At 70.4% G+C, this 115,343-nt stretch carries 79 protein-coding genes and 12 pseudogenes (1 of these 91 only partly in view); 36 read left to right on the plus strand and 55 right to left on the minus strand.

Annotated elements, in window-relative coordinates; all coding sequences use genetic code 11:
* Positions 1-395: 395 nt before the first annotated feature.
* Positions 396-554, plus strand: a pseudogene (locus ACFYX3_RS30215) (IS5/IS1182 family transposase); the annotation flags it as partial.
* Positions 555-609: 55 nt separating this feature from the next.
* Here the strand turns inward: ACFYX3_RS30215 and ACFYX3_RS30220 are convergent.
* Positions 610-1,365, minus strand: coding sequence for a DUF6193 family natural product biosynthesis protein (locus ACFYX3_RS30220; protein ID WP_389019924.1), 756 nt, complete (start codon positions 1,363-1,365; stop codon positions 610-612).
* Between the two features lie 151 nt (positions 1,366-1,516).
* Positions 1,517-2,032: a hypothetical protein gene (locus ACFYX3_RS30225; protein ID WP_389019927.1), complete on the minus strand. Its 516-nt coding sequence runs from the start codon at positions 2,030-2,032 to the stop codon at positions 1,517-1,519.
* A gap of 308 nt (positions 2,033-2,340) precedes the next feature.
* On the opposite strand from ACFYX3_RS30225, the gene ACFYX3_RS30230 reads away from it, so the two are divergent.
* Positions 2,341-3,531, plus strand: coding sequence for an IS110 family transposase (locus tag ACFYX3_RS30230; protein ID WP_389020211.1), 1,191 nt, complete (start codon positions 2,341-2,343; stop codon positions 3,529-3,531).
* A 349-nt stretch (positions 3,532-3,880) separates the two neighbouring features.
* Positions 3,881-4,574: pseudogene (locus ACFYX3_RS30235) on the plus strand (transposase family protein).
* Positions 4,575-4,647: 73 nt separating this feature from the next.
* On the opposite strand, the gene ACFYX3_RS30240 reads toward ACFYX3_RS30235, so the two are convergent.
* The 5 genes and pseudogenes from ACFYX3_RS30240 to ACFYX3_RS30260 form a co-directional block, all read right to left on the minus strand.
* Positions 4,648-5,793, minus strand: a complete 1,146-nt coding sequence (locus tag ACFYX3_RS30240; RefSeq protein ID WP_389019930.1) for an SMI1/KNR4 family protein — start codon at positions 5,791-5,793, stop codon at positions 4,648-4,650.
* A gap of 841 nt (positions 5,794-6,634) precedes the next feature.
* Positions 6,635-7,189: a dihydrofolate reductase family protein gene (locus tag ACFYX3_RS30245; protein ID WP_389019933.1), complete on the minus strand. Its 555-nt coding sequence runs from the start codon at positions 7,187-7,189 to the stop codon at positions 6,635-6,637.
* 44 nt (positions 7,190-7,233) lie between these two features.
* Complete coding sequence (locus ACFYX3_RS30250; RefSeq protein WP_389020215.1) at positions 7,234-7,953, minus strand: helix-turn-helix domain-containing protein; 720 nt, start codon at positions 7,951-7,953, stop codon at positions 7,234-7,236.
* 16 nt (positions 7,954-7,969) lie between these two features.
* Positions 7,970-8,566 (minus strand): hypothetical protein, encoded by a 597-nt coding sequence (locus tag ACFYX3_RS30255; RefSeq protein ID WP_389019937.1) that lies wholly within the window; start codon positions 8,564-8,566, stop codon positions 7,970-7,972.
* A gap of 245 nt (positions 8,567-8,811) precedes the next feature.
* Positions 8,812-9,636: pseudogene (locus ACFYX3_RS30260) on the minus strand (IS5 family transposase).
* A gap of 593 nt (positions 9,637-10,229) precedes the next feature.
* Between ACFYX3_RS30260 and ACFYX3_RS30265 the strand changes: the two are divergent.
* On the plus strand, positions 10,230-10,373 hold the full coding sequence (locus ACFYX3_RS30265) for a hypothetical protein (protein ID WP_389019940.1): 144 nt from the start codon (positions 10,230-10,232) through the stop codon (positions 10,371-10,373).
* A 131-nt stretch (positions 10,374-10,504) separates the two neighbouring features.
* Here ACFYX3_RS30265 and ACFYX3_RS30270 read toward each other — a convergent pair whose 3' ends face one another.
* A complete protein-coding gene (locus ACFYX3_RS30270; protein ID WP_389019943.1) occupies positions 10,505-11,230 on the minus strand; it encodes a peptidylprolyl isomerase in 726 nt (241 codons plus the stop codon).
* Positions 11,231-11,738: 508 nt separating this feature from the next.
* A pseudogene (locus tag ACFYX3_RS30275) lies at positions 11,739-11,918 on the minus strand (LLM class F420-dependent oxidoreductase); the annotation flags it as partial.
* Between the two features lie 327 nt (positions 11,919-12,245).
* Between ACFYX3_RS30275 and ACFYX3_RS30280 the strand changes: the two are divergent.
* Both ACFYX3_RS30280 and ACFYX3_RS30285 read left to right on the plus strand, forming a co-directional pair.
* Positions 12,246-13,827: pseudogene (locus ACFYX3_RS30280) on the plus strand (FMN-binding glutamate synthase family protein).
* Positions 13,828-13,859: 32 nt separating this feature from the next.
* Positions 13,860-15,576: pseudogene (locus tag ACFYX3_RS30285) on the plus strand (thiamine pyrophosphate-dependent enzyme).
* Positions 15,577-15,843: 267 nt separating this feature from the next.
* On the opposite strand, the pseudogene ACFYX3_RS30290 reads toward ACFYX3_RS30285, so the two are convergent.
* Positions 15,844-16,169 (minus strand): annotated as a pseudogene (locus tag ACFYX3_RS30290) (flavin reductase).
* Positions 16,170-16,930: 761 nt separating this feature from the next.
* Between ACFYX3_RS30290 and ACFYX3_RS30295 the strand changes: the two are divergent.
* Positions 16,931-17,773: a PP2C family protein-serine/threonine phosphatase gene (locus ACFYX3_RS30295; RefSeq protein ID WP_389019946.1), complete on the plus strand. Its 843-nt coding sequence runs from the start codon at positions 16,931-16,933 to the stop codon at positions 17,771-17,773.
* 116 nt (positions 17,774-17,889) lie between these two features.
* Positions 17,890-18,909 carry an MASE1 domain-containing protein gene (locus ACFYX3_RS30300; RefSeq protein ID WP_389019949.1) on the plus strand — a complete coding sequence of 340 codons (1,020 nt, stop codon included), beginning with the start codon at positions 17,890-17,892 and terminating at the stop codon, positions 18,907-18,909.
* Positions 18,910-19,036: 127 nt separating this feature from the next.
* Here the strand turns inward: ACFYX3_RS30300 and ACFYX3_RS30305 are convergent.
* Positions 19,037-19,261: pseudogene (locus ACFYX3_RS30305) on the minus strand (IS5/IS1182 family transposase); the annotation flags it as partial.
* A gap of 457 nt (positions 19,262-19,718) precedes the next feature.
* Here ACFYX3_RS30305 and ACFYX3_RS30310 point away from each other — a divergent pair.
* Positions 19,719-20,378 (plus strand): annotated as a pseudogene (locus ACFYX3_RS30310) (response regulator); the annotation flags it as partial.
* Positions 20,379-20,550: 172 nt separating this feature from the next.
* Here the strand turns inward: ACFYX3_RS30310 and ACFYX3_RS30315 are convergent.
* Positions 20,551-21,147: a TetR/AcrR family transcriptional regulator gene (locus ACFYX3_RS30315; RefSeq protein ID WP_382661033.1), complete on the minus strand. Its 597-nt coding sequence runs from the start codon at positions 21,145-21,147 to the stop codon at positions 20,551-20,553.
* A gap of 364 nt (positions 21,148-21,511) precedes the next feature.
* On the opposite strand from ACFYX3_RS30315, the gene ACFYX3_RS30320 reads away from it, so the two are divergent.
* Positions 21,512-22,693, plus strand: a complete 1,182-nt coding sequence (locus ACFYX3_RS30320; RefSeq protein WP_389019953.1) for a P1 family peptidase — start codon at positions 21,512-21,514, stop codon at positions 22,691-22,693.
* A gap of 262 nt (positions 22,694-22,955) precedes the next feature.
* On the opposite strand, the pseudogene ACFYX3_RS30325 reads toward ACFYX3_RS30320, so the two are convergent.
* From ACFYX3_RS30325 to ACFYX3_RS30340, 4 genes and pseudogenes are all read right to left on the minus strand, one after another.
* Positions 22,956-23,207 (minus strand): annotated as a pseudogene (locus tag ACFYX3_RS30325) (aldehyde dehydrogenase family protein); the annotation flags it as partial.
* 121 nt (positions 23,208-23,328) lie between these two features.
* Positions 23,329-24,210: a carbon-nitrogen hydrolase family protein gene (locus ACFYX3_RS30330; RefSeq protein ID WP_389019956.1), complete on the minus strand. Its 882-nt coding sequence runs from the start codon at positions 24,208-24,210 to the stop codon at positions 23,329-23,331.
* An 8-nt stretch (positions 24,211-24,218) separates the two neighbouring features.
* Positions 24,219-25,658: an APC family permease gene (locus ACFYX3_RS30335; RefSeq protein WP_389019959.1), complete on the minus strand. Its 1,440-nt coding sequence runs from the start codon at positions 25,656-25,658 to the stop codon at positions 24,219-24,221.
* Positions 25,659-26,210: 552 nt separating this feature from the next.
* Positions 26,211-27,269, minus strand: a complete 1,059-nt coding sequence (locus ACFYX3_RS30340; RefSeq protein ID WP_389019962.1) for a LacI family DNA-binding transcriptional regulator — start codon at positions 27,267-27,269, stop codon at positions 26,211-26,213.
* Positions 27,270-27,420: 151 nt separating this feature from the next.
* Here ACFYX3_RS30340 and ACFYX3_RS30345 point away from each other — a divergent pair, with 151 nt between their 5' ends.
* Genes ACFYX3_RS30345 through ACFYX3_RS30360 form a run of 4 tightly spaced genes read left to right on the plus strand, consistent with a single transcriptional unit; the run spans position 27,421 to position 32,910 of the window.
* Positions 27,421-28,728 carry an ABC transporter substrate-binding protein gene (locus ACFYX3_RS30345; RefSeq protein ID WP_389019965.1) on the plus strand — a complete coding sequence of 436 codons (1,308 nt, stop codon included), beginning with the start codon at positions 27,421-27,423 and terminating at the stop codon, positions 28,726-28,728.
* Between the two features lie 29 nt (positions 28,729-28,757).
* Positions 28,758-29,705 (plus strand): carbohydrate ABC transporter permease, encoded by a 948-nt coding sequence (locus tag ACFYX3_RS30350; protein WP_389019968.1) that lies wholly within the window; start codon positions 28,758-28,760, stop codon positions 29,703-29,705.
* Positions 29,705-30,523: a carbohydrate ABC transporter permease gene (locus ACFYX3_RS30355; protein WP_389019971.1), complete on the plus strand. Its 819-nt coding sequence runs from the start codon at positions 29,705-29,707 to the stop codon at positions 30,521-30,523. Before ACFYX3_RS30350 ends, ACFYX3_RS30355 begins: the two co-directional genes overlap by 1 nt.
* On the plus strand, positions 30,520-32,910 hold the full coding sequence (locus tag ACFYX3_RS30360; RefSeq protein ID WP_389019973.1) for a beta-glucosidase: 2,391 nt from the start codon (positions 30,520-30,522) through the stop codon (positions 32,908-32,910). Before ACFYX3_RS30355 ends, ACFYX3_RS30360 begins: the two co-directional genes overlap by 4 nt.
* A gap of 48 nt (positions 32,911-32,958) precedes the next feature.
* On the opposite strand, the gene ACFYX3_RS30365 is transcribed toward ACFYX3_RS30360, so the two are convergent.
* The 5 genes from ACFYX3_RS30365 to ACFYX3_RS30385 form a co-directional block, all read right to left on the minus strand.
* Entirely contained in the window at positions 32,959-34,398 is a 1,440-nt protein-coding gene (locus ACFYX3_RS30365) for a GH1 family beta-glucosidase (protein ID WP_389019975.1), read from the minus strand.
* A gap of 57 nt (positions 34,399-34,455) precedes the next feature.
* On the minus strand, positions 34,456-35,364 hold the full coding sequence (locus ACFYX3_RS30370) for a carbohydrate ABC transporter permease (protein ID WP_389019978.1): 909 nt from the start codon (positions 35,362-35,364) through the stop codon (positions 34,456-34,458).
* Between the two features lie 13 nt (positions 35,365-35,377).
* Complete coding sequence (locus ACFYX3_RS30375; RefSeq protein ID WP_389019981.1) at positions 35,378-36,382, minus strand: carbohydrate ABC transporter permease; 1,005 nt, start codon at positions 36,380-36,382, stop codon at positions 35,378-35,380.
* A gap of 116 nt (positions 36,383-36,498) precedes the next feature.
* A complete protein-coding gene (locus tag ACFYX3_RS30380; protein ID WP_389019984.1) occupies positions 36,499-37,809 on the minus strand; it encodes an extracellular solute-binding protein in 1,311 nt (436 codons plus the stop codon).
* 225 nt (positions 37,810-38,034) lie between these two features.
* The gene (locus ACFYX3_RS30385; protein ID WP_389019987.1) at positions 38,035-39,048 is read right to left on the minus strand and encodes a LacI family DNA-binding transcriptional regulator; all 1,014 of its coding nucleotides are present in this window, start codon (positions 39,046-39,048) and stop codon (positions 38,035-38,037) included.
* 289 nt (positions 39,049-39,337) lie between these two features.
* On the opposite strand from ACFYX3_RS30385, the gene ACFYX3_RS30390 reads away from it, so the two are divergent.
* Both ACFYX3_RS30390 and ACFYX3_RS30395 read left to right on the plus strand, forming a co-directional pair.
* Positions 39,338-40,303, plus strand: a complete 966-nt coding sequence (locus ACFYX3_RS30390) for a glycoside hydrolase family 6 protein (protein WP_389019990.1) — start codon at positions 39,338-39,340, stop codon at positions 40,301-40,303.
* Positions 40,304-40,397: 94 nt separating this feature from the next.
* Entirely contained in the window at positions 40,398-41,678 is a 1,281-nt protein-coding gene (locus tag ACFYX3_RS30395) for a glycoside hydrolase family 6 protein (protein ID WP_389019993.1), read from the plus strand.
* 120 nt (positions 41,679-41,798) lie between these two features.
* Here the strand turns inward: ACFYX3_RS30395 and ACFYX3_RS30400 are convergent, their stop codons facing one another.
* Together ACFYX3_RS30400 and ACFYX3_RS30405 are read right to left on the minus strand one after the other, a co-directional pair.
* Entirely contained in the window at positions 41,799-42,782 is a 984-nt protein-coding gene (locus tag ACFYX3_RS30400) for an acetylxylan esterase (RefSeq protein ID WP_389019996.1), read from the minus strand.
* 163 nt (positions 42,783-42,945) lie between these two features.
* Positions 42,946-45,792, minus strand: coding sequence for a glycoside hydrolase family 3 C-terminal domain-containing protein (locus tag ACFYX3_RS30405; protein ID WP_389020218.1), 2,847 nt, complete (start codon positions 45,790-45,792; stop codon positions 42,946-42,948).
* 414 nt (positions 45,793-46,206) lie between these two features.
* Between ACFYX3_RS30405 and ACFYX3_RS30410 the strand changes: the two genes are divergently transcribed.
* Entirely contained in the window at positions 46,207-47,955 is a 1,749-nt protein-coding gene (locus tag ACFYX3_RS30410) for a cellulase family glycosylhydrolase (RefSeq protein ID WP_389020221.1), read from the plus strand.
* A 54-nt stretch (positions 47,956-48,009) separates the two neighbouring features.
* On the opposite strand, the gene ACFYX3_RS30415 is transcribed toward ACFYX3_RS30410, so the two are convergent.
* Together ACFYX3_RS30415 and ACFYX3_RS30420 are read right to left on the minus strand one after the other, a co-directional pair.
* The gene (locus ACFYX3_RS30415; protein WP_389019999.1) at positions 48,010-48,531 is read right to left on the minus strand and encodes a universal stress protein; all 522 of its coding nucleotides are present in this window, start codon (positions 48,529-48,531) and stop codon (positions 48,010-48,012) included.
* 4 nt (positions 48,532-48,535) lie between these two features.
* Positions 48,536-49,831: an SLC13 family permease gene (locus tag ACFYX3_RS30420; RefSeq protein ID WP_389020002.1), complete on the minus strand. Its 1,296-nt coding sequence runs from the start codon at positions 49,829-49,831 to the stop codon at positions 48,536-48,538.
* Between the two features lie 226 nt (positions 49,832-50,057).
* Here ACFYX3_RS30420 and ACFYX3_RS30425 point away from each other — a divergent pair, with 226 nt between their 5' ends.
* From ACFYX3_RS30425 to ACFYX3_RS30435, 3 genes are all read left to right on the plus strand, one after another.
* Complete coding sequence (locus ACFYX3_RS30425; RefSeq protein WP_389020005.1) at positions 50,058-52,226, plus strand: glycoside hydrolase family 9 protein; 2,169 nt, start codon at positions 50,058-50,060, stop codon at positions 52,224-52,226.
* A gap of 78 nt (positions 52,227-52,304) precedes the next feature.
* Positions 52,305-53,645, plus strand: coding sequence for a jacalin-like lectin (locus ACFYX3_RS30430; RefSeq protein WP_389020008.1), 1,341 nt, complete (start codon positions 52,305-52,307; stop codon positions 53,643-53,645).
* A gap of 238 nt (positions 53,646-53,883) precedes the next feature.
* Positions 53,884-54,369 (plus strand): hypothetical protein, encoded by a 486-nt coding sequence (locus ACFYX3_RS30435; RefSeq protein WP_389020011.1) that lies wholly within the window; start codon positions 53,884-53,886, stop codon positions 54,367-54,369.
* Between the two features lie 42 nt (positions 54,370-54,411).
* On the opposite strand, the pseudogene ACFYX3_RS30440 reads toward ACFYX3_RS30435, so the two are convergent.
* The 10 genes and pseudogenes from ACFYX3_RS30440 to ACFYX3_RS30485 all read right to left on the minus strand — a co-directional run.
* A pseudogene (locus ACFYX3_RS30440) lies at positions 54,412-56,190 on the minus strand (alpha-L-fucosidase); the annotation flags it as partial.
* Between the two features lie 89 nt (positions 56,191-56,279).
* Entirely contained in the window at positions 56,280-56,942 is a 663-nt protein-coding gene (locus tag ACFYX3_RS30445) for a lactate utilization protein C (RefSeq protein ID WP_389020014.1), read from the minus strand.
* A complete protein-coding gene (locus tag ACFYX3_RS30450) occupies positions 56,939-58,453 on the minus strand; it encodes a LutB/LldF family L-lactate oxidation iron-sulfur protein (protein WP_389020017.1) in 1,515 nt (504 codons plus the stop codon). Before ACFYX3_RS30450 ends, ACFYX3_RS30445 begins: the two co-directional genes overlap by 4 nt.
* Positions 58,450-59,190 (minus strand): (Fe-S)-binding protein, encoded by a 741-nt coding sequence (locus ACFYX3_RS30455; RefSeq protein WP_389020020.1) that lies wholly within the window; start codon positions 59,188-59,190, stop codon positions 58,450-58,452. The genes ACFYX3_RS30450 and ACFYX3_RS30455 overlap by 4 nt, the downstream gene beginning before the upstream one ends.
* A complete protein-coding gene (locus ACFYX3_RS30460; protein WP_389020023.1) occupies positions 59,181-60,089 on the minus strand; it encodes an amidohydrolase family protein in 909 nt (302 codons plus the stop codon). The genes ACFYX3_RS30455 and ACFYX3_RS30460 overlap by 10 nt, the downstream gene beginning before the upstream one ends.
* Positions 60,086-60,397, minus strand: coding sequence for an L-rhamnose mutarotase (locus ACFYX3_RS30465; RefSeq protein WP_389020026.1), 312 nt, complete (start codon positions 60,395-60,397; stop codon positions 60,086-60,088). Before ACFYX3_RS30465 ends, ACFYX3_RS30460 begins: the two co-directional genes overlap by 4 nt.
* Positions 60,394-61,422 (minus strand): aldo/keto reductase, encoded by a 1,029-nt coding sequence (locus ACFYX3_RS30470; RefSeq protein WP_389020030.1) that lies wholly within the window; start codon positions 61,420-61,422, stop codon positions 60,394-60,396. Before ACFYX3_RS30470 ends, ACFYX3_RS30465 begins: the two co-directional genes overlap by 4 nt.
* On the minus strand, positions 61,419-62,192 hold the full coding sequence (locus ACFYX3_RS30475; protein WP_389020033.1) for an SDR family NAD(P)-dependent oxidoreductase: 774 nt from the start codon (positions 62,190-62,192) through the stop codon (positions 61,419-61,421). The genes ACFYX3_RS30470 and ACFYX3_RS30475 overlap by 4 nt, the downstream gene beginning before the upstream one ends.
* Positions 62,189-63,526: an L-fuconate dehydratase gene (locus ACFYX3_RS30480; protein ID WP_389020036.1), complete on the minus strand. Its 1,338-nt coding sequence runs from the start codon at positions 63,524-63,526 to the stop codon at positions 62,189-62,191. Before ACFYX3_RS30480 ends, ACFYX3_RS30475 begins: the two co-directional genes overlap by 4 nt.
* A gap of 14 nt (positions 63,527-63,540) precedes the next feature.
* Positions 63,541-64,392, minus strand: coding sequence for a fumarylacetoacetate hydrolase family protein (locus ACFYX3_RS30485; RefSeq protein ID WP_389020039.1), 852 nt, complete (start codon positions 64,390-64,392; stop codon positions 63,541-63,543).
* A 537-nt stretch (positions 64,393-64,929) separates the two neighbouring features.
* Here ACFYX3_RS30485 and ACFYX3_RS30490 point away from each other — a divergent pair.
* The 4 genes from ACFYX3_RS30490 to ACFYX3_RS30505 all read left to right on the plus strand — a co-directional run bounded on the left by ACFYX3_RS30490 (position 64,930) and on the right by ACFYX3_RS30505 (position 69,555).
* Complete coding sequence (locus ACFYX3_RS30490) at positions 64,930-65,973, plus strand: sugar ABC transporter substrate-binding protein (RefSeq protein ID WP_389020042.1); 1,044 nt, start codon at positions 64,930-64,932, stop codon at positions 65,971-65,973.
* Between the two features lie 136 nt (positions 65,974-66,109).
* A complete protein-coding gene (locus ACFYX3_RS30495) occupies positions 66,110-67,717 on the plus strand; it encodes a sugar ABC transporter ATP-binding protein (protein WP_389020045.1) in 1,608 nt (535 codons plus the stop codon).
* A gap of 2 nt (positions 67,718-67,719) precedes the next feature.
* Positions 67,720-68,763: an ABC transporter permease gene (locus ACFYX3_RS30500; RefSeq protein ID WP_389020048.1), complete on the plus strand. Its 1,044-nt coding sequence runs from the start codon at positions 67,720-67,722 to the stop codon at positions 68,761-68,763.
* 87 nt (positions 68,764-68,850) lie between these two features.
* Positions 68,851-69,555 carry a FadR/GntR family transcriptional regulator gene (locus tag ACFYX3_RS30505; RefSeq protein ID WP_389020051.1) on the plus strand — a complete coding sequence of 235 codons (705 nt, stop codon included), beginning with the start codon at positions 68,851-68,853 and terminating at the stop codon, positions 69,553-69,555.
* Here ACFYX3_RS30505 and ACFYX3_RS30510 read toward each other — a convergent pair.
* Positions 69,535-69,882: a hypothetical protein gene (locus tag ACFYX3_RS30510; RefSeq protein WP_389020054.1), complete on the minus strand. Its 348-nt coding sequence runs from the start codon at positions 69,880-69,882 to the stop codon at positions 69,535-69,537. The two genes, ACFYX3_RS30505 and ACFYX3_RS30510, sit on opposite strands and share 21 nt — an antisense overlap.
* Positions 69,879-70,694 (minus strand): phytanoyl-CoA dioxygenase family protein, encoded by an 816-nt coding sequence (locus ACFYX3_RS30515; RefSeq protein WP_389020057.1) that lies wholly within the window; start codon positions 70,692-70,694, stop codon positions 69,879-69,881. The genes ACFYX3_RS30510 and ACFYX3_RS30515 overlap by 4 nt, the downstream gene beginning before the upstream one ends.
* Before the next feature lie 142 nt (positions 70,695-70,836).
* On the opposite strand from ACFYX3_RS30515, the gene ACFYX3_RS30520 reads away from it, so the two are divergent.
* On the plus strand, positions 70,837-71,625 hold the full coding sequence (locus tag ACFYX3_RS30520) for a helix-turn-helix domain-containing protein (RefSeq protein ID WP_389020224.1): 789 nt from the start codon (positions 70,837-70,839) through the stop codon (positions 71,623-71,625).
* Positions 71,626-72,034: 409 nt separating this feature from the next.
* Here the strand turns inward: ACFYX3_RS30520 and ACFYX3_RS30525 are convergent, their stop codons facing one another.
* Positions 72,035-72,757 carry a FadR/GntR family transcriptional regulator gene (locus tag ACFYX3_RS30525; RefSeq protein ID WP_389020060.1) on the minus strand — a complete coding sequence of 241 codons (723 nt, stop codon included), beginning with the start codon at positions 72,755-72,757 and terminating at the stop codon, positions 72,035-72,037.
* A 379-nt stretch (positions 72,758-73,136) separates the two neighbouring features.
* Here ACFYX3_RS30525 and ACFYX3_RS30530 point away from each other — a divergent pair, with 379 nt between their 5' ends.
* From ACFYX3_RS30530 to ACFYX3_RS30550, 5 genes and pseudogenes are all read left to right on the plus strand, one after another.
* Positions 73,137-75,122 carry a beta-galactosidase gene (locus ACFYX3_RS30530; protein ID WP_389020063.1) on the plus strand — a complete coding sequence of 662 codons (1,986 nt, stop codon included), beginning with the start codon at positions 73,137-73,139 and terminating at the stop codon, positions 75,120-75,122.
* Between the two features lie 16 nt (positions 75,123-75,138).
* Positions 75,139-77,272: pseudogene (locus ACFYX3_RS30535) on the plus strand (alpha-galactosidase).
* Between the two features lie 84 nt (positions 77,273-77,356).
* Complete coding sequence (locus ACFYX3_RS30540) at positions 77,357-78,829, plus strand: glycoside hydrolase family 43 protein (protein WP_389020227.1); 1,473 nt, start codon at positions 77,357-77,359, stop codon at positions 78,827-78,829.
* Between the two features lie 93 nt (positions 78,830-78,922).
* Positions 78,923-80,689: a cellulase family glycosylhydrolase gene (locus tag ACFYX3_RS30545; protein ID WP_389020067.1), complete on the plus strand. Its 1,767-nt coding sequence runs from the start codon at positions 78,923-78,925 to the stop codon at positions 80,687-80,689.
* A gap of 204 nt (positions 80,690-80,893) precedes the next feature.
* Positions 80,894-81,910, plus strand: coding sequence for a LacI family DNA-binding transcriptional regulator (locus tag ACFYX3_RS30550; RefSeq protein WP_389020070.1), 1,017 nt, complete (start codon positions 80,894-80,896; stop codon positions 81,908-81,910).
* A gap of 114 nt (positions 81,911-82,024) precedes the next feature.
* Here the strand turns inward: ACFYX3_RS30550 and ACFYX3_RS30555 are convergent, their stop codons facing one another.
* The 6 genes from ACFYX3_RS30555 to ACFYX3_RS30580 form a co-directional block, all read right to left on the minus strand.
* On the minus strand, positions 82,025-82,741 hold the full coding sequence (locus ACFYX3_RS30555) for a hypothetical protein (RefSeq protein ID WP_389020074.1): 717 nt from the start codon (positions 82,739-82,741) through the stop codon (positions 82,025-82,027).
* 37 nt (positions 82,742-82,778) lie between these two features.
* Positions 82,779-84,965, minus strand: a complete 2,187-nt coding sequence (locus tag ACFYX3_RS30560; protein WP_389020077.1) for a glycoside hydrolase N-terminal domain-containing protein — start codon at positions 84,963-84,965, stop codon at positions 82,779-82,781.
* On the minus strand, positions 84,962-86,929 hold the full coding sequence (locus tag ACFYX3_RS30565) for a beta-galactosidase (protein WP_389020080.1): 1,968 nt from the start codon (positions 86,927-86,929) through the stop codon (positions 84,962-84,964). Before ACFYX3_RS30565 ends, ACFYX3_RS30560 begins: the two co-directional genes overlap by 4 nt.
* A gap of 265 nt (positions 86,930-87,194) precedes the next feature.
* Positions 87,195-88,121, minus strand: coding sequence for a carbohydrate ABC transporter permease (locus tag ACFYX3_RS30570; protein ID WP_389020083.1), 927 nt, complete (start codon positions 88,119-88,121; stop codon positions 87,195-87,197).
* Entirely contained in the window at positions 88,118-89,170 is a 1,053-nt protein-coding gene (locus ACFYX3_RS30575) for an ABC transporter permease (RefSeq protein ID WP_389020086.1), read from the minus strand. The genes ACFYX3_RS30570 and ACFYX3_RS30575 overlap by 4 nt, the downstream gene beginning before the upstream one ends.
* Positions 89,170-90,846, minus strand: a complete 1,677-nt coding sequence (locus tag ACFYX3_RS30580; RefSeq protein ID WP_389020089.1) for an extracellular solute-binding protein — start codon at positions 90,844-90,846, stop codon at positions 89,170-89,172. Before ACFYX3_RS30580 ends, ACFYX3_RS30575 begins: the two co-directional genes overlap by 1 nt.
* 327 nt (positions 90,847-91,173) lie before the next feature.
* On the opposite strand from ACFYX3_RS30580, the gene ACFYX3_RS30585 reads away from it, so the two are divergent.
* Complete coding sequence (locus ACFYX3_RS30585) at positions 91,174-94,017, plus strand: glycoside hydrolase family 3 C-terminal domain-containing protein (protein ID WP_389020092.1); 2,844 nt, start codon at positions 91,174-91,176, stop codon at positions 94,015-94,017.
* 104 nt (positions 94,018-94,121) lie between these two features.
* Here the strand turns inward: ACFYX3_RS30585 and ACFYX3_RS30590 are convergent, their stop codons facing one another.
* Complete coding sequence (locus tag ACFYX3_RS30590; protein ID WP_389020095.1) at positions 94,122-96,266, minus strand: beta-galactosidase; 2,145 nt, start codon at positions 96,264-96,266, stop codon at positions 94,122-94,124.
* A gap of 59 nt (positions 96,267-96,325) precedes the next feature.
* A complete protein-coding gene (locus ACFYX3_RS30595) occupies positions 96,326-96,469 on the minus strand; it encodes a hypothetical protein (RefSeq protein ID WP_389020098.1) in 144 nt (47 codons plus the stop codon).
* A gap of 107 nt (positions 96,470-96,576) precedes the next feature.
* Here ACFYX3_RS30595 and ACFYX3_RS30600 point away from each other — a divergent pair, with 107 nt between their 5' ends.
* A complete protein-coding gene (locus tag ACFYX3_RS30600) occupies positions 96,577-97,995 on the plus strand; it encodes a GH1 family beta-glucosidase (protein ID WP_389020101.1) in 1,419 nt (472 codons plus the stop codon).
* Positions 97,992-100,274: an alpha-xylosidase gene (gene yicI, locus ACFYX3_RS30605; protein ID WP_389020104.1), complete on the plus strand. Its 2,283-nt coding sequence runs from the start codon at positions 97,992-97,994 to the stop codon at positions 100,272-100,274. Before ACFYX3_RS30600 ends, yicI begins: the two co-directional genes overlap by 4 nt.
* Before the next feature lie 802 nt (positions 100,275-101,076).
* Here the strand turns inward: yicI and ACFYX3_RS30610 are convergent.
* From ACFYX3_RS30610 to ACFYX3_RS30650, 9 genes are all read right to left on the minus strand, one after another.
* The gene (locus tag ACFYX3_RS30610; RefSeq protein WP_389020107.1) at positions 101,077-102,549 is read right to left on the minus strand and encodes a non-reducing end alpha-L-arabinofuranosidase family hydrolase; all 1,473 of its coding nucleotides are present in this window, start codon (positions 102,547-102,549) and stop codon (positions 101,077-101,079) included.
* Entirely contained in the window at positions 102,549-103,244 is a 696-nt protein-coding gene (locus tag ACFYX3_RS30615) for a cupin domain-containing protein (protein WP_389020230.1), read from the minus strand. Before ACFYX3_RS30615 ends, ACFYX3_RS30610 begins: the two co-directional genes overlap by 1 nt.
* Positions 103,241-104,101, minus strand: a complete 861-nt coding sequence (locus ACFYX3_RS30620) for a PmoA family protein (protein WP_389020110.1) — start codon at positions 104,099-104,101, stop codon at positions 103,241-103,243. The genes ACFYX3_RS30615 and ACFYX3_RS30620 overlap by 4 nt, the downstream gene beginning before the upstream one ends.
* Positions 104,098-105,144: a Gfo/Idh/MocA family protein gene (locus ACFYX3_RS30625; RefSeq protein WP_389020113.1), complete on the minus strand. Its 1,047-nt coding sequence runs from the start codon at positions 105,142-105,144 to the stop codon at positions 104,098-104,100. Before ACFYX3_RS30625 ends, ACFYX3_RS30620 begins: the two co-directional genes overlap by 4 nt.
* Complete coding sequence (locus ACFYX3_RS30630; RefSeq protein ID WP_389020116.1) at positions 105,141-106,181, minus strand: endo-1,4-beta-xylanase; 1,041 nt, start codon at positions 106,179-106,181, stop codon at positions 105,141-105,143. Before ACFYX3_RS30630 ends, ACFYX3_RS30625 begins: the two co-directional genes overlap by 4 nt.
* A 26-nt stretch (positions 106,182-106,207) precedes the next feature.
* Positions 106,208-107,548 (minus strand): glycoside hydrolase, encoded by a 1,341-nt coding sequence (locus tag ACFYX3_RS30635; RefSeq protein WP_389020120.1) that lies wholly within the window; start codon positions 107,546-107,548, stop codon positions 106,208-106,210.
* Positions 107,549-107,641: 93 nt separating this feature from the next.
* Positions 107,642-108,472 (minus strand): carbohydrate ABC transporter permease, encoded by an 831-nt coding sequence (locus ACFYX3_RS30640; RefSeq protein WP_389020123.1) that lies wholly within the window; start codon positions 108,470-108,472, stop codon positions 107,642-107,644.
* Complete coding sequence (locus ACFYX3_RS30645; protein ID WP_389020127.1) at positions 108,469-109,446, minus strand: carbohydrate ABC transporter permease; 978 nt, start codon at positions 109,444-109,446, stop codon at positions 108,469-108,471. Before ACFYX3_RS30645 ends, ACFYX3_RS30640 begins: the two co-directional genes overlap by 4 nt.
* 4 nt (positions 109,447-109,450) lie before the next feature.
* The gene (locus ACFYX3_RS30650) at positions 109,451-110,734 is read right to left on the minus strand and encodes an extracellular solute-binding protein (RefSeq protein WP_389020131.1); all 1,284 of its coding nucleotides are present in this window, start codon (positions 110,732-110,734) and stop codon (positions 109,451-109,453) included.
* Positions 110,735-110,967: 233 nt separating this feature from the next.
* Between ACFYX3_RS30650 and ACFYX3_RS30655 the strand changes: the two genes are divergently transcribed.
* The 3 genes from ACFYX3_RS30655 to ACFYX3_RS30665 form a co-directional block, all read left to right on the plus strand.
* Positions 110,968-111,981: a LacI family DNA-binding transcriptional regulator gene (locus ACFYX3_RS30655; RefSeq protein WP_389020135.1), complete on the plus strand. Its 1,014-nt coding sequence runs from the start codon at positions 110,968-110,970 to the stop codon at positions 111,979-111,981.
* Positions 111,982-112,109: 128 nt separating this feature from the next.
* A complete protein-coding gene (locus ACFYX3_RS30660) occupies positions 112,110-113,588 on the plus strand; it encodes a glycoside hydrolase family 43 protein (protein WP_389020139.1) in 1,479 nt (492 codons plus the stop codon).
* 355 nt (positions 113,589-113,943) lie between these two features.
* Positions 113,944-115,343, plus strand: the 5' portion of a protein-coding gene (locus ACFYX3_RS30665; protein ID WP_389020142.1) for an endo-1,4-beta-xylanase. It continues 43 nt past the right edge of the window; only the first 1,400 of its 1,443 coding nucleotides appear in the window; it begins with the start codon at positions 113,944-113,946; its stop codon lies off the right edge, out of view.

Genomic DNA, 115,343 nt, shown 5'->3' on the forward strand with positions numbered 1-115,343 from the left:
TGGTCAGCATGGGTACGGCTGCTGTACCACCATGAGACGAAGAACATTCTTCGGAGCTACTCCCCCAAGAAGCTCGGCTTCTTCTGAGGGCATGACAAGGGTGCTCGGGGAGGAGATCGCCCCGCCAGGCACCCCGGTCACTTGAGGAGGCACGAGGGCACCTACCTCGGCGATGTCACTCAGAGGGCGTTCAGCTCATCAATGCGTTCTCTTGCGCCGATATGGGCTTGCGATCGGTTGGGAGTAAGGGGGTTGGTGTGGTTGATGATGCGGGAGTGGCTGTCAGGCGGGTGTCTCGGTCTGGCTGCTCCTGTTTCATCCCAAGGCGCCGGTCTTCGCGCTGTTTGCTTCGAGCGCCGGTCCGCGCGCCGGGTCCGGCTGGGTAGCTCAGGCTCATGCCTGAACGCCGCCGATATCCCAGCGATCTGTCCGATGCCCGGTGGGAGTTGGTCGGGCCGGTCCTGACCGCCTGGCGGTCCGAGCACCGCGGCCGCGGCCTGGGCATCGGCCGACCACCGGACCACGACCTGCGGAGCCTGCTGGACGCGGTCCTCTAGGTGAACCGGACGGGCATCCCATGGCGCTATCTGCCGCACCACTAGCGGCACTTCATGTGGAATCTGACTTGTCAAGGTCATTGGCAGTCCCAGCGACTACCGGCCCGCATTCGGGGAGAAGGTGGGCGACGACCAAGGCGACTGCGTCGCGCGGATTGTCAGCCTCCCCGATGTCCGCCGGTCCTTGAGGCGAGCGAGTCTTCCACCAGGTGACGCGGTGTCTCCCGTCCACGGGATTAATCACTGGAACGTCGTGGGTGTAGGGGAATCCGGTGCAGCGGGTGAAGTTCAGTGCCCTATGACTGTGGAAAGGGAACAAGGCTCGAAGCTGTGGCTGGGCGTAAGACGCTTCGATGAGGTCGTGGTCGACGTGTGATGCCGCGGTCTGACGGTAGGTCGTCCACATGGTCTCGACCGCGGTGCCGCGCTCGTGGGCCTCGGTGAGCAGGCCGTAGCGGACGAACGGGCATGCGGATCGCAGATCTTCCAAGTTGGCGCCGGACTGCCAGACCCCGGTAGCCGTGGCAGCCTCGTTCAAACTGGTTGTCGTGCCCTTGGCCATCGCGACACCGCGTTCCCAGAAGCTCATGACGAAGCAGCGGTCCTGGATGCCCAGGTGAACGCTCGTCGTCCGGCTGTCGCTGTCCGCCCGGGCTCCTGATCGCTTCCACCCCGGAGCTCGTTCGGGCAGCACGTCGAACCGATATCCCGCCTGGCCAACGGCTTTCTGTAGGGCGATCTGGAGCGCGCCGTCCTGGCCGAGTTCAGGACAGAGACTGGCCAGGTCCGGGGCAGGTTGAGATGTCACACTTCGCCCTTCAGCTGGTGCCGCCGGTCGTGAACGGCTCTTCGCGGCTCCCCGCCGGCTGCTTGCTGTGCCGGACCTCGACGACGGGAAGCGACGTGGCTGTCGCGGGTATTCCGAACTGGCGAGGCGCCGGGCCGGCCGGGGCAGCCGATCAGTTGGGGATCGAGCAGTTCCGATCCGGCGCGCGCCCGAGGGGCCGGGCGACGGCGTCGAAGACAGCGACCTTGGCCGCCGGGTCGAGGTGGACGATGGGGACGGCCTTGTTGTTCGGGTTGCCGTACTTGTCGAGGCAGATCCACCCGCTGGCTCCCTCCACCCGAGAGGTGCCCTTCAGCTGCAGCCAGCTGTCGGTCACGTTCCTGAGCGAAGGCATCGTCACGGTGTTGGTCGTCTCGTTGCGGATTCCGGTGATGGCGGTGGTGACGGCGTCATAGGTGATGATGATGCGGCCATCGATCAGCTCGGCGGGGCCGATCGCATCGGGTGTCGTGCTGCCGCCGGTCCGGAGCAGATCGCTGAGTTCCTTCATCGCGGTCCTGGAACCGCCGGTGGCCTCGGCGCTCTGTGCGCCCCAGGCATCGGGGTGCGCGAGGGCGGAGTAGCGCACGGTGATACCGGAGCCCTTCTTCAGGGCGCCCCACTTGCCGGCGAACTTCTCGTCGACCATCAGCGTGGAGGCGTGCGAGCCGGTGATGACCGTGAGCCTTTTCCAACCTCACGCCTCGGCGTGAGGTTGGAAAAGGCTCCCTACGTTGTACACCGGGACAGGGCGAACCCTTCGTATGGTTCTCCCACCCAGGGGTGCCGGGTGTGGTTCAAAAGGCTCTGCCGCTTGTGGCTTCCACTGATTGGCCGCCCGGCGCCCCACGACGACTCGGCTGCCAATGAGGAATTGCGAATGATCGCTCCGTAGGGAATCGACAGCGAGGTCGTCCGTCGGGAGGTACCCAGCACACCCCACCACACGGAGGCATGATGGCCGTTATCCGGGCCGGCATCGACGCAGGCAAGACCCACCACCACTGCGTCGTGATCGATGAGAGTGGCCGCCGACTGCTGTCGCGGCGCGTCGCCAACGACGAGCCCGAACTCCTCGAACTCCTCACCGACGTCCTGGCCCTGGGCGACGAGGTGACCTGGGGCATCGACCTGGCCGACGGCGGAGCCGCCCTGGTCATAGGCATCCTCCTCAACCACGACCAGCTGGTGAACTACATCTCCGGCCGCGCCATCCACCGCGCCTCAGAGAGCTATCGCGGTGAAGGCAAGACCGACGCCAAGGACGCCGTCGTCATCTCCGACCAGGTCCGCATCCGCCGCGATCTGCACCCCTTGCGCCCCAGCGACGAAACCGTCATCGACCTTAAGATTCTCACCGGTCGGCGCATAGACCTGGTCGCCGACCGCACTCGCACCGTCAACCGGCTGAGGGCCCAGCTGACCGGGATCTTCCCCGGCCTGGAGCGGGCCCTGGACCTCACCAACAAGGGCCCGCTGACCCTGCTGACCGGCTACCAGACTCCCGCGGCTATCCGCCGGCTCGGTGCCAGACGCCTGGAGACCTGGCTGCGAAACCGCAAGGTCCTCCGAGCCGACCAGCTCGCCGAGGTCGCGGTCGAAGCGGCCGAGCGCCAGCACACCAGCCTGCCCGGGGAGAGGCTGACCGCCCAGATGGTGCACACCCTGGCGATGGAGGTGATGACCCTCAACGAGCAGGTCGCCGGACTGGACAAGCTCATCGAGGCCCGGTTTCGCGACCACCGCCACTTCGACGTGATCACCAGCATGCCCGGCCTCGGCATCATCCTCGGCGCTGAGTTCCTGGCCGCTACCGGCGGCGACATGTCCGTCTTCGGGACCCCCGACCGCCTCGCCGGCTTCGGCGGCGTCGCCCCGGTCCCGCGCGACTCGGGAAAGATCAGCGGCAACCTGCGACGCCCGCAACGCTACAACCGACGGCTCCAACGCGTCCTTTACACCTCCGCGCTGTTCAGCATCCGACGGAGCGACGAGTCACGCCGGTTCTACGATCGCAAAAGCGCAGAAGGCAAGCGTCACACCCAAGCCGTCCTTGCCCTCGCCCGCCGCCGGGTCAACGTCCTCTGGGCCCTCCTCCGCGACGGGCGGTGCTACGAGCTCACGCCGCCGAACACCCTCGCAGCTTGACAGACGACATGAGGAATCAGTGCAGCACAATGTCGGCATACCAACAACGGGAGACGCCGAGTAGCCGCCCGCCCGCGGAGAGCCATAGGCAAGCACCACACCCGCTTCAGCCCCGACCAATGGCGTGCCTCGCACTCAAGCTTCGGTGAAGACCTCAACCTTCGGGGCGAGATGTCACCGGCTTCGACTACTGAGCTTCTTCGAGTTGGCCACCGATCGGGTGATGGTCGTGAAGCGTAACGAACGAGGCCCCCGAGCTGTTGATCGAGATGTCTGACGTCTCAAGCACGTTGCTCGGGGGCCTCGTTGGTCATCCATCCTGCCGCATGCGCTCGTGGAGTGGGTCACCATGCTGGTGGTCACTCGTGAGGGCGACCGGCGCTGCAAGCTCCGTCCGTCCCAGCGGGCGATGGTGGCACTGGTGTACCTGCGAGAGCACACCACTCCGGCGAAGATCGCCGCCGGGTTCGGGATCAGCGAGTCCACCGCCCACGCCCACACCCGCGCGGTCGTCGACCTGCTCGCCGAACGAGCGCCGGGTCTGCTCAAGACGCTGCGCGAGCACGATCCCGACTTCATCCTGCTCGACGGCACCCTCTCCGAGTGTGACCGGGTCGGCGACGGCCGGGCCGACCACTCCCACAAACACCGGCGCCACGGAGTGAACGTGCAGGTCGTCACCGACCCGGGCGGCCGGCTGCTGTGGCTCTCGCCCGCCCTGCCGGGCCGCACCCACGACCTGACCGCCGCCCGCACCCACCGGATCATCCGGATCTGCGAGCGCCAGGGCGTCCCCATCCTGGCCGATCTCGCCTACCAAGGCGCCGGCCCGTGGCTGACGACCGGCATCAAACGCAAGCCACTCCAGGAACTCACTCCCACCGAGAAGACCCTCAACCAGGCGCCGGCCGCAGCACGAGCGCCCGTTGAACGCGGTGTCGCGAGCCTGAAAGTCCTGGCGGATCTTCCGCAGGGCCCGATGCAGCCCCAACCGCATGACGCCAATCGTCAAGGCCATCCTCACGCTGGAGCGACAGCGCTGAAGATCCTTAGTGAGCGCTTCGTCTGGCGATAACCGCCACATGAAGCGCTCACCCGGAACCGAAACCCCAGGGTTCAGTCCTGATCTTGGCTGTACTGGGCCGCGTACCAACTGGAGTCGATGGCGGGGTTGCGCAGCGCCCCCCAGAATCGGTCGTCAGGTATCGGCGGCAGGGGCTGATTGCCCAGGTCCGCATGCAGGTCCGCACGCCAGTCGAGAGTGAAGTGACTCCGGGTCTCCGCGCTCTCGCACACGGACCTGTACGGGGACCCCCAGATCCCGAGGGCTATCTTCTCCGCGGCCCACCTGCGTGTGTGGTCTCGGCTGCTGTCGGCCTGTGCGAGCACCCCGCGGAGTCGCAAGGCGAGCGGGCCGGTCTGGTCCGGCTGTGGCGGGGCCACACCGCGCTCCCACGCGTCCAGGGCTTTCTTGACCTCCGGGTAGTTGTTCAGGCCCGTTTCGACCGCCAGTCTGCGCAGCTGCTTCCGCGCGGCGTCGACCACCTGCTCATACGGCAGGACTGCGATCAGCGCACCGAGTTCCTCATGCCCATCCAGGTGGCTCACGTGGAGGAGGTCGGTGGGACTGTAGGACAGGTCCAGCTCTGGCAGCTGCTCGTCCGGTGCGGGAAGGGGCTCGTCGGCACTGTACTGCGGCCTGGCAGGCGGACGCCCCTCCCAGAACAGCCGGCCGTTGAAGGTGACGACACCGGCGTCCTGGCCGCGCTCAAGCGTGCCGGCCAGTTCGGCCAGATACTCACCCAGCGAGTCGGCCTGCCCGAAACCGGTGCCGGTCTCGTCGAAGAACCGTCCGATCGCACCGAAGGAGTCCCGCCCGGTACGGCAATCCATCAGAAGACCGTCCGACGTCACGTCGTAAGAACCGAACTTCACGTAATCGTGAAGCCAGTAGCCCTCGGTCTCCCCGTCGAGGCCCTGGTCGATGCCGCGCATGAACCCGGTGTCCCCGAGGATTCCGCTCACTCCGAGCAGCCGGTCGCCCGTGCTGAAGCGGAAAGCCTCAGGTCCCTCCAGCGCCCCGTTGTGCCGGAGGAGTGAAGCGACCAGGTCCGGAGGAAAGGTGACCCCCAGTTCCTGTTGCGCTGCTGCGATCTCCTCGCCGCCTGCGGGCGGCCGAAGCGTGGCAAACGTGCGGGGCGCGTGCTCGCGCAGCCACGCGTCGATGCGAGTCCATGAGTCCTGGACCAGGTCTGATGTCATAGGGCCGACCTTAGAACCAGCGGCTGACAACAGCTTGATCGTCGCTCACCGGCCTTGCCGCCGGGTTGGCGTTCAGGCCGGCAAGCTTCGAGTGGCCCCTTGTCCCGGCTCACCAGGCTGCTGGCACCGGACGCTGCAGCCGCCCACTCGACGCTGAAGCGCTCAGTCGCAGTCACCCGATCGGTGGCCAACTCGAAGAAGCCCATTCTTGCTGGCCAGAAGGCTGCCTCGCTCGTACCACCAGCAGACGAAGAACATATTGCAGAGTCACAAGTCCCAAGAAGCTTGGGTTCTTCTAGGAACACAGAGAGACGCCTGGCCCGGGTTCCGGCCGGGCAGGCGCCTCCCGCTGGTGGTGCGGCGGAGCCGGCCCCGCCGGCGAGACCGTCAGGATCGACCTACCGGAGGCGGGATGGACCGGTTCTCTGCGCCGGCTCGCGTATGACGGCGGTCGTTCCCGCTCACCGCTGCGGGGCAGTCCCGTATTCCCACCGGGTGCACATGCCGCTCGACCCGCGCGAATCCGTCCGACCCGTTCAGTGAGGGGTGCTCGCCCCAGACCGTGATGTCCTGGACCGTGACCTCCCGACGCCCGGGCCCGAACGCCGCGTCGAGCGCCTCGCGCAGCCGGTCGCCGGCCGTCGCACGGCACTGGGCCACCGCCGAGACGTGAGCGGAGTAGCGGCCCCCGAGTTCCCCGCCGGGGTCCCCCAGGCCAGAACGGCCCACAACTCCGCCCGGCGCAGCCGGGCCTCGGCGTGGCGCGGAGCAGTCCGATTACCTCAGGCCAAGCACTCAAGATCAGCGGCCTGCACACCGCAAAGGCCCCACGGAGGACCTCTCAGCGCTCCGGTCGGTAGGTCGCGATGATCACTCCGCTGCTCGTGGGCCGGGCACTCACCAGCTCCATCTTCTTCAGGGCGGCATCATCGGCGAACAGCTTCTTGCGCCCCTCACCGGCCACCACCGGGTGGATCAAAAGGACCAGTTCGTCCAGGAGGTCCAGCTCCAGCAGCGAGCGCACCAGCGTCGGGCTTCCCGCGACGGTGATGTTCTTCCCCTCGCCCGCCTTGAGCTCCTCGATCGCGGTCGCCAGCTCGCCACGGACGAGTGTGCTGTTCGCCCAGTCGTCGACGCTGTCCAACGTGGAGGAGACCACGTACTTGGGCGAGTCGTTGATCCACTTGGCGAAGGCCGCGTCCTCCCCGCTGGTCACCGTCGGCCAGTACCCGGCCCACTCGGTGAACGTCGCACGGCCCAGCAGGATCGCGTCGGCCGTCTCCAGCGTCTCCGCCAGCGCGGCGCCCATCTCCTCGTCGAAGGCGAACTGCCACTCGTTCGGCGACTGGGCGACACCGTCGAGCGAGACGAACAGACCGGAAACGACCTTGCGCATGATTCCTCCATGATGCGTACGGGTTTGTCGCTGCGTCAGGAAGGCTATGCGGGCGCCGAGGGCGAGGGCTTGTACAGAAGCGACAGCGGCTCGGCCGTGTCCGGGGCGCTCAGCCGAGTGGCGGTGCGGCCGATGTATCGGGTCAGGGACCGTGCCAGGTGCGGCTGGTCGAAGTACCCCAGCCGGTGTACGACGTCCTGTGCCGGAACGCCCTCCTGGATCAGTACCGCCGCCTGGCGGGCACGGTGGATCTGCCGTATGGCGCCCCGGGTGAGGCCCGTCACGGCGACGAAACGCCGCTGGAGGGTGCGTTCGGAGACGTCGGGAACCGCCCCGTCGAGGACGGCGGGCACGATCGGGTCGCGGTCCACGATGCCCTCGCGTACCAGGCGCCGTACGAACGCCTCCGCATTGTCGTAATCGGGCACGTGCCACGCCGAGCCCTTCAGCCACACGGACCGCCGTGTCACGTCGGGAATCTCCGCGCCGCTGCCGACCAGCCGACTGATCGGTACGTGCGGCATCGAAGTACCGACGGCGAAGCTGATGCCGAAGAACGTGGCGTCCTTCGGGACGGGCGCCAGGCCGGCCTTGGGCTCCGGGCCGAGTACCGCAGCCTGCACCCGGCCGTCGTGCTCCCAGAAGACGAGCTCCCAGTGCGCGTTCGCGATCGACGTCATCCGCCCCACGTCATCGCTTCGGCTGCGCCAGACCCGCTCGATGTGCGGCAGCTCCGAAGGGCGGCTCTCGATCTCCAGCCCCAACCGGATCAACCCCCGCTCACCGCTGCTGCGTGAGCCGCCAGTCTGCCACGCCGTCCGGACGTGGCAGAGACGGTCCCCGGCCGGCGGTGACCGCGTCCAGCAGCTGGGCGTCGATCCCGGAGCCCCGGGCGCGGCTCGCCACGGCAAGCTCGTCGACCTCGCGGGCGCCGCACAACCAGTCGGCTGTGCGGCGCTTGCCGAGCGCCTCCCCCACCGCCGCCAGCGCCGAGTCGTACTCCCTTCGGCGTGGCGACTCGTCCGCCGTGCCGATGGCGCTCTGCCAAGCCGCCAGAGCCAGTTGAGTGCCATCGGTACGGCCCAGGAACGTCACGTATGCCGCCCGCCGCACCGCCCTCTGGTTCGCCAGCGCCTGTTCCGTGAGCGTCCGGCGGGACACGTCGAGCTGCGCTGTGGCCTGGAGCCGACCCGCGTCCCAGGCGGCGGCCGCCTGTTGTCGGCCGGCCTCCCAGGCGGCAGCGGCCTGCCGCTCCCCCGCCGCCCACGCGGCTGCTGCCTGCCGCTTCGCGGCAGCGAGGGCGAACACCCCCGTCAGCGCTCCGCCGCCGATCGCGGCCCCCGCGGCGACGAGCGCCGTCAGCACGGCGTCGTTCACGCCGGACGCCCAGCGTCCCGCCCCGCTCCCACACCCTGCATCAACCCGCTCACCCGCAAGGCCGACGGTCGCGTAGGTCCCTCATTCTGCCCAGCCGGACCCGCGGGAACCCGCGCCGCCGCCCGGAATCGGGTACGACTCGAGCTCACACTTCCACTCCCATGACCCGTACTGGTCACATGCAAGTGGCCCCGCAAGGCCCCGATTCCGGGTCTCCGTCGTGGGACTGGGGGGTGCCCGGAAAGTCATGGGAGCCGGAGTTGGATGCCGGCGAGGGTGACCACGGCCCGGTAGTGGACGGCTTGTTTGTCGTTGCGGGTGGCCAGGGCCCGGTTCTGCTTGAGCCTGCTGAAGCATCGCTCGATGGCGTTCCTTCGCCGGTAGGCGGCCCTGTCGAGGGGCAGAGTGTCTCGCCGCGGCGAATGCGGCCGTCGATCTGGTCGATCCGCTCCGGGATCGTCGCGGCGATCCCGCGTCTGCGCAGGTAGGCACGGATCTTGCGGGCGGAGTAGCCCTTGTCCGCGACGACGCGGTCGGGCCGGGTCCGGGGCCTGCCCGGCCCCGGCCGGGCGATCTCGGTCCGGTCCATGACGGCCTCGAACTGGGTGCAGTCGTTCGCGCTCCCGCCGGTCAGGGTGAACACCAGCGGCCGGCCCTGGCCGTCGCAGGCCATCTCGCTGGTCAGCCCGCCGCGCGACCGGCCGAGGGCTTCGCCTTCCCAGGGCCCCCTTTTCGGGCCCGGCCGCGTGCTGATGGGCCCGGACCGTGGTGGAGTCGACACACGCGATCGGCCAGTCGACGGTTCCGACGGCGTCGCGGTGCTGCTGGACGTGGGCCAGCAGTCGGTCCCAGGTGCCCTCGGCGGACCAGTGCCGGAAGCGTTCGCAGACCGTCTTTCACGGTCCGTAGCGTTCGGGCAGGTCACGCCAGGCAGCCCCGGTGGACAGCTTCCACAGGATCCCGTTCTCCACCTGACGCCTGTCCCGCACCGGCCGACCCATCCGGCCTGGTGCCGGCAACGGAGCGATCAACGCCCACGATTCATCCGTCAGTTCATATCGACGCACCACGAACGGAGCAACGAGCCATCAACTTTACGGACACGCCCTAGTGGTCCCGGCGCGAGCGGGCATCTTGGGCATAAGGGGGGCAGGGCTCAGCGTCCATCGTCCTTCGGTGCGAACTGCTCCCGCCCGGCGGTCGCTCTTCGGGGCCAGGGACGGGACCGACCAAGATCCGGGCCATAAGCGGACCAGCCGCCTGCAGCTTGGCAGAATTCACAGCCGTTTCCGCTGGCCAGCGGCCCACACGGGGCGTGTACCACCAGCACACGAAGAACCCTGTTCGACGCCGGGGCCGCCGAGGGTGCCCGCAGGGATGGGGGCACGCAACCTGGCCGGGCTCACAGGGCACGGCACCCTCGCGGGGTGCCGCCTTACCCCTCGCCCCCCCTGGAGACGGTGCTGGGCGAGGCGGACAAGTGGCCGGGCCGTCCGGACGAGCCACTGAACCTGGCGATGTTCGAGGACGCCGTGCGTGAGGTCGACTGGACGGGCTTCGACGACGCCCACCCGGACACCGAGGCCGCTCGCCTCGACCTCGGCGCCCGTCTGGTGGCCGCTCCGCCTCCGATGCGGGGGACCCGACCTGTCCCCCGTCCACGGTGTTCGCGGCCTACAACCGATACCGCGGGACGAAGGACACGCAGGTGTGGCCCTTTGCGGACCACAGAGGCGGACACGGAACCGAGCGGCATACACAACTGAACCGGATCAAGGACCAGGGTCGGCTGCCGACCCGGATGTGACGCGAAGGCGGCGCGATCGCTCCGACTCCATGCAGGAGCCAGGGGACTCACTGAGCCTTCGAGTGTCGCCGCAAGCCGACCCCGCACGCCGCCAGGCATGTTCGTCGTGGACGCGGCGACATCGCGGTGCGTCAGCGCCGGCAGGACAGCCGGACGTGAAGCAGCTCGGTCCGCAGTGCGGGTGTGCCGTCGACCGGTGCCGGGTCCTCCGCCGTCGGCTCGATGCCTCCGGCGGCGACCTTGTCGAGTGTCGCCAGACCGGCGGGTCCGACCGTGCCGAACACCGTGTAGTTCGGTCGCAGCGCGGAGTCGCCGTAGACGACGAAGAACTGTGAGCCGTTCGTGTTCGGGCCGGCGTTGGCCATCGCCAGCAGGCCGCGTCCGTAGAGCCGGCGCGTGCCCGTGGGATCGGTGGCTGCGGGCGGCAGGTCCACCGGCAGTTCGTCCTTGTACTTGTACCCGGGCCCGCCCTCACCGGTGCCGGTCGGGTCGCCGCACTGCAAGACCTTCAGCGTCGGGTACGCCGTCAGGCGGTGACACACCGTACGGTCGTAGAAACCGTGCCGTGTCAGGTGCAGGAAACTCTGGACCGTGCACGGCGCCTTGGCCCGGTCCAAGCGCAGCGGAAGCGGTCCCTGATTGGTCGGAACAGCCAAGTCGACCGTGCCACGAGCAGGGGTGTGCCGCGGGTCGGGCGGCAGCGGAACACGGCGCGCCGGCGGCTCGTCCGGGGTCTGGCTGTACTGACAGGGACCGTGCGTGGTGCGCGGCGGAGCGCTGTCGGAAGCGGTGGCGACGCTCCCCCCGGACACCACTAACGCCGTGGCCGCGAATGCACTGATCAGTGCTCGTCTCATCTTGCACGCCCTCCCGATGATCTCCAGGTCTTGGAGCGGTCGCAGTCTAGGGCGTGGTGTGGCCTGCGGGAGTGGGATTTCCGGCCGATCAGCGTGACCAGAGCCCCATCATTCAGGCAACACGTCCTTGACCTTGCCGGGGCCGCTGGGGTCCGGTACCGAATCGAGGCAACGTGTAACACCCCGCGAGCGAGGGGAACATCGGTGCCCTGTCGCGGAGCCCGGGAAGGCGCCGCCGTCGGTCTGGGCCGGCACACATCCCGCGTTCGCCAAGCGGAAGCTGGAGAGAAGGAAAGCCGCTCCGCGCCCCAGACCCGTCCCCGCCGGAGCCGTGGCGCCGCCGACCCATCCCGCCGCAGGCGCAGACGCTCCTTCAGGAGCCATGCCCAGCTGTGGGTCATCCCGTTCGCCGGGCGCCGGCTGAACTTGCCAGGAGCCGGTCCCGAACGCACAACAGCGCGGGAGGCATGTCCTTCGCACAGTGCCCGGTATCGGCGTACGCGTGAACGTTCAGAGCGCCGATCATCGACCGCGCGAACGCGCTGTTGCCCTGGGCGTCGTTCCAGGGGTGGAAGCGGTCGGAGATCGCCAGTCTCGTGAATCCGGCCTGATGGGCTCGGCGGACCTGGGCGATCAGCTCGTCCGGGGTGAACTCCTCACACGACAGGAAGTAGCCGTACCCGGTCATCGCGCTTCCGCTCCTCTCGTCACCTCCTCCCCATCGGTGGGGCTACCCCAGCCCGCACGCGGGAATGACCGGGCGCCGGCCTTCGAGCGTGTGGACGAAGATCCGCGGGAGGCTGCCGCGCTACCGGCGCTGGGGCACCCCGGATCCACATGTACCGGTAGTCGTTGCTGCGCCCTGCTCGGCTCTCCGGCAGCCTGGTCGGCGCTCCGGGCAGGCTGGTCGGCGCTCCGGGCAGGCTGGTCGGCGCCGCGGCGACCATGCCGTTCCCGGAGCGGTCAGCCCGCCCCTCCGTGCTTGGCTCCGCCCATCCGGGACAGACGGCCGTCCATGGTGAAGATTCTTCCCGTGGCCCTCGCCGCGCTCGCCTCCGGTCTTCTGGCCGTCGCCGTGTCCCCCTGGTGGTGGTGCGCGGCCGGCCCCGCCCTGCTGCTCGCGGCGGTCGCCTCGTACGACCTCGTGCAGCGGCGCCACTCGATCCTGCGCAACTGCCCGATCCTGGGACACCTTCGGTTCGCGATGGAGGCGATCCGTCCCGAGGTGCAGCAGTACTTCGTCGAACGGAACGTCGACGGCGTGCCCTTCGACCGCGACACCCGCTCCATCGTGTACGAGCGCTCCAAGGGGACGGACGGCGAGGACCCCTTCGGTACGGAGCTGGAGCTGGAGCGGCCCGGCACCGAGTACCTCGTCCCGTCCATGGCCCCGCGCCCGGTGCCGACCGCGCCGCCCAAGGTCCGGACCGGCGGCCCCGGCTGCGCCCGGCCCTACGGCATGGCCCTGCTCAACGTGTCGGCGATGAGCTTCGGCGCCTTGTCCCACCGGGCGATACGCGCCCTGAACGGGGGCCCGGCGCGGCGGCTTCGCGCACGACACCGGCGAGGGCGGGATGTCGGAGCACCACCTCGCCCCCGGCGGGGACCTCGTCTGGGAGATCGGCACGGGATACTTCGGCTGCCGCAGCGAGGACGGCGGCTTCGACCCGCGCCAGTTCGCGGAGAAGGCAGCACTCGACCAGGTCGCCTGCGTCCTGCTGAAGATCAGCCAGGGCGCCAAGCCCGGCATCGGAGGCGTACTGCCCGGCTCCAAGGTCGACCGGGAGATCGCCGCGGTCCGGGGCGTCCCCGAGGGCCGCACCGTGATCTCCCCGCCGTACCACCGCGTCTACCGGTCCCCCCGGGAGCTGGTGCGGTTCCTCGACCACATGCGGGAGCTCTCCGGGGGCAAACCGGTCGGCTTCAGGCTGTGCGTGGGATCGCGCCGCGAATTCCTCGCCGTCTGCAAGGCGATGCCGGAGGAGGACATCACACCCGACTTCGTCGTCGTCGACGGGGCGGAGGGCGGCACCGGCGCCGCGCCCCTGGAGTTCGCGGACACCGTCGGCCTTCCCCTCACCGAAGGGCTGACGACGGTCCACCGCGCGCTCGTCGGCGCGGGCCCGCGCGACCGGATACGGATCGGCGCCTCCGGCAAGGTCGCCACCGGCAGCGACATCGTCAAGCGGCTGATCCAGGGCGCCGACTACACGAACTCCGCCCGGGCCATGATGTTCGCGCTCGGGTGCATCCAGGCACAGCGCTGCCACACCAACACCTGTCCCGTCGGGGTCGCCACCCAGGACCGCGGGCGCGCCCGGGCCCTCGACGTCGAGGACAAGGCACGGCGCGTCCAGCGCTTCCAGGAAGCGACGGTCAAGAGCGCCCTGCAGATCATGGCTGCCATGGACGTCGACGATCCGAGCGGACTCCGACCCGGCATGCTCCTGCACCGGGTGGGACCGAACGCCGTCCGGTCCCATGCCGAGTTGTACGAACCCCTCGAAACGGGCCAGCTCCTCTCCGCCGCATCGATGCCGGCCATGTGGGCAGGCGACTGGAACGCGGCTCATCCTGACCGGTTCACGCTCCTGTGAACCGGCCGATGTCCTTCCTGAAGGGAGACCCCATGACTCGTACCGTCGCGCAGGTGATCGTCGACGGTCTCGCGGACCTCGGCGTCGGCCACGTCTTCGGAGTGGTCGGCGACGCCCTCAATCCGATCACCGATGCCATCCGGACCACCGAGGGAATCGACTGGACCGGCTTTCGCCACGAGGAGGCGGCGGCCTTCGCCGCCGACGCCCGGGCCCAGCTGTCGGGCGACCTCGCGGTCTGCATGGGCACCGTGGGGCCGGGGTCGGTGCACCTGCTCAACGGGCTGTACGACGCGGCCAAGAGCGGTGCGCCGGTCCTGGCGATCTGCGGCCGGGGCCGCTGTCGGAGCTGGGCGGAGACTACTTCCAGGAGGTGGACAACGATCTCCTCTTCCGGGACGTGGCCGTGTACCGGGCCACCGTGACCTCCCCCGTCCAGATGCCGCGGCTCCTGGAGTCGGCCGTACGGGCGGCGGTGACCCGGAGGGGCGTGGCCGTACTGACCGTGCCCGGGGAGCTCGGCGACCAGAAGGTCGACGAGGACAGGCCCCCTGCGGTTCGCGCTCCCCAGCCCCGCCGTGACGCGTCCCGACGAGCCGGCGCTGGCCGAGGCGGCCGAGGCGATCGCCGCGGGCTCCCGGGTCACGCTCCTCGTGGGGAGGCGCACAGGCCGCCCGTGCGGAGGTGCTGCGCGCCGCCGAGCTCCTCACGGCCCCCATGGTGCTGACCCTGAAGGGCAAGGAGGGCTTCGAGGAGGACAATCCGTACGAGGTCGGCCAGACCGGCCTGATCGGCAACCCGGGTGCCGCCCACGCCATGGACACCTGCGACACGCTGATCATGCTGGGGACCGACTTCCCCTACCGCGACTGGTACCCGAAGGATTGCCGTGTCGTGCAGATCGACGTGCGTGAGGAGCACCTCGGCCGCCGCGTCCCGGTGGACGTCGGTCTCACCGGGGACGTGGCCGCGACACTGCGGGCGCTGCTTCCCCTGCTCACCCCCGTCTCGTCGCGGGACCACCTCGACGAGGCGCGCAAACGGTTCGCGCGCCGGGAGAAGGGCCTGGCGGACCTCGCCGACCCCGCCCACGACACACGTCTGCTCGGACGAGTGCGGGCGATGCTCGACAACCGCGTGGAACAGATCCGCCCCGGGGCGCTGGCGGCCGCGGTCGACCGGCACGCGGCCGACGACGCGGTCTTCATCTCGGACACCGGCATGACCACCGTGTGGCTCTCGCGTCTCGTACGGATGCGCGGCACCCGCCGGCTGATCGGCTCCTACAACCTGGGATCCATGGCCAACGCGATGCCCCAGGCCATCGGGGCCCAGCTGTGGGCACCCGACCGCCAGGTGGTCGCCTTCTGCGGCGACGGCGGGCTCGGCATGCTGCTGGGCGACCTGATGACCATCCGCTCCGAGCAGCTGCCGGTCAAGCTCGTCGTCTTCGACAACCGCCGTCTCGGCATGGTCAAGCTGGAGCAGGAACAGGCCGGGCTGCCCGAATTCGGAACCGTCCTCGACAACCCCGACTTCGCCGCGGTCGCCGAAGCCCTCGGACTGACCGGCATCCGCGTCACCGAACCCGGCGAGCTGGACGAAGCCGTGCGCCGGGCGCTGCCCCTTCCCGGACCGGTACTCCTGGACGTCCTGACGAATCCCGCGGAGGTGGCGGTGCCGGGCAAACCGACGGTGTCGCAGGGCTGGGGCTTCGCCATCGCCAAGATCAAGGAGAACCCGGCGTAGGTCGGGGAGGGTCGGCCCGTCGCCGGTTGGACCCGTCCAAAAAGGCAGGCGTGGATTGCGGGAGCCGGGGCACAAGAGCCCTGAGCGAAGGGACACGCTCGCGCAGCGCGATCCACGGCCCCGTGCCGTGAACGCGCCTGCAGCCGCGTGGGGCCCGCACCAGGCAAGGGTGCGGGCCCCAGGCACGCCGCTGGTCGCTGTACGGATCCAACACAGGCCGCCGCTCCCCGCCCGGGCGTCGTCCCGGACAGATCCGTAGCTGCGACCTCAGGCCGGATGGCCGGGCTTGAGGTCGCGCAGTTCCCGGTACCGGAGAAGGGGCGGCGGCCCTTCGGGCCGGGGACCCGCCGCGACGGGCCTCAGGAGGAAGCCCACGTGGTCGCCGCCCTCGATGCGTCTCTCGATCCTGCCGGTGAACCAGGATGGAGCCGGTGCACGGTGAGGTACTCGGCCCGGAGCGCGACCCGGTACGCGTGGTCGGCGGTCGACAGCCGGACCGTGAACCTCGGCGGGTCGATGGAGCACTGCGAGGCGAAGCCCACCAGGCAGCCTGCCCGCTCGCCGCCGGAAGCGTCGGCCGTGACCACGTACATCGGGCCGTCGAGAACGTCGGTGAAGGAGTCGAGCCCGATCGCAACGCCTCCCTTGCACTTCCGGGGGTTCACAGATGGAGATCGAGGAGTGCGTTCTCCACGACCTCGGTGAGCGCGGATGGATCCAGTACGCGGACCGGGCTGGGGTGACGGCGTCGAACCCCGGTGTCGCCGCCAGGACGAGGGGCTGGATGAGCGTGGAGGCCTGCGCGCCCATCAGGCGGGCGCCGAGGATACACCCCGTTGCGAGGATCGGCGCGCCGCGCCGGAGGGACGTTCTCGCCCGCCGAGTGGCGGACGTACCTGCCCGGCATCCCCTACCGGAAGGTGTTGTGCTGAGCGGCGCGCCCGCGAGACCGGCCGGCGCGCCCGGCAGCGCGTCGAGCAGGCCGGCGGCCGCGCCGGCGGCGAGGAGGGCCGGCGCAGAACTCTTCGCGCCGGGGGACGAGGGTGTGGTTCGTGTTCATGCCTGGCGTCCTTGGGGCCGCCGGTGTCTTGCGAGTCGCGCGGCGTCGGCCTGCTCGGTCCGGACGTAGGTCAGGGGCGGGGCGATGCCTTCGATCTCGCCGAACCGCTGTTCGTTTCCGTCGGTGTGGGGTGGCCCCGCTGGGATCCGCCGCGTTCTCCGCCGATGAGATGCGGACGCTGTCCCCTCCGGGCAGAGTGGGAAGGACCTGTTCGTACCGAGGTGGTCCCGTGTGGTCCCGCGTGCTGGAGACCGGGGAAGCGATGCGAGGATTGTCGTGACGTCGGAGTGATCGATGTTCCGCAGACGGCCGGCCGACAACAGCGAGGACCTTCTGGTCCGGCTCGGGTCGCTGACCGCCAGGGCGCGGGAGTTGGCCGAGACGCAGCGTTCCCGTGTCGAGCTCGCCGTGGCCCTGCAGCGCGGCATGCTGCCCTCGGACCTGCCCAGTTTTCCGGGCGTCCGGCTGGCCGTCCGCTATGAGCCCGCCAACCACGGGCTCAACGTCGGCGGTGACTGGTACGACGCTTTCTCCCTGCCCGGCGGGCAGATCGGCATGTCCATCGGTGACGTGCAGGGACACAACATCGAGGCCGCCGCCTTCATGGGACAGGTCCGCGTGGCACTGCGCGCGCTGGCCTCCGTCACCGGAGACCCGGGAGAGCTGCTCGGTCGCACCAACGACCTGCTCATCTCTCTGGGCGCCGACCTCTTCGCCACCTGCACCTTCCTGCGGCTCGACCCCGCTGCCGGCACCCTGGAGTGCGCCCGGGCCGGTCACATCCCCCACATCTGGGCCACCACCGACGGCCGCTCCGGCATCGACGACAGCGAGGGCGGGCCTCCGCTCGGTGTGCTGCGCGGCGTCGACTACCCGGCCACGCGCCACCGGCTCACCGCCGACGGTGTCTTCGTCCTCCTGACCGACGGGGTGGTGGAGGGGCCCTCGCTCCACATCGACGAGGGTCTGGACCGGGTGACGAGGCTCGCCGGGATCACCGCCGTCGCCGGACTGGACGTCGACGCGCTCGCCACCGCCGTCATGAAGCTGGCGGCCACGGTGGGGCACGAGGACGACGCGGCCGTCCTGGTCGTCGGCCATGACGGCGGTCCGGCCCGGCCGGCGGCCAAGGAGTGAGGGGAGGTGGCTCGCCTCGGGCCGGGTCGGTCCTCGGACCCGCCCGGGCCCGTGCCGGACGGCGGCGCCCGACACGCAGGGGTCTTGCCCGGTCGTGGCGGCCCGGCCGGTGTCTGATGGCTGACGTGTTGGATATTCGGCAGTTCCGGTCCTCTACGGAGGCGGCTCTGGTGTCGCTGGCCGTGGCGGTTTGCTACTACGCGGCCGGACGACTCGGCCTGATGGGCCGCCTCGTCGTCGAAGGCGTGGTGGTCACCCCCATCTGGCCTCCCACCGGCGTCGCCGTCGCCGCCCTGCTGCTGCTCGGCGCGCGGGTCTGGCCTGGGATCGCCCTCGGCTCCTTCCTCGTCATCGCCTCCCTCACCACTCCGGGGCCCACCACAGTGGTCACCGTAGTCAGCAACACCGTCGCGCCACTCTGCGCCTTCCTGCTGCTGAGACGGGCCGGCTTCCGGCGCGACATGGCGCGGCTGCGGGACGGACTCTCCCTGGTCTTCCTCGGCGGGTTCGGCGCCATGATGATCAGCGCGACCGCGGGGGTCGGACTGCAGGTGGCGAAGAGCTCCCTGGACAAGAGCGAGTTCTGGCCCGTCTGGCTGGCCTGGTGGGTGGGCGACACGATGGGGGTGCTGCTCGTCGCCCCGCTCATGCTCGTCCTCGCGGGGCCGGCCGGACGGTTCCGGCTAGGGCGCTGGAAGGAGGCGGCCTTTCTGGGGCTGACGACCCTGATCCTCATGCCCATGATCGTGCTCAGCCCGATGAGCATGCTCTTCCTCGTCTTCCCCCTGCTGATCTGGACAGCGCTCCGCTTCCAGCTCGCCGGAAGCATGCTGTGCGCGCTCTTCGCCTCAGTGCTCGCCACCTTCGAGGCGACCTCCGGACGGGGCGCGTTCCTCCACCTGACGGACGTCGAGATCATGGCCAAGCTCCAGGCGTTCAACGGTTCCGCCGCCCTGACCGCCCTGCTTCTCGCCTCCGTCATCACCGAGCAGCGTGCGACCCGCCGGTCGGTGCGCCGCGCCTGCCAGGAACTGGCGGAGGTCCTGGAGCACCTCGCGGCGGGCGAGCCCTCACCGGGTCCACCCGGCACCGCCGAGAGCCGGGCAGCCCCACCCGGCGGGCACCGGAATCCGTGATCCCCGCCCCGGAGCCGGCGCAGGGATCAGGAGCCGTACAACGACTGCAAGGCATGGGAACTGTCCGGCGCCAACAAGCTGGTTCGTGATGGCGTCGGAGATGCACGGTCCTGAGCTGGCGGTTTTGTCAGGTGGCGGTGTTGTGGTCGGAAACGAGGCAGGCGATGGCCCGGTAGGTGTCGGGCAGGACCTCTCGACGGTGGGTCCAGCGGGTCAGCTGCTTCCAGCGTTTGTGGTCGGCGAGCGCGCGCTCGACGGTGATGCTTTTCGATGAGTGTCTGTGCCGGTCCTCTTCTCTGGCAGCGTGGACCTGCGGCAAAGCGATCCTGCGGCACCCGGCCCGGGGAGACCTGTAGGCCGCCCCTTCATCTGTGTCCCGACTCGCCGCCGCCACGGACCATCCGGTCAGGGGCCCACTCCAGGCCGACCAAGATCCGGGCCATACGCGGACCAGCCGCCTGCAGGTTGGCCGAATCGTGGCCGTTTCCGCTGGTCATCGGCCACGCGAGGCGTGTACGACCAGCACACGAAGAACCTGCTGGTCAGCTGCTCGCCGAAGAAGCTCGGACCGCGCCACTCGCCGAGCGCGCGCACGGCGGCCTCGGACTGGCCGGCCTCACCGACCGCGTCACGGCCCTCGGCGGCACACTGACCGCGGGGCCGCACGGCGCCGCGGTCCGGCGGGTCGCGGCTACGTTCCCCTGGCCCGACGGCGCGGTTCCGATCACGACCAGGGCAGCGGCCATGGCCACCGGCCGGCCCGGGCACACCGCCCCCGCGCCTCCCACGGCACACCAGGAGACCCCCGTATGAGCGGCCCCGACACCATCCGGATCCTGCTGGCGGACGATCAGGAGACCATCCGCGCGGGCTTCCGCCTCGTCCAGGACGCCCAGCCCGACATGACCGTGATCGGCGAGGCGGCGGACGGCGTCACCGCGCCGGCCGCCGCCCTTCGCCTCCGCCCTGACGTGCTCCTCGCCGACATCCGGATGCCGGGCCTCGACGGCCTGGAGCTGGCCCGTCGGCTCGCCGGACCCGGCGCGGACCCGCTCCTCCGTGTCGTCGTCACCACCTTCGACCTCGACGAGTACGTCCACACCGCTCTGCGCGCCGGGGCCTCGGGCTTCCTGCTGAAACGCTCCGGACCGGCACTCCTGGTCGAAGCGGTGCGCGCCGCGATGTCGGGCGACGCCCTCATCAGCCCCCAGATCGCCGCACGCGTGCTGCGCCGGCTCGTCCCACCGGCTCGCCCGGAGACGACGAGACCGCCCGCCGAACCGCTGACCCCGCGCGAGGAGGAGGTCGCGACGCTGGTGGCCGGCGGAATGTCGAACGCCGACATCGGCGAGGAACTGTTCATCTCGCTCGCCACCGTCAAGTCCCACGTGGCCGGCCTCCGGCGCAAGTTGAGCGTACGCAACCGGGTCGGCATCGCCGCCTGGGCCTGGGAGAGCGGCCTGGCGCCCACCGAGCAGGCGTACCGGCGCGGTCGAACGCACCGGCCCCTCGCGCGTGCTCGTGTCCGCGGATCCCGATCTCGGGGACCAGGCGAAGTCTCCCCTGGCACTCCTGCAAGTCCGCACCCGAGGCCCGTGTGCCGACGGGATCGGCGTACGGCGGAGCAGCTCCGAGCCGACCTCAGGGTGTCCAGCCGGTGACCGCCCGGGCGTACGCGTGAATGGCGGCGATCACCTGGGCGCGGGAGCGGCGGCCCGCGAGGACCTCCGTCTGGAAGCCGTCCTCCAGGGCGATGAAGGTGGCCGCGAGCTGGAGCGGCGGGTCCTGGAGGGTGAAGTGCCCCTGGGCCTGGCCGAGCAACAGAATGCCGTAGTAGATCGCGACCTGACGCTCGGTGAGGGAGCTGTCGAGCGTGGCGGCCTTGACGTCTCGCAGGCAGCGCGGCCAGTACTCGAACAGCAGCCGCGTGAGCGTGTCGTCCGGTCCGGTCGCCACCCCCTTGTCGATGCAGGCGCGCAGCCGGTCCCGTGCGTCGGGGTGAGCCTCGACGGCTTCTTCGCGTTCGCGCGCGAAGCGCTCGATGGCCCGCTGGTAGGTCTCGTGGACCAGGGTGTCCAGATCGCCGTAGTACAGCAGCGCGGCCGGGGTGACGCCCGCTTCCTCCGCGACGTCCCGCAGCCGGAGCGATTCGAGCCCCCGCGTGAACAGGGCTCGCTCCACCGCCTCGGCCAGTTCCGCCATGCGGGCTTCCTTGCCCTTGCCCCTGCCGCTTCCCACGAGCACCGCCCCTCGATCGCCTAGCGAAGTTCACTTCCATTAAAACAGGGAGATCCTTCTGTTGACAGCCTTGACGAACACTTCTTAAATTCCGATTCAATTAACGGGTCAAGCCTCTTGGAGGGCTCGATGGCAGTCGTCCGTCGCCGCTCCGCGTCTGGCGGTCCTGGCGGTAGCCCGCTGTGATCTCCGTCTTCGCCCTGCTCGGCTCCTCCTCCCCCGCTTTCCCGCTTCCCCGCGAAGGCCGACGCACGGTCGGCGACGCGCTCGTCACCCACGCACTCCTCACGAACCAGTGAACCCACCCGGTCGATCCCTCCGGCAGAGACGTACCATCCACCCCTCGCACAGAGAGTCCCGCGTCATGACCCTCAGCAGCGCCTCACGCATCATCGAGACCCTCCCCGCCCACCACACGCCCTCCGGTCGTCCCCGGGCGCGTGCCCTCGGCATCCCGCTCGACGGCACGCCCGGACCCTGGAACGCGATCACGGACGTCCCCGGCGTCGAGGTCGGGCACGTCACCCTGATCGAGGGCGAAGGCGTCCGTACCGGCGTCACCGCCCTGCTGCCGAGAGGTCGTGACGGGGTCGGCTCGGCCTGCGCAGCCGGCTGGTACTCGCTCAACGGCAACGGCGAGATGACCGGCACCACCTGGATCGAAGAGTCCGGCGGCTTCAACCTGCCGATCGCTCTCACCAACACCCACGCGGTCGGCGCGGTCCACACCGGTGTGGACCGGTGGGTCGCCGAACACCATCCACGTCTCGCCGCGCAGTGGATGCTTCCCGTGGTCGCCGAGACCTGGGACGGCTACCTCAACGACATCAACGGCCGTCACGTCCACCCCGAACACGCCGTAGCCGCCATCGAAGCGGCCGCATCCGGCCCACTGGAGGAAGGCTCGGTCGGCGGCGGCACCGGCATGAACTGCTACGGCTTCAAGGGCGGTTCGGGCACCTCCTCCCGTACCGTCGGCTACGGACCGCACACCTGGACCGTCGGCGCCCTCGTCCAGGCCAACTTCGGCGAGCGTCGAGAGCTCGTCATCGCCGGCGTGCCCGCAGGCCGCTCCCTGCTCGACGACAACCCGCTGGACGACGACGACTGGCTCCAGCGGGACCTGGCAGGTGCACCCGGCCGCGCACCGGGCGGGGCGGGCTCCGTCATCGTGGTCCTGGCGACCGACGCACCCCTGCTCCCCGGACAGTGCAAGGCCCTGGCCCGCCGGGCCGCCCTCGGCCTGGGCCGCACCGGCACCAACGGCGGTCACTTCTCCGGCGACATCTTCCTCGCCTTCTCCACCGCCAACGACGGCGCCCTGAACAGCACCTTCCCCGAGGGCGAACCCACCGAGGACGACTACGACACCCTCCGCTTCGTCCCCTGGGGCCGGATCGACCGCTTCTACGAGGCGGCCGTCCAGTGCGTCGAGGAAGCCGTTCTCAACGCCCTCGTCGCCAACGAGCCCATGACCGGCCGACAGGGGCACCGCACTCCCGCCCTCCCCCACGACCGCGTCCGCGCCCTTCTCGGTCTCGCCTGACACGAGATCACGGACACGAGAACACGGACACCCCCATGAGGCGAACCTCACGGGGGTGTCGGTGCACCCGGGACAGGCCGGTGAACCGCCCCTGCGCGTGTTCACCAGCCGCAGGGGAGGGTGAACTTCTCGACGGAACGGACCCAGAGGCCTTCGCGGTCCGCGGAGTGACGCCGGCCCACGGCGGCTCACACCGAAAAGGGCCGACGGCCCCCGGGGTGTGCTGTCCAGCACCCCGGGGGCCGTCGGCCGTTTCCGCGGATCAGTGGTTGCGCGGGAAGCCCAGGTCGACGCCGGACGGGGCCTCGGACGGGTCCGGCCAGCGGGTCGTGACGACCTTGCCGCGGGTGTAGAAGTGGATGCCGTCGTTGCCGTAGATGTGGTGGTCGCCGAAGAGCGAGTCCTTCCAGCCACCGAAGGAGTGGTAGCCCACCGGCACCGGGATCGGCACGTTCACGCCGACCATGCCGGCCTGGACCTCCGGCTGGAAGCGGCGGGCGGCGCCGGCTGTCCGCCGGCCTCGCCGGCGCCGACCTCGACCGCGCGGGGTCCGGCGCCGCCCGCCCCAGGGCGGAGGCGGGGCGGGCGGCGCCGGCGGGAGACCCGCCTGGGACCGCACCCAGTGGGTTCCCGGCTCAGTGCCCTTCTGTCTCCTTGAGCCAGTCGGGCGTGCGGAACGTACCGCCGTACATGGGCAGTTCGATGGTCGATCCGTAGCGGGCGAGCTGGCTCCAGGGGCGGTTGATGCCCGCGGAGCCGTACTGGCGGACGCGTGTGACGGCGTCGAGGTCGAGGACGTCGACGAGGACCTCCTCTCCGCTCCCTGCCTGCTGGCGGACCGTGCCCTCGGGGTCGACGATGGTGCTTGCGCCGACACCGGCCGGATCGGCGCCGTTGACGTTGACCACGTACACCTGGTTCGTCCAGGCGTTGGCGCGGGCGCAGACCAGTTCCATGTCCCGGTCACGGGTGGTGGTCAGGGTGGGCTGGATGACGACCTCGGCGCCGAGCCAGGCGAGCTGGCGCATGGTCTCGGGGAAGGAGCCGTCGTAACAGATGGCCAGGCCCACGCGGCCCACTTGGGGGATGTCGAACACGGTGAAGCGGTTCCCGGGCGTGGCCTGTTCGTACGGCTGCCAGGGGAAGACCTTGCGGTAGGCGGCGGCGATGTCCCCCTCGGGCGAGATCGCGAGTGCGGTGTTGTGGATCGTGCCGTCCGCGGTGCGCTCGAACACGGTGCCGGGCACGAGCCACAGCCCGGTCTCCATCGCCAGTCCCGCGAGGCGGTCGGTGAGCGGTCCGGGGATGGTGACCGCGGCCTTCTCCATCCACTCCTCGGGGCGCTCGGCGAGCAGCGGCCCTTCGGCTGCGAGGAACAGTTCCGGGACGACGACCAGTTGGACGTGGGGGAAGAGTTCGCGGACCGTCCTCACCTGGTGGGCGAAGCGGGACCAGGTGGCTTCGAGGTCGTACGGTACGGGGGCGGTCTGGACGGCGGCGATGGCCAGGGTACGCATCGGCGGGATCAGCTTTCGTTCCGGGCGGATTCGGTGGCGGTCGGCGGGGCGACGGAGTCTTTGCCCTCGCGGAAGAAGCGGGGGAAGTTGGCGCGGATCGGCAGGACGACGAGGACCCCGAGAGCCACGGCGCCGACGCCGAGGAGGAAGACGCCGCCGATGCCGTGGAAGGAGGTGCTGCCGTAGTCGGGGGCGATCGTGTCGTAGGCGCTGCGGGCGAGTGCGGCGAGCATCATCAGTCCACCGAGTGCCGGCAGCACGCCCATGAACAACAGGTCGCGTGCGGAGTCGCGCAGGCGGTGGCGGAAGTGCCAGACGCAGGCGAAGGCGGTGGCTCCGTAGTAGCAGGCGATGAGGAGACCTATGCAGAGGATGGCGTCTCCCAGGAAGCGGGGCGAGGCCAGTTTGAGGATGACCAGGGTCACGGCCGTGGCGATGCCGAAGAAGACGGTGCCGGCAGTGGGCGTCTGGTAGCGGGGGTGGATGCGGGCGAACCTCCTCGGCAGGGCCCCGTGGGTGGTCATCGACAGAAAGCCGCGGCCGCTGCCGACCAGACTGGTGAGCATCGCGGACAGGGCGCTGACGCAGACGGCGAGCTGGACGACGGTCGCCAGTGTCTTCCCGAGCAGCGGCGGAGCGAGGGCCGCCAGGAAGTCCGTGGCGTTGTCGGGGTTGCCTAGGCCGATGCCGGTGGTGCCGGTTCCGGCATAGCCGACCGCCGCGAACGCGGTGAACAGGTAGGTGACGAGGAGGACGAAGGTGGAGATCAGCACGGCGCGACCGGGGACACGGTCGGCGTCGCTGCTCTCCTCGTTCACGGTGATCAGCGCGTCCCAGCCCCAGTAGATGAAGAGGCACAGCAGCACCGCCTCGGCGAACGGACCGACGCCGTCGAAGGCGAAGGGGTTGAGCCAGGACAGCGACGGGGTGGCGGCGCCGGGCCGGGTGAAGGCCGCGAGCCCGAGCCCGAACAGCGCCACGAGCTGCAGTCCGAGCAGCGCGTACTGGATGCCAGTGGCGATCTGCAGTCCACGGCGGGCCAGTACGGTCGCGCCGGCAAGCAGGAGCAGAGCCGTGACGGTCACGGCGGCGTCGTTGCCGGCCAGGCTGTCGAGGCCGAGGACGGATAGCAGGTAGGTGGCGCTGACCTGTGCGAGCGCGGTCATGGCGAAGAGTGTGGCCACGGTGGGCACCCAGCTTCCGACGAGCCAGCCCGTCCAGGGGCCGAAGGCCCGGGTGTTCCACACGAAGGTGGTGCCGCAGTCCGGCATGTCCCGGTTGAGCTCACGGAAGGCGAACGCCGTCAGCAGGATCGGTACGAAGCCGATCAGCAGCGCGGCGGGAGCGAGGTGCCCCACGGTCATGGTGACCAGGCCGAGCGTGACGGCGATGGAGTAGGCCGGGGCGGTGGAGGAGAGCCCGAGGGCGACGACTCCCAGGAGACCCACACTGCCACGGCGAAGCCCCTTGCCGATGGGGCTGGGGGATGCGCCGGCTCTTGGTCCGGCGCTGGTGTCTTTCGAGTCGAGCGTCACGGCGGGGCTCCTCACGTGGGACGCTTTGTTAAAACCAGATTTAAGAACTGGCCATCTCTCCCAGTCAAGACCTACGGCTCTGTAGCTAAATATGAATACGGAACACGCCTGAGCCACTGGGTGAACGCGGCACGACTCGGGCGCCACCCCACTGCCGGGCAGGACGGAGGGCGCGATCGAGACGAGGCGCGGCGACATGGGCGCGGGGCACGGCGACCCGTCGGGCGGAGCCGAACTCAGCCGTGCAGCGCGCACCGCCCGCGCGCGGCCTGGAGGGGGTGCGCCTGCACGACGTCACCGACAAGGCCGGGGTGAGACCCGCCGCCGCGCTCCGTCACGGCGGCCTCGGCGCACTCGCCCACGCGACCTACCCGGCCACCAACCCCGAGGACACGCCGACGGAACGTCGAATGCCCCTCCCCACGCCGCCATGGCGTGGGGAGGGGCACCTTCGGCGGGCCTCCCTCAGAGAGCGCCGCGTGCGGTCGGGCGCGGGACCCTCACCGTCTGCGCCGGCGGCGGGGCGGTGCTCTTCCTGACGACGAGGCTGGTCGCGAGTTCCATGCGCGTCACCGAGGGCTCACCGGCGCGCAGGCGGAGCAGCATCTGGACGGCTTCCTCGCCCATCTCCCGCAGTGGCTGGTGGATCGTGGTGAGGGGTGGGCTCGACCATCGCGCGATCATCACGTCGTCGTAGCCGACGACGGACAGGTCCTCCGGGACGCGCAGCCCGCACGCCCGGGCCGCCTCCATGACGCCGATCGCCTGCAGGTCGCTTCCGGCGAAGACGGCGGTGGGTCGTTCCGGCACCTGCAGCAGCTCCATGGCCCGCGCGTATCCGCCCTCGACGTGGAAGTCGCCGAACCGGACGAGGGTGGCGTCATGGTCCAGGCCGGCCATGTTCAGGGCGGACCGGTAGCCGTCGAGCCGGGCCAGGGAGCACAGCATGTCCTCGGGGCCGGTGATGATGCCGATGCGCTGGTGCCCGAGGTCGATGAGGTGGCGGGTCGCGGCGACGCCGCCGGACCAGTTCGCGGAGCCGACGGACGGCACGTCCGGTTCGGGGTCTCCCGCCGGGTCGACGATCACGAAGGGGATCGACCGCGCGTCGAGCTGCCGCTTGACGGCGTCGGGGAGGGAGGAGAACACCAGGACCACGCCGATCGGCCGGCGCTGCAGCACTCCTTCGAGCCAGTCCGGCGCCGGGGCGTGGCGGGTGCCGCTCTCGGTGAGCACGACGCTCGCCTGGTGGGCCTTGGCGAGGTTCTCCACGCCTCGGATCAGCTCCATCGACCACACGCTGTCGAGCTCGTGGAAGACGAGTTCGATGAGGGGCGCTTCCCTGGTGACGCGAGTGGTGCGGCGATACGCGTGCTCCTCGAGGAGCCGCTCCACTTTGACGCGCGTGGCGGGCGAGACGTCCTGCCGGCCGTTGAGGACTTTCGAAACTGTCGACAGTGAGACCCCGGCCTGCTGCGCCACCTCCGCCAGCGTGATTCGCCTGCTCTCCTCGCCATCTCGCATCTGAGCAGCATAAAGCACCACTCCACGCGGCGACATAGTCACGCTTTGATAACTGCCCACCGGAGGGTTGACCGGCTCACCACGCCATCCTTAGCGTCCGACGTCAGGAAGTTTCGACGTCATGATCGAAACTCTTTCGAAAGGTGGGGCGATGAAGCGACACGTACGGCTCCTCAGAACCGCTGTCATCGGTGGGGCGTCGCTGGCCATGACCCTCTCCCTGGCGGCCTGCGGCGGCTCGGGGGATTCCGCCGGAGGCGGCTCGGACGAGATCCACGTCCTGGTGTACGGCGATGCCACCAACAAGGTGGAGAAGCAGCTCGTCGACACCTTCAACAAGACGTCGAAGGTCAAGGCGGTCCTCGACACCATCCCCGGCGCCGACTACCAGTCCAAGCTGCAGACGATCATCAGCGGCAAGCAGGCGCCGGACGTGTTCTTCAACTGGGGCGGCGGCAGCATCAAGCCCTTCGTCGACGCGGGCCTCCTCATGCCGCTCGACGACTTCATCGCCAAGGACCCCGGCCTCAAGTCCAACTTCCTGCCGTCCGTCTTCGACACCGCGGTCGTCGACGGCAAGCCGTACGGCATACCCATGCGCGGCACCCAGCCCGTCCTGCTGTTCAGCAACAAGAAGGTCCTGGCGGACGCCGGCGTCACCGCACCGCGGACCTGGGACGAGCTCCTGACCGCGGTCAAGGCCCTCAAGGCCAAGGGCGTCACGCCCATCGCCCTCGGCGGCGGCGACAAGTGGCCCACCCAGATGTGGTTCCAGTACGTCTACGACCGGGTGGCCGGCCCCGATCTCTTCCAGAAGGCGGTGAACGGGGACAAGAGCGTCTGGGCGAGTGCCGACAGCAAGAAGGCCCTCGGCATGCTCAAGGAACTGATCGACGCCGGCGCGTTCGGCACCAACTACGACTCGGTCAAGTTCACCGACGGCGGCTCCCCCGCCCTCCTCGCCACCGGCAAGGCCGCCTTCGAGCTCATGGGCTCCTGGGAGTACTCCACGCTCCAGGACGCCCACCCGGACTTCGTCAAGAGCGACCTCGGCTACGGCACCTTCCCGACCGTCGAGGGCGGCAAGGGCGGCCCGGACAACCTCGCCGGCAACACCAACAACTTCTACTCGGTCCTGAAGAACACCGAACACCCCGAGGCCGTGGCCGAGTTCCTGAAGCTCATGTACTCGGACGAGTTCGTCAAGGGCCAGCTGGGCATCGGCAACCTGCCCACCACCACCAACACCCCCCGGTTCCTGGACGGCTCCGCCAACCCCGCCTACTCGACGTACCAGTACGACCTGGTGAAGAAGGCCCCCCACTTCCAGCTCTCCTGGGACCAGGCCTATCCCCCGGCGGCCAGCACCGCCATCTACCAGGCCGTCCAGCAGTTCTTCAACGGCCAGACCGGTCCCGACGCCTTCATCGCCGCCATGCAGAGCCTGCCCGCTGCCTGACCCGCGGCCCGACCTCCGGAACGCCTGACATGACCACTGCCGCAGTCCCCACCGCGGACCGAACCGAGAAGAGCGTCCGGCGCGGGCGGTCCAGCCGCCCCGCGACCGGTGTGGGCCGCCCGGGCTTCGCCTGGGCGGCGCCCGCCGCCGCCTTCTTCGGCCTGTTCGCCCTCGTCCCGCTCGTCCTCGTCGTCGTGCTGTCCTTCACCCGCTGGAACGGCCTCGGCTCCCCGGAGTTCGCGGGACTCGACAACTGGAGCCGGCTCCTCGACGACCCCGTGATGGTGAAGAGCCTCTGGCTGAGCCTGCTCCTCACCGTCCTCGGCGTCGTCGTCCAGACCCCGATCAGCATCCTGCTCGGCGTCTGGGCCGCCGGCCGCCAGCGCAACCGTGCCGTCCTGTCCGCGATCTACTTCGTCCCGCTCCTGCTGTCCATCACCGCCGTCTCCGTCCTGTGGCGCGCGGTGCTCGACCCCAACTTCGGGGTCCCCTCACAGGCGAAGTGGCTCTTCGGCGACGGCAACCTCTTCGGCACGCAGGCCGGTGCCCTCGGTGTCCTCGTCTTCGTCAGCACCTGGCAGTTCACCCCCCTGCACACCCTGATCTACCAGGGTGCCGCGCGGGCCGTCCCCGGGGTCCTCTACGAGGCCGCCCGGCTCGACGGAGCCGGCACGGTCCGCCAGTTCTTCCACATCACGCTGCCGCAGCTGCGCAACACCGTCGTGACCTCGATGATCCTGATGGTGGTCGGCGGGCTCACGACCTTCGACACCGTACTGATCCTCACCCAGGGCGGGCCGGGCACCGACACCACCAACAGCGCCTACTACATGTACCAGAAGGCCTTCAAGAGCTTCGACTTCGGCTCCGCCTCCGCGATCGCGCTGCTCCTCGTCCTCGTCGCCACCCTCGTCTCCCTGGTCATGGTGCGCCTGACCGGCTACGACAGGATGCGCAGCACCATGGAGGGCGTGTGATGAAGCCCCGGCCCAACCACCTCGCCGGTTTCGGCTCGTTGATCTGGCTGTTCGTGGTCGGCCTGCCGCTGTACGCCATGCTGATCGCCACCTTCCAGTCCCGTGCGGACTACGCGGCGAACGGCCCGCTCGCCTTTCCCGAGCACTTCACCCTCGACAACTACGTCAACGACCTCGACGGCGGCTTCGCCCAGTACTTCCTCAACACGGTCGTCGTCACGGCGGCGGTCGTCGGGATCGTCCTGCTCCTCGTGCCGCCGCTCGCGTACGCCATCGTGCGCAGCGACGGCAAGGCCACCGGCCGGGTCTTCCGGCTCTTCCTGCTCGGCCTCGCCATCCCGTCCCAGGCCGTGATCGTCCCGATGTTCTACCTGATCAACGAGGCCGGTCTCTACGACAACCTCCTCGGCGTCATCCTCCCGACCGCCGCCTTCGCCATGCCCGTGTGCGCCCTGATCCTCACCGGCGTCATGCGGGACATCACGCCCGAGCTGTACGAGGCCATGACCGTCGACGGGGCCTCCCCCTGGATGATCTTCCGCCGACTGGTGCTGCCCCTGTCGAAGAGCGGTCTGTCCACCATCGTGGTGTTCTCCTCGCTCCAGGCCTGGAACGGCTTCCTGTTCCCGCTCGTCCTCACCCAGTCCTCGGAGAACAAGGTCATCACCATGGGCCTCTACGACTTCCAGACGGAACACGGCGTCGACATTCCCGGCCTCCTCGCGGCCGTCGTCCTGTCCATGCTCCCCATCCTGCTCGTCTATCTGTTCGCCCGTCGCGCCCTGGTCCAGGGCCTGATGGGCGTCGGAGGAAAGTGACCGACACCGTGGCCACCAAGACCCAAGCCCCGTACCACGCCTGGCGCGACCCCGCGCTGAGCCCGGAAGCCCGAGTCGACGCGCTGATGCGTGAGATGACCCTGAAGGAGAAGACGGCCCAGCTGTACGGCGTGTGGGTCGGCGCCTCCGACGAGGGTGCCGAAGTCGCCCCGCACCAGCACGACATGGAGGAGCCGGTCGATCTCGACGACCTGCTGCCCGACGGCCTCGGCCAGCTCACCCGGCCCTTCGGAACCGTCCCCGTCGATCCCGCGCTCGGCGCCCTCTCCCTGATGCGGACACAGGCGCGGATCACCGGCGCGAACCGCTTCGGCATCCCGGCCGTCGCCCACGAGGAGTGCCTCGCGGGCTTCGCGGCCTGGGGCGCCACCGCCTATCCCGTCCCGCTCTCCTGGGGGGCGACCTTCGACCCGGCGCTCGTACGGGAGATGTCCGCCGCCATCGGTCGCGACATGCGCGCGGTCGGCGTGCACCAGGGGCTCGCCCCCGTCCTCGACGTCGTCCGCGACGCCCGCTGGGGGCGCGTCGAGGAGACCATCGGCGAGGACCCGTACCTCGTCGGAACGATCGCCACCGCCTACGTCCAGGGCCTCGAGTCCACCGGCATCGTCGCCACCCTCAAACACTTCGCCGGTTACTCCGCCTCCCGGGCCGGCCGCAACCTCGCCCCGGTCGGCATGGGCGCCAGAGAGCTGGCCGACGTGGTCCTGCCACCGTTCGAGATGGCGGTCCGGGAGAGCGGCGTCCGCTCGGTGATGCACGCCTACACCGACACCGACGGCATCCCCTCGGCCGCCGACGAACGCCTGCTCACCGGACTCCTCCGGGACACCTGGGGCTTCACCGGCACCGTCGTGGCCGACTACTTCGGCATCGCGTTCCTGAAGACCCTGCACGGTGTCGCCGGCACGTTCGGCGAGGCGGCCGGGGCGGCCCTCGCCGCCGGCGTCGACGTGGAGCTGCCCACCGTGAAGACCTTCGGCGACCCGCTCCTGGACGCGGTCCGGCAGGGACACGTGCCCGAAGAGCTGGTGGACCGCGCGGTCCGGCGGGTCCTCCTGCAGAAGACCCGCCTCGGGCTGCTCGACCCCGACTGGAGCCCGGTCCCCCCGGCACTGCGCGACGCCGACACCACAGCGGACCCGGACCGCCTGCGCGGCACGGTCAACCTGGACCCGGCCGCCAACCGCGAGCTGGCCGGCCGCATCGCCGAACAGGCCGTCGTCCTGCTCCGCAACGACGGCACGCTGCCGCTCGACCCGCGCACCCCGCGGCGGATCGCCCTGATCGGCCCCAACTCCGAGGTCTCCACGGCAGTCCTGGGCTGCTACTCCTTCCCCGTCCACGTCGGCGGACAGCACCCCCACATCCCTCTGGGCATCGACCTGCCCACCCTGTACGAGGCCCTCGTGGCGGAGTTTCCCAGCGCCGAGATCCTCGTGGCGCAAGGAACGGGCATCGACGACGCCGGGACCGAGGGCTTCACCGAGGCCCTGGCACTCGCCCGCCGCGCCGACGTCGTCGTGGCGGCCCTCGGCGACCGCGCCGGGCTCTTCGGGCGGGGCACCAGCGGCGAGGGCTGCGACGCCGAGTCCCTCGTCCTCCCCGGGGCGCAGCAGCAGCTCCTTGACGCGCTCCTCGACACCGGGACACCGGTCGTGACGACCCTGCTGGCCGGCCGGCCCTACGCGCTCGGCCGCGCGGCCGACGAGTCCGCAGCGATCCTGCAGGCCTTCTTCCCCGGCGAGGCCGGGACCGCGGCCATCGCCTCGGTCCTCAGCGGACGGACCGGCCCGAGCGGCCGGCTGCCGGTCAGCGTGCCCCGCCACCCGGGCGCCCAGCCGTCCACGTACCTGGCCGCCCGGCTCGGCCACAGCAGCGACGTCTCCAGCATCGACCCGACGCCGGCCTTCGGCTTCGGCCACGGCCTCACCTACACCACCTTCGAATGGAGCGACCTGGCCGTGGAGGCCACCGAGGTCCCCACGGACGGAGCCGTACGGCTCGCCCTCACCGTCGCGAACACCGGCGACCGCCCCGGCACCGAGCTCGTCCAGCTGTATCTGCACGATCCGGTGGCCTCCGTGGTCCAGCCCGTGCAGAGGCTCATCGGATACGTACGTCTCGACCTGGCCCCCGGTGAGAGGAAGCGGATCCACACGGCCGTACCCGCGGACCTCGCGTCCTTCACCGGCCGGACGGGGACACGCATCGTGGAGCCCGGCGAGCTGGAGCTGAGGCTCGGCGCCTCCAGCACGGATCCGCGGCTGACCACCCGGGTGCATCTCACCGGCCCGGTGCGGCAGGTGGACCACGGCCGGCGTCTGCACGCCGACTTCGAGGTCCTCCCGCGGGCCTTCAGCTGAACCGGAAGGCCCGCGCTTCGCCGGCAGCGACGAAACTTTCGAAGCCCCTCAGAGGCCCGGAACCGAGTTCGCGCCGATGGTCCTTGCGTACCAGCGGGCACTGCGCTTCGGGGTACGCAGTTGGGTGGCGTAGTCGACGTGGACGGCTCCGAAGCGCTTCTCGTATCCGTACGCCCACTCGAAGTTGTCGAGGAGGGACCAGAGGAAGTAGCCGCGCACGTCGGCGCCGTCCGCGATGGCCCGGTGGACGGCGGCGAGGTGGCGGTGGAGGTAGTCGATCCGGTCGTGGTCGTGGATCTGGCCGTCCGCCGTGGGGATGTCGGGGAAGGCGGCGCCGTTCTCGGTGACCGCCAGGGGGAGGCCGGGGTGGGCGCGGGAGGTGGCCATGAGGAGGTCGTAGAGGCCGGTGGGGTCGATGGTCCAGCCCATGTCGGTGGTGTCGCCGGGCGGGAGGTGGAAGTCGACGTCCTCGGAGCCGGGCCACGGGGAGTGGTCGCTCTCGCCGTGGGCGTGGTTGACCGCTGCGGCTCCGGGGGTGGGAGCGGAGACGACGGCAGGGGTGTAGTAGTTGATGCCGAGGAGGTCGATGGGGGCGCCGATGGCGGCCTCGTCTCCCGGCCTGACGAGGCTGTTCCAGTCGACGACGTGGGCGGTGTCGGCGAGGAGGTCGGCCGGATAGCCGCCGGAGAGCATCGGTCCGGTGAAGATCCGGTTGCCGACGGCGTCGATGCGGCGGGCCGCGTCGAGGTCGGCGGGTTCCGTGGTGAGCGAGCGGACCTGGTGCAGGTTGAGGGAGGCCGCGACCTGGGCGTGGGCGGGCAGCGCCGCACGCAGGGCGGCGGTGGCACGGCCGTGCGCGAGGTTGAGGTGGTGGGCGGCGCGCAGGGCGTGGGCGGGGTCGGTGCGGCCGGGGGCGTGGACGCCGGAGCCGTAGCCGAGGAAGGCCGAGCACCAGGGTTCGTTGAGGGTCGTCCACAGCGCGACCCGGTCGCCGAGGGCCTCGGCCGCCAGGGCGGCGTACTCGCCGAAGCGCTCGGCGGTCTCGCGTACCGTCCAGCCGCCATCGTCCTCCAGCGCCTGGGGGAGGTCCCAGTGGTAGAGGGTGGCCACCGGCTGGATGCCGGCGTCGAGGAGTTCGTCGACGAGCCGGTGGTAGAAGTCGAGGCCGGCGGGGTTGGCGGGGCCCCGGCCGCCGGGCTGGATGCGGGGCCAGGACAGGGAGAAGCGGTAGGCCCGGAGGCCGAGGTGGGACATCAGGGTGACGTCGGTCCGGTAGCGGTGGTAGTGGTCGCAGGCGATGTCGCCGGTGTCGCCGTTCGCGATCCTGCCGGGGGTGTGGGAGAAGGTATCCCAGATGGAGGGGGTGCGACCGTCCTCGGCGACGGCGCCCTCGATCTGGTACGCGGCGGTGGCCGCGCCCCACAGGAAGCCGGGCGGGAAGTGCAGTCGGCCGACGGCGGCGGGGGCGGTGACGGGGGTTGCGGGCATGACGAAGTCTCCCTTTGGCAGAGGTTGTCGGACGAGGAGGGAAGAAGAGGAAGGAGGTCAGCCCTTGATGGCGCCCTGGGTGATGCCGCCGACGATGTGACGACCGAAGACCGCGAAGACCAGGAGCAGGGGCAGGGTGCCCATGAGCGCTCCGGCGGTGATGACGGACCAGTCGGTGGACCAGCCGGTGCCCAGTCCGGCGAGGGCGACCTGGACGGTGGGGTTGGTGGAGCCGTTCATGACGATGATCGGCCAGAGGAAGTCGTTCCAGGACTGGACGAAGGTGAGCATGCCCAGGACCGCCATCGCCGGGCGGGCGACGGGGAAGACGACGTGCCAGATGACGCGCAGGGAGTTGGCGCCGTCGACGCGGGCGGCTTCCAGGAGTTCGGTGGGCAGCGCCTGCGAGAGGAACTGGCGCATGAAGAACACTCCGAAGGCGGTGACCAGTACGGGCAGGACCAGCGCCCCGAGGTGATTGCTCAGCCCCAGGTTCTTGGTGAGGATGAACAGCGGTACGACGCTGAGCTGCGCGGGCACGGCGAGGGTGGACAGGACCAGGCCGAGCAGGACCTTCTTCCCCCGGAAGCGGAGTTTGGCGAAGGCGAAGCCCGCGAGGACGGAGAAGGTCACCGTGCTGACGGTGACGGCCCCGGCGACGAGCGTGGAGTTGAGCAGGGCGACGCCCATGCCGCGCCCGCCGGCGTTGTGCCACACGTAGCCGAGGTTGTCGAAGAGGTTGCCGCCGGGCAGCATCGGCGGCGGGCTGGAGACGACGGCGTGGCTGTCGGTGGAGGCGGCGACCAGCGTCCAGTACAGCGGGAACAGCGAGGCCAGGGCCGCGAGCCCGAGGACGATGTGGGCGAGTCGCCCGGCCCGGTGCTGGCCACCGGCCCGGCCGGCTCGGGCGGACGGCCTCGCCGGTGCGTGATGACGGGGGGCGGGGAGGGATGTGGTGGTGGTCATGTCGTACTCCACGTCACTGGGAGGCGCGCAGGCGGCGGGTGATCAGCGCGTTGACGAGCCCGATGAGCAGCAGCAGGCCGAACATGATCCAGGCGACCGCGCTGGCGCGCCCGAGCATGCTGGAGTGGAAGCCCTGGTCGTACATGAGGATCCCGAGGGTCTCGTACTGGTGGTCGGTGCCGCCCTGGTGGCCGCTCTGGCCGCCGAACAGGTAGGGCTCGCCGAAGAGCTGGGTGGCGCCGATGGTCGAGACGATCACCGTGAAGAGGATCGTGGGGCGCAGGGCGGGGATCGTGACGTGCAGGAACTGCTGCCAGCGGTTGGCGCCGTCCAGGGCGGCGGCCTCGTACAGCTCGCGCGGCACGGCCTGCATGGCCGCGAGGTAGATGAGGGCGTTGTAGCCGGTCCAGCGCCAGGTGACGATCACGGAGATCGCGAACTGCGAGCTCCAGCGGCCTGCCTCCCAGTGCACGGGACCGGCGCCGAACAGGCCGAGGAGCCAGTTGGCCATGCCGCCCTCGGGGCTGAAGATCAGGGCGAAGACGAGGGTGGCGGCGGCGACGGACGTCGCGTACGGGGCGAGGAGCGCCGTACGCAGGAACCCGCGGGCGCGGAGCCGGTAGTTGAGCAGGTGGGCGAGGCCCAGCGCCATCAGCAGCTGGGGGACGGTGGACAGGACGCCGAGGGTGAAGGTGTTGAGGAGCGCGTTCCAGAAGTAGTGGCTGACCTGCCCGGTGAACAGGTCCGTGTAGTTGCCGAGGCCGACCCATTCGGCACGGTCCACGTTGTACAGGCTCACCCGGTGGAAGGAGAGCCACCCGGTGTAGAGCAGCGGGAAGAGGCCGAAGGCGGCGAAGACGAGGAAGAAGGGCGCGACGAGGGCGTACGGCGTGCCTTTGGTGTCCCAGCGGTGCAGGCGGCTGCGCCAGGCCGGGGATCCGGCGGGGCGGGCCGAAGGCGGCTGGGTGTCCTGACGGCCTGCGGGGCCGGTGCGGCTGGGTGCGGTCGTGGAGGCCACGGGCGGGTTCCTTCGGTGGTCACGGCCGGTCGCGTCGGTACGGGGAAGGGGCGGCCGGCCCCCCGGTGACCGGCCGGCCCTCCCCCGCGAGCGACGGCCGGGGAGGGCGGGAAGGGTTACTGGATGGTGCTGTCGATCTGGCGGACGGTGGCGTTCCAGGCCTCTTCCGGGCTCTTGCCGTTCTGCTCCATGAGCTGGACGCCGGTGCCGAACGCCCCGGTGAGGTCCTGTGCGTGCGGGCCGATCTCGGCGGGCCGGATGCCCTTGGCGGCGGTGGAGAAGATCTGGCCGGTGGCGGCGTCGGGGCCGATGTAGGCGTTCTTGTAGTCGACGAGGCCCGGCAGGTCGTAGGCGGCCTGGTTGGCGGGGATGTTGCCGACCTTCTGGAAGACCTTCGCCTGCTGCTCGGGCGCGGTGAGCCAGGCCACGAGCTTCTTGGCCTCGTCGACGTGCTTGCCGGAGGCGGGCACGGCCAGGAAGGAGCCGCCCCAGTTGCCGGCGGCCGGAGGCTGGGCGATGTTCCACTTGCCCTTGTTGGCGGGGCCGGAGAACTGCTGGATGTTGGCCTGCTGCCAGGAGGGGCAGACGGTGGTGGCGAAGGTGGACTTGGAGAAGGCGGTCTGCCACGGGGTGTCGAACATCTTCAGGCCCTGGCTGGTCCTGCCCCGGACGGCCTTGACGGCCAGGTCCCAGGCGGTTCTGACACTGGCCGAGTCCTTGTAGGCGAGCTTGCCGTCCTTGTAGTACTGGACGGGGCTGCTGGAGACGACGGCGTTGAACAGTCCGCTGGCGCTGTCCATGAAGGAGGTGCCCTGGGGCGCCTTGGCCTGGTACCGCTTGCCCGTCTCGACGTACTTCGCCCAGTCGCCCGCCCACAGCTTGCCGACCGAGGCGGGGTCGGAGGGCAGGCCCGCGGCCTTGAACAGGTCCTGGCGGTAGCAGATGGCCATCGGGCCGACGTCGGTGCCGAGGCCGATCGTTCTGCCGTCGGCGGTGGTGGCCTGGTCCCACTTCCAGGGCAGGTAGTCCTTCTTGTCGACGCCGGGGGCGTCGGACAGGTCGGCGAAGGCGCCGGCGAGGTCCTCGGAGGTGGCCAGGGACATGCGGCCGACTTCGAGGGCCTGGACGTCGTCGAGGCCTCCGCCGGAGAGCCGGGTCTGCAGGGCGGTCCAGTAGTTGCCCTCGACGGTCGTCGGGTTCTCCTTGACGGTGATCCCGGGATGCTGCTTCATGTACGCGTCGTACAGACCGGCCTCCTTGTATCCGAAGGTCCCGAAGGTGCCGACGGTCAGGGTGATCTTCCCGTCGGCGGAGACGGAGTCGCCGCCGGAGGACGAACAGCCGGTGAGGGCGAACGCCAGGGCCGTGGCCGCGGAGAGGACGACGGCGGAGCGGATGCGGACACGCTGCACGGAAGAACGGGACATGGCATCTCCTCGATGCGTTGAGGTGGAGGGGTGCGGCACGGCCTCGCCTCGACGGCGGTCGGCGCAGGGGGGCCTTCCAAGGCCTGGGGAGAACACGCTCTGTGGGCTGCTTCCCAGACTGGGAGCGCTCCCAAAAGACGGTGAACGGAACCCTGCCGCCCCTTTGACGACCTGTCAAGGCCGGTGGGCCGGCTGGCTGCCGGACACTTCTCGCGGTGGCGTCCGTCAGGCGCTGGCGCGGGTGACCAGGCGTGTGGGCAGGATCAGCGGGGTGGGGTCCTGTCCGTTGATGAGCGCGACGAGCATGCGCGCCATCTCCCGTCCGAGACCCTCTATGGGTTGATGCACCGTGGTCAGCGGCGGGTCGGCGATCCGGGCCACGGCCAGGTCGTCGAAACCGACCACGGCGATGTCGCCGGGGACCGACCGGCCGGCCTCGCGCAGCGTGCGCAGCGCGCCGACGCCCATGTTGTCGCTGGCGGCGAACACCCCGTCCACATCAGGGTGGTTCGCCAGCAGGGCGGCCATGGCGTCGGCTCCGCTGCACTCGGTGAAGTCGCCGGCTTCCGGCGGGTACGGTTCCAGACCCGCCGCCAGCATGGCATCCCGGTAGCCGCGGTACCGTGCGCGCCCGACCTCGGTGTCCAGACGTCCGCAGATCGTGGCCACGCGGGTCCGGCCGACCGAGATCAAGTGCTCGGTCGCCGCGCGTGCTCCGCCGACGTTGTCGACGTCCACGTACCACCGGGGGTCCAACCCGACCGGGCGCCCACCGAACACGACGGGCATCTCCGCCTCCTGGGCCATGCGGGCCAGCGGATCGTCCTCGCGCAGCGCCATCAGCATCACGCCGTCGGCACCCTTGGACCGCAGAAGCTGCTCCACTCGTCTGCGCCCCCGATCGGAGGCGGCCAGGCACAGCATCAGATGCAGATCGGCGTCTTCGAGGGCGGCCGAGGCCCCCACGATCACCTGGGCGAAGAACGGATCCGCGAAGATCGACGGATCCTCTCCCGAGACGACCAGGGCGGCCGCGCCGGTCTGACGGGTCGCCAGGGCGCGCGCGGTCGGGTTCGGCACGTAGCCGAGTTGATGGACGGCCCGTTCGACGGCCTCGCGTTTGGCGCGACTGACGTGCGGGGCGTTGTTGAGTACCCGCGAGGCCACCGACCGTGAGACGCCGGCCAGTTCGGCCACCTCGTCGAGTGTCGACTGCCGGCGTGACACACCTTCGGCCATGAGCTGCCTTCCCGTCGCGACCTGAACGCACGGAAGCCTGGAAGCGCTTCCAGTTCCAGGACTGTAAAGCCTTCTTGCCGTCGTGTGAAGTGCCGGTTAAACGAGACCACTTGACAGGCCGAACAGCGCATCACACGATACGGGCCACAACCCCAAGCGTACGGAGTGCGCATTGGGACCGCTTCCAGTGGGAGCGCTCCCAATCGCTCCATGGTCCGAGGTCCCGTGCGCCGCCCGCTCTGGACGAGAGCGTGCGGCGCGTCCGCCGTCAGGAAACCGAGGTACATTCATGCGCCGCAGAATCCGCACCCTCGTGGCAGCCCTTTCCGCGCTGCCGTTGGCGCTCGCCGTCGCGCCGTCCGCCCATGCGGCGGATCCGACCACCATGACCAGCGGGTTCTATGTGGACCCGAACTCCAGCGCGAAGCAGTGGGTCGCCGCCAACCCCGGCGACGGCCGGGCGCCCGCGATCAACGCGTCCCTCGCGAACACCCCCATGGCCCGCTGGTTCGGCTCCTGGAGCGGCACCATCGGCACCGCCACCGGTGCGTACGTGGGGGCGGCGGACTACTCGGACAAGCTGCCCGTCCTCGTCGCCTACAACATCTACAACCGCGACACCTGTGGCGGGCACTCCGGAGGCGGCGCCGCCTCCCCGTCCGCCTACGCGACCTGGATCGCGCAGTTCGCCGGCGGGATCGCGGGCCGTCCGGCCGCCGTCATCCTCGAACCCGACTCCCTCGCGGACTACGGCTGCATGAACCAGACGCAGATCCGCGAACGCCAGGGCATGATCAGCGGCGCCGTCGCCGAGTTCAACCGCCAGGCGCCCAACACCTGGGTCTATCTCGATGCCGGGAACCCGGGCTGGGTGAGCCCGGCGACGATGGCCCAGCGTCTCCACGAAGCCGGCCTCCGGCAGGCCCACGGCTTCTCCCTCAACATCTCCAACTACTTCACCACCGCGCAGAACACCGCGTACGGCAACTCCGTCAACAGCGAACTGGCCGCCCGCTACGGCTACACCAAGCCGTTCGTCGTCGACACCAGCCGCAACGGCAACGGCTCCAACGGCGAGTGGTGCAACGCGGCGGGCCGCCGCATCGGCACCCCCACCCAGCTGGGAGGCGGCGCCGAGATGCTGCTGTGGATCAAGACCCCGGGCGAGTCCGACGGCAACTGCGGCGTCGGAACGGGGTCCACGGCCGGACAGTTCCTCCCCGAAGTCGCCTACAAGATGATCTACGGCTACTGACCTCGGACTCCTGTGGCCCGGTACCTCCCCGCCCCGCGACCGGGCCACAGGCACCACCTACCGTCTGTCCCTCCCCCCTCGACCAGGAGCAAGCATGAAGCCACTCAGCCCGAGACGCCGCGTGACAGCCGCCCTCGCGGCGCTCACGGCCTGTGCCGCCCTCACCGCGACGCAGGGGCAGGCGCAGGCCGCCCCCGCCGGCGACGGGATCGCCCCGACCACCCGGTTCTACGTGGACCCGCACAGCAAGGCCGCCAAGCAGGCGCTCGCCGACCTCGGGAACGGCGACTTCGCGAACGCCGTGAACATGGCCAAGCTCGCGAGCTGGCCACAGGCCGAGTGGTTCACCGAGGGCACGCCCGACGAGGTACGGGTCAAGGTCAAGGGTCTCGTCCGCAGGGCCCGGGCGGTGAACCGGACCCCCGTCCTGGTCGCCTACAACGTGCCGGGCCGGGACTGCTCCCAGTACTCCAGCGGCGGAGCCGCGTCCTCGGCCGCCTACCGGCAGTGGATCGACGCCTTCGCCGCCGGTATCGGCGACAGCAAGGCCGTCGTCGTGGTCGAGCCCGACGGCCTCGCCCTCCTCCCCGGCGACTGCGGGCCGGCCGTGGACCCGACCGGCGAACTCACGGCGACCCGTATCGCCGATCTCGCGTACGCGGTCAAGACCATCAAGTCCAAGGCCCGCACCGCGGTCTACCTCGACGCGGGCAACGTCCTGTGGCGGCCCGTCGGCGACATGGCGCGGCGGCTGCTCGACGCCGGCGTCCAGGACGGCGACGGCTTCTCCCTCAACGTGTCCAACACCCACCCCACCGACCACAACGCGCGCTACGGCACCTGGATAGCGAAGTGCATGTGGTACGCCACCGAGGGACCCGAGCCCGCCCGCGGCCACACCGACTGGTGCGCCACGCAGTACTACTCGTCCGCCGCACCCAACGACGGCGCCCCCGGCAACGCCGTCGACTCCGCCGACCCCGCCACCTGGCACTGGACCGACGCCTGGTTCGACCGGAACGTGGGCACCCCGTCGAGCGACGCGCTGCACCACTTCGTCATCGACACCAGCCGCAACGGTCTGGGCGCCTGGAGCCCGGAACCCGGCAAGTACAGCGGGGACCCGGAGATCTGGTGCAACGCGCCCGGCCGCGGCCTCGGCCCCCGTCCCACCGCCGACACCGGCGTCCCGCTCGTCGACGCCTACCTGTGGATCAAGATCCCCGGTGAGTCCGACGGCAGCTGCACCCGCAACACCGGCGGCGAGATCGACCCCGAGTACGGCATCGTCGACCCGCCCGCCGGCACGTGGTGGCCGGACCAGGCCCACTCGCTCGCCCGCAACGCGGCACCGCGGCTGACGTTCGACCGCTGAGCTCTCACCCCTGCCCCGTCCACCTCCGGCCACGAGCAGCCACTCGCTCGTGGCCGGACGTTGCGGCCGCCCGTCCCCTCCCGAGTCACCGGGCGGCGCGGGGCCTCGGCTCCGTACGGCTCAGAGCTCCGGCGCGAGCCCGCGCTCGCGCAGCCAGGACAGCTGGACCGGCGGGTTGGAGCCACAGCCGCCGCCGTGGTCGCCGAAGGGCCAGACGGTCATGGTTCGGTCCTGCCCCCCGTAGCGGTTGAAAGCGGCGTACACCGTCGACGGCGGGCAGACCGGGTCCATCAGAGCGACGCTGAACAGCGCCGGCGCGGAGGCCCGCTGGGCGAAGTGGACGCCGTCGAAGTGGTCGAGGGTGGCGAAGGTCTGCTCCACGCGGTCGCGGCTGTGCCAGCGCAGGTACTCGACGATCTCCGGGTACGGGCCTTCGCCGGTGATCTGTACGGCCCGTCGGAAGTGGCACAGGAACGGGACGTCCGGCAGCGCCGCCGCCACGCGGTCCCCGGCGAGACCGGCGACGGCGAGGGCCAGACCGCCCCCCTGGCTGCCTCCGGCCACGACGACCCTCCGGGTGTCGAGCCCGGGCAGTTCCGCGACGGCGTCCACGGCGCGCACGCAGTCGGTGATCAGGCGCCTGTAGTAGTAGTTCTCGGGCGAGTCGATGCCGCGGGTCATGAATCCCCCGGCCCATTGCGTGCCGTCGCCCGCCGTGCGGTCCGGGGTGTCGTGGCCCTGGCCCCGGCTGTCGACGACGAGCTGGGCGTAACCGGCGGCGGACCAGAACAGATGGTCGGTGGGCAGACCACGACCGCCGCTGTAACCGATGTACGTGACGACGACCGGCAGCGGTCCGTCCGCGCCGCGTGGGCGCAGCAACCAGGCGGCCACCGGCTCGCCGTTCCAGCCCGGGAAGCGCACGTCGTCGACCTCGACGGTGTGCAGCAGGTGCGCGGACGTGACGCGTTCGGACTTGACGGTCCCGTCGTAGGACCTGGCTTCGGCGAGAGTGCGCGACCAGAACGCGTCGAAGTCCCTCGGGTCGGGCAGTTGCGGCCGGTAGCCGACGAGTTCGTCGATCCCGAAGTCGGTGAGCGGCATGAGGCTTCCTCCGGTCGGAGTGTGGACGAGGTGACGGGGCGATGGGGTTCACGTGGCACCGGGACCGCGGGCCCGGCGGGCCCGGGCGTATGGCCGGACACGGGGTGGCGGCCCGTCCCTCCCCCCCTCTCGGACGGGCCGCCGGTCCACGGGGCGTGGGCGGTCAGTCGGCCCGGCCGGGTCCGCCGAAGCGGAAGGCGGCGAGGCGGAAGTCGCCGTGCAGAGTCAGGCGCAGATCGTGGACGCCCTCGGGCAGGGCGGCCAGGTCGGCGGCGACGGCCGTCCACGCGTAGCGGTCGCCGGTGACGGGGACGTCGAGCTCGGCCAGCACCTGGTCGGCCGTTCCGAGGACGAGCCGCGCCTCACCCGGTCCGGCGTCCTCGCGGGCGGTCTCGGCCTCGACCCGGACGGCCCCCGAGAGGTCGGTGTCGCGGAAGAGGAGCGTCGCGGGCCGAGCGGGGTCGGTGGGCGTGACCGCGTCACCGTCGGCGCGGGTGGCGTCGACGAGGGTGGCGTCCGCACAGTCGTCGAAGTCGACCGCCAGGGTCCGCCGTTCCACGACGTCCCGGGGCGCCGGGGCCGTCCCGGTCACCGTCAGCGGCACACTGAGGACGGGGTGATCGGCCGAGCGGGCGACGATGATCTCGTAGCCGCCGGGATCGACGGTGAAGGCCGAGGTGGCGACGGACCAGTGGGCGAGCTGCTCGGCGGCCAGCCGGAACGTCACCTCGCGGCTCTCCCCCGGCTCCAGGCGTACCTTGCGGAAGTCCGCCAGGCGGAGCCTGGGCGCCTCGTGACGGGCGTCCAGCGCTCGGACGTAGAGCTGCACCACCTCGCTGCCGAACCGGGCACCGCTGTTGGCCAGGGTCACCGAGACGTCGACCGAGTCGTCCTGACCGATCGACGACCGCGACAGGCGCAGGTCACGGTGGGCGAAGTCGGTGTAGGACAGCCCGTGGCCGAAGGGGTAGCGGGGTGCGGTCGGGTGGTACTGATAGGTCCAGCCCGCCGTGATGATGTCGTAGTCGAGCGGGGCCGGCAGCGGATCGTCGCCCCGGTACCAGGTCTGCGGGAGGCGGCCGGCGGGCTCGGTCTCGCCGATGAGTACGGCGGCCAGCGCGTGGCCTGTCTCCTGCCCGCCGTGGGAGGTCCACACCACGGCGGGCAGGTGCTCGTCGGCCCAGTCGACGGCGTACGGGTAACTGCTCATCACCACGAGCGCCGTCTCCGGGCGTACGGCCGCGACCGCACGCAGCAACTCCTCCTGCGTCTCGGGCAGGTGGATGTCCGCGCGGTCCTCGGTCTCGCGGCCGTGGATCAGGGGGTGGTTGCCGAGGACGACGACCGCCACGTCGGCGGCCCCGGCGGCTGCCCGGGCCTCGGCCACGCCGTCGAGCAACAGCTCCCGCTCCCAGCGTTCGGCGGAGTCCGGGGCATCGGCGGTCAGGGCGACCCGGCCGTCGGCGGGGTCCACGGCGGCGTAGCGACCGGTGAGCACGGAGCGCAGCAGCACCGTGTCGCCCCCGGCGGGTTCGAGGCGGAAGGTCTCGTGGATCTCCCAGCTCTTGAACACCTCCTGGTCGGCGATCACGGTGCCGTCCTCCTTGAGGCTCAGGTAGTGGCCGGTGTCGGCGGCGCGGAGGGTGAGGACACCGCGACCCCAGCCGGTCACGTCGAAGGCGGTCCCGCCGAGGAGTTCGCCGGTGGTGCGCGAGCGCAGGGAGATCCGGTCGGCGCCCTCGACGCGTACCACCTCGCCGTCGTGGGCGCGGAGTGCGGCGGCGAGGCCTTCGGCGACGGTCACCCGGTAGGGCATGGTGCCGCTGTACCAGTCCTCGCAGAGGGTGTCGGCGAGGGGGCCGATGACGGCGATCCGCGGGGTCCGGGCCGGCTCCAGCGGCAGCAGAGCGTCGTTCTTGAGCAGCACGACCGACTCGGTCGCCGCCTGTCGCGCCAGGGCACGGTGCTCGGGGCAGTCGATCACCTCCGGTCCGATCCCGGCATACGGGTCAAGCTCGGGGTCGAACTCTCCCAGCCTGAGCTGGATTTCCAGCTGCCGCCGCACGGCGCGGTCCACGTCGCACTGGTCGATGAGACCGCGCTCCAGCGCCTCGCGCAGCCGGCCGATCGGTGTGGCGCTGTCCTCCCAGTGGTCGGTGAAGCTGTCGATGCCGGCCTTGAGGGCAGCCGCGTGGGACTCCGCGTGGTCGTCGAAGTAGTGCTCCGGGTCGACCGGGTTGGAGGGGGCATCGGCGTCACTGACCACGAACAGCTCGTGGCCGGTCGGCTGTGCCCACCGCCGCAGCTCCGTCTCGATCAGTGGACTGACGTGGCAGGGACGGCCGTTGACCAGGTTGTAGGCGGCCATGGCTCCGGTCGCGGCGCCGGAGGCGACGACGGGGCGGAAGGCGGCGAGATCGTACTCGTGAAGGACGCGCGGGCGCAGTCCGGAGGAGGTGGTGCAGCGGTCGTTCTCGTTGTTGTAGGCGAGGAAGTGCTTGAGCACCGGGGCCGCCCGCAGGTAGGTCGGGTGATCGCCGGCCAGCCCCTTGCAGAACGCCTCGCCGAGCCGGGCGGTGTGTACGGGGTCCTCGGAGTAGCCCTCCTCGTTGCGCCCCCATCGGGGATCGCGCAGCAGGTTCAGGACGGGGGACCAGGCGTGCAGGCTGTCGGCGCCGGTGCCGGTGACGGGCGGGCGGTGGCGGTGAAAGGCGCGCAGCTCGACCGATGTCGCCTCGGCGACCCTGTGCACCAGGGCGTCGTCCCAGGTGGCGCCGAGGCCGACGGCCTGGGAAAAGACCGTCGCCACGCCCATCCAGGAGACCCCGTGCAGGACTTCGCTGCCGGTACGGAAGGCGGCGAGGCCGAGCCGTGGGACGGCCGGAACGTGCTGGTGCAGCATCACGATCCGCTCGTCGGGCGTGAGCCGTGAGAGCAGGTCGTCGACACGCTTCTGCGGTGAAAGTGCGGGATCACGGAAATCGGGCCGCTCGGATGCGGACGCGGGCACGGAACTCACGTGGAAACCCCTCAGGCGAGCTGGGCACGATGACGATCGTCGAAGCGCATCGACAGTCCCATCCACCTCAACTACCTGTCAACGGAACCAGAAAAGAAAGTTTCTTCCTGTCGACCCCTTTGTTTCGCACAAAGCACGTGCGTTACCTTCCCTTGCAAGTGAAGCGTTTCGACAGCTGTTTGTCGCCGGCGAGACGAGGATGTTCGCCCACATCGGCCCGGTGGTCCTCGGCGTCGCGACCCCGCATCCGCCGGTGGCGGTGCGGACCGCAGCGGACCCGCCCACTCGCCGACAGGGACCGTCCGCTTCGACGGGTTCGACTGCGAGCCGCTCAGCGGCCGGCCCCCCGACCACCACGTCGACCATCCTCCGCACGACCGACCGAAAGTGACACACGTGAACGAAATGCAGCAACCGTTCGCCCACCACCGCAGTCGCGGCCCCGGACGCCTGGCCCCCCTGCTCCTGGCAGTGGTCGTCATGCTGGGGCTGTCCGGCTTCACGGCCTTCGCGGCGCCCGGCGGCGGCAAGGTTTCGTCGGGGCCGGCCGTCGTGGTCCCGGCCTCCGCCATGGACGCCGTCGCGGCGATGCAGCCGAGCTGGAACCTGGGCAACACCCTGGACGCCATCCCCGGCGAGACGTCCTGGGGCAACCCGCCTGCCTCCAGGGAACTGCTGGCTGCCATCCACACCCAGGGCTACCGCAGCGTGCGCATACCGGTGACCTGGACCGACCACCAGTCGGCCACCGCGCCCTACACCGTCGACGCCACGTACATGGCCCGCGTCAAGCAGGTCGTCGACTGGGCGCTGGCCGAGGGCCTGTACGTCGTGCTCAACGTGCACCACGACTCGTGGCAGTGGATCTCGAAGATGTCCACCGACCACGACCGGGTGCTGGCCCGGTACAACTCCTCCTGGACACAGATCGCCGCCACGTTCCGGGACGAGCCGCGCACCCTGCTCTACGAGAGCGTCAACGAGCCGCAGTTCGACGACATCACGGACGCGCAGAAGACCGAGTTCCTGAACGAGCTGAACCTCTCCTTCCACAGGATCGTCCGCGCCTCGGGCGGCGGTAACGCGGACCGCCTGCTGGTTCTGCCCACGCAGTTCTGCACGCCCTCCCAACCCCTCATGGACGACCTGTACGCCACGATCCGCGGCCTGAACGACGGCAATCTGGTCGCCACCGTGCACTACTACAGCTACTACCCGTTCAGCGTGAACGTCGCGGGCGGAACCCACTACGACGACGCCGCACGGAAGGACCTGGACGACGCCTTCGCCCGTATGCACGACACGTTCGTCGCCAAGGGCATCCCCGTCTACCTCGGCGAGTACGGACTGCTCAGCTGGCCCGACCACAACCACCCGTCCCGCATCGAGCGCGGCGAGGCACTGAAGTACATCGAGCACCTCGGGTACAAGGCGCGCGTCGCCGGCGTCACCACCGCACTGTGGGACCCCTTCGCCTACCTCGACCGAGCCACCCTGCAGTGGCGGGACCCCGCCCTGTTCGACTGGATCAAGTCGAGCTGGACCACCCGCTCCGGCACCGCCTCCTTCGACAAGGTCTACGTACGCAAGTCGAGCCCCGTCACCGCCCAGACGCTCACCCTGAACCGGAACGGCACGAGCTTCCAGGGCCTGTGGCAGGGCGGCACCAAGCTGGCCCACGGCCGGGACTACACGCTGTCCGGCGATCAACTGACCCTCACGACCGGCGCGCTGACCCGGCTGGCCGGTGATCGCACCTACGGGGTGAGGGCGACGCTCCAGGCCCGGTTCTCCAGCGGGCTGCCCTGGCAGATCGACGTGGTCAGCCAGGACCCCCCGGTGCTGTCGAACACCACGGGCAAGACGGCCGGGTTCACCGTCCCCACGCAGTTCCGCGGTGACCAGCTGGCGACCGTGCACGCCACCTACGTCGACGGCACCAACGCAGGCCAGACCAGCTGGACCCCGTACCAGGAGTTCAACAAGGCCTTCTCGCCGGACTACCCGGGCGGCGGGATCATCCTCACCCCCGAGTTCCTGAACGCGCTCCGCGACGGCGAACAGGCGACGCTGACCTTCCACTTCTACAGCGGCGCCACGTTCACCTACCGGGTGACCAGGTCGGGCACCTCGGTGACCGGAACCACCCCCTGACCGAAGTCCGCCTCGCCCCGGCTGCCGGAACCCGGCGGCCGGGGCCTTCGTGCGTCAGGGGATCTGATGAGCGGGAGGCGGCGGCATGGTGGGCAGCCCCGGCGGCGGTTCGGGCCATACGAGCAGCACCGGGCAGGGGGCGTGGTCCACGACGAAGCGCGCTGCCGGACCGAGACTGTGCGGTCCGAGGTGGGTGCGGTCGCCGTCCCTTGCCAGGATCAGCAGGTCGCTGCCCTCGGCTTCGGCGACGACCTCCCGTTCGACACGCCCGGTGCGCTCGGTACGGGTGCAGGGGCGGTCCAGGCGGTCGGCGGCGTCGTGGAGCAGCTGCTGTGCGGAGGCGGCGGCGAGGTGTTCCAGGCGCGTGCCGGGGTCCCTCCCCCAGCCTTCGGCCGGGCGGTTCCCCGCGGGGTGGCCCCGCCCGAGGAGTCCGGCGAAGGCACCGTGGGCCGCGCCCGGTACGTCGGCCGGGGTGACGTGCAGCAGGACGATGTCGGCGTCCGGCGGGGTGTGTGCGCGGGCGGCGTCCACGCAGGCGCGCCAGGTGCCCTCGACGATCCAGACGACCACGGCCATGGGGTCAGCCTCCTCCGATGACGGTCAGGGAAAGCCACAGTGCCAGTACGGCGACTGCCAGGCTCGCGGGGACCGCGTACACGCCGAGCCGGGTGAACTCCTTGAGTTCCACCTCGCTGTCGTGGGCGTGGACGATGCGTCTCCACAGCAGAGTGGCCAGCGAGCCGGCGTAGGTGAGGTTGGGTCCGATGTTGACGCCGAGCAGGACGGCGAGAACGGCGCCGGGCCCCGAAGGGGCGGTCAGCGGCAGCAGCACGAGGACCGCCGGCAGGTTGTTGATGACGTTCGCGAGGACGGCGGCCAGCCCGGCGAGGGCAAGCAGTTCCGGCAGCCCCGTACCCTCGGGGATCACGTGCCCCAGCGCGTCGTCGAGACCGTTGTCCACCACGGCCAGGACCACGATCCCGAGGGCCAGGACGAAGGCGAGGAAGGGCACGGAGGCGGCACGCACCAGCGCCCGGGGCGTGGTGCGGCGCCGGATCAGGGCCCGGACGGCGAGGGCCAGCGCGCCTGCCAGGGCGGCCCAGGCCGGGTCGATCCCGATCACCGACGTCAGCACGAAGCCGGCCAGCGTGCATCCCACGGTCACCAGGGCGAACAGCGGCAGCGGCGGCTGCTCGGCCTCCACGGGGGCCTGGGCTCCGGCGTCCAGGTCGGTGGCGAAGAAGCGCCGGAAGACCAGGTACTCGACGCCGATCGCCGCCGCCCACGGCAGGGCCATCAACGCGGCGAACCGGGTGAAGGTGAGCCCGCTCGCCGTGAAGGCCAGCAGGTTGGTGAGGTTGGACACGGGCAGCAGCAGGGAGGCCGTGTTCGACAGGTGGGTGCAGGCGTACACGTGCGGTTTGGGGCGGGCGCCGATCCGGGCCGCGGTGGCGAACACCACCGGGGTCAGCAGCACGACGGTGGCGTCCAGGCTGAGCACGGCGGTGATCGCCGACGCGGCCAGGAACACCTGGGCGAGCAGCCGGCGCGGCCGGCCCGCCGCCGTACGCGCCATCCACGCCCCGCACGCCTGGAACAGCCCTTCGTCGTCGCAGAGCTGAGCCAGCACCAGGACGGCGGCCAGGAAGCCGATCACCGGTCCGAGCCGTTCCGCCTCGGCCAGGGCGTCGTCGAGGGAGATGGCCCCGGTGGCCACCACGAGGGCGGCGGCCGGGACGGCCACGACCGCCTCCGGCCATCCGAAGGGACGGATGACCGCGCAGGCCAGCACGAGGACGAGCAGGGCCGCGGACAGCGTCTCCGCGAGCTGGGGGTTCAGGTTCCGGTCCTTCCGTAGCGGCGGCGAGGCGTCCATGCAGTCGCCCCGAACGCTACCCCTCGGGACCTCGCACTCCGCGATGCGCCGCGGGTCGGCCGGCTTGTGTCTCCGTTGCCGCGTCCGTTGACGGTGGCGAGCCCGCGTCACTACTGTGCGCTCCAGATCCCGACCCGTCGACCAGTGTTCGACACTTCACAATGGGAGCGCTCCCAATACAGACCTACCGACGGATCGAACCCGTCGAGAAGGAGATGTGATTGGCATGCCCACTTCATCGCGATGGCGCGGGCGAGGACGCTCGTTACGCCTCTCCGCCTCCCTCCTGACGGCGACGCTCCTCCTGGGCGGCCTCGCGATCGCACCGGCCGCCGCGGGCGTCCCCACCACCGTGGTGGCGACCACGGCTGTACGGGTCAACCAGGTCGGTTACCTGCCGGACGGCCCCAAGCGCGCCACCGTCGTCACCACCGCCACGCAGGCGCTCGCCTGGCAGCTGCGGAACGCGTCCGGGACCGTGGTCGCCTCCGGCTCGACCATCCCGCGCGGCGCCGACACTCCCTCGGGGCAGTCGGTCCAGGTGGCCGACTTCTCCTCGTACCGGAGCACCGGCTCGGGATACGTCCTGGCGGTGGACGGCAGCGACAGCGCACCCTTCGACATCCGCGCGGACCTCTACGACGCCCTGCGTTCCGACTCCATGGCGTTCTTCCACCACCAACGCAGCGGCATCGCCATCGACGCCTCGCTCGTGGGCACCGCGTACGCCCGCCCGGCCGGCCACCTCGGGGTCGCGCCCAACCAGGGCGACACGTCCGTCCCGTGCCAGGCCGGCGTGTGCGACTACGCCCAGGACGTCAGGGGCGGCTGGTACGACGCGGGTGACCACGGCAAGTACGTGGTGAACGGGGGCATCTCCACCTGGCTGGTCGTCAACTCCTTCGAGCGGGCCGAGCGGGCGGGCAAGGACGCGGCGCTCGGCGACTCGACCCTGCGCGTCCCCGAGCGCGGCAACGGCATACCGGACGTCCTGGACGAGGCGCGCTGGGAGCTCGACTTCCTCATGCGGATGCAGGTGCCCGAGGGCAAGTCGTACGCCGGCATGGCCTTCCACAAGGTCCATGACGCGGCCTGGACCGGCATGCCCATGCGCCCCGACCAGGATGCGCAGCCCCGCGAACTGCACCGCCCGTCCACGGCGGCGACCCTCAACCTCGCAGCGGCCGCGGCCCAATGCGCCCGGGTCTTCCGCCCGTACGACTCCGCCTTCGCCGACCGCTGCCTGTCGGCCGCCCGCCGGGCCTGGACGGCGGCGCAGGCCAACCCGGCCCTGTACGCACCGGCCTCGGACAGCACGGGCGGCGGTGCCTACGAGGACACGCAGGTCACCGACGAGTTCTACTGGGCGGCCGCCGAGCTGTACGCGACGACCGGCGAGAGCACCTACCGGGACGCGGTCACCTCCTCGCCCTGGCACACCTCCGCCGACGCCCTCGGCCCGTACGGCTTCGGCTGGGCAGACACGGCCGCGCTCGGCCGGCTCACCCTGGCCACGGTGCCCAACGGGCTGCCCGCCACCGACCTGGCTCGCGTCCGCGCCTCGGTGGTGTCGGCCGCGGACGGCCACCTGTCCCGCATGGCCGCCCAGGGCTACGCGGTGCCGGCTCCTGCGGACGGCTACTTCTGGGGCTCCAACAGCGAGGTCGCCGACAACGCGATCGTCATGGCCGTCGCCGGGGAGCTGACGGGCGAGGGACGCTACCGGGCCGGCGCGCTGGAGGCGATGGACTACCTGCTCGGCCGCAACGCCCTCGGCCGGTCCTACGTGACCGGCTACGGAGAGACGTCCTCGCAGAACCAGCACCACCGTTTCTGGGCACACCAGTTGGACGCCTCGCTGCCCCACCCGCCGGCGGGCTCGCTCGCGGGCGGCCCCAACAGCGGCCTCCAGGACCCGGTAGCGCAGGAGAAGCTGACCGGCTGCGCCCCCTCGGCCTGCTACATCGACGACATCGGCTCCTACTCGACCAACGAGGTGGCGATCAACTGGAACGCCCCGCTGGCATGGCTCGCCGCCTATGTCGCCGAGCGGACCACCACCGGCGGCGAACCGCCCACCGCCGCCTGTGCGGTGACGTACGCCGTGAACGACATCTGGAGCACCGGCTTCACCGCGACCGTCACCGTCAAGAACACCGGCCCGGCCGCCGTCGACGGCTGGCAGGTGACCTGGACCTACCCGGGCGGGCAGCGCGTCACGAGCGCCTGGAACGCCACCGTCACCCAGAACGGCATCGCCGTCAACGCCCGCAACGCCGACTGGAACAGATCGATCGCCCCGGGTGCGACCGCAAGTTTCGGAGTCCAGGGAACGCACAGCGGGACCAATCCCCCGCCCACCGTCTTCGCTCTCGACGGGAACACCTGCGCCTGATCCGCTGCCGGCCGGGCCCGGGCGGACGCTGCCGCCCGAGCCCGGCCGGCGCCACACCACTGTCACCAGGAGAAACCCATGCGCCGGCTCCTCGTCCACCTGACAGCCGCGGCAGCCGTACTCGCCGGACTCACCGCGACGGCGCCACCGGCCACGGCCGCCGACTCGGGCACGTTCAGCGTGCTCACGTACAACGTGGCCGGGCTACCCGAGGGCCTCTCCAGCGCCCCGACGCCACGCGAACCCGCCACAACGGAGCTCGGCAGGCGGATCGCGCCGTACGACATCGTCCACGTCCAGGAGGACTTCAACTACCACGCCCGTCTGTACGCAGCCGACACCACCCATCCGTACCGCACCCCCACCAGCGGTGGGGCGGGCATCGGCAGCGGCCTGAACACCCTGTCGAAGTCCCTGTACGACGTCGACGACTTCGAGCGGGTCCGCTGGAACTCCTGCCAGTACGACTCCGGCGACTGCCTGACTCCCAAGGGCTTCACGTTCGCCCGGCAGCGCCTCGCCGAGGGCGTCTACATCGACTTCTACAACCTCCACACCAACGCGGGCACGAACGCCGGGGACCTGTCGGCACGCTCCGACAACCTGAACCAACTCACCGCCTTCATCGAGACCCACTCGGCCGGCAACGCGGTCGTCGTCATGGGCGACACCAATACCCGCTACACGCGCACCGGCGACACCATCGCCGAGTTCGCCACCGCCAACGGCCTGACCGACGCCTGGGTCGAGCTCATCCGCGGCGGCACCCCGCCCGCGAAGGGCAGCGACGCCCTGGTGTGCGATCAGTCCCTGCCGACCGTGCCCAACACCTGCGAGGTCGTCGACAAGATCCTGTACCGCGGCAGCACACTCGTTTCCCTGGACGCCACCTCGTACGCCAACCAGCACGCCGGGTTCCTCACCGGCGACGGGCTCATGCTCTCCGACCACGACCCCATCGCGGTCGGCTTCTCCTGGTCGCGCAACCCTGCCTTCCAGCTGAGCGAGCAGTTCGGCGGACCGCACGGCGACCCCTTCAACGACATCGACCGCGTCCCCGCCGGTGCCCGCGCCACCACCATCGCCCTCCGTGCCGGCTCCCGCATCGACCGGCTGAGCATCACCCTGGACAACGGCACGGCACTCGCCCACGGCGGCAGTGGAGGCACCGCGGCCGCCCTCACGCTCGGCAGCGGCGAATACGTGACCACCGCCCACCTGTGCCGGGCCCAGAAGGACGGCCGCACCCGGATCTTCCATGCCAGATTCACCACCAACCTCGGCCGCACCCTGGCCGGCGGCACGCCGACCCCCGACTGCGTCGCCCACACCGCTCCCCCGGGCCGGCAGATCACCGGCTTCCACGGGCGCTCGGGCGACGAGGTCGACAAGATCGGCTTCATCTACACCCAACGCTGACACGGCAACCTTCTGCCCGTCGGCGGCAACCGACAGGAGACACGAGCTCGGTCTTCCGGAACGGATGAGCAACGAGAAAGCAGCACGGCCCACAGCACCGCCGACGCCGTCTTCGGCTGACTGTGGGGGTGCCGGCGGCGCTGATCGCCTCGGGCGTTCTCGCCTACGGCGCGGCCTTCGGGACCTTCGGTGACCGTGATGATCGACGTCCGTCACGACTCCTGGCAGTGGGCCGGGCATGGTGTCCACCGAGCACGACGCGGCCCTGTCCCGCTTCAACGCGACCTGGGCCCAGATCGCCACCGCCTTACGGAACGAGCCCGCCCAGCTCGTCTTCGAGAGCGTCGACGAGCCGCAGTTCGACAACGCCGACAACGCGCGCAAGGCCGAGCTGCTCAACGAGCTGAACAGGTCCTTCCACAAGGTCACGACCGTCCTGTGGGACAACGGCTCCTTCTACGACCGGGGCCGGCTCCGGTGGAAGGACGCCGGGCTGTTCGGACAGATCAGGTCGAGCTGGACGACACGCTCGGCCACCGCCTCCTCGGACGACGTCTTCGTACCCGCGTCCGGCCCCGTCAAGGACCGCACCCTCACCCGGCTGGCCGGCAATCGGGCCTACGGAGTCAGGGCAACGCTCCAGGCCGAGTTCTCGCGGGGCGACAGGCTGGCGACGATGAAGGCCGAGTACGCCGACGGCAGCAGCGCCGGCAGGACGTCCTGAGCAGCCGGGGTGGTGTGCTCACGGCACACCACCCCGGGGCGCTCAGCCGATCTTGGTCAGGTTCCAGTTCTGGGCGGGGCCGCCGTTGGCGGACCACTGGACGACCGGGTTTCCGTCCCCGCTCGCGTAGGCGTTGTCCAGCACCTTTCCGGAGTGCCGGTTGGTGAGCCGGAACGCGTCCCTGCCCAGCGCGGTGATCGCCCACTGCTGCCCCTGACCGCCGCTGTCGGTGCGCTGCACCGTCACCGCGCCGTCGGAGGTACTGCCGTTGTCGTCGAGGGCCTTGCCGCTGCGGACGCAGAGCAGCTTGTAGTAGCCGTGTCCCAGGTCGGTGACAGTCCACTGCTGCGCGGTGCCTCCGTTGGGGGTCCACTGGATGACCTGGCCGCCCTCGGTGGTGGTGTTGGCGTTGTCGAGGGCCTTGCCGTTCTGGGCGCTGACCAGCCGGTAGACGCCGCCTGCGAGGACCGCCGGCATGCCACTGACCTCCACGCAGACCACGGAGTCGTTCGGGTCGGGCGCCGTGGACGGCACGCTGACATTGATCTGGCCGCCGCTGACCGTGTAGGAGAGCGAAACCGAGGGGTTGTTCATCAAGTAGACGCGGCTGATCGTGTTGTGGACCGCCGGGATCTGCAGGGTGCCGCCCGTCGGCCACGTGAAGACGTGGGCGAAGAGCTTGCCGTTCTTCTTGGTGATCCTGCCCCAGGACGGCTCGTCGGCGAAGGGGCTGCCGCTGGTGCCGTGGACGCTGTCGGCGTGGACGGCCGTCCAGGAGGCGAGCCCGCCCAGCACCGTGGTCGCTCCGGCGGTCACGGTGCCGTCGCCCTTGGGGCCGATGTTGAGCAGGTAGTTGCCGTCCCGGGAGACGACCGTGACCATCTCCTGGACGATGTCCTTCACAGACCTGTAGCTGTTCTCGGCCCAGTCGGTGTAGCCCCACTGGCCGTTCATGGTGGCGCAGGTCTCCCACGGCCGGTCCATCGGGCGGGCGGGCACGGTCTGCTCCGGGCAGGCGAAGTCGCCCAGACCGAGGTCGCGCTTGACGCGTTCGTTGACGACGAGTCCGGGCTTGCGGACCGTCAGCCAGCGGTAGAGGTCCTCGCCGTCGGTCTTGGTCCACCAGTCGGCGAGCGTGGGGCTGGACGGGTTGCCGCACCAGTCGCCGTCGAACCACAGGACGGCGGGGTCGTAGCGGTCGAGCAGTTCCTGCAGCTGGGCCTTCATGTCGTTGATGTAGGCGGTGCGGGCGGTCTGCGACGACATGTCGGAGTAGAGGGTGTTCCGGTTGATGGTCTGGGAGGGGTGGCTCCAGTCCAGGATCGAGTAGTAGAGCCCGAACCTGACACCCCGCTTCTCGCACTCGGTCTTCAGCTGGGCCAGCAGGTCGGGCTGGTGGCCGTTGTAGTCGTGCAGGTTGTACTGCTTGGTGCCGGTGGCGTCGGTGAAGCCCGCGACGTCGGAGTCCCACATCGCGTAGCCCTCGTGGTGCTTGGCGGTGATCACGAGGTACTTCATTCCGGCGTTCTTGGCCAGTTCGGCGATGGTGGCGGCGTTGAAGCCGACCGGATCGAACGGGGTGGTCACCTGGGCCTGGTAGTCGGCCTTGTTCCAGTTCTCGCTGGAGAACGCCCACTCGCCGTGGCCGCGGTAGGAGTAGGACCCGAAGTGGACGAACATGCCGAACCTGGCCTGGTACCACCAGTCCAGCTTCGAGGGGACGGCGTAGGCCTGGGCGGTGGCGGGCCACAGGACCTGCGGCAGACCGAACGCCACCGCACCGCCGGCGAGGGCGGCTGCCTTGATCAGGGAGCGCCGGCTGAGGGGGAGGAGGACATCGTTCGACTCCTTGAGTGTGGGGGAAGGGAGGGCGGAACGTGTTCGGACGTCGGATGGGTGTATCGGTCTGTTCAGTGAGTGACGGGGCGCGGCGCGGGGCGCTCCGGCTCGACCACGACGATGTCCAGGGTCCGGGGCCCGTGCACGCCCTCGACACGGTCCAGCTCGATGTCGCTGGTGGCCGAGGGGCCGGAGATGAGCGTGAGCGGCCTGCGGGGGTCGAGCCGGCTCAGCGCCTCTGGCACGTCGGGGACGATCTGGTCCGCCCGGACCACGCAGACGTGCTGGTCCGGCAGCAAGGTGAGGGCCCTGCGCCCCTGACCGGGCCTGTGGTCGAGGATCACGGTGCCGGTGACGGCGATCGCGGTGACGACCGTGGTCACCACGGCGTCCACCCTGTCGAGTTGTCCCGTCGTCAGCGGCGGAGCGTCTTCCAGCCGCGACCAAGGCCCCTCCGGGACCAGGTCCTCGGGAAGGCCGGGTGGCACCACCAGGGACCGTGCTCCGGTACGGGCCAGCGCGTGTGCCACGGCCGCCGCCGCGTCGGCCGCCGGAACTCGGACCACCGTGGCGCGGTACTCGGCTGCACGCTCGGCGAACAGCCCGACGACGTCCGGCCCCGCATGGTCGGCACGTCGAGTGGCCGGGAGCGGTAGGTCGCCGGGGTTCTCCGATCCGGGCACACCTGCCAGGGCTCCCCGCACCGCGTCCAGGATGGTCTCGCGGCCGTTCATCGTCGTCCCTTCCTCTCCGCCGTCGCAGGGCTGTCCTCATGGGTGGGTGTTCTGGTCCGGCGCCACCAGGCACGGAGCGTCTCCCGGGGTGGCAGGGGCGTGTCACGACTGTCGGACCAACGGGCGAGCGGACCCGGCAGGGCGCCGATCCGGCCGTTGCGGGCCACGAGCCGGGCCCCGAAGGCGGCGAGCTTCTGGGCCGTTGCCAGTCGTCGCGGGGAGGACATGACGGCGCCCGCGGCCTTCATGGCGAGCGCCTCGGTGGTGGGCAGGAGTCTGTTCCGTCGCCCCGCCTCCACGACCTCCGCGCGCAGATGGACCAGCACCTCGGGAATATCGATCTTCACGGGGCAGGCCTCGTAGCAGGCGCCGCAGAGGGTCGAGGCGAAGGGCAGGGAGGCCGCCCCGCTTTTGATGTCACCGTCGATGCCGACGAGCTGCGGGGTCAGTACGGCCCCGATCGGGCCGGGGTAGACGGATCCGTAGGCGTGACCGCCGGTGCGCTCGTACACCGGGCAGACGTTCAGGCACGCCGAGCAGCGGATGCAGGCGAGGGCCTGGCGGCCCACCTCGTCGGCCAGCGTCGCGGTGCGGCCGTTGTCGAGGAGGACCAGATGGAAGTTCTGTGGGCCGTCGCCCTCGGTGATGCCGCTCCAGAGGGAGGTGTACGGGTTCATGCGCTCGCCCGTCGACGAGCGGGGCAGGAGCTGGAGGAAGACCTCCAGGTCGGCGAAGGACGGCAGGACCTTCTCGATGCCCATCACGGTGATCAGCGTCTCGGGCAGGGTCAGGCACATCCGCCCGTTGCCCTCCGACTCCACCACCACGACCGTTCCGGTGTCGGCGGCGGCGAAGTTGGCGCCCGAGACCGCCACCTTGGCCCGCAGGAACTTCTCCCGCAGATGGAGCCGGGCCGCCTCGGCGAGGTCGCGGGGATCGTCGGAGAGCCCTTCGGGAGCCGGTCTTCCCCACTCCCCCATCTCCCGCTGGAAGATCTCCCGGATCTCGGAGCGATTGCGGTGGATGGCCGGCACCAGGATGTGTGAGGGGCGGTCGCGGCCCAACTGCACGATGAGTTCGGCGAGATCGGTCTCGTAGGCGCGTATGCCGGCATCGGCGAGCGCCTCGTTGAGGCCGATCTCCTGGGTCGCCATCGACTTGACCTTGACGACCTCGCCCGCGCCGGTCGCCCGCACCAGCTCGGTGACGATGCGGTTGGCCTCGGCGGCGTCCGCCGCCCAGTGGACCACTCCGCCCGCGGCGGTCACCGCCTCCTCCAGGCGGAGGAGATGGTGGTCGAGGTGGCGCAGGGTGTGGCGTTTGACGGCTGCGGCCGTCTCCCGCAGTTCCTCCCAGTCGTCCAGTTCGGCGGCGACGGCCAGCCGCTTGTCCCGGATGGTGCCGGTCGCCCTGCGCAGGTTCGCCCGCAGTTGGGTGTCCCCGAGCGCGGTACGCGCCGCCTGCGGGAAGGCCGGCGTGCCCAGCCATACGACGTTGTCCGCGCCGCTCACCGTACGTCCCCTTCCGTGGAGGCCAGGATCTCGGCCAGGTGCATCGTGCCGACGCCGGTACGGAGGCGGGACAGGCCGCCGCCGATGTGCGTCAGACAGGAGTTGTCGCCCGCGCACAGGAACTCGGCCCCGGTGCCGAGGACATGGCGCATCTTGTCGGCGAGCATGGCGTTGGACACCTCCGCGTTCTTCAGCGCGAAAGTGCCGCCGAAGCCGCAGCAGGACTCGGCGGCGGGCAGTTCGACGAGGTCGATGCCCTTCACCGCGCGCAGCAGCGTGAGCGGCCGGTCACCGACGCGGAGCATGCGCAGCGAGTGGCAGGTCGGGTGGTAGGTGACGCGGTGCGGGAAGTACGCGCCGACGTCGGTGACGCCGAGGACGTCGACGAGAAGCTCCGACAGCTCGTACACCGTCGGTGCCACTCGCTCGACCGCCTCGGTGAGGGCGGCGTCCCCGTACTGGGCGGCGACCACCCGATGGTGGTCGCGCACCATGCCCGCGCAGGACCCGGAGGGAGCGACCACGGCGTCGTAGCCCGCGAACACCTCGGCGAAGCGGCGCACCATGGGCAGGGTCTCGGGCCGGTAGCCGGTGTTGAAGTGCATCTGGCCACAGCACGTCTGGCCTGGCGGAAACTCCACGGTGTGGCCGAGGCGTTCGAGCAGTGAAGTCACCGCCTGGCCGGTGCGGGGGAACATCGTGTCGTTGAAGCACGTGATGAAAAGGGCTATGCGCATGGGGTGTCCTGGGGCGGGACCGGGGGTGTCATGACGGTCAGGCCGTAGGTCCGCACGGCCGTGCCGGTGAAGACGTCACGGCGCTCGGCCGGGCTGAGCTCGGCGGTCACGGCGCCGGCGACGGCGACGACTTCGGCGTAGGTGGCGGCGAGTCGGCAGACGGGCCAGTCGGAGCCGAACATCAGCCGCCCGGGTCCGAAGGCGTCCAGGACGGTGTCGGCGTACGGCCTCAGGTCATCGACCGTCCAGGAGCCCCAGTCGGCCTCGGTGACCATGCCCGAGAGTTTGCAGACGGTGTTGGGAAGGGCGGCGAGGCGTCGGATCTGCTCCGCCCAGGGGACGAGCTCGCCGGACGCGATGGGCGGTTTGCCGAGGTGGTCGAGGACGAAGGTGAGGCCGGGCACCCGCTGCGCGGCCTCGACGGTGGCGGCGAGTTGGGAGGGCTTCACCACGAGGTCGTAGGCCAGTCCCGCTTCGGCGATCGCGGTCAGGCCGCGCAGTGCGTCCGGGCGCAGGAGCCAGCGGGGGTCCGGCTCGCTCTGCACCTGGTGGCGCATTCCCACCAGGTGCTTCCCACCGAGGCCTGCCCGCAGCCCGGCGAGGGTGTCGGCGACGTCGGGTGCGGTCAGGTCGGTCCAGCCGACGACCCCGGCGACCAGGTCGCTGCGCGCGGCCAGGGCCAGGAATTCCGGGGTCTCTTCCGGCACCGTGATCGTCTGCACCAGCACGGTGGCTCCGACGCCGGCCGCGCGGGCCTCGGGCGTCAGGTCGGCGAGGGAGAAGTTCCGGCGCAGCGGGGCGAGTTCGGGTCCGGTGATCCAGTCCTGGTCGCGGACGGACAGGTCCCACACGTGGTGGTGGGCGTCCACGATTCCCGGCCCGTGGTCCGGCCCGGTCACAGCTCCCACACCACCGGCAGCGAGGCGTCGGCGCCCTGTGCGGAGTAGTCGTGGACGACGTCGAGGAGTTCGGCCATCCGCGCCTGCCAGGCGATGTTGACCGGCAGCTTCTCGAGTGCGGCGATCATCGCCTGGTAGTCCTGGACCTCCAGTACGTGGAACAGGTCGGTGCCGCTGCGCCAGATCGTCCACTCGCTCACCCCCGCGGCTCGGATGGCGGCGGTCAGCTCTTCGGGCACCTGCCGGTGCGCGGCGTCGTACTCCTCGATGCGGTCGGCGCGGACTCTGGTGTGCAGGGCGACCTTCATGACGGCTCCTTCGGCGACGGGGTTTCCCCTACGGGTGCGGTGACGGGGACGGGGGTTCCCGGGTCCAGCAGGCCCTCGGCGCGCAGCTCGTCCCACAGGGCGTCCGGGATCGGGCGCCGCAGTCGCTCCACGGTGTCGCGCACCTCCTCGGGGGAACGGGCACCGGTCAGGACACTCGCCACGGTCGGGTGGCCGAACGGGAAGCGCAGCGCGGCGGCACGCAACGGCACGCCGTGGCGCTCGGTGACCGCAAGGAGTCGCAGTGCCCGGTCGAGCACCGGCTGCGGAACCGGCGCGTAGTCGTAGGTGGTGCCCGGCCGGGGGGCGGTCAACAGCCCGGAGTTGAACACTCCGCCGATGACGACGCTGCGGCCGCGGGCGGCCGCCTCCGGGAGCAGTTCGCTGAGCCCGTCCTGTTCCAGGAGGGTGTAACGGCCGGCCAGGAGCACCACGTCGATGTCGGTCTCGCGGAGGAAGCGGGCGGGCAGGGCGGACTGGTTCATGCCGATGCCGATGGCCCCGACCACACCTTCGCCACGCAGCCGCTCCAGCGCCGGATACGCCTCGCGCAGCGCCTGCTCGGCGTGGTCGTCCGGGTCGTGCAGCAGGGCGATGTCGACGCGGTCGAGGCCGAGGCGTTTCAGGCTCGCCTCGAGGGAGCGCAGCACTCCGTCGGCGCTGAAGTCCCAGACCCGGCGGTGGGTGGCCGGGACGGCGAAGCCGTGGGCGAGGTCGTCCCCGGTGCTGCCCGGCGGGCTCGGGACGAGGAGCCGGCCCACCTTCGTGGAGACGGCGTAGGTGTCGCGGGGGCGGTCGCGCAGGGCGGCACCGAGCCGGCGTTCCGACAGGCCGAGTCCGTAGTGCGGGGCGGTGTCGAAGGTGCGGACGCCGGCGTCCCAGGCCGCGTCCACCGTGGCGTGGGCGGCCTCGTCGGTGACCGGGTGGTACAGGTTGCCGAGGGCGGCGCAGCCCAGGGCGAGCTCCGAGACCGGTACCGCGCTGCTGCCCAGCTCCGTGGTCCTCACGACTGGGCCGCCGGCCGCAGCCGCAGTCCCTGCATGCCGCCGTCCACCGCGAGCGCGGTGCCGGTGACGGAGGCCGCGGCCGGACCGGCCAGGTAGACGATGGCGGCCGCCACCTCGTCGGCGGTCACCAGACGGCCCATGGGCTGGCGGGCGTTGAGCGCGGCCCGTTCGGCGTCGGGGTCGTCGGCGGCGTCGAGCAGCCGGGCCACCCACGGGGTGTCGGCGGTGCCGGGGTTGACGCAGTTGACGCGGATGCCGTCACCGACGTGGTCGGCGGCCATGGCCAGGGTGAGGGACAGCACGGCGCCCTTGCTGGCGGAGTACAGGGCGCGCTGCGGCAGTCCGGCGGTGGCCGCGATGGAGCAGGTGTTGACCACGGACGCGGTGCCCGGACGGGCGATGGCAGCGCAACGCAGGTGGGGCAGGGCGGCGCGGGTGGTGCGGACCATGCCGAGGACGTTGACGTCCAGGACGCGGTGCCACTGCTCGTCGGGGTTGTCCTCGACGGTGCCGGCAGCACCGATGCCCGCGTTGTTGACGAGGATGTCGATGCCGCCGAGCTGCGCGGCCGCCTCCGCCACGGCGGCGCGTACGGAGGCGTCGTCGCTCACGTCGGCCTTGAGGCCGAGCAGCGGTTCCCGTACGCCTTCCGGATCGAGGTCGAGTACGGCGACGGCCGCGCCCCGCACCGCCAGAGCGCGGGCCGTGGCGAGCCCGATGCCGGACGCGCCGCCCGTGACGAGAGCCTTGAGGCCGGTCAGTTCGGTCATGCCATCTCCTCCTGCGCGGCGCGGTCGGCCACCCAGAACGTGCCGTCCGGGTAGAGGTACTCGGCGATGGACTCCGCGCGCATGGTGGCGGAGAAGCCGGGGGCGAGCGGCGCGGTGTAGTGGCCGTCCCGGATCACCACCGGCTCGACGAAGTGCTGGTGGAGGTGATCGACGTACTCGATGACGCGGTTCTCGGTGGTTCCGGAGAGGGCCAGGTAGTCGAACATCGACAGGTGCTGCACCAGCTCGCACAGCCCCACTCCGCCGGCGTGCGGGCACACCGGCACCCCGAACTTCGCGGCGAGCAGCAGGATCGCGAGGTTCTCGTTCACCCCGCCGACCCGCGCCGCATCGATCTGGAGGACATCGATGGCGCCGGCCTGGAGCAGCTGCTTGAAGACGATCCGGTTCTGCACGTGCTCGCCGGTGGCCACCTGCACAGGAGCGACGGCCTGCCGTACGGCCGCGTGGCCGAGGACGTCGTCGGGGCTGGTGGGCTCCTCGATCCAGTGCGGGTCGAACTCGGCGAGCGCGTTGGTCCACCTGATCGCCTCGGCCACGTTCCACCGCTGGTTGGCGTCGATGGCGATGCGGATGCCGTCGCCGACGGCGGCACGGGCGGCACGCAGCCGCCGGACGTCGTCGCTCAGGTCGGCGCCGACCTTGAGCTTGATCTGCGTGAAGCCGTCGGCCACGGCCTGCTTGGCCAGCCGGGTGAGCTTTTCGTCGGTGTAGCCGAGCCACCCCGGGGAGGTGGTGTAGCCGGGGTATCCGCGCTCCAGCAGGGTCGCCTCACGTTCCGCGAGGCCCGTGCGGCCCTCACGGAGGAGCGTGAGGGCGTCCTCGGGGGTGAGGGCGTCGGCGATGTAACGGAAGTCGACCTGGGAGACCAGCCACTCCGGCGAGGCATCGGCGAGCAGCCGCCACAGCGGCTTGCCCTCCCGCTTGGCCGCCAGGTCCCACACGGCGTTGACCACGGCGCCGATCGCCATGTGCATCACGCCCTTCTCGGGGCCGAGCCAGCGCAGCTGACTGTCGCCGACCAGTGCCCGGCTGACCGATCCCGGATCTGCGCACAGCTCCGACACGGAGCGGCCCATGACATGGGGCCGCAGTGCGTCGATGGCGGCGACCTGGACGTCGTTGCCACGTCCGATGGTGAAGGTGAAGCCGTGTCCTTCGTGGCCGTCGCCGGCATCGGTGCGCAGGACGACATAGGCGGCGGAGTAGTCGGGATCCGGGTTCATCGCGTCGGAGCCGTCCAGTTCCCGCGAGGTGGGGAAGCGGACGTCGTATGTGTCGACGGCGGTGATCCGAGCGGAGGTCTCAGTCAAGGTGGTGCTGCCTTTCACGCTGGGGCGAAGGTCTGGCGCTGGCTGCCGAGGCCGTCGATGGAGAGCTCGACCGTGTCGCCGGGGCGCAGGAAGGGAGTACCGGGGAGGCCCAGAGCCACGCCCGCGGGCGTACCGGTGTTGATCACGTCGCCCGGCTCCAGGACCATGTACTGGCTCAGGTACCACACGATGTGGTCGACCGAGAAGATCATGTCGCTGGTGTGACCGTCCTGCCGCTCGGCGCCGTTGACGCTCAGGTGCAGTCCGAGGTCCTGCGGGTCGCCGGCCTCGTCGGCGGTGACCAGCCACGGGCCGAGCGGGTTGAAGGTCTCGCACGATTTGCCCAGGTCCCACTGGAGCGAGTACTCCAGCTGGAATTCCCGCTCCGACACGTCGTGGCTGATCGTGTACCCGGCGATCACGGCCCGCGCGGCGTCCGGTCCGTCCAGGTAGCGCGCCCGGCGGCCGATGACGATCGCGAGTTCGACCTCCCAGTCGGTCTTCACGGATCCACGGGGGACCAGCACCTCGTCGTACGGGCCGACGACCGTGCCCGGGTCCTTCATGAACACCACCGGTCGCGCGGGAATCGCAGCGCCGGTCTCGGCGGCGTGATCGCGGTAGTTCAGTCCGATGCAGACGATCTTGCCGGGGCGGGTGACGGGCGCCCCGATCCGCAGCCCGTCGCTGTCCAGTTCGGGCAGCTCGCCCGCCGAGACCGCTGCGCGGGCCCGGTCGATCCCTCCGGAGGCGAGGAAGGCACCGTCGATGTCTCGGGTCACGGAGGACAGGTCGAGGAGCCGGCCGTCGTCGGCGCGTACCGCGGGCCGCTCTTCACCTGGGGATCCGACTCGTAGCAGTTTCACCGGGCAACTCCCTTGCCGAGTGTCGGTTTCGTCTTTGGGGTCGGGCTGTACGGGCCGGGCGGCCTGAGGTGCGCCGGTCCGGGCCGCCGCCAGGGCTCCGGTCATCCGCCTGGTCAGTCATCGGATGTATCGCGGGCCACAGCGAACATAGACGCAGAGATCGTCACTGACAATGGATTCCTCGGATGTATTTCCCCGCCGTCATGTGTCGACGCTCCCCAAGGGCAGCTCTTCCCGAGTCGCCCCCGCCACCCCGCCCAAGGCATCGCCTTTCACCCACAGTCGGGGACATCGAGCCCGGTCAGACGGCATCCGGTGATACCGCGACGCCTCCGGCGCGATGACCCGGTACATCAAGCCAGGTCCGCACTCTTGTCAACCTCGGCAACGTCGTCGTAACGTCCCGTCCGAGATACATCGGAGGAATGGCTGGATCACTCGGTGCGCTCGTCCAGCGCCTCCGCCGTCTTCCGTACGGCGCGTACGCCCCCCCTCCCACCGTCGCCCCGCGCCCCTGGCTAAGGAGAGAACACGGCCATGAAGCCCACTCGCACCCGCTCCACCGCCGCAGCCGCCACCGCCGTCCTCGCCGTGCTGGCCCTCGCCACCGCGTGCAACCGCGAGAGTCCGGGATCGGCCGGGGCCGGGGCCGCCATCGGCATCGACCTGCCCCGCTCCGACTCCGACTTCTGGAACTCCTACGCGCAGTACCTGAAGACCGGGATCAAGACCGACGGCGTCAACGCCCTGCCGCTGAGCAACTCGCAGAACGACGTCACCAAGCTGGTGGCGAACGTGCAGGTGTTCCAGAACACGGGCGCCAAGGCCGTCGTCATGGCACCCCAGGACACCGGTGCGATCGCCTCCACCCTGGAGACCCTCGCGTCGAAGAAGATCCCGGTGGTCAGCGTCGACACCCGACCCGACAAGGGCTCTGTCTACATGGTCGTCCGAGCCGACAACAGGGCGTACGGCACCAAGGCGTGCGAGTTCCTCGGCAAGCAGCTGGGTGGCCAGGGCAAGGTCGCCGAGTTCCAGGGCACCCTTGACTCCATCAACGGTCGCGACCGCTCCGAGGCGTTCGCGGAGTGCATGAAGACGAAGTTCCCGAAGATCGAGGTCTTCGAGCTGCCCACCGACTGGAAGGGCGACGTGGCCTCCGCCAAGCTGCAGAGCCTGCTCGCGCAGCATCCGGACCTGAACGGCATCTACATGCAGGCGGGCGGTGTCTTCCTCCAGCCCACTCTTGCCCTCCTCGAGCAGAAGGGCCTGCTCAAGCCCGCCGGGCAGAAGGGCCACATCAGCATCGTCTCCAACGACGGCATCCCGCAGGAGTTCGACGCCATCCGCAAGGGCCAGATCGACGCCACCATCTCCCAGCCCGCCGACCTCTACGCCAGGTATGCGCTGCACTACGCCAAGGCCGCCGCCGAGGGCAAGACCTTCCAGCCGGGTGCGACCGACCACGACTCCACCATCGTCAAGCTGCCCAACGGCCTGGAGGACCAGCTCCCCGCTCCGCTGGTCACCAAGGACAACGTCGACGACAAGACCCTGTGGGGCAACAACATCAGCCGATGACCGGCGGGCCCCCGCCCCCGCGCGGTCGGGAACGTACCAACCCCGGTCCCCCGATCGCGGCCTCTCCCCGCAGCCCCGGGCGCACACCCGCGCACCCCGGCGCCCCAGCCTCCGCACACGAAGGACGGTATCCACCATGGCGGACACCCCGACCGCCCCGGCGACCGGCCCCGGCACCCCGGCCCCCGTGGCCGAGGCGACCGGCATCGGCAAACGGTTCGGCGCGACCGTCGCGCTGCGCGACGCCCGCATCACCATCGCCCCGGGCGAGTCGCACGCCCTGGTCGGACGCAACGGCGCCGGCAAGTCGACGCTCGTCTCCATCCTCACCGGCCTTCAGCAGCCCGACACCGGAGCGCTGCGCTTCTCGGGCGAGCCGGCCCCCGCCTTCGGCGACATCGACGCCTGGCGCGCCCGCGTCGCATGCGTCTACCAGCGCTCCACGATCATCGGTGACCTCACCGTCGCCGAGAACCTCTTCCTGAACCGGCAGAGCGGCGGCTCGCTGCGTCCCATCCGCTGGAAGCAGCTGCGCCACCGCGCCGAGGAGCTCCTCGGCGAGTACGGCGTGGAGGTCGACCCCGCTGCCCGGGCGAAAGACCTCACCGTCGAGCAGCGACAGTTCGTGGAGATCGCCCGGGCCCTGTCGTTCGGCGCCCGCTTCATCATCCTCGACGAGCCGACCGCGAAGCTCGACGGCCGGGGCATCGCCCGCCTCTTCGGCAAACTCCGCGACCTCCAGCGCCAGGGTGTCGCCTTCCTCTTCATCTCCCACCACCTGCAAGAGGTGTACGACCTCTGCACCACGGTCACGGTCTACCGCGACGCGGCCCACATCCTCACCGCGCCCGTCGCCGGGCTCGGCCACGCGGCGCTGGTGGAGGCCATGACCGGCGAGTCCGCCTCCACGGTCGTCGCCGGCCGCCCCCCGGCCACCCGGACCGACTCGACGGAACTGCTGACGCTCGACGGCCTGACGCTGCCCGGCGCCTGCGAGGACATCTCCCTCTCCGTACGCTCCGGCGAGGTGGTCGGGCTCGCCGGCGCCACAGCCAGCGGCAACGTGCAGGTGGGTGAGGCGGTCGCCGGTCTGCACCGCGCCGAGGCCGGCCGGATCTCGGTCGGCGGCAGAACCGTACGCACCGGCAGCGTGCCGTCCGCGCTCACCGCCGGCGTCGGGCTGGTCCCCGAGGACCGCCACCACCAGGGCCTGGTCGGCAACCGCAGCGTGGCGGAGAACGCGACGCTCACCGTCACCGACCAGCTCGGCCCGTTCGGCATCGTGTTGCCCGCCCGTACCAGGGCCTTCGCACAGCGCGTGATCCGGGACCTCGACATCAAGACTCCCGCAGCCGCCACCCCGGTCTCCGCCCTCTCGGGCGGCAACCAGCAGAAGGTCGTAATCGCCCGGGCCCTGGCCACCGATCCGCACGTGCTCGTGGCCATCCGCCCCACCAACGGTGTGGACGTCAGATCCAAGGAGTTCCTGCTGGGCAGGATCCGGCAGGTCGCGGACGACGGCAAGGCCGCGCTGATCGTCTCCGACGAACTGGACGACCTCAAGGTCTGCGACCGGGTCGTCGTCATGTTCCACGGGCGGGTCGTGGCCGAGTTCGACCACGGATGGAGGGACGAGGACGTCGTCGCCGCCATCGAGGGCGTCGCCGGCGACCCGGCTCCCGCCACCACGTCTCCCACAGCCGTCATCCCCGCCTCATCCGGCGCGGACGAGCACGGAAGGTAGTCATGCCCGCCACCACAGATCTCACCGAGCCCGCACCGAGGACGGCGACGCCGGCCGCGGCCGACACCGCCCGCCGCCGGGTCGGTCTCGGGCACCTCCGTGAACTGTCGCTGGTCCCAGCGATCCTCGTCCTGGGCCTGATCGGGTTCATCGTCTCGCCGGCCTTCCTCACCGCCGACAACCTGATCGGTGTGGCCCAGCAGTCCACCGAACTGAGCCTGCTGGTGCTCGCCACGACCTTCGTCCTGATCGCCGGCCGGATGGACCTGTCGCTGGAGTCCACCATCGGCGTGGCCCCCGTCATCGCCGTGTGGTTGATCCTGCCCACCACGGGTGGCCGGTTCACCGGACTCGGCCTCTTCCCCGAGTGGACGGCCGTCCCGCTCTGCCTGCTGGTCGGGGCGCTGATCGGAGCCGTCAACGGCTTCCTCATCCTCAAGCTGCGCCTCAACGGCTTCATCGTCACCCTCGGCGCGCTGACCATGCTCCGCGGACTGCAAGTCGCCCTCTCCGAAGGCCAGTCCATCGTCGAGCTGCCCTCGTCCTTCACCTACCTGGGCAGGGCGTCCTGGCTCGGCGTGCCCGCCGCCATCTGGGTGTGCGCGCTGCTCTTCGCGATCGGCGGGAGTGCGCTGGCCTGGCTCCGGCACGGCCGGGCACTGTACGCGATCGGCGGCAACGCCGAGGCCGCCCGCACCGCGGGCATCCGCGTCGACCGCGTCGTGTGGGTCGTCCTCGTCCTCGGCAGCGTCCTCGCCGCGTTCGCCGGTATACTTTACAGCGGGCACTACGGCTCCATCTCCGCCACACAGGGCAGCGGCTGGATCTTCCAGGTCTTCGCCGCGACCGTCATCGGCGGAGTCAGCCTCAACGGCGGCAAGGGTTCTGTTTTCGGCGCCCTCACCGGCGTCCTCACCCTCCAGCTCGTCGTCAACGTCATGACGCTGGCGGGCGTACCACCCCTGTGGAACCAGTTCCTCAATGGCGCCATCATCATCGTCGCCCTGATCATCTCCCGGTTCGCGTCCGGCGAGAAGCAGGAGTAGCCCCGTCCCGCAAGCGGCTCCGCAGACCCCGATCCGGGACCGGCGGAGCCACCGCCCCGCACATACCCGGCACTGAGAGGCACGTTAGTGGCACTGACGGACGAGGCGATCGACAAGATCAAGGCGATGATCCTCGACGGTGAACTCGCTCCTGGCTCCCGCCTGCCCAAGGAGGAGATCCTCGCCGCGCAACTCGGCTTGTCACGGAATTCGCTGCGCGAGGCCGTCCGGGCGCTGACGGCCATGCGCATCCTGATCACCCGTCAGGGCGACGGCACCTACGTGTCCAGCCTGGAACCTCATCTCCTGCTGGAGAGTCTTTCCTTCGCCGCCGATGTCTCCCAGGGCCGCACGGCACTGCAACTGGTCCAGGTACGTCGCCTCCTCGAACCGCAGGCGACCGGGCTGGCCGCCACCCTGCTGACGCCGGAGGACCACCAGGAGCTGCGCGAGATCCTCGACAGGTCCCGGGCAGCCGGCTCCGTGGAGGAGTTCGTCGCCCACGACATCGCCTTCCACCTCAGGATCGTCGAAGCCGTCGGCAACCCCGTGCTGTCGATGCTTCTGCGGGTGCTCTCCACACGCACCCAGCGCGTCCGCATCGTCCGCGGCAGCCGGAACCGTCACGCGCTGGACAACGCCCACCGGGACCACGAGCAGATCCTCGGCGCGCTCCGGTCGCGCGACGCCCTGCTGGCAGCCTCCGCCGCGACGGTCCACATCACGGCCGTGGAGCAGTGGCTGGCCGCCGGCCTGGGCGACGACGACCCTCTACGAGAGATCGACGACTGACCGTACGTCGACGATCCGTTCGAAGAAGAACTCGTGCTTGAGGAAGGAGACGTCGTACTCGTGACCCGGGTACGGCGGGATCAGCTGGGCGGCCTGGAACAGCCGCCAGCCGTCCCGGAGCGCGGCCACCCCCGACTCGTACGGCGGCTCGTCGCTGTCGCCCGTGGTGGGCGAGGTGCGGCCGGTGCCGTCGTAGCGCGACCAGCCGACGACGTACGAGTCCAGCGACGAGTCCGCCAGGTACAGCACGAGCACCTGCTGCCGCAGCACCGGAGCGGTGGCGTCCGCGATGTCGGCCCGCGCGGGAAGAATCGCTTCGGTCGTCATGCCACGGTTCCCTTCGGGCGGTTGGAGACCCTGGTCACCCAGTGGTCGAGGTCGAAGCCGTCGTCGCCGGTCAGCTCCCGCCACAGCAGGATGCGGTTGTACCGCTCCAGGCGGCCGGTCGCTCCCTCGTACCAGGGGAACATCGCGTCCAGCTCCGTGGTCACCTGCGGGTCGTGGAGATCCGAGGTGTCCCACAGACGTCGTTGGCGCACCCTGGGATTGAAGCGGATCTTGAACATGTAGCGGAGGGTGTCGCTGTCATTGCGCCGGCCACCGTGCCAGATGCCGTGGTGCAGAAACACCACAGTGCCGGCAGGGCAGACCAACCGGTCCTGACCGCGCAGGTTCTGGTAGCGGCCGGTGTCCGATTCGTTGGTCCGCCGCAGATGACTGCCCGGCACGCTGAGCGTTCCGCCCATCTCCAGCGTCACGGCCTGCGGGTAGTACATCAACTGGACGTCGAAGGCGTCCGGCCGGACGTCGATGATGGCATCCCCGTGCAACGACTGCGCGGTGCCTCCGTGAGGCTCGCGGGTGTGCACGAAGTGGTGGTCCACCCACGGCTCCGGCCCCACCAGGCTGCTCAGGGCCCCTGCCACCTGCGGCAGTTCCAGCAGCCTGCGGACGAAGGAGCCGTTCGCGTACGCATCGGACAGCGGCGTCCCGTACGGCACAGGCGGCACTCCGTCCGCCAGTACCGCCATGCCCTCGGCGTTCATCTCCGCCGGGACCACCGCGTCCAGCCGTAGCGACCCGGACGCCACGAAGCGCGCCATCTGCACCGAGTTCAGCAGTTCTTGCCTGTTCTCCATGACCGCCACGCTAGGTCCCGCCCACGCGTACCGCGTGGGCCGCGTTCACCCTCCACTGGTCGATTCTCACCATGCCGTCCGACGCGTACATCGAACCGAGCCCCAGGAATGAGCAACGTAGGCCGTGGTAGAACACGTGACCATGCAGACGGTCCTCGCCCATCTCGACGAGCCTCCCACGGTCGCCGCCCTCGGTATCGGCGTCCACGGTCCGGCCGGCCAGGTGGACGTGTTCTCGCTGCCGGACCTCTGGCAACTCCATCTGTACGGCTACGAAGCCGACTTGACGGTCGACGGAACCGAGCACGCGATCCGCCCCGGGCGGGTCAGCCTCGTACCCCCCGGAACCGAGGTGCGCTACCGCTATCGGGGCCGCTCCGAGCACCTCTACGCCCACTTCCGTCTGGGCACGGGCGGAACACCCCACAGCATTCCCGTGATCCAGCCCACCGGACACGAGCTCGACCTGCTCACCACACAGTTGCGGCAGGCACTGGCCGCCTGGCCGAACACCCCGGCCGGGGCCACCGCCGAGGTGTGGGCCGCCCTCTGGCGGATCGCCCGCCTCACCCCCGTGCGGGAGCAGAGCGCCCGGGCCGTTCATCCGGCGGTGGCGGCCGCGACGGCCCTGATCGAGGCACGGCTGACGGAGGCCCTGACGGTGCCGGAGATCGCGAAGGCGGCCGGCGTCTCCCACAACCACCTGACCCGGCTCTTCCGCGCCGCCACCGGGGAAACCGTCGTCGGCTACATCCGGGCTCGCCGGATGGAACGCGCCCGCCATTTCCTGCGGGCCACCACGCTCTCCATCCCCGCCGTCGCCGCTTCGGTCGGCATCCCCGACCTCCAGGCGTTCAACAAGGCCTGCCGCCGGGAACTCGGCGCGTCACCACGCGGCATCCGCTGCGCGGCGCGGACGGCCGAGAGCTAGGACCCTGAGCTGCGGTTCCTGTGGGTCAACGCCTCCGCGTGCCGGGTGATGGAGCACTCCGACAGTGGCTGAAGGTGGACCCGGGCTCGGAGAGGTCGCTCACCGGCACCCGTATCGCCCGGTAGTCCGCGGGCGCGAACTACCGGTACCGGATCGAGGGTTCCACCGACGACGCCCGCTGGACCACCCTGGCCGACCTCACCGCCACCACCGGCACCAGTCAGGTACAGGTCTCCGTCTTCCGTGCGCGGGCACGCTACGTGCGGGTGACCGTCACCGCGCTTCCCAGCGGCGTCTGGGCTTCGATCCGCAGCCTGGAGGTCTACGACCGGCCCTTCGCCGCGGATGCCGTCGCCTTCGGCTCGGGAGACCAGAGCGGCAAGGGCGCCGTGCGGGTAGCGCCCGCCCGTCACTTCCGCGCTGTCGTCCCGGAGGGGAGGGGTTCGCCCGAGCGCAGGTGTTCCTTCAGCCACTGCTCGGTGCTGCTCACGTGCAGCAGCGCGGCGGCCTGACTGAGGCCGGCGTCACGGGTGGACAGCGCGTTGAAGATCGCCTCGTGCTCGGAGAGAGTGCGGTCCGCGGCCTTGTCGTCGACCAGACCGCGCCAGATGCGGGCGCGCAGGGTGCGGCCGGAGATCCCCTCCAGGAGGGTGAGGAGGGTCTCGTTGCCCGTGGCCGCGACGACTGCGCGGTGGAAGGCGGCGTCGTGGGCGTTGAGCTGTTCGACGTCGTCGCGAGCCTCGCGCATGGCATCCAGGTGATGCTCCAGCTCGGCGAGTCGGGCGTCGGAGATGCGGGTCGCGGCCAGTGCCGTGGCGACCGGTTCCAGGAGCCGTCGCACCTCCATGAGGTCCTGCAGTGCGATCGCGTCGCCCTGCAGCAGTTCCACTGCGCCGCCGAGCCCCTCAAGCAGCAGGCTCGGCCGGAGGCTGGTCACATACGTGCCGTCGCCCCGCCGGATCTCCAGGATCCGCGCGACGGCCAGCGCCTTGACCGCTTCCCGGGCGAGGTTGCGGGAGAGTCCCAACTGCGCGGCCAGGTCCTTCTCCGGTGGGAGCTTCGAGCCCGGCGGCAGGTCGCCGCCCCGGATCAGCTCACGGATCTGCCCGATGGCCTTGTCCGTCAGAGACACCGCTCATCCCTCCCCCACCGTGCCCGGTGAGCACGTGGCGTTGATGATACTGGGACGCACAACGCCGCCGGCGGCCTCACTCCGGACAGCGGTGGTGACGTCGACTCGGGCTCCAGCACCAAGCAGTGGACCGAGGCTATTGGACCTCCATCACCACCGTTCAGTGCAGACGTCGAAGCGCTTCAACAGCGTCAGGCTCTTGTTTCACACGAAACAAGTCCGTTAGCTTGCACCTGTAGGTGAAGCGCTTCGACATCTGCTTCCCGGCCAACGGAGCGATGGCCCGTCGCCGAGCGACACTCACCCGCCTTCATCCCCTCTCCGGCCCCGCACAGGTCCGTCAGAGCGCATCGCGACTCTCCGTCTCCAAGGAACCGTCATGACGACTCCCAGCATCACCGACCGCCTGGGCGGCCTGGCCTTCGGCGGGGACTACAACCCCGAGCAGTGGGACGAGCCGGTCTGGAAGGAGGACGACGAGCTCATGCGCCGCGCCAGGGTCAACCTGGCCACCGTGGGCGTCTTCTCGTGGGCCCTGCTCGAACCGGAGGAGGGGCAGTACGACTTCGCCTGCCTCGACGCCCACATCGACCGCCTTCACGCGAACGGCGTGGCCGTCGACCTCGCCACCCCGACGGCCTCTCCTCCGCCCTGGTTCACCCTGGCCCACCCCGACGCACTGGCGGTCCGGCCCGACGGCACCCGCCTCGTCCACGGCAGCCGCGACACGTACTGCCTCGCCGCCCCCGCCTACCGCAGCGCGGCACGCCGGATCGCCTCCGCGCTCGCCCAGCGATACGGCGACCACCCCGCCCTCGCGCTGTGGCACGTGCACAACGAATACGGCACGCTCTGCTACTGCGACCACACGGCCGCAGCCTTCCGAGTGTGGCTGCGTGCCCGCCACAGCTCGCTGGACGCCCTCAACGAGGCCTGGGGAACCGCCTTCTGGAGCCAGCGCTACACCTCCTGGGAGCAGGTGCTGCCGCCCCGCGCGACGCAGTGGCACAAGAACCCCGGCCAGGCACTGGACTTCCACCGCTTCTGGTCCGACGAGATCATCACCGCCTACCGCGAGCAGCGCGACGCGATCCGCGCGCACAGCGACCGGCCGGTGACGACCAATCTGATGCTCCCCGAGTACCAGAACGTGGACCTGTGGGCCTTCGCCCGCGAGCTCGACATCGTCACCTCCGACCAGTATCCGACCTCGCCCGGTCTGGACGCCGCCGCCTCCGCCGCGTTCCACGCCGACCGCACCCGCTCCCTGGGCGGTGGGCACCCCTGGCTGCTCATGGAACAGGGCACCAACACCGTCTACGACGGCGGCCAGATACTCGGCAAGGACCCCGGCGAGATTCTGCGCCACACCCTCGGTCACATCGCCCGCGGTTCGGAGGGTGCGCTGTTCTTCCAGTGGCGGCAGTCCCGGGCCGGCGCCGAGACCTGGCACTCGGCGATGGTCCCGCACGCGGGTCCGGACAGCCGTATCTTCCGCGAGGTCACGCAGGTGGGCGAGGCGGTCACCCGGCTGGGCGAGCTGGCGGGGTCGACGGTCACCGCTTCGGTGGCCGTCCTCGACGACCCGGACGCCTGGTGGGCGCTCGACGTGGACGGGCTGCCCTCCTCCCGCCTCGACTACCACGCGGCCCTCGTCCGGGCGCACCGCGCGCTGTGGGACGCGGGAGCCACCGTCGACTTCTCCCAGCCGGAGCACGAGTTGAGCCGCTACCGGCTCGTCATCGCCCCGGCCCTGTTCCTGCTGTCGGACAAGGGCGCCGAGAACCTGCGCCGCTACATCGCCGGTGGCGGGACGCTCCTGGTCCAGCACGCGACCGGTTTCGTCGACGACCGGCTGCACGCAAGGCTCGGCGGCTATCCCGCCGCGCCGCTGCGCGAGGCGCTGGGCATCCGCGTCGAGGAGTACCGGCCGCTGCGGCAGGACGAGCGGATCACCCTGTCGGACGGATCGCACGGCACGGTCTGGAGCGAGTCCCTGCGCACCGAGGGCGCGGAGACGCTCACCACCTACACCCACGGCATGCTCACGGGCGGCCCGGCCCTCACCCGGCACCGCTCCGGCACCGGACAGGGCTGGTATCTCTCCACCCGCCTGGACGACGCCGACTACGCCGCCCTGGTCGGTCGCCTGCTGAAGGAGGCCGGCGTCGCACCGGACGTGCCGGGCCTGCCGGCGGGTGTCGAAGCCGTCACCCGACACGCACCCGACGGACGCGTCTGGCAAGTCCTGCTCAACCACAACCCCGAGGCCGTGCCCCTGCCGGACCCCGCCCACGACCTGCTCACCGATGCTCTCTCGCACGAACTGCCGCCCGGCGGTTGCGCGGTGCTGCGCGGAAACTGACCTCGAAAGGGTCGCCATGACCAAGGAACAGACAACCATCCACTGGGGGCACGAGGCCCTTCACCTCGCGATCGCCGTCGATGACGACGGCAGCGCGCGCCTCACGCACCTCGGACTGCCCGAGGAAGCGCAGGGCCCCGGTGCGTCCCTGCCGCTGGTGGAGGTGACGGCCTCGGGTCACGGCCGCGACTGGTCGGGCGACCGTCTGATCGGGACCGATCTCGGCAGGCGTATGCGCCACCGGGGCCACCGCGCGACCCGCGACGGCGACTGGCACACACTGACCGTGCATCTCCACGATCCGGGGACCGGGCTGGTCGCGGAGGTGACCTACCGATCACCGGACGGCATCCCCGTGCTCCGCGGCGAGGTGACCCTGCGCAACGAAGGCCGGACCGCGTTGCACCTGGAGTCGGTCAGCTCGCTCGCGGTGGGCTGCCTCACCCCGCAGGCCCCGGCGGCCATCGACGCCGCGGACCTGCTGTGGGCGGAGAACGACTGGCTCGCCGAATGCCGCTGGCGGCGACAGCCGATGCGCCTGACCACAGCTGCCCACGGCGGGCGGGTGAGCTACGCGAACGGCAGGGCCGGCTTCACCCTCAACGGGCAGGGCGCCTGGTCCAGCTGCGGACGCCTCCCCATGGGCGGCCTGACGGACCGGCATACCGGCCGCACCTGGGTGTGGCAGATCGAGCACAACGGCGGGGGCTGGCGCTGGGAGTGCGCAGAGCACGACCGGGCGACCTACGCGGTGCTGTTCGGCCCCACCGACACCCATCACGGCTGGCGGCACCCCCTCGAACCCGGCGGCGTCTTCCGCACCGTACCCGCAGCCCTGTCCTTCAGCGCCGACGGCGGTCCCGACGCCGCGTTCGCCGCGCTGACCCGCTACCGCCGCGCCCAGCGGCGGCCCCATGCCGACCACCAGCACCTGCCCGTCATCTTCAACGACTACATGAACTGCCTGATGGGCGACCCCACGACCGAGAAGCTGCTGCCGCTCATCGACGCGGCGGCCGACACGGGCGCGGAGTACTTCGTGATCGACGCGGGCTGGTACGACGGCGACAACGGCGGCTGGTGGGACGGCGTCGGCGCGTGGGAGCCTGCCGCCTCCCGGTTCCCCGGGCCGCGCGGGATCCACGGGGTGCTGGACCGCATCCGGGAGCGCGGCATGGTTCCCGGCCTGTGGCTGGAGCCGGAGGTGATCGGCGTACGCAGCCCCATGGCCAAGTCCCTGCCCGACGAAGCGTTCTTCCGCCGCGACGGCGTCCGCGTCACGGAGGCCGGCCGGCACCACCTGGATCTGCGCCACCCGGCCGCCCGTGCCCACCTGGACCAGGTCGTCGACCGCCTGGTCGGCGAGTGGGGCGTCGGCTACCTCAAACTCGACCACAACATCGACCCCGGCTCCGGCACCAGCGCCCGCCCCGGCGAGACCCCGGGCGCCGGCCTGCTCGGCCACAACCGGGCGCACCTCGACCGGCTCGAAGGCGTCCTCGACCGGTACCCGCACCTGGTGCTGGAGAACTGCTCCTCCGGTGGTATGCGCTGGGACCACTCCCTGCTCTCCCGGATGCAGCTGCAGTCCACCAGCGACCAGCAGAACCTGCACCTCTACGCGCCCATCGCGGCCTCCGCGCCCACCGCCGTCACCCCCGAACAGGGTGCCGTCTGGGCGTACCCCCCAGCCGGAGGACTCCCTCGACGAGGTGGCCTTCACGATGGCCAACGCACTCCTCGGCCGGATCCATCTCTCCGGCCGCATCCCCGAACTCGAACCGGAGGCCCGCGCCCTGGTCCACGAGGCGGTGGCGGTGTACAAGGCCATCCGCGCCGACCTGCCGCAGGCCGTGCCGTCCTGGCCGCTGGACCTTCCTTCCTGGGACGACCCCTGGACCGCCCTGGCCCTGCGCACTCCCGCCACCACCTACCTCACCGCCTGGCGCCGCCCCGGAACCGAGGCCACGGCGAGGCTCCACCTGCCCCACCTGCGGGACAAGGCCGCCCGTGTCGACCTGCTCTACCCCTCGGTCAGCCGGGCCGTCTCCGCCTGGACGCCCGACACCGCCGAGCTGAGCCTGACCCTGCCCACCGCGCCGTCCGCCGTCCTGCTCCGCGTCACGCCCACGGACCCCGGCGCTCCCTGATCCACCCCACGCGCATCACGAATCGACGAAAGGACCTGTCAGGTGCCCCCTCTGCGCCGGCCGGACGAACGCATCACCAACCCTGTGATCCCCGGCTTCCACCCCGACCCCAGCGTCTGCCGCGTCGGCGACGACTACTACCTGGTGTGCTCCACCTTCGAGTACTTCCCCGGCATCCCCGTCTTCCACAGCCGTGACCTCGTCCACTGGACGCAGATCGGCAACGCCCTGGACCGGCCCGAGCAGTTGCGCCTGCCGGCGGACATGCCGTCCTCCGGCGGGATCTACGCCCCCACCCTGCGCCACCACGACGGCCGCTTCTGGCTGATCGTCACCAACTGCAGCGAGGGCGGCGGCAACTTCATCGTCACGGCCACCGACCCCGCCGGACCGTGGTCGGACCCCATCCGGGCGCCGGGTGTCCCCGGCATCGATCCCGATCTGGTCTGGGACGAGGACGGCACCTGCTGGTGCACGGTCGCCGGGGTCTCGCAGGTCCGTATCGACCCGTCCACCGGGCAGACGTACGGAACACCGCACAGGCTCTGGTCCGGCGGGCCCGGCGCCAAGGCCCCGGAGGCGCCGCACCTGTACCGGATCGGCGACTACTGGTACCTGCTCATCGCCGAGGGCGGCACCGAGCGCGGCCACGGTGTCTCGATCGCCCGCGGCCTTTCGCCTGCCGGCCCGTTCGAGCCGTGCCCGGCCAACCCGGTCCTCACCCACCGCGGCACCGACCACCCCGTCCAGAACACCGGGCACGCCGACCTGGTCCAAGGCCCCGACGGCTCCTGGTGGATGGTGCTGCTCGGTGTCCGGCCGGGCGGCGGAACTCCGGGCTGGCACGTGCTCGGCCGGGAGACCTTCCTGTCCCCCGTGACCTGGGTGGACGGCTGGCCGGTCGTCGGCGAGGTCGCGCTGGAGCTGCCCGAGCTCCCGTGGCCGCTCTTCCCCGTCCCGGTCGAGGAGCAGCGGGACGACTTCGAGCTCGCAGAGCTGCGACCGTCCTGGATCTCCCTGCGCGACCGGGCCGCCGAACACTGCACCACCAAGGAGCGCCCCGGCTGGCTGACCCTCCGCGCGCGGGGCAGCTCCCTGGACGCACCCGACGTGGTGTTCACCGGCCGACGCCAGCAGCACCTCGCGTGCCGGGCGCGCACGCTGGTCGACCCCTCCGAGGGGCGCGGCGGCCTCGCCGTGCGGCTCGACGAGCAGCACCATTACGCGATCGAGGCGTCCGGTACGAAGGTGCGGGTCATCGCGCACGTCGGTTCCCTGCGCACGGTCGTGGCCGCGCGGTCCGTGCCGGCCGGGCCGGTGGTCCTCACCGTCACGATCGCGGAACCGCCGTCTCCGCACGGACCGTGCACCGGACCCGACGTCGTCTCCCTCGGTGTCGAGCAGCCCGACGGCACGTACAGCGAGCTCGCGACCCTCGACGGCCGCTACCTGTCGACCGAGGTCGCCGGCGGCTTCACGGGCCGGGTCATCGGCATGTACGCCGCGACAGGCACCGTCCACTTCGACTGGTTCGACTACGAACCCCTCGGCGACTGAACCAGGCCCGTTCCGCCGCCGGCCGGCGGTGCGCCTGGTCGCCACCCGACCACGGACCGGATCACCCTTACGACCCACCGAAAGGCATGACGCATGAAGGACATACGGCCACCCGCGCATCACCGCAACCGCGGTCCCGGGCGCCTGGCCGGGCTGCTGATGGCGCTGCTCGTCGTCCTGGGACTGGCCGGCAGCACCGCGTTCGCCGCGCCCGACGGCACGGCGCGGCAGGCGCGCGCCACGGCCAAGGTTCCGGCCCGGGCCATGGACGCCCTCGCCGCGATGCAGCCCAGCTGGAACCTGGGCAACACCCTGGACGCGGTTCCGGACGAGACGTCCTGGGGCAACCCCAAGGCCACCAGGGAACTGTTCGGGACCATCCGGGCGGAGGGCTTCCGGAGCGTCCGCATCCCGGTGTCCTGGCATGACCACATGTCCGCCACCGCGCCGTACACCGTCGACGCCGCGTACATGAGCCGCGTCAAGCAGGTGGTCGACTGGGCGATCGCCGAGGACCTCTACGTCGTGCTCAACGTCCACCACGACTCATGGCAGTGGATCTGGAAGATCTCCACGGACCACGACACCGTGCTCGCCCGCTACGAGGCCCTGTGGACCCAGATCTCGGCGGCGTTCCGGGACGAGCCGCGCAGCCTGCTCTTCGAGAGCGTCAACGAACCGGGCTTCGGCGACGCCACGGACGCGCAGAAGACCACGTTCATGGACGAGCTGAACACCTCGTTCCACAAGATCGTCCGCGCTTCGGGCGGCGGGAACAAGAGCCGCCTGCTCGTCCTGACCACACAAGGCGGCACCCCCTCCCAGGACCTCATGGACGACCTGTACACCACCATCAGTGGGCTGCACGACAGCGACCTGGTCGCCACCGTGCACTACTACAGCTACTACCCGTTCAGCGTGAACGTCGCGGGCGGCACCCGGTACGACGACAACGCCCGCAACGACGCCGAGGACGTCTTCTCCCGCATCCACCACACCTTCGTCGCCAGGGGCATCCCGGTCTACCTCGGCGAGTACGGCCTGCTCGCCTACCCCGACGACAACCACCCCTCCCGCATCGAGCGGGGCGAGGCGCTGAAGTACTACGAGCACGTCGGACACCTGGCGCGCCTCTCGGGTGCCACCACCGCCTTGTGGGACCCCGGCTTCGCCTACCTGAACCGCGCGACCCTCAAGTGGCGCGACCCCGCCCTCTTCGCCTGGATCAAGTCGAGCTGGACCACCCGCTCGGGTACCGCCTCCTTCGACAAGGTCCACCTGGCGAAGTCGAGCCGGATCACGGCCCAGTCGCTCACCCTGAACCCGAACGGCACCAAGTTCCGCGGGCTGTGGCACGGTGACACCAAGCTGGCCGAGGGCCGGGACTACACCCTCTTCGAGAACCGGCTCACCCTCACGGCATCGGCGCTGACCCGACTGAGCGGCGATCGCGCCCACGGCGTCGACGCGACGCTCCAGGCCCGGTTCTCCAAGGGGCTGCCCTGGCAGATCGACGTGGTGACCTACGACACTCCGGTGCTGTCGGACGCCACGGGCACGGACGAGGAGTTCGCCGTTCCCACGAAGTACCGGGGAGACGAGCTGGCGACCATGGAGTCCACGTACTCCGACGGCACCAACGCCGGCCCGACGAGCTGGACCCCGTACCAGGAGTTCAACAAGGCCTTCTCCCCGATCTACCCGAACGGCACCATCCTCCTGACCGCCGAGTACCTCAAGTCGCTGCGTGACGGCGACACGGCGACGCTGACCTTCCACTTCCACAGCGGCGCCAAGGTGAAGTACAAGGTCACGAAGTCCGGGGGCTCCGTCACCGGCAAGGCCGTCAAGGCGTCCTGACCGACCGGCCCCTCGCCCTGGTCGCCCACCTCCCCGGGCAACCAGGGCACCGGCGTCTCTGCGCGTCGCTTCACAAGCGCGACAGTCGAAGCGCATCGACGTACAATGGACACACGCTTAGGACGACGCTAAGGTCAGCATGTATTTCCTGCATATACGATCCGAAGGCGCTGTCGAAGCGCTTCAAAAGGCTGGGAGAGCAGGATGGTAACCCTCGCCGAGGTCGCCCGGCACGCCGGAGTGTCGGCAAGCACGGTGAGCTATGTCCTCAGCGGCAAGCGCTCCATCTCCGCGACCACCCGGCTGCGGGTCGAGCAGAGCATCCGCGAGCTGGGGTACCACCCGAACGCAGGCGCGCGGGCCCTGGCCAGCAGCAGGTCGAACATCATCGCGCTGATGATTCCGTTGCGCACCGACCTGTACGTGCCGGTGATGATGGAGATCGCCATCGCCGTCGCCACGACGGCCCGGACGCACGGGTACGACGTGCTGCTGCTGACCGGCGAGGAGGGCCCCGACGCCGTCCGCCGCGTCGCCGGCAGCGGGCTGGCCGACGCGATGATCCTCATGGATGTCGAACTCGACGACGAGCGGCTGCCCTTGCTGCGCGGCGCCGCCCAGCCGTCCGTGCTGATCGGGCTGCCCGCCGACACCACAGGGCTGACCTGCGTCGACCTCGACTTCAAGGAGGCCGGCGCGTTGTGCGTCGAGCATCTGGCGATGCTGGGCCACCGCGACATCGCCGTCATCGGCGAGGCCCCCGCGGTCTACGAACGGCACACCGGCTTCGCCGAGCGCACCCTCGACGGACTTCGTTCCCGGGCACGCGAGTTGGGTGTCAGGGTGTTGCACCGGCCGTGCGGGGGCGGCTACGACACCACGGCCGGAACCCTCGCCCGCATCCTCGACGAGCGCCCGGGCACCACGGGGTTCGTCGTACAGAACGAGCAGGCGGTCGAGCCGCTGCTCGCCCTGTTGCGCCAGCAGGGCCGCGCCGTGCCCGAGGACGTGTCGGTGGTCGCGGTCTGCCCGGACCAGCTGGCGCTCCAGGCCTCGGTGCGTCTGACGTCGGTCTCCATCCCCGCGCAGGAGATGGGCAGGCACGCGGTGGAGCGTCTGGTCGCCAAGCTCGACGGCCGCGCCACGGACGAAATCATGCTCATCGCACCCGAGTTGACGGTGCGCGCGAGTACCGGGCCGGCGCCCTCCGCAGCCGCCTGACCCCGGCAGCTCTGTCCGGCACTCTGACGACCGGGCGGCCCGGCCCGAACGCACCGCGGGCCGAGGTCGGCCGCGTCCGGGAAGGACGCGACCGGCCTCGGCCCTGATGTCGGATCAGCCGCCGTTGACGGTCAGGTTGTTGGTGTTGAAGTTGAGTCCGCCCGACGACGAGGTGATCTCGTAGCCGAACTGGACGTCACCGATGGTCTCGCTGCCGGGCATCCAGCCCTTGGTGTGGGCGATCCAGTCGAGGATCGGCTTGATGTCCACGGTGCCGGACTTGGAGTCGGACGTCCGCAGGAACGAGAACACCTGGTTCGACCCGTTGGTGCCCTTGTAGACGTTCCAGCCGTGGCCGCCGAGCGTGACGCTGTCCTGCCAGGTGCCGATCGGGCCGACGGCACCGTTGTCGTTGACCCAGAGCATGATCTCGTACTGGTGGTCGGTGTCCCAGATGTCGTACGAGGTGTTGTACGCGCCGGACGACGGGACGCTGACGTTGTAGTCGCTGGTGAGCCGGCCGAGCGAGTCGATCGTCTTGTTGATCGATTTCGTCGAGTTGGGGTAGGACTTGATGCCGCCGGTGTCGGGGTGGTCGGCCCAGACTCCCCAGCCGGTTCCGGAGTTGGCCCAGGTGCACTGGCTGCCCGCGCCGGAGCCCCAGATGTTGTTGTAGAGCGTGTAACCGTCGAGGCGGGTGCTGCCCCACTGGTCGCAGGAGTTCCAGACTGCTGCCGAAGCGGGCGCGGAGGCGAGGCCGACGGTGGCACCGAGAGCCATCGCCGGCGCCAGTATCGCCATGGTGATCCTGCGAATCGTGCTGTTGGCCATGGTGTCCCTTCCACGGGTGGGGGGAATTGTGGGGGTGTCACCACGTCTCCGTGCCGAGGACGTGGTCCTCTCCGGCGACGAGATCGATCGGCTGCGCGTCACCGGAAGAAGTCCTGACTTCGATACGGACCGTACGAGTCGGCTTGAGAACCGCCGTCGCCCGGCCGGGCGCCCAGGTCAGCTCGACCTCGGCGCCGAACCGCGTGCGTACGCCCGCCAGCCGGCCCGTGGGGAGAGCCGGCGGCAGCGCCGGCAGGAGGACCAGTCGGTCGGGGGTCGACTGGACGAGCATCTCGATCAGTACGCCGGGCAGGGTGTGCGCGGCGTCGGCGTTGTAGACGTGACGGTTCGGGTAGTGGGCGCTCATCAGGGAGTCGTGGAAGAAGTCGCCGTCCAGGACCCGGTCGAGGGCATGGGCCACGCGTTCGCCGTCCCGGAGCCGGGCTGCGATGAGCGCGTGGTGGAGGTGGCCGTGCGCGGAGTCGTTCTCGGCGCCGCGCAGTTCGAGGGCGCGGTGGGCGGCCGCGGCGAGGTCGGGGATGTCGTACGGGGTGATCTCGTCGAGCGGCCAGACACCGTACAGATGGCTGAGGTGGCGGTGGTCGTAGGAGTCCCGCAGGCCCGGCCAGGCCCATTCGGCCAGTGCGCCGTCGTCGTTGATCCGGTGCGGCGGCAGCCGGTCGGCGAGAGCGCGCCAGCGGTCGGCGTGCTCCGGGTGATAGTGGGCGGCCGTGAGCAGCGCGTGCCGGGCCGCCGAAAGGTCCATGGCCGCGTTGACCGTGACCCAGCTCGCGTTCGCCGGGCGGTTCTCGGGTGAGTAGGAGGGAACGACGACGACATGACCGTCGTCGTCGGTCCGGGTGAGGAAGTCCTCGTAGAAGCAGGCCACTTCGGCGAGGGCGGCAGCGGTGCGCGGGTCGCGGCTGCCGTGGGTCTCGTCGTGGTCGACGAGCGGTTTGAGCAGCCAGTCGGCGCCGGCGGTCCACAGGTGCATGGGGTATTCGCGGTTGAAATGGTACGAGTGGCCCGACTCGCCGTCGGTGTGAACGGGGGCGACCACGCCCCGGGTCCCGAAGATCACGCGGGCGTTGTCGCGCCAGTCGGGCAGCTGACGCTGGATCAGCGCGGCCTGGGCCTCGGTGACCTCGGGGAGGGCGGCGGCCGGGGCGGAGGCGGTCTGGAGGTTGAGGTTGGCGTCATTGGTGAACGCCCCCGACCAGGCCGTGTTCCAGTCGCCGGTCCACAGGCCGGTCAGCCGGGGCGGGAAGAGACCGCTGGCGGACAGCAGGTGGTAGCGGCCGGCCGCGAACAGCCGCTCCAGCAGGGCGGGGTCACGCGGGCGCTTCAGCAGCTCGGAGCCGGGCAGCGCCCGCTCGGCCGGGGCGGCGGCAAGGTCGAGGGTGACGCGCTCGTACGCGGTGCGGTGGAGGGCGGCATGGCGCTCGAGGAGCCGGTCGTACTCGGTGGCCAGCTCGCGCAGGGCGCGGCCCTCCGCGGTCACGTCGAGTTCGCCGGTGTGGCGCCGGACCCGGGTGAGGAGCAGGACGGACCGGGCTCCCTCGATGTGCGCGCCCGGAGGAGCGAGGGTCGTCGTACCGCCGGTGACGGTGATCAGCGTGACTCCGGTGAAGGCACGGTCGCTGTCGGGGTAGCAGGCGCGCAGGCTCAGCAGGGCGCCCTCGGGGGTGAGGACGGCTCCGTGGCCGACGGCCAGTCCGGAGGGAACGCCGGGGAGCCGGTCGTCGAGGGAGACGTCGAGGGTGAGGCCGCGCGCGGTCACCTGCTGGACGATCACGTCGTCGGCGCGGGAGACGAAGACCTGGCTGGTCCAGTCGGCGCGCTCGGCGCGGACGACGCCGGTGGCGAAGTCGAGGGACCGACGGTAGCCGGGCCCCTCGCCCGGCGGCCGGCTCAGCCGGATCTGGAAGGCGGGATGGAAGGGGCTCACCCAGTTGAGCGGGCGGCCGTCGGTGAAGCGCTCCGCGGCCGCGTGGTCGCCGGCCAGGAGGCGGTCCTGGAGGGCGGGGAGTTCGGCGGCGAGCTGCGGGGGCCGGGTGTCGATGCCGTTGGGGCGGACCAGGGCGTGATGCGTGACGATGACGCGGTCGTCGTCCGGGTCACCGAACACGAGGGTGCCGTGGCGGCCGTTGCCGCTGAGGAAGGCGTCCTCCCAGCGGGCGGCCGGCTGGGGTTCCCAGGTTCCGTGGACGGGTGTTCGGGTCATGGCCGCAGCACCGCCCCGTCGTAGCGGCCGAGGGTGAGCCGGTCGGTCACGGCCGTCCCTGTCAGGAGGTCGTGGTGGATGCCGGGCACCTCGACGGTCACCGGCTCGCGGCCGTGGTTGAACACGAAGAGCGCCTCGCCGCGGCGGACGGCCTCGACCTGCTCGGGGAGGCCGTCGAGCACCGGCCGGACGCCGGCGCCGGTGGCGATCCTGCCGAGCAGCTCGCGCATCGCGTCCGGCTCCGGGAGTGTGGAGACGTACCAGGCCCGGCCCTTGCGCAGGACGGCGGGCAGTCCGTCGAGTTCACCGCCCTTGTACGGAACGGTCTCGTCGGCGGTGCCGTCGGCCTCCAGTTCCTCGGACCACAGGGTTCCCCGGAAGCCCTCGCAGGCGGCGGTCTCCCCCGCGTCCAGCGGCCACCACTCGTGCAGGGTGCGGATGCCGAACAGCTCGCGCAGCCGGGCGTCCGTGCCGCCGGGGCGCACCCGGTCGTCCTCGTCGGCGACGCCGGTCTGGAAACCGCAGACGAGGGTGCCGCCCCGGCGGACATGGGCGAGGAGATTGTCGATCGCCGCGTCGGAGAGCGCGTACAGCTGGGGTACGACGACCACGGTGTACGGTGTCAGGTCGTGCTCGGGGTGGGCGAAGTCGGTGGTGAGGTGCTCTTGCCAGAGGGCGCGGTGCCAGGCGCGCAGGACGTCCGGGTACTCCACCTGGTTCGACAGGCGGCCGTCCTGGGCGCCGGCCCACCAGGCGTGCCAGTCGTGCAGGACCGCGATGTCCGCGGTGACGTTCCGGCCGGTCACCTCGGAGGCGATGCGCTCCAGCTCCGCGCCGAGCCGCTTGACCTCCTGGTAGGTCCGGCCCTCTTCCCCGGCATGGCTGACCATGCCGGAGTGGAACTTCTCCGCGCCCTGGCGGGACTGCCGCCACTGGAAGTAGCAGACGGCGTCGGCGCCCCGGGCGACGGCCTGGAGGGACCAGAGCCGGTTGAGGCCGCGGGGCTTGGGGTGGTTCACGCCCCGCCAGTTGACGGGCCCGGCCGCCTGTTCCATGAGCATCCACGGCCCGCGCGCCTGGGAGCGGGTCATGTCCTGGACGAGGGCGCCGCCCTGGGCGCCCAGCGGGTCGTGCGGATCCGGGTAGATGTCGACGGAGACGACGTCCTCCTCCTCGGCCCAGCGCCAGGCGTCCTGACCGATCCACAACGGCATGAAGTTGCTGGTGACCGGCAGGTGCGGGGTGTGGCGGCGGACGATGTCCCGTTCCGCGACGTAGCACTCCAGGAGCATGTCGGAGGTGAAGCGCCGGAAGTCCAGGACCTGGCCGGGGTTGCGCATGTAGTGCGGCAGGCGCGGCGGCAGGATGCCGTCCCAGGTGTCGTAGCCCTGGCTCCAGAAGGCCGTGCCCCAGGCCTCGTTGAGGGCGTCGAGGGTGCCGTACTTCTCGCGCAGCCAGCGGCGGAAGGCGGTCGCGGCCTCGTCGCCGTAGTCGAAGGTGCAGTACTCGTTGTTGATGTGCCACATCGTCAGGGCCGGGTGGCCGCCGTAGCGGGCTGCGAGGTCCTCGGTGATGGCGGCGGCGTAGCGCCGGTAGGTGGCGCTGGAGTGCGAGAAGTGCTGCCGGCCGCCCCACCACTCGGTGCGGCCGTCCTCGGTGACGGGCAGGGTGTCGGGGTGCAGCCGGCCCATCCAGGGCGGGGGCGAGGAGGTGGGGGTGGCGAGGACGACGCCGATGCCGTTCGCGTGCATCAGGTCCATCAGCGTGTCCAGCCGGCCGAACTCCCGTACACCCGGCTCCGGTTCCAGCGTCGACCAGGAGAAGACGCCGAGGGTGACCGAGTTGACCGCGGCCGCCTTCATCAGCCGGACGTCCTTGTGCCAGGTCTCTTCGGGCCACTGTTCCGGGTTGTAGTCGCCGCCGAAGAGCAGACGGCCTCGTGTCGCGTCACTCAGGTCGGGCATCAGACGGGCTCCCCGTACCGCACGCCGCGCCCGTTGGTGGCGAGGTGGACCCGGCGGTGGACGCGCGGATCGGCGGAACCGGCGAGAACGGAGCGTCGGCTGAGGTGAAATGTGCTCATGACATACCTCGGTCAGTGCGAAGGGGAGGTCGAGCCGGAATCAGGGGCATGGGGTCCCGCGCGACGAGCCGGGCGCAGCCGCGGACGGCGCACGGCAGGAGGCACGGCGGCGGTAGGCACGGCGGAGGGACCCGGACCACAGGGCGTCAGCCCTTGATGGCTCCGGTGAGCATGCCCTTCTTGAAGTGCCGCTGGACGAAGGGGGAGGCGACCGCGACGGGGACCAGCGCGAGGACCATGACGGCCATCTGCAGTCCCAGGCCGGAGAGTTCCCCGGTGCGGACAGCCTGCTGGAGGCCGGTCGGCGCCTCGGTGTTCTTCTGGACCAGTTGGATGAGCACGTTCTGCAGCGGCATCATCTCCTGGTCGGTGAGGTAGATGGAGGCGTTGAACCAGGCACTCCAGTAGCCGACCGCGTAGAACAGCGAGATGACGGCCAGCACCGCGCGCGACAGCGGCAGGACGATGGTCAGCAGGATGCGCAGGTCGCTGGCCCCGTCGATGCGGGCGGACTCGGTGAGTTCGGGTGAGATCCCCATGAAGAAGGCCCGCAGGACGAGGATGTTGAAGACACTGACCGCGCTCGGCAGGATGAGCGACAGATAGCTGTCGGTGAGGCCCAGCGACTGCACCAGGAGGTACGTCGGAATGAGCCCGGCCCCGAAGAACATGGTCGCCATCATGGCCATCAGGAAGAACCGATGGCCCAGACTCCCCGGCCGGGACAGGCCATAGGCCGCGAGCACCGACACCGTCATCGAGAACAGCGTGCCGAAGAGCGTGACACCGACCGAGACCATGATCGCCCGGCTGACCTGGCCACCACCGAGCAGCTCGGTGTAGTTGACGAAGGTGATGCCCTCGGGGATCAGGACGAGGCCGCCGGCCCGGTCGATCACGGGTTTGGGAGAGAGGCTGGTGACGATCACGATCCACAGCGGACCGAGCACCCCCAGGCAGCTGAGCAGGAGGAAGCCGCTCTTGGCGGTGATTCCCGCCTTGCTGGGCGGCTCCTCCCACGCAGGGCGGGCGGGCGCCTTGAGACTGCGGATGAGCTGCGTGTCGAGGCTCATTTCTTGTACACCCCCTGCTCGCCCAGCAGGTGCGCGAACTTGTTCGCACCCAGGACGAGACACACTCCGATGAGTCCCTTGGCCAGGCCGACCGCGGCCGCGTAGCTGAAGTCGCCGTTCTGAATGCCCATGTTCCACACGTACGTGTCGAGGACCTCGCTGGCCCCCACTCCGACCGCGTCCCGCTGGAGCAGGAACTGCTCGAATCCGACGCTCAGCGCGTCGCCCACCCTGAGTACCAGCAGCAGGGCGATCACCGGGCGCAGCGCGGGCAGCGTCACATGCCACATGCGTCGCCAGCGCCCCGCGCCGTCCATGGCGGCGGCCTCGTAGAGGTCGGTGCTGACGGCGGCCAGGGCCGCGAGGAAGACGATGATCCCCCAGCCGGCGTCCTTCCACACGGCCTGCGCGGTGACCAGATACTTGAAGAGGTCCGCGTTGGTCATCAGGTCGAAGCCGCTCCACCCGTGCTTCTCCAGGGTCTGGGCGATGACGCCCGCGCCGCCGAAGATCTGCTGGAAGACGGTGACCACGAGGACCCAGGAGAAGAAGTGCGGCAGATACATGATCGCCTGCGCCACGGCCCGCACCCGGGGCCGGATCACGCTGTTGATGACCAGCGCCAGGGCGATGGGGACCGGGAAGAACAGCACCAGTTGGAGCACGAAGAGGACGAGGGTGTTCTTCGCGGCACTCCAGAACAGCGGGTCGTCGAGCGTCCGCGCGAACTGCTCCACGCCGACCCAGGGGCTGTGGAAGATCGCCGTGATGCCGTTGCTGGAGGCGTACGGGTCGTAGTCCTGGAAGGCGATGACGTTGCCGAGCAGCGGGAGGTAGTTGAAGAGCAGGAGCAGGGCGATGACGGGCAGGACCATCAGGATGAGGGCGCGGTCGCGGCGCAGCCGGATCCGCAGGGGAACCTTGCCGGCCTTGCTCGTCCCGCGCGGCGGCCGCACCTTCGTCCCGGCTGCGGCGACCGCGGCCGTCGGCTTCTCGACGGCCGCGGGGGGACGGGTCCCGTCGGGCCGGCTCCCGGCCGTGATGGCCATCAGTTGCCGCTGCCGTTCTTGTCGAGGAGTTCCTTGTACCAGTCGCGCAGCTGGTCGCCACCGGAGGACCTCCAGGTGGAGATGGCGGCCTGCACGTCGGACAGCTTCTTGTTGCCCCGGACGTAGTCGATCTCCAGCTGCTCGAACTGGCTGGAGAGGTTCGCGTAGCGGGTCGGCTCGACGATGTTCATGCCGTACGTGGACGTCTTCTTCATGAAGGCACCCATCCGTTGCTGCCACTCGACCTGCTTGCGGGCGACATCGGGGAAGTCGGGGTGGGCGCTGTAGGCGGCCGGTGCGGCCAGCATCACCCAGGCGTTGATCACCTCGGCGTTGCCCTGGTCGTTCTTGACCGGGACGCCGTCCTTGACCGCGTAGTGGGTGCCCTCGACGCCGTAGTCGACGAGCATCCGCTCCTTGGTGCCGTAGGGCGCGGCCGCGAAGTTGGCCGCGGCCAGCGCGTTCTCAACCGTCTCCTTCGAGGCGCCCTTGCGGATCATCGACCAGATACCGGCGGGCTCGTTCGCGAACAGCGTCGGGTTGCCCCCGTCGGCGCCGAAGATGTCCATGCCCTCGATCTGGAAGTCCGGGTTGGACGCGGCCTGTTCGGCGGTCTTGGTGTACCAGCCGGACATGTCGCTGTTGAAGACCAGGATCTCGCCGGCGGTGAACCGCTGGCCCGCGTCGCCCGAGTTCGCCTTGTCGTCGGGGTGGACCACGCCCGCGTCGAACAGCTTGCGGGTCCACTCCAAGGCTTCAAGGTACTCGGGATGCTCGATGCGGTACGTCAGCTTGCCGTTGTCCCCCATGTCCCAGCCGTGCGTGCCGGAGGGGCGGACGCCGAAGATGCCCGCCGCGACCCAGCGCATGTCACCGCAGGCGTACACCTTCGCCTTGGCGCTGGTGGCCTCCTTGGCCCAGCTGAGGAACTCGTCGGCCGACTTGGGGACCGAGTAGCCCTTCTTGTCGAAGATGTCCTTGCGGTAGTAGGGCACGATGGAGGCCGCGGGGGCGCCGGGCATCGGGATGCCGCGCAGCGCACCGCCGAAGATGCCCGTGCGCCAGGCGTCGGAGGGGATCGCGGCCAGGTTCGGGTACTTCTTGACCTTGTCGCCCGCCAGGTAGGGGCCCAGGTCCATGAACTTCGCGGTGACCGCGTTCGCGATCTTGCCGACCAGTTCCCAGGCAGGCACGACCACCATGTCGGGTACGGAGCTGGAGGCGAGGACGGCGCCGAGCTTCTGGCCGTAGGTGGTGCCGTCCTGGTTCTGCCAGGTGATCTTGGTGCCCGCCGCCGCGTCGACCGCCGTGTAGTACGCGCATCCGGCCTTCGGCGGGGTGCCCCAGAACGGGGACATGATCTTGACGGGAGCGCCCGTGCCGAGCTTCTTCGGAACCGACGTGGACAGGGCCGCGAGATCGACCTTGCCGGTATAGCCGTCCGCCGAACCGTTCTTCGACGGAAGGTCCGGCTTGGCGACCGCGCTGGCGACGTACGTCGGGAGCAGCTTGTCGGCGGCCTTGCCCGACGTGGCGCCCTCTCGCGACTCGCTGTCCGAACCGCCGCTACAGGCGCTGAGCAGCGGTATCCCCCCGGCCACCGCTGCGGTGGCGACTGCCGTGGTGGCGAGAAAGCTTCTCCGGCTCGGTCCGGAGGAGGCGGCATTCGACGTCATTGCGTCAACCCTTCATGGCGCAGCTGGACACCCGGCGATGGGCCGTCGGCTGCGGTGTCGTGACTGGAACTGGCTGAGCTGAAGCGAACATCCAACCACCGTGGTGCTGCCCACAGTCGAAGCGCTTCGATGTTGCTGCGAGGTTAAGTGAACGCCCATGGGCGCACAAGAGTCGCTTCCAAGATTCCTCCGAGGTATCAGCCGGATGACACTCTCCATACCTCCCTCTTCATGCAACAGCGTCAATCTCTTGACACCCACCCTCGCAGGTGACAAGCATCGAAGCGCTTCGAAAGTACTGAATGCTCCACTCCGAGGAGATCCCACGTGTCCGCACCCACTCCGCACACGCCCCCGCCCTTCCGCGATCCGAAGCTGCCTTTCGCGAAGCGCGTCGACGACCTCCTGTCGCGGCTCACCCTCGACGAGAAGATCGGATTCCTGCACCAGTTCGCGCCCGCTGTGGAGCGGCTCGGCGTCGCCGCCTTCCGCACCGGCCAGGAGGCCCTGCACGGTGTGGCCTGGATGGGCCCGGCCACCGTCTTTCCCCAGGCAGTCGGCCTGGGCGCGACCTGGAACACGGATCTCGTACGACGGGTCGGCGAGGCGGTGTCCAAGGAGGTCCGCGCGATGCGCGCCCGCGACGACCGCGTGGGGCTGAACGTCTGGGCCCCGACCGTGAACCTGCTGCGCCACCCCCTGTGGGGCCGCAACGAGGAGGGCTACTCGGAGGACCCGAAGCTCACCTCGGCCATCGCCACCGCCTATACGCACGGCCTGCGCGGCGAGCACCCCACGTACTGGCGCACCGCGCCCGTCCTCAAGCACTGGCTGGCCCACAACAACGAGACGGGCCGCGACGTCCTGTCCTCCTCGGTCCGCCCGCGCGTCCTGCACGAATACGACCTGCGTGCCTTCCGCGAGACGGTCGAGGCGGGCGCCGTGGCCGGTGTGATGCCGGCGTACAACCTGGTCAACGGCCGCCCGAACCATGTCTCGCCGTATCTGCGCGAGCATCTGCGCACCTGGATCGACGAGGATCTCCTTGTCTGCTCGGACGCGGGCGCGCCCTCCAACCTGGTCGACTCCGAGCACTACTTCGACACCCACGAGGAGGCGACGGCCGCCTCGCTGCTGGCCGGCGTCGACAGCTTCACCGACCACGGCACCGACAGTTCGAAGATCACCGCACGGCTCCGTGGTGCCCTGGAGCAGGACCTGCTGACCGAGGCGGACATCGACGCAGCGGTCCGCCGCCAGCTCTCGGTCCGTTTCCGCCTCGGCGAGTTCGATCCGGAGCACGACCCGCACGAGCTCACCACGGACTTCGACACCCCGGCCCACCGGGCCCTCGCCGAGGAGGCGGCCGAGCAGGCGGTCGTGCTGCTCAAGAACAGCGGTGGCCTGCTGCCGCTCGCGCCCGGCACCCGGCTCGCGGTGGTCGGCCTGCTCGCCGACGAGTGCAAGGGCGACTGGTACAGCGGCACGTTCCTCCACCGCTCCACGCCGCTGGCGGCCCTGTCCGAGCGGTTCGGCCCGGAGCACGTGCAGTTCGCGGAGGGCGTGGACCGGATCCTCCTGAAGACCTCGGACGGAGCGTTCCTGCACGTCCCCGAGGCGGACGCCGACGACCAGGTGCGCGGCGCCGAAGGCGCCCTCGACCCGGCGCTGCTCGCGGGCCGGACGGACCTGCCCCCGCTGACCACCGACGCGACGGGCACCGAGCTCTCCCTCGTCGACTGGGGCGAGGGCGTGCTGACCCTGCGCGCCCCCGACGGCCGCTACCTCTCCGTCGCCGAGGACGGCCTTGTCCGCGCCTCCGCCGACCAGCCCGGAGGCTGGGTCGTCCAGGAGACGTTCCGCCTGGAACCGCACGAGAACGGGCACCTTCTTCGGCACATAGGGACGGGTCACCCCGTCTCTGTCGCCACCGACGGCCTGAAGGTTGCCGCCGGGAGCGGAGAGATCTTCGAGGTCGTCGTCGTCGAGAGCGGCGAGGACGCGGTGGGCAAGGTCGCCTCGCAGGCGGACGTGGTCCTGGTGGTCGCGGGCAACGACCCGCACATCAACGGACGCGAGACCGAGGACCGTACGACCCTGGCCCTCCCCGCCCACCAGGAGCGCCTCCTGCGCGCGGCCCGCACGGCCAACCCGAACACGGTGCTGGCGCTGGTGTCGGCGTACCCCTACGCGATCGACCACGCGGAGCTGCCGGCACTGCTGTGGACGGCCCACGGCGGCCAGGCGGCCGGCAGCGCCCTGGCCCGGATCCTGGCCGGCGACGCCTCCCCCGCCGGCCGCCTCCCGCAGACCTGGTACGCCGACGACTCCGACCTGCCCGACCTCCTCGACTACGACGTGATCGGCGGCCGCCAGACCTACCTCTACTTCGAGGGCACGCCTCTCTTCCCGTTCGGTCACGGCCTGTCGTACGCCTCCTTCTCCTACGAGAACCTCACGACGCGCGTCGAGGACGGGACACTGCACGTGTCCTTCACGGTCGGAAACACCGGTGACGTCACCGCTGACGAGGTCGCCCAGCTCTACACCCGGGCCGTGGAACCGTCGATGCCACGGCCCCGCAGGGAACTGGCCGCGCACCGGCGCGTGACGCTCGCGCCCGGTGAGGTCACGGAGATCGCCTTCCGGGTGCCGATGCCGGCCTTCGCGTTCTGGGACGTGGCGCAGGGACGTCAGCGGGTGGCACCGGGCCTCTACGAGATCCTCGTCGGTGGGTCCAGCGAGGACATCCGTCTGGCCCGGACCGTCGAACTCGACGGCGAGCCGTCCGTCCCCCGGCCGGTCATGACGGGCGGCCTGGAGGCGGTGGACTTCGACGAGCAGAGCGACACGGAGATCGTGGACCGCACGAAGACATCGGGCGACTCCGTGGCCCCGGTGGCCGGCGGGAGGGGCGAGCTGGTGTTCCGTGACTGTGACTTCGGAAAGGGGGCTGCCGGGATCACGGTGGAGGCCGCGGGCGAGGGCACGGTCGAGCTCTCGCTGGGTGACGGTCCGGTACTGGCAGTGCTCACGCTCGACCCGGGTACGGCCGGGCCCTACGACTACGCCACGGTGAGCGCGCCCGTCGTCGCGGCTGCCGGTCTGCACGACGTCCGCCTCGGGCTTCGTGGTCCGGTGCGTCTCGCGCGCGTCGTCTTCTCCCTCTGAGGCCCTCATCGCCCCCGTGCGGGGGAGTCGCCACGCAGAAGTCCGGCACCGGAAGGCTTCGGTGCCGGACTCGGCTTCTCCGGGTCGGCACTTCGGGATGGTCTTCAGACACGATCCTCTACGGCAGACCCCGGTGCGGCGGCGAGGACGCGGACGTCCCAGGCACCGAGCCGCACGGGCGTACCGGCCGGGAGCACACTGCCGTCCAGGGCGTCGGTCAGTTCCACCGGGGCCTGGGCGGTGACCGGCTGCCAGCTCCAGTTGTGGACGACATGGACGCGCCGGCCGTCGGGGGCGGTGCCGGTGGAGACCGTGACCGAGTCCGGCAGGCCCTGCCAGCCGCTGCACGGGGAGGGAGCGAGCCACGCGGCGAGCTCGCGGGCCAGATCACGGCCGGGCACGGTGCCCACGCACGTGACGCGGCCCGCGCCGTGGCGGCGGGTGGTGACGGCGGGCCAGCGCCCGAAGTGCGGGTGGTCGTACTCGGCCAGGACGTCGGCGTCCTCGACGGCCAGACCCTCCACCCAACGGGTGGCCACCGCGTCGGCGGGCAGCTGGAGCGGGCTGTGCGGTGCGGTGCGCAGCGGCACGTCGGCGTGCAGGTTGCTGAACTCGTCGTACCGGACGCCCGCGGCACCCACCAGTCGCGCCGGTGTCACCTCGTGGCGGGCCCGCGCCTCATGGTCGCCGTAGCCGGTGCGGGGGCCGAGGACGAGGTGGCCGCCCGCCTCCGCGTAGGCGCCGAGCCAGTCGAGCATCCCGTCGTCCGCCACGTACAGCGCGGGAGCGATGAGCACGGGGTGCAGCTCCGCCGCCGACTCCGGCGTCGTCCCCGGGCGTTCGCCGCGCGGATCGTGCAACTGACGGGCGTGCAGGATCCGTACCTGGCGCCGCGCCTCGAACGCGCCCCGGTAGAAAGGCTCGAAGATGCCCTCGTACGCACCCGCGTCCGGGCCGCCGTCGGGGCCCGCGAGCGGCGGATACCTCTGCATCAGCCACCGGCTCGGCGCCGAGTACACCATCGCGATGTCCGCGTCCGGTGTGATCCCGGCGACCAGGTCCCCGGCCCGCTCGAACTCGACGCCCAGGCGGGCGATTTCGCGGTAGGCGCGCCCCGGTTGCCCGCTGTGCGGGAGGACCCCGCCCCAGTACGTCTCGGCGCCGAAGTGCAGCGTGTGCCAGTGCCAGTACTCGATCATGCGGGCCCCGCGCGCGACCAGCGCCCACGCGGCCTGCCGCCACTGCCCGTCGAAGGCGGGCCGATTGTCGGAAGTGCCGCCGATGGCCTGGGCGTTGGTCTCCGTGATCAGGAAAGGCTCCTGGCGCGAGGAGTAGATCCGGTCGGCGCTGTGGTGCAGCGCCCACGCCCCGTACGCCATCCACTGCTGCGGCAGCTTCTCGCGCGGCGGCTCGGGCATCGTGAGGCTGTCCTGCATGTCGTAGTACGGGTTGCCCGCGGTGATGTCCAGGCTGTCGGTGAGCTCGTCGTCCTCCAGGCCGGGAGAGCCGTAGGCGAGGCACGTGGTGACGAACTGGCCGGGCCGCGCGTACTCGCGCACGATGCCGGCCTGCCAGGCGATGAACTCGGTGGTCCGGCGCGCCTGGAACGCCCGCCAGGCCAGGTCGTACTGCGGCTGCGCGTTGCCCTCCGGGGTCCACAGGTCGGCCCAGGTGGACAGCCGGTGCGACCAGTACACCAGCCCCCACTCGCGGTTGAGGGTCTCCACATCGCCGTACCGCTGCCGCAGGTCGTCCACGAACCGCTGGAAGACACCGTGGTTGTGCGGCAGTCGCGGACCGGGTTCGTTGTCGACCTGGAAGCCGATGACGGCGGGGTGGACGGCGTAACGGGCCGTGATCGCGCGGATCACTCGCTCCGCGTGGAAACGGAAGGCTGGGTGCGTGAAGTCGACCTCCTGCCGGGCGCCCCACGCGGCGCGGCGCCCGGTGGCGTCCTCGGCGGCGATCTCCGGGTACAGCCGGGCCAGCCACGGCGGCACGGCGTAGGTGGGAGTTCCGAGGACGACGGCGATGCCGCGCTCGTGGGCGCCGTCGAGGACGGGTTGCAGCCAGTCGAGTTCGAACCGCCCGTTCTCCGGCTCCCAGGTGGACCAGACCGACTCGCCGACGCGGATGACGGTGAACTTCGCCTCCGCCATGAGATCGAGGTCGGTCTTGAGCCGCTCGTGCGGCTGGTACTCGTGGTAGTAGGCGGCGCCGAACAGGACGCGTGCGGGCAGATCAGTCATGCGGGGCCCTTCAGAGACGGTGTGGGTTCCGGCCGCCGTAGCCGAACCGGGTCGGAAGATCACAGATCGTCGAAGCGCTTCACCTCAGGATGCAAGGTATTGAGGAACTTATGGCGAAACAAGAGCCCGAAGGAAAGGGAATCTTCTTCGCTGCCAGGCATTGACATCGTAACTTGGGCGATGGGAGCGTCGAAGCGCTTCACCAACCGATCTCTCTCGTCGAGGTGGCCCTCCCGTGGGCTCTGTTCTCCTACCCGCCCGCCCGACTGGCCTGGCCGCACCGGCGCAGGCTCCGGAGCTCTGAAACACCGTGTCCGACGCATCCGGGCCCACCGTGCGCCCGTTCCCCCGCCTGCCCGCCGGGTTCCGGCTCGGAGCCGCGACCGCGGCCTACCAGATCGAGGGTGCCCATGACGAGGACGGCCGTGGACCGTCCATCTGGGACACCTTCAGCCACACCCCTGGTCGGACCCTCGACGGCGCCACGGGCGACACCGCCTGCGACCACTATCACCGCTACCGCGAGGACATCGCCCTGCTGCGCGGGCTCGGCGTCGACGGCTACCGCTTCTCGATCGCCTGGCCCCGCCTGCTGCCCCGGGGCACCGGGCCGGTCAACGCCAAGGGCCTGGACTTCTACGACCGCCTGATCGACGAGCTGCCGGCCGCCGGGATCGCGCCCGCCGTCACCCTCTACCACTGGGACCTGCCGCAGGCCCTGGAGGACCGCGGTGGCTGGCGCGTCAGGGAGACCGCCGAGGCGTTCGCGCAGTACGCGGCCCTCGCCGCCGAGCGCTACGGGGACCGGGTCGAGCGCTGGATCACCCTCAACGAGCCGTACTGTTCCGCGTTCGTGGGTTACGCCGAAGGCCGGCACGCGCCCGGCGCCGAAGAGGGCCGCGGTGCGCTGGCGGCCGCCCACCACCTGCTGGTCGCCCACGGCCTCGCGGTACGGGAACTGCGCGCCACGGGCGCCCGGGAGGTCGGGATCACGCTCAACCTCGACCGGCTCCACGCCGCCTCCGACCGCCCCGAGGACCTCGACGCGCTACGCCGTGCCGACGTTCTCCACAACGAGGTCTGGAGCGATCCGCTCCTCGCCGGGCGCTACCCCGAGCACGAGGCCGAAACCTGGGGCGGCCTCGCCGACGGCCCCTGGCGGCGGCCCGGCGACCTGGGGGTGATCGGTGAGCCGTTGGACTTCCTCGGCATCAACTACTACCGCCCCGTGACCATCGCCGCCGCACCCCACCGTACGGACGACCCCGAACTCCGCACCGCCGTCGACATCGGCGTCACCGAGCCGGACCCGTACGGGACCCGGCACACCACCATGGGATGGCCCGTCGCCCCGGCCGCGCTCAAGGAACTGCTCCTGGACCTCCACGCCCGCTACCCGCGGCTCCCAGCGGTCTGGATCACCGAGAACGGCTCCGCCGAGGACGACACCGTCGGCCCCGACGGCCGGGTCCACGACCCGGACCGGATCGCCTACCTCGCCGACCATCTGACCGCCGTCGCCGACGCCATCGCGGCCGGGGTGGACGTACGCGGCTACTACGTGTGGTCGCTGCTGGACAACTTCGAGTGGGCGCGCGGCTACGGCCGGCGCTTCGGCCTCGTCCACGTCGACTACGACACTCTGACCCGAACGCCCAAGGACAGCTACCACTGGTACCGGGGCCTGATCACCGCGCACCGCGCGCGGACGGAGGAATCCACCCCATGAAGTTCACCGACGGCTACTGGCTGATGCGTCCGGGCGTCACCACCCGCTACGCCACCGAGGTCGCCGACGTCCGGGCCGACGAGCACCGGATGACCCTCTACGCTCCGGTGAAGCACGTGCGCAGCCGCGGCGGCATGCTCAACAGTCCGCTGCTGACCATCGAGTGCTGGTCGCCGGCCGAGGGCGTGATCGGGGTACGTGCCACCCACCACGCCGGTTCGGTGAACCGGGGGCCGGAGTTCGCGCTGCCCGGCGGGCAACCGGATGCGGGAAAGGTGCACCGGGACGGCACGGTGGTCGAGCTCAGTGCGGGTGAACTGTCGCTGCGCGTGGACACCTCCCAGCCGTGGCGCCTGGAGTTCACCGCCGGTGGTCGGGTGCTGACCTCCGTGGGTGAGCGTGGGACCGGCTTCGCCACCGACGCCGACGGCCGGCACTTCATGCTCGGGCAACTCGCTCTGGGGGTCGGCGAGCTGGTCTACGGACTCGGGGAGCGGTTCACTCCGTTCGTCAGGAACGGGCAGGTCGTGGACATCTGGCAGGCGGACGGCGGCACCAGCAGCGAGCAGGCGTACAAGAACGTTCCCTTCCACCTGACCAACCGCGGCTACGGCGTCTTCGTCAACCACCCCGGCAAGGTCAGTTACGAGGTCGGCTCCGAGTCCGTCGGCCAGGTCCAGTTCAGCGTCGAGGACCAGTCGCTGGAGTTCTTCGTCGTCCACGGCCCGACCCCGAAGCAGGTCCTTCAGCGCTACACCGCGCTCACCGGCCGCCCCGCCCTGCCCCCGGCCTGGGCGCTGGGCCTGTGGCTCACCACCTCCTTCACCACCGACTACGACGAGGCCACCGTCAACCGCTTCGTCGACGGCATGGCCGAACGCGGCATCCCGCTGAGCGTCTTCCACTTCGACTGCTTCTGGATGCGCGGCTACCAGTGGAGCGACTTCGTCTGGGACTCCGACACCTTCCCCGACCCGGCCGGCATGCTGGCGCGCCTCAGGGAACGGGAGCTGCGGGTCTCCGCCTGGATCAACCCCTACATCGCGCAGAAGTCGGAGCTGTTCGAGGAGGGTATGCGCGACGGCTACCTCGTGCGGCGCCCGGACGGCAGCGTCTGGCAGTGGGACCTCTGGCAGCCCGGCATGGCCCTGGTGGACTTCACCAACCCCGCCGCCCGCGCCTGGTACACCGGCAAGCTCAGGACACTGCTCGACCAGGGCGTGGACTGCTTCAAGACCGACTTCGGCGAGCGCATCCCCACCGACGTCGTCTGGCACGACGGCTCCGACCCGGAACGGATGCACAACTACTACACCCACCTCTACAACCAGGCCGTCTTCGACCTCCTGCGCGCCGAGCGCGGCGAGGGCGAGGCACTGCTCTTCGCCCGCTCCGCCACCGCCGGAGGCCAGCAGTACCCGGTCCACTGGGGCGGCGACTGCGAGTCCCACTTCAACGCCATGGCCGAGTCGCTGCGTGGCGGCCTCTCCCTCGGCCTGTCCGGCTTCGGCTTCTGGAGCCACGACATCGGCGGCTTCGAGGGCACCCCGACCCCCACCGTCTTCAAGCGCTGGGTGCAGTTCGGCCTGCTCTCCTCGCACAGCCGCCTGCACGGCAGCAAGTCGTACCGCGTCCCCTGGGACTACGGCGAGGAGGCCGTCGAGGTCACCCGCGAATTCACCCTGCTCAAGCACCGCCTCGCCCCGTACCTCCAGCGCGCCGCCCAGCAGGCGCATGCCACCGGCGTCCCGGTGATGCGTGCCATGGTGCTCGAGTTCCCCGACGACCCGGCCGCCGCCACGGTCGACCGGCAGTACATGCTCGGCGACGACCTGCTCGTCGCCCCGGTCTTCACCGACGACGGCACCGTCGAGTACTACGTGCCGGAAGGCACATGGACCAATGTGCTGACAGGTGCTCAGGTCACCGGTCCGCGCTGGGCCCGTGAGCAGCACGGCTTCCACACCCTGCCGCTGCTGGCCCGCCCCGACTCGGTCATCGCGCTGGCCGCCGACGACCAGCACCCGGTCTCGGCCTGGGCGGACGGCGTCGAACTGCGGGTCCACGCCTTCGCGGACGGCGCGGAGCGCACCCTCGTGATCCCGCGCACCGACGGCCCGGGCGAGGCCGCCCGCTTCCACCTGCACCGTACGGGCGACCGCCTCCGGGTGACCACCGACAGTCCGTACGCCTGGCAGGTGCGGATCGGCAACCCGAACGCGACCGCGCACACCCGGCCGGCCGGCACCTCGGAGGCCGACCTGCCGTACCCGGCCTGAACCCGGCAGTCAGGACGGGGCCCTGCGGGCCCCGTCTTCGACGCGGTTCTCCACCGGCGCCGACGTCGGACGCCGGGTGGAGAGCGAACTGTCCGACGGCCGGTTCAGTGGCGTCTGCCGAGTCCGGCTCGACGACGGCCGACCCGCCACCGTCACACTCGCCCCGCCGGGCGGAGCCGTACTGCGGTACGAACGAGGCAGCCTCGGGACGGAGGCCATGGTCTGCCGGCGCGGATCGCACGTGTTCCCCGCAGCCGGGTGCCGATCCCTGAACCACTACACGCGCACGAGGAGTTCCCCGTCCTCTCGGTCGTCGAGGACACGGCGTGGGACAAGGCCGCCGACCACCCGCCCCACCCGGCCGAGGCTGCGGCACGCCGCGAACCGGGCGCGATCACCGCACGTCTGCACGCCCTGACACCCGAGGACGGCCGGTTCGGCTACCCTGCGGCCCGGACGGCCGCCTCGTCGCCGACTGCACCGAGGCGTGCGGAAGCCTCCGCTTCTGCCCGGCGTTCCGACACCGGCCGGCCCGGTGAACAGCGCTCCGGCCGACTTCGCGCCGCCCGTGGTGGCGGCGCCTCGGACTTCGACGGCCGGGTCGGATCCCGCCCTGCCCAGGCCGGCACCGACGTGGAGCGCGTTCAGCGGGCGACGTCGGTGACGAGCACATCCGCGCTTTCGGTGTCCGGCGGGACCACCGCGCCCTCTCCGTCGGAGAGGGCGCGGGCCGTGGCGGACCCTGCCGTGCACCGGGTCCGCCACGGCGGCTGCGCACCGGAGCCGGGGCAGTGCCGCGTCGTCAGCGCTGCAGCGTCAGCAGACCCGGTCGGTAGGGCCACTGCCCGTAGTCGCCGCCGGAGTTGGGATCGCGTCCCTGGTAGAGGAACCGCAGGTTGCAGGGGTCGACCGTGAAGGTCTGGTCGGCGCCGGTGCGGATCAGTTCGCCATGGCTGACGTCGTTGGTCCAGGTGGCGCCGCTGTTGGCCTTGCCGGCGAAGGGGTTGCTCTCGGTCGCGGCCTGGGGCGTCCAGGAACCGTTCAGGCTGGTGGCCGTGAACGAGCGGAAGTACCGGCCCTGCGAACCTATCGCCTCGACGATCATGAGGTAGCGGTCCTGGCCCTGGAGCTTGTAGACCTGCGGAGCTTCGAACAGGTTGTTCGTCGTGTCGCTCATGACCACCGTCGAGGTCGTGCCGAAACTGCCCGGGAAGTTCCCGATCGGCATGCTCGCCCGGTAGATCTTGCCGTTGTCGCCGGCGAAGAACAGGTACATGTTCGTGCCGTCACCGATGAGCGTCTGGTCGATGGGCCCGGTTCCGGAGTCGGCGATGCTGCCGGAGAAGAGCTCCTGCTCCGCCGACCAGCCGTTCGGGTTGGTGGGGTCGGTCGACGTCCGGTAGGAGAAGGCGGTCCTGCCCCACTGGTAGGTGAGCACCCAGATGTTCTTCGGCGCGAAGTAGAAGAGCGTGGGCGCGACGGCGGAGCTCGACATCGCGTTCTGGCCGGCCGAGGCCATCTCCGACCAGTCGGTGAACGGGGTGAAGTTCATCGAACCCCAGCCCGCTCCCGTTCCGGCGGCGCCGTGCGTCGTCGCGTAGACGAGCTGCTTGCCGTTGTAGGGGGCGACGGTGAAGTCCTTGAGCGAGGCCCATCCCGCCTTGGGCTGGGCCAGCGCACCCGTCGACGACCAGCGGTACGTCGAGGGAAGCGCACAGGTGCCGGGATTGCCACCGGCGACCTTGACGAGCTGCCACTGCTGGTTGGCGCCGCCCCAGTCGTCGTACTGGACGATGTTCGCGCCGTCGGCGGTGGAGGCGCCCTGCACTTCGAGGGCCTTGTTGCTGTGGCGGGCGATGAACCGCACGTAGCCGTCCGCGCTGTCGGCCAGCCGCCACTGCTGGTTGGTGCCGGTCAGGTCGGTCCACTGGACGACCGGGGCGCCGTTGGCGGTGGACCCGTTCTGGACGTCCAGCACCTTGCCGGAGTGGCGGGACTTGACGCGGTAGTAGCCGTCGCCTGAGGCGACGAACTGCCACTGCTGCTGGTTCTGGTCGTTCCTGGTCCACTGGGTGATGCGGGCGCCGTCATTGGTCGCCAGGTTGTAGACGTCCAGGGCCTTGCCGCTGTTGCGGTTGACCAGCACGTACCAGGCGTTGGTGTCGACGGTCGCCGCGGCGGCGGGCGGGGCACTGAGGAGAGTGGCCCCGAGCAGCAAGGACGACAGGACCGCGAGGACGAGACCCAGGACCAGAGGTGGATGGCGAAATCTCATCAGAAGAGCTCCTTCGAGGGGACGGGGACGGGATAGGGACGGAGAAGGCCGCACATGCCGAAGAGCGGGTCCTCCGGGCACTCCAGTCGCGACACTTGGCCGTGATCGAGGTGGGAGAGGTCTCCGGTCCTCAGCGCTGCCAGTTGACCGCCGGTCGCGAGGGTCGCCGCCAGCGGGCCGTCACGCCAGCGGATCCACCAGGCGTCAAGGAGATCGCGCTTCAGGCGGTGGGCCGCGGTGTGGAACTCCCGCAGCCCGCCTTCTCGCAGGGCCAGGAAGCCCTCGAGTGCCAGGTCGCGGCGGCGGCGCGCCGCCGCGGCGTGGTCGCCGGTCAGGGCGGCCGCCGCCTGATAGGCGCCGGGATCGGACAGTACGGTCGCGGGGAAGGTGAAGACGGCGTCGCCCGCCTCGGGGAGTCCGCTGTTCTGCATGAGCACCACGAGGCGCAGGCCGCCGGCGTTGACGAGACGGTGGATCGTTCCCGGGGTGAACCAGACGACGTCGCCGGGCCGCAGCGGCGTGTCGGCGAAACCGGAGGTGGTGAGGGTCTGGACGCTGCCCTCACCGCCGATCACGACGTACGCCTCGGAGCAGACGAGGTGCATGTGGGGGCTGCCGCCGCACAGCCCGTCGGCGGCCTCCCAGTCGTACACGGCCAACCCGGAGATCCCCACACCGCCGGGGAGCGGGGTCACCACGGGTGTTCCTCGACGTGGCGGTACAGGCGTGCGGGGGTCCACGCGCCGTCGGCCACGACGATCCGGTAGCGGCGCGACAGGGTGTCCCCCGGGGCCAGCGGCACTTCCTCGTCGAACGCCAGGGAGGGGTTGACGGCGGGGATGGGCTCGCTGCGGACGAACCAGCGGCCGGGGGCGTCCGGGTCGTCCAGGAACAGGAGCGTGGAGGCACGATCGACCTCGTCGTGGGTGCCGACGAAGGCCAGCCAGTCGCCCTTCTCGCCCATCGCGGGGCCGATCACGTGGCCGCCGGTGAAGTCGCGTGGGCCGCGCCAGAAAAGGCCGGAGTATCCGGCGAGCTCTCGGCCCTGTGTGCCGGGGCTGCCGAACATCAGGGCGGTGTCGTGGACGTTGGTCAGCCTGGTGGTGACGTCCAGGGTCCAGGAGTCGGCCTCGACGTCGCGTGCGGTCAGCGTGCGGTGCTCGTCGATCCAGTGCTCCCCCGCCATCGTGTGCCAGGCCAGGTCCTCGGTGATCAGGGCGCGGCCGTGGTCCGTCTCGGCGGAGAGGGCGCGGCTGCGCATCGTGCCGAGGTTCGGCAGGTCGACGTAGCCCTGCCCGCGCAGGTAGGTGCCGCCGCCCCAGAAGTTCTGCCCCGACACCCATGACGCCGTGAACTGGATGCCTTTGTGCCAGCGGTGGTCGTGCGGCCGGTATCCGGTGACCACGTCGCCGGCGAGCGTGCGCACCGGATGCAGGTAGGGCTTCGGCGCCTCGAAGGGATCCATGACCGGCCGGTGCGCATAGCGGAAGAGGTCGACGTCGCGAGCCCGGACGATCAGCGAGTCCTCGTTCTCGAGGAGTTCGAACGTCATCGGAACACCTCCGGGCGCCCCCCGTGGAGTGAGCCGTAGAAGCGGTCGACCGGGTCGATCTCTCCGCGCCGGACCGGCAGGCCGGTGATCGCGGCCTTGTACAGGGCGGTGACCAGCTCCATGGTGGCTCTGCCGAGGTCGGGCCGGACCCCGGCCTCGTAGCCGTCCAGGAAGGCCGCGAGCTGGGCGGTGTGCGAGCTGGGCAGGTCGTCCGGCGGCTCCCACTTCGCGCGGGACGACCTGGCGGTGAACGTCCAGTCCGCGTTGGAGTAGCCGTACAGGTGCCGCAGTTCGACCGTGGCGTCGGCGAGGTCGAACCGCAGGTAGCTCTCCTCGCGTGGGGAGAGGACGCTGTTGACGACCGTCGCGATGGCTCCGTTCTCGAACCGGACCAGGGCCGCGGACACGTCCTCGGTCTGGACGTCGCGGTCGAGGCGGCCGGCCATCGCGCGCACCTCGGCCCATTCGCCGAGCACCTGGAGCAACAGGTCCATCTGGTGGATGCCGTGGCCCAGCGTCGGGCCGCCGCCCTCGCTCTGCCAGGTGCCGCGCCAGGGCACCCCGTAGTAGGCGTCGTCGCGGTACCACGCCGTGACGCACTGTGCGACCAGGGGGCGGCCCAGGGTCCCGGCCGCGATCCGGTCGCGGAGGTACCGGGCCCCCGAGCCGTACCGGTGCTGGAACACCGCGCCGGCGACGGCGGTCCCTTCGGCGGCTTGGATCCGGTCGAGCTCGGCCAGCGACAGGGCCACCGGCTTCTCGCACCACACCCATGCCCCCGACTCCAGGCAGGCCACGGCCTGTTCGGCGTGCAGGAACGGCGGCGTGCACAGGTGCACGAGGTCCGGCCTCTGCTCCCCGAGCATCGTGCGCAGGTCGGTGTAGACCGCGGGGATTCCGTGCTCGGCCGCGAACGCCTCGGCGCGCGTGGCGTCCACGTCGACGGCGGCCACGATCTCGGCCCGGTGCGCCTGTGCCCGGAGGGCGGGTACGTGGCAGATGCCGGCGATCCCGCCGGTTCCGACGATCGCCGTTCTGATCATCCGCCCAGCACCTTCCTGATCGCGTGGTACGCGGGCTTGGGCGTCAGGTTCTCGTCGTAGGGCAGCGCGGCGCCCTCGCCGGGGAAGACGGAGGGGATCCACGAGTACTTGTCCGTGTAGTCCCAGATGGTGACGCCGACGCACTTCTCGACCTCCAGGCAGGCCTTGACGTAGTCGGCGTACCAGGTGGCCTGGGTGGCGAGCTTTTCCGGGGTCGCCGGGAGGTTCATCCGGATGTCGAGCTCGGTGACCGCGACCTCGACCCCGAGGTCGGCGAAGCGCTGCATGTTCTGCCGGACGTCGGCGGGGAAGCCGTACTGGAGCGCCAGATGGCCCTGGATGCCGAAGCCGTCCACCGGGACGCCGTCGGCCTTCAGCTGCTTGATCAGGTTGTAGTAGGCGTCGCTCTTGGGGCCGATCCCGTCGACGTTGTAGTCGTTGAGGTACAGCTTGGCGTGCGGATCGGTCTCGTGGGCCCAGCGCAGGGCGTCGGCGATGTAGCCGGGGCCGAGCGTCTTGTAGAAGAGCGACTCGCGGTAGGTGCCGTCCTCGTTGAAGGCCTCGTTGACGACGTCCCAGTGGATCACCCGGCCCTTGAAGTGCCGGACCTCCGTCTGGATGTGGTTCTTGAGGACGGCGCGCAGTTCGTCGGCGGTCCAGGTGCCCTGGGTGAGCCAGGCGGGGAGCTGGTTGTGCCAGACGAGGGTGTGGGCGCGGACCTTCTGGTGGTGCTCCTTGGCGAAGGTCATGACCTCTTCGGCGGCGGTGAAGTCGAAGACGCCGCGCCGGGGTTCTGTGGTCTCCCACTTCATGGCGTTGCCGGGGGTGGTCTGGTCGAACTCGCTGCCGAGGAGCTTCAGATAGGCGGCGTCGGTGAACTCGGGGTTGTCGGTGGCCGAGCCGAAGTACTTGTGGTGCTTCTCGGCCAGTTCGGCGAGCGTTCCGGGGCGGGGCTCGGCGGTGGCGGGCGCGGCGGCGAGGCCGGCCGCGAGGCAGACGACGGCGGACAGGGCGATGAGATGCCGGGACTTGGACATGGATGACTCCTCGGGTGCGGGACGGTTCAGTCGAGGACGATCGTGGTCAGCGCGCGCGGGGCGAGCGTGGCCGTGAGGGTCGTACCGTGCGTGGAGACGAGGTCGGCCGGGGTGATCGAGCGGGTTTCGTCGGTGACGTAGCCGTCGGGGTGGCGGTCGTGTCCGCCTCGGAGAGCGAACTCGGCGGACTTCTCGGTGGTCGCGGTGTTGAGGATCTCGATGACGCGGCTGCCGTCGGTGTTACGGAAGGCCGTGATGCGCAGTGCCGGGTCGGCGTTCGTGACCGGAACGCGGACGGCGCCGGGGCGGATGAACCGGCTGAAGGCGGCCAGTGCCCAGTACCGCTTGGAGACCCGGTAGTCGTCGCCGGGGTCGGCGAGCTGGATGAGCCCCCGGGTCGCGCCGAGGGACGCGCCGGTCCAGTAGACGTAGGCGTTGGCGTTGCCGACGGTCAGGGTGTTCTGGATGTCGGCCGCGACGGTGAGACCGTCGTAGCCGCTGCCGTCGTCCCAGTGCTCGTTCCAGGTGGTGCCGTCCGGCGACCATTCCGACATCCACACGTGCTTGCCGGTGGGCTGCGGGACCGTGGTCGGACCGCTGTAGCGGTGGCCGGTGATGGTCCGCACGGCCTTGCCGGCCGCCGGGTCCGCCTCGATGGCCTCGGTGTAGCCGACCTGCCGGTCCCAGCCCGCGGCGTCACAGCAGACGAGCTCCGTCTTCAGTCCGGACGCGCGGACGGTCGGCCCGAGCACCTTGAGGAAGTCGACGGCCTGCTGCGGGGTGAAGCGCATCGAGGCGTACGCAGCCGTCCAGTCGGGTTCGTTGGTGAACCCCAGGTCGGTGATCCTGATGCCTTCCCGCTGGTAGAACTTCGCGTATTGGACGAGGTAGTTCGCGTAGGCCTGACGCCATGCGGGCAGGAGCTCGCCGCCGCCGTTCTCGCTGCCGTTGGTCTTCATGAAGGCCGGCGCGCTCCAGGCGTCGGCGAAGAACCGTTCGACGCCGTACGCCTTGGCCTCCTTGGCGAGCCGGACCTGGCCGCCGTCCCAGCCGTCCCACACGTACTTCGGCGTGGCGTCCGGCCCGCCGGGATCGGTCGGCAGGATCGTCGGCATGTGGTCGTAGACCCGGTCGGTCGACGACCCGATGCCCAGGCGCAGGATCGACAGGCCCGCGCCCTTCTCCTTGCTGAGCAGCAGGTCGAGCACCTCGCGCTGCTTGGCAGGGCTGAGGCCGCGCGCGCCGTGCAGCAGGTCGGCCCGCTGGAAGGCCATGGAGAAGCCGAATCCGTCGATGGGCTGGAGTTCGGCCCGGAAGTCGATGCCGGCGCGCACGGGGTCGACGGACGGTCGCGCGAGGTCGGCCACGACTGGCGATGTTAGCGCTAACATTATGACGGCTGTCAGGACGGTCAGGCGTTTCACAGGGTCTCCTCGGGGGTGGAGGTCACGCGGGACGGGTCAGCCCTTGGTGGCGCCCGCGGTGAGGCCGCCGATCAGCTGGCGCTCGGCGACCGCGTAGAAGGCGAGGGCGGGGACCATGGCGAGCACGATGTAGGCGAGGACGAGTGCGTAGTCGGTCGAGTACTGGCCCTGGAACTGCTGGACGCCGACCGGGATCGTCTGCCATTTCGGGTCGTTGAACACCAGCAGCGGCAGGAAGAAGTTGTTCCAGCTCGCGACGATCGCCAGTACCGAGACCGTACCGAGTGCCGGACGCGCCATCGGCAGCAGGATCTTCCAGAAGAAGCGGAACTTGCCGCAGCCGTCCATGGTGGCGGCTTCCTCGATCTCCGCCGGGACGGTCCGGAAGAAACCGCGCAGGATCACGATCGTCATGGGGAGCCCGAAAGCCGCCTGCGGGAGGATCACTCCGAGCGGATTGTCGAGCAGGCCGAAGGTGCGCAGCATGAGGAAGAGCGGCAGGACGGCCACCGCGAACGGGAACATCAGCCCGATCGTGAAGAGTGTGTAGAACAACTCCCTGCCCCGGAAGGCATAACGGGCCAGCACGAACGCCGCCATCGCGGAGGCCGCCACCGTGCAGACCGTCGTGCCGATCGCGATGCCCGCGCTGTTGGCGATCTGCCGCCAGAACATTCCGTCGCCGAGAATGCCGGTGTAGTTGCCGGCCCTCCACTGTTCCGGCAGCCCGAACGGATTCGTCGTGAGCTCGCCGGTGCTCTTGAACCCGGAGATCACCGCGTAGATCAGCGGCACGGCGACGAACGCGGCGATCAGCCAGACCACGGCGTGCAGCGAAAGACCGCGTGCCGTCCGGCGGGCGTTCATCGGTCGCCTCCCGAGGTGACGGCCCCGCTCAGATCGCGGCGGAGCACGTAACGCTGGTAGAAGAGGGAGAAGACCAGACTGATCATGAACAGCACCACGCTGATCGCACTGGCGTAGCCGACCTGGTACCGCTTGAACCCGAACTGGAACATCGCGATCGCCATCGTCTCGGAGGAGTGGTTGGGCCCGCCCGCGGTCATGACCCAGACGAGATCGAAGAGCTGGATGGATCCGATGACCGAAAGGAAGACGCTGATCCGGATCGTCGGGCCGAGCAGCGGCAGCGTCACGTGCCGGAAGCGCTGCCAGGGGCCGGCGCCGTCGATGGAGGCGGCCTCGATGATCTCGGACGGGATGCTCTGCAGTCCGGCGAGGAAGAGCATCATGTGGAAGCCGAAGTACTTCCAGATCATGACCACGAACAGGGTCGGCATCACCGTCGAGGGATCGGCGAGCCACTTGCCCCGCAGCCCCTCCAGACCCAGGAGGCCGGCGAGGTGATCGGCCATGCCGGCGCCGGGCAGGAAGATCATCGTGAAGAGGACCGCCGTGACCACCTCGGACAGGATGTACGGCGCGAAGAACAGCATCCGGTACACGGCCCGGCCGCGGAGCCTCTGGTTGAGCAGGACCGCGGTGAACAGGGCGAACGGCAGCTGCACCGTGATCGACAGGACGATCAGGTACAGCCCGCGCCCCAGATCGCCGAGGAAGACCTGGTCGTCGAAGAGCTTGGTGTAGTTCGCGAAGCCGACGAAGTCGTCCATGGGGCCGATCCCGCCCCATTTGAAGAAGCCGGTGCAGACGGCGACGACGATCGGGGCGAGGACGAAGACGAGGAAGAGGACCAGGGCCGGGACGAGGAACCAGGCGACCGACGCCCAGTCTCCCCACCCGCGCAGGAGCGACCGGGCCGGGGCCGGCGGGCTCACCGGCACGGCCTCCTCCGTCCGCTCCCCGGTCAGGGTGGACACGGAGCTAGGCACTCTTCGCAGCCTCGGTGATCGACGTGGTGACCTGCTCGGACGTCTTCTTGCCGGCCATGAGGTCGGCGACGCTGTCGTTGACCTCCTGGCCGACCGCCGGCGGGTAGGCCTGGTCGAGGAAGAGCTGGAAGCCCGTCGCCTTGGACAGGCTCTCGGCCACGACCTTCTTGTTGGCGTCGGTGAGCTGCTTCTCCGCGCCCCTGACCACGGGCAGGTAGCCGTTGGAGGCCAGCAGCTTGGACTCGTTCTCCAGGACGAAGAACTTCAGGAAGTCCAGCGCCTCCTTCGGGGCGCCCTTGCGCAGGGCGAAACCGCCGCCACCTCCGAACGCCTCGGTGATCTGGCCGACACCGCCGTCGACCGTCGGGAAGGGGAAGAAGCCCAGGTCCGCTCCGAGGTCTGCGCCCGCGTCCTTCTGCACCGACGGTGCCCACTGCCCCATCAGCTCCATGGCGGCCTTGCCGTTGCCCATGGTCGCGGCCTGGCCGCCGGGGGTGGCGTAGCCGGCGCCGAGGAAGCCCGTCTGGAACGGCTGGAGGTCGACCAGCTCCTTGAGGTGGGCACCTGCCTGGACGAAACCGGCGCCGGTGAAGTCCTTGGTGGTCGCGGCCTGCTGCAGCGCGGGGAGGCCGGCGACGCGCATCGCGAGGTAGGCCCAGTAGTAATGGCCCGGCCATTTCTCCTTGCCCGCGAGGGCGATCGGAGTGACGCCCGCCGCCTTGAGCTTCCTGACGTCTTCGAGGAGCTCGGCCCAGGTGGCCGGCGGGGCGGTGACCCCGGCCTTGGCGAAGAGCTTCTTGTTGTACCAGAAGCCGACCATGCCGATGTCGTAGGGCACCCCGTAGGTCCGGCCCCCGAACTGATAGGCCTGCAGCGAGACCGGGGTGAGCTCGGACGACCAGTCCAGGACGTCGGTGAGGTCCTCGACCAACCCCGCGTCGACCTGCTGCTGCAGCACGCCGCCGCCCCAGGTCTGGAAGACGTCGGGGAGCTTGCCCGAAGAGGTGGTGGCGGTCAGCTTGGACTTGAACGCCTCGTTCTCCAACGAGGTCGTGCTGATCGCGATGTTCGGGTGAGCGGCCGTGAACGCCGCGGAGATCTGCGGGAAGAGGGACTTGCCCGGTTCCGTCGTGGCGATGTTCCACCACGCGAAGGACACCTTGCCGTCGGCCGCCGGCTTGCCGCCGGATCCGCAGGCCGCGGTCATGGAGACGGACAGGGCGGTCAAGCCCGAGAGCGCCAGGAAGTTTCGTCGGCTCGGGAGGGTGCTGACCATGGGACCTCCGGGGTGGGGAATGCCGGTTTCGTGCCCGAAAACTTTTCGAAATACTCTCGAATTCTGCGCTGCCACAAACTAGGAACACGAGCCTTCCCGGTCAAGACCTCGCGTCAATTTATCTACGGGCAGCGGCTGTTCGCGGGCTTGACAAGCATGTCGGCCACCCAGAAACTCATCGAAAGTTTGCGATAGCTGTCGCCGGCCGTAGGCATCTGCGCAGAGGAGAGAAGTTGAGCGAGCAACGCCCGACCCTGGCCGTCATCGCCGCGGAGGCAGGGGTCTCCCAGGCCACCGTGTCCAAGGTGATCAACGGCCGCTCCGATGTCGCGCCCTCGACACGCGAACGGATCGAGGGCCTGCTGCAGGCTCACAACTACCTGCCACCCGGCCGGCAGGGCAGAGCCCGCAGATCGGGCCTCGTCGACCTGATCATCGGCGGACTGGACAGCGCGTGGGCCGTGGAGATACTGCGCGGCGTCGAGGCCGAGTGCGCCCGGCGGAGCGTCGCCACCGTCGTGTCGCTCGTCCCGCCGGGCGAGGCCACACCGTCCAGTTGGGCCGCACTGCCGGTCCTGCACCACAGCGACGGCGTCATCCTCGTCACCGCCTCGGTCACCCAGGCCCAGCGCGCCCAGGTCGAACGGGCCGGGGTGGCACTGGTCGTCATCGACCCGATCGACCTGCCGGGCAACGGCGTGCCGAGCGTCGGAGCGACCAACTGGGCCGGTGGCCTCGCGGCCACCGAGCACCTGCTGGAGCTGGGGCACCGCCGGATCGCCACGATCGGCGGACGCAAGGAGATGCTCTGCAGCCAGGCCCGCATCGACGGGTACCGGGCCGCCCTGGAGCGGGCCGGGATCGAGGTCGACCGCGACCTGATCCGGTTCGGCGACTTCCAGCACGAGAGCGGGTTCCGGTGCGCCCAGGAGCTGCTCGCCCTCCCCGAACCGCCGACGGCCGTCTTCGCCGGCAGCGACCAGCAGGCGATGGGCGTCTACGAAGCCGCCCGGCAGGGCGGGCTGAGCATCCCTCAGGACCTCAGCGTGGTCGGCTTCGACGACCTGCCGATGTGCGATTGGCTGTCACCGCCGCTGACGACGGTGCGCCAGCCGCTGGAGGAGATGGGCCGGGTCGCCGCGCGCACACTGTTCCAGCTTCTGGAGGACCAGCCCCTGGTCAGCCCCCGGATGGAGCTCTCGACCGAGCTCAAGGTCCGGCTCTCCACCGCCCCGCCTCGTCCCTAGGAGATCACCTTGAACGAGCCCTGGCGTGACCCCCTCCTGCCCTCGTCCGTACGCGTCGCAGATCTGCCGAGACGGACGACCGGATCCGACCGGGTGCCGTCCGTGCCGGTCGAGATCGTCCCGGCCTCATGAGCACGCCGTTCGGTGATCCCGTGCTGCCCGGGTTCCGGCCCGACCCGTCCGTCTGCCGGGTGGGGGCGGACTACTACCTGGTGACGTCCAGCTTCGAATGGTTCCCGGGCCTTCCCGTGTTCCACAGCCGCGATCTCGTGAACTGGCGGCGCCTCGGCTCCGCGCTCGACCGGCCGTCTCAGCTCGACCTCGACGCGTGCGAGCCCTCACGCGGCCTGTTCGCACCGACGATCCGGCACCATGACGGGGTCTTCCATCTCGTCTGCACGCTGATGGACGGCCCCGGCCATTTCGTCGCCACGGCGACCGACCCGGCGGGACCGTGGTCGGAGCCGCACTGGCTGGAGGGCGAGGGCTTCGACCCGTCGCTGTTCTTCGACGACGGGCCGGACGACGGCGACGGCCGTGCCTGGTTCACCGCCGCCCGTGTGGTGGACGAGGCCGCCGGCCACACCGAGATCTGGATGCGTGAGTACCTTCCCCTCGAGCGACGGCTCACGGGACCCGAGTACGTCCTGTGGTCAGGAAGCCGGCCGGGCGCCCGTTGGTCGGAGGCCCCGCACCTCTACAAGATCGACGGTACCTATCTCCTGCTCACCGCGGAGGGCGGCACCGATGTGGACCACAGCGTGGTGGCCGCCCGCGCCGACCGCGTGACCGGCCCGTACGAGGGCGCCCCCGGCAACCCGGTGCTCCCTCCCGCCACGGGCCCGGTCACCTGCACCGGGCACGCCGACCTCGTCCAGACCCCGTACGGAGACTGGCGGGCCGTCCTCCTGGGCATCCGCCCGGGCTCCGCCATCGGCCGCGAGACCTTCCTCAGCCGGGTCACCTGGAGCGACGGCTGGCCGGTCTTCTCCCCTGTCGGCCACACGAGCCCTCGCCGCCGTCTCCACGACGACCTGGCCGCCCTCTCCGCCGACTGGAGCACCCTGCGCACCCCGCGCGCGCCGTTCTGGACCACCGGCGACGGGCTCCGCCTCGAGCTCCGCCCCGAACGCCTCGGCGAACGCACCACCCCGTCCCTCCTGGTCCGCCCCCAGGAACAGCCCGACTGCGACGTCTCCACCGAACTGCACTTCGCCCCCGCCGCACCGGACGAAGAGGCCGGCCTCGCCGTCGTGATCGACGACGACACCCATGTCCTCCTCCTTCGCACCACGGAAGGACTCAGCCTCCGCCGCGGACCTGACGTCCTGGCCCGCGTCGTCGTACCCCCGGGCCCCGTTCGCCTGGGGGTCCGCATCCGCGGCTTCCGCCACACCTTCGTCTACGCGGCACCCGACGGCACCCGGCAGGACCTGACCACCGTCGAAGCCACCTTCCTCACCCCGCTGTTCACCAGCGTCCAGCTCGGCCTCTACGCCACCTCCAACGGCCGCCCGTCCACCAACCGAGCCCACTTCGCGTGGTTCGACATCACGTATCCGCACCAGCCCTCCGGGGTGAGGGACACCGACGACCCGCACATGTGACCCGAGGCGAACACTCGCTCATGAAGGAAGCGGCCCTTATCGAAAGAGTTTCGATAGCGGCCGCTTCGTCATGCGTTCCCGAAATTCCCTGACGGACCGTTTCGAAGGCCATACCCGGCATCATCACCAGGCCGCATCCCCGAAAGCCCTTCGAAACTCTTGACATGCCCCTGTCGGGTTTCCAGACTGATTCCCGAGGCGGCGGCGCCCCCTTTATCTGCGTGCGGTTGCGCCGGTCTCGAATCATTACGCCTTGATGGTCCGCGTCATTTTTCGACGGCTCCGGACATCACCGTCGCGGATTCTTTCTGCCGCGCTCACATCCATCCGAGATTTCCGTCCTGGAGGTTCAGCCATGCGTTCCCCCACCTTTTCCCCGTCCACCGTCCGCCGGAAAATCAGCGGCCTGTGTGCGGCGCTGATCGTCGGCGCCCTCGGCTCCGCCACCGTGCTGATGGCGCCGCTGACCTCACACGCCGCCGAGAGCACGCTCGGCAGCGCGGCGGCGCAGAGCGGCCGGTACTTCGGCACCGCCATCGCCTCGGGCAGGCTCAACGACTCGGCGTACACGACGATCGCGGCCCGCGAGTTCAACTCGGTGACGCCCGAGAACGAGATGAAGATCGACGCCACCGAACCCCAGCAGGGCCGGTTCGACTTCACCGCCGGCGACCGCGTCTACAACTGGGCCGTGCAGAACGGCAAGCAGGTGCGCGGACACACCCTGGCCTGGCACTCCCAGCAGCCCGGCTGGATGCAGAACCTCAGCGGCAGCGCGCTGCGCCAGGCGATGACCAACCACATCAACGGCGTGATGGCCCACTACAAGGGCAAGATCGCCCAGTGGGACGTCGTGAACGAGGCCTTCGCCGACGGCAGTTCGGGAGCACGGCGCGACTCCAACCTGCAGCGCAGCGGCAACGACTGGATCGAGGTCGCCTTCCGCACCGCACGCGCCGCCGACCCGGCCGCCAAGCTCTGCTACAACGACTACAACGTGGAGAACTGGACCTGGGCCAAGACCCAGGCCGTGTACGCCATGGTCCGGGACTTCAAGCAGCGCGGCGTGCCGATCGACTGCGTCGGCTTCCAGTCGCACTTCAACAGCGACAGCGCCTACAACAGCAACTTCCGCACCACCCTGCAGAGCTTCGCCGCCCTCGGCGTCGACGTGGCCGTCACGGAACTCGACATCCAGGGCGCCTCGGGCACCACCTACGCCAACGTGACCAACGACTGCCTGGCCGTCCCGCGCTGCCTCGGCATCACCGTCTGGGGTGTGCGCGACACCGACTCCTGGCGAGCCGACCAGACGCCGCTGCTGTTCAACGGCGACGGCAGCAAGAAGCCCGCCTACACCTCCGTCCTCAACGCTCTCAACGCCGTCTCCCCCACCCCCACTCCGACCCCCTCCCCCGGCTCCGGACCGATCAAGGGAGTCGCTTCGGGCCGTTGCCTGGACGTGCCCGGCGCCGGCACGACCGACGGCACCCAGCTCCAGCTGTGGGACTGCAACAACCGCACCAACCAGCAGTGGACCCTCACCGCCGCCGGTGAGCTCAGGGTCTACGGCGACAAGTGCCTGGACGCCGCCGGCACCGGCAACGGCGCCAAGGTGCAGATCTACAGCTGCTGGGGCGGCGACAACCAGAAGTGGCGCCTCGACTCCGACGGGACCATCGTCGGAGTCCAGTCCGGCCTCTGCCTCGACGCCGCCGCCGGCGACACCGCCAACGGCACGCTGATCCAGCTGTA

Origin of the sequence: Streptomyces sp. NPDC002463, assembly GCF_042889835.1 — a bacterium.
In the GTDB taxonomy this organism is placed as follows: Bacteria; Actinomycetota; Actinomycetes; order Streptomycetales; family Streptomycetaceae; genus Streptomyces; species Streptomyces nymphaeiformis.

Bases quoted from the DNA above. Each gene is read 5' to 3' on its own strand.
- ACFYX3_RS30225 (WP_389019927.1), bottom strand. From the start codon at position 2,032: ATGGTCGACGAGAAGTTCGCCGGCAAGTGGGGCGCCCTGAAGAAGGGC.
- ACFYX3_RS30230 (WP_389020211.1), top strand. From the start codon at position 2,341: ATGGCCGTTATCCGGGCCGGCATCGACGCAGGCAAGACCCACCACCAC.
- ACFYX3_RS30240 (WP_389019930.1), bottom strand. From the start codon at position 5,793: ATGACATCAGACCTGGTCCAGGACTCATGGACTCGCATCGACGCGTGG.
- ACFYX3_RS30245 (WP_389019933.1), bottom strand. From the start codon at position 7,189: ATGCGCAAGGTCGTTTCCGGTCTGTTCGTCTCGCTCGACGGTGTCGCC.
- ACFYX3_RS30270 (WP_389019943.1), bottom strand. From the start codon at position 11,230: ATGAGACGAGCACTGATCAGTGCATTCGCGGCCACGGCGTTAGTGGTG.
- ACFYX3_RS30295 (WP_389019946.1), top strand. From the start codon at position 16,931: ATGTTCCGCAGACGGCCGGCCGACAACAGCGAGGACCTTCTGGTCCGG.
- ACFYX3_RS30300 (WP_389019949.1), top strand. From the start codon at position 17,890: ATGGCTGACGTGTTGGATATTCGGCAGTTCCGGTCCTCTACGGAGGCG.
- ACFYX3_RS30320 (WP_389019953.1), top strand. From the start codon at position 21,512: ATGACCCTCAGCAGCGCCTCACGCATCATCGAGACCCTCCCCGCCCAC.
- ACFYX3_RS30330 (WP_389019956.1), bottom strand. From the start codon at position 24,210: ATGCGTACCCTGGCCATCGCCGCCGTCCAGACCGCCCCCGTACCGTAC.
- ACFYX3_RS30340 (WP_389019962.1), bottom strand. From the start codon at position 27,269: ATGCGAGATGGCGAGGAGAGCAGGCGAATCACGCTGGCGGAGGTGGCG.
- ACFYX3_RS30345 (WP_389019965.1), top strand. From the start codon at position 27,421: ATGAAGCGACACGTACGGCTCCTCAGAACCGCTGTCATCGGTGGGGCG.
- ACFYX3_RS30350 (WP_389019968.1), top strand. From the start codon at position 28,758: ATGACCACTGCCGCAGTCCCCACCGCGGACCGAACCGAGAAGAGCGTC.
- ACFYX3_RS30355 (WP_389019971.1), top strand. From the start codon at position 29,705: ATGAAGCCCCGGCCCAACCACCTCGCCGGTTTCGGCTCGTTGATCTGG.
- ACFYX3_RS30365 (WP_389019975.1), bottom strand. From the start codon at position 34,398: ATGCCCGCAACCCCCGTCACCGCCCCCGCCGCCGTCGGCCGACTGCAC.
- ACFYX3_RS30370 (WP_389019978.1), bottom strand. From the start codon at position 35,364: ATGACCACCACCACATCCCTCCCCGCCCCCCGTCATCACGCACCGGCG.
- ACFYX3_RS30380 (WP_389019984.1), bottom strand. From the start codon at position 37,809: ATGTCCCGTTCTTCCGTGCAGCGTGTCCGCATCCGCTCCGCCGTCGTC.
- ACFYX3_RS30385 (WP_389019987.1), bottom strand. From the start codon at position 39,048: ATGGCCGAAGGTGTGTCACGCCGGCAGTCGACACTCGACGAGGTGGCC.
- ACFYX3_RS30390 (WP_389019990.1), top strand. From the start codon at position 39,338: ATGCGCCGCAGAATCCGCACCCTCGTGGCAGCCCTTTCCGCGCTGCCG.
- ACFYX3_RS30395 (WP_389019993.1), top strand. From the start codon at position 40,398: ATGAAGCCACTCAGCCCGAGACGCCGCGTGACAGCCGCCCTCGCGGCG.
- ACFYX3_RS30400 (WP_389019996.1), bottom strand. From the start codon at position 42,782: ATGCCGCTCACCGACTTCGGGATCGACGAACTCGTCGGCTACCGGCCG.
- ACFYX3_RS30410 (WP_389020221.1), top strand. From the start codon at position 46,207: ATGCAGCAACCGTTCGCCCACCACCGCAGTCGCGGCCCCGGACGCCTG.
- ACFYX3_RS30415 (WP_389019999.1), bottom strand. From the start codon at position 48,531: ATGGCCGTGGTCGTCTGGATCGTCGAGGGCACCTGGCGCGCCTGCGTG.
- ACFYX3_RS30420 (WP_389020002.1), bottom strand. From the start codon at position 49,831: ATGGACGCCTCGCCGCCGCTACGGAAGGACCGGAACCTGAACCCCCAG.
- ACFYX3_RS30425 (WP_389020005.1), top strand. From the start codon at position 50,058: ATGCCCACTTCATCGCGATGGCGCGGGCGAGGACGCTCGTTACGCCTC.
- ACFYX3_RS30430 (WP_389020008.1), top strand. From the start codon at position 52,305: ATGCGCCGGCTCCTCGTCCACCTGACAGCCGCGGCAGCCGTACTCGCC.
- ACFYX3_RS30435 (WP_389020011.1), top strand. From the start codon at position 53,884: ATGGTGTCCACCGAGCACGACGCGGCCCTGTCCCGCTTCAACGCGACC.
- ACFYX3_RS30445 (WP_389020014.1), bottom strand. From the start codon at position 56,942: ATGAACGGCCGCGAGACCATCCTGGACGCGGTGCGGGGAGCCCTGGCA.
- ACFYX3_RS30455 (WP_389020020.1), bottom strand. From the start codon at position 59,190: ATGCGCATAGCCCTTTTCATCACGTGCTTCAACGACACGATGTTCCCC.
- ACFYX3_RS30465 (WP_389020026.1), bottom strand. From the start codon at position 60,397: ATGAAGGTCGCCCTGCACACCAGAGTCCGCGCCGACCGCATCGAGGAG.
- ACFYX3_RS30475 (WP_389020033.1), bottom strand. From the start codon at position 62,192: ATGACCGAACTGACCGGCCTCAAGGCTCTCGTCACGGGCGGCGCGTCC.
- ACFYX3_RS30490 (WP_389020042.1), top strand. From the start codon at position 64,930: ATGAAGCCCACTCGCACCCGCTCCACCGCCGCAGCCGCCACCGCCGTC.
- ACFYX3_RS30495 (WP_389020045.1), top strand. From the start codon at position 66,110: ATGGCGGACACCCCGACCGCCCCGGCGACCGGCCCCGGCACCCCGGCC.
- ACFYX3_RS30500 (WP_389020048.1), top strand. From the start codon at position 67,720: ATGCCCGCCACCACAGATCTCACCGAGCCCGCACCGAGGACGGCGACG.
- ACFYX3_RS30510 (WP_389020054.1), bottom strand. From the start codon at position 69,882: ATGACGACCGAAGCGATTCTTCCCGCGCGGGCCGACATCGCGGACGCC.
- ACFYX3_RS30515 (WP_389020057.1), bottom strand. From the start codon at position 70,694: ATGGAGAACAGGCAAGAACTGCTGAACTCGGTGCAGATGGCGCGCTTC.
- ACFYX3_RS30520 (WP_389020224.1), top strand. From the start codon at position 70,837: ATGCAGACGGTCCTCGCCCATCTCGACGAGCCTCCCACGGTCGCCGCC.
- ACFYX3_RS30530 (WP_389020063.1), top strand. From the start codon at position 73,137: ATGACGACTCCCAGCATCACCGACCGCCTGGGCGGCCTGGCCTTCGGC.
- ACFYX3_RS30545 (WP_389020067.1), top strand. From the start codon at position 78,923: ATGAAGGACATACGGCCACCCGCGCATCACCGCAACCGCGGTCCCGGG.
- ACFYX3_RS30550 (WP_389020070.1), top strand. From the start codon at position 80,894: ATGGTAACCCTCGCCGAGGTCGCCCGGCACGCCGGAGTGTCGGCAAGC.
- ACFYX3_RS30555 (WP_389020074.1), bottom strand. From the start codon at position 82,741: ATGGCCAACAGCACGATTCGCAGGATCACCATGGCGATACTGGCGCCG.
- ACFYX3_RS30560 (WP_389020077.1), bottom strand. From the start codon at position 84,965: ATGACCCGAACACCCGTCCACGGAACCTGGGAACCCCAGCCGGCCGCC.
- ACFYX3_RS30565 (WP_389020080.1), bottom strand. From the start codon at position 86,929: ATGCCCGACCTGAGTGACGCGACACGAGGCCGTCTGCTCTTCGGCGGC.
- ACFYX3_RS30570 (WP_389020083.1), bottom strand. From the start codon at position 88,121: ATGAGCCTCGACACGCAGCTCATCCGCAGTCTCAAGGCGCCCGCCCGC.
- ACFYX3_RS30575 (WP_389020086.1), bottom strand. From the start codon at position 89,170: ATGGCCATCACGGCCGGGAGCCGGCCCGACGGGACCCGTCCCCCCGCG.
- ACFYX3_RS30580 (WP_389020089.1), bottom strand. From the start codon at position 90,846: ATGACGTCGAATGCCGCCTCCTCCGGACCGAGCCGGAGAAGCTTTCTC.
- ACFYX3_RS30590 (WP_389020095.1), bottom strand. From the start codon at position 96,266: ATGACTGATCTGCCCGCACGCGTCCTGTTCGGCGCCGCCTACTACCAC.
- yicI (WP_389020104.1), top strand. From the start codon at position 97,992: ATGAAGTTCACCGACGGCTACTGGCTGATGCGTCCGGGCGTCACCACC.
- ACFYX3_RS30610 (WP_389020107.1), bottom strand. From the start codon at position 102,549: ATGAGATTTCGCCATCCACCTCTGGTCCTGGGTCTCGTCCTCGCGGTC.
- ACFYX3_RS30620 (WP_389020110.1), bottom strand. From the start codon at position 104,101: ATGACGTTCGAACTCCTCGAGAACGAGGACTCGCTGATCGTCCGGGCT.
- ACFYX3_RS30625 (WP_389020113.1), bottom strand. From the start codon at position 105,144: ATGATCAGAACGGCGATCGTCGGAACCGGCGGGATCGCCGGCATCTGC.
- ACFYX3_RS30630 (WP_389020116.1), bottom strand. From the start codon at position 106,181: ATGTCCAAGTCCCGGCATCTCATCGCCCTGTCCGCCGTCGTCTGCCTC.
- ACFYX3_RS30640 (WP_389020123.1), bottom strand. From the start codon at position 108,472: ATGAACGCCCGCCGGACGGCACGCGGTCTTTCGCTGCACGCCGTGGTC.
- ACFYX3_RS30650 (WP_389020131.1), bottom strand. From the start codon at position 110,734: ATGGTCAGCACCCTCCCGAGCCGACGAAACTTCCTGGCGCTCTCGGGC.
- ACFYX3_RS30660 (WP_389020139.1), top strand. From the start codon at position 112,110: ATGAGCACGCCGTTCGGTGATCCCGTGCTGCCCGGGTTCCGGCCCGAC.